The organism is uncultured Dysgonomonas sp. (assembly GCF_900079725.1).
Classification (GTDB): Bacteria; Bacteroidota; Bacteroidia; order Bacteroidales; family Dysgonomonadaceae; genus Dysgonomonas.
In genome coordinates, this window is sequence record NZ_LT599032.1 from 4,350,398 (window position 1) to 4,465,740 (window position 115,343).

Genomic DNA, 115,343 nt, shown 5'->3' on the forward strand with positions numbered 1-115,343 from the left:
GTTATTATTACCTCTGCCGTATAGTAGTACAGGATTATTCAGTTGTGTCGAATGCTTCTGAGATTGAGCTTTATATCTGACCCAATATGCTTGCGCAGGGTCTTTTGCAAAGAAAACCTGCCCGTCTATACCGAATGGCTTCATTGGTTTCTTCACTTTTACAAATGATTGGGAGAACCAGTTTTTAGAATACTGGTGCGATATAGATCCTCGGGCTCCTGCCGAAAGCGAAGAGACTGCTACATAACCAACTCCTTCTCCCCCATAATTTTCCTGAAACTCGCTGCGGACATCTTGTACTATGTAATCTCCGTCATTCATGGAGTCTCCAAAATAGGCGATTCTTACTTTGCCTGTTTTCGTTTCTTGCAACTCATGCAGTTTAGTATAGAAACGAGTGAGGTTTTGATATCCGTCAGCTGCTAATGCGGGATTGAAATTGGCATCTACTTCCTCGTAGGTCTGGGCTTTTGTGCTGTCCGATTCTACTATAACCGGGATGTCATGTATTTCTGTCGTATCGCTCTGAGCCATAAGCGCCATGCTATCCATCAGGATATTTTCGTTTGCTTCCACGTGTTCCGAAAACAAGCGTTCCGGCAAAACTTCCTTGAAAACTAAAAAGGCTGCTATAGATAAGGCTACGAATAAGATCGCCTTACCAAAATACGAATTATTAGATGTACTCACAATCAACAATTTAATCTAATGTTTTATTTGATTCTGAAACTATTTTTCTAAAGTTGTGCAAAGCTACTTACTTTTCGCTAAAATATATTATGAGAGAATATATTTTAGTGATATTTTACTTTTATGCCAACATATTCAGTTACAACAATCCAATAAAACAATGGTTCTTTACTGACACAAAAGTATACTCTATCTTTTATATTTTATTATTGTTTTGGTATGCTTGTATCAAATGCAATGTTTGCTGTATGAAATTTATATTTCTAGTGGTGAAATAGTCCCGTTAATATTTTGCTTTAGCTGTTATGTGTTCTATATTTATCTTGAATGTGGCTGTTCGGCTCCACGATTTATCCATGTACTTTTCACCAATTTCTTCATATTCCGGTGAATATTTTCTTACCAGCAGGCGCAAGGCTTTTCGTTTTTCGTCATCAGACAAATCCATATCGGCTTTACCAAATACGATAACACTTTCGAAGAGTGTTGTGAATTGTTCGGCAATAGGTTTGGTAACGCCTACAACGCAAAATGAAACTTTATTGTTTTCTTTTAAGATATCCAATTTCTGTCCTTTGGGTGCGCAATGGAAATAGATGCTGTTGCCCTCTTTGTCAAATGCATAGCTGATAGGTATGCCATAAGCATATCCGTTTTCTGTAGTTCCTAGGCTCAGGAATCCGTATTCGGAAGTTTGCAGTAGCTCGGTAATGCGAACCTCATCTTCCAGTATTCTGTTTTGTCGTCTTACTTCTCTAAACATTTGATTTCTCCAACCCCTCCAAAGGAGGAGCCTTTGGTTTATATTTATAAAGTTAGCCTCTCTGCTCTCCTCCCTTCGGGGAGGTTAGGAGGGGCTTAGTATCCGTTCCAATAATTATTTAGGGCTTTCTCTTTTGGGCGTTTTACACCTTCGATAGGAAATCCGATAACAAAATTATTGGTATAATGATGAGTCTGTATATCGTGAACTTTTGTCTGGTACCATGAACCTAAATACCCCACACGTATAGTGTATTTATTGATTGGAATATCTACGGTAAGATAATTGCGTAATGCTCTTTGGTTGTGTAACGATGCAAAATTGACTATCTCTACGGTATTGCCTAGCGATATTTCGTAATAGGACTGCCCATATCTCGGTGAAAACAGCATGCCGATAAAAGGTGTATCCATTTGCCAGCGCACGGCAAACCATTTAAATTTGTAAGATGCTATTACCGAAGCATTCAGGTTGGTATATCCCCGTGCAGTGGCAGGATTATTCCCGTTTCGTTCGTTGTATAATACTCCGGCGTTGATATCCCATAGTCCGCCCACACCAACTCGTAGTTTATCTGTCTGGTAGACACTGTAATGTCCTCCGATCTTATAGCTGAGCAGCCCCCAGTATTCCGTGACATTTTTAGCAGGATTATCACCTTTGGCAAAGTCGAGTTCAAAGATCTGTTGTTTGTAGAATTTATAATCGAACCATGTGGTACGGCGCATTTGCTCATACATCAGGTGTATGGAAAATCCTTTGTATTCTAATGGAGACAAATATGTATCATACATATTGGCGGAGCCAATGGATGCAGTGATGGTGTTGTTGGTGATAAGAGGTTTTGGTATACTTAGACTAGAGTCATCGATAATTGTCGTTTTCTTCTGTGAAGCATAACCTTCAATCACGACGGCTTTTAGAGAGTCTTCCTTTATTTGGGCAGATATACTGCTGCAAAAAAGTAAATAAGATAATATCCATATAGTTTTACTCTTCACCCTCCTTATCTCCATCTTTAAACAATGATTGTTGTCCTGTTATTTCATCGATGATATCCGATATAGGTCGATTGTCGATTTCGTCATCGTCGTCATCTATTTGTACTTCAAATTTCTTTTCTTCTTCCTCTACTACTTCGGGGAAGCGGATAGGTTCGAGTTCCTTGATTTCTCCGATTTCGAATGTAGACAGGCGTTTTCCTTTTGCTTTGAAGCCCTTGACTGCAATGAATTCATCGGCATCTATATCCAATGCTTCACGATAACTATCACGACCGCCGAATGTAACCTGTATCCGCGGATAAACAATGTCGGTCAGTATATGTAATTTCGATTCATGATTTTCTCCAAGGAAATTCTGTTTCTTGGCTGAAGGCTCAAACAAGAACCGTTTCAGGTACATAAACTGCTGATCTGCATCAAACAGTACCGCTGTCCAGATCTTATTCGCGTCGAATTTCTCTATCCGGATAATGCCTGCTTCGTAGTGATTGGTCACATCGAAATTTGAAGTGTAAAATTCACCATTTTGGTTTACAACGAGTATCTGGTCGTCGCTTTGGAACTCTCCGAGGAATTTGCCCCGTCCGTCATAATTAAGGCGCAGCACGTCCTGGTCAAACCATACTTTACGTCCTCCGAGGGTAGAGCCGCCTTTTTGTTTTAATGATATTTTATGTACTTCGGCTTTTGTCAGAATATTACCCATCGACTGGCGTCCTTTGATGGCTATATCGCTGAAGTCTTTTTCGAAAACAAGTATCTTCTGGCGTGGTTTCGGTTTCAGTATTACACGTATTGTTTCCGCCTCTCCATTAGGATTTGCGCTGAAATATACAATCCGTGAGCCTTCCTTTCCTTGTGTTACATCGTATTCCTTATCGCGGGTGATACCAGTTACTGCAAAGCGTTTGATATAATCGGGCCCATGTTTTCCATGACGGTATACCACATTGTAAATTGTACGGTTGTCGTTGCGACGGAACACATAGAGATACAGTACATTTTTGCCGACGAACATTTTGTCACTGACTTTTACAATCTTATACTTTCCGTCCTTATAGAAAATAATGATATCGTCGATGTCGGAGCAATTACATACATATTCGTCTTTTTTCAGCGCCGTACCGATAAATCCTTCCTCGCGGTTGATGTAGAGTTTTTCGTTCGCTTCCACAACCTTTGTGGCCTCAATGGTATCGAAACTCCGTATTTCGGTTTTACGGGGATAATTCTTACCGTATTTTTCCTTCAACATCACATACCATGAAATAGTGTAATCTGTGATATTTTCGATATTGTGCTTTATTTCTTCTATCTCTTCTTTGTACCGGGCTATCAGTTCATCCGCCTTGTCGGAGTTGAACTTGAGGATGCGTCCCATCCTGATTTCCATCAGTTTCATGATGTCTTCACGGGTTACCTCACGGATAAACAGTTTGGCAAATTTGGCCAGACGTTTGTCTATATGCTCAACGGCGGCATCCATATTCGCCGCATTCTCAAATTCTTTATCTTTATAGATACGCTCTTCGATGAATATTTTTTCGAGAGAGGAGAAATGGAGTGTTTCTTCCAGTTCGCTCTTTTGTATCTCCAGTTCAAGTTTGAGGAGCCTTTGTGTATTCTCGGTTGTATCTCGGAGTATTCTGCTTACAGTAAGGAAATACGGCTTGTTATCTTCAATCACACAGCAGTTAGGAGAGATACTTATCTCACAATCGGTGAATGCATAGAGCGCGTCTATTGTTTTATCAGACGAAACACCCGGAGCTAAATGCACATGAATTTCTACATTCTGGGCTGTGATATCGTCCACTTTACGGATTTTTATCTTGCCTTTGTCATTTGCCTTCAGGATAGATTCTACCACCGAAGACGATGTTCTCCCATAAGGAATATCACTTATGACTAGTGTTTTATTGTCCAGTTTGGATATTTTGGCACGTACTTTTACCGAACCGCCCCGTTCACCGTCATTGTACTTGCTTACATCTATATAACCTCTTGTCTGAAAATCAGGGTATAATGTAAATTCCTCTCCTTGCAGATGCGCTACGGCAGCATCGCATAATTCGTTGAAGTTATGAGGGAGTATTTTAGATGAAAGACCTACGGCAATACCCTCAGCACCCTGTGCCAGCAATAAAGGAAATTTTACGGGCAGGGTAATCGGTTCTTTATTACGCCCGTCATATGATGGTTTCCATTCGGTTGTTTTAGGATTGAAGAGCACCTCCAACGCAAATTTGGAAAGGCGGGCTTCTATATAACGGGGTGCGGCAGCACCGTCTCCTGTGAAGACATTTCCCCAGTTTCCCTGACAGTCGACGAGTAGATCCTTTTGTCCCAGCTGTACCAGGGCGTCACCTATAGATGCATCTCCATGCGGGTGGAACTGCATGGTGTGTCCTATGATATTTGCCACCTTGTTGTAACGTCCGTCATCCATGCGTTTCATTGAATGCATAATGCGGCGTTGAACAGGTTTAAGACCGTCGGTAATATGCGGTACGGCACGTTCGAGTATAACATAAGAAGCATAATCCAAAAACCAATTCTGGAACATGCCTGACAGATGCAGTTGATTGTCTCCCGAGTCTTTTACGGGTACTTTATAATCGGAATGGCTGCTGTCATTTTCCGATTCTTCATCCATAACGGGCTCTTCGTTCTCTAAATTCTCTGGTTCGTCGATAATATCTTCGGGGAACATGTGTAATATCTGATTTTAAGTAAAAGATAGAATTTAATGATACATTTCGGATTGCACCCTGTTTCTTGTTTCTTTGCTTCACAAAGCATCAATAGGTTTGCGATCTTAGCTATTTCAAAACTCGTTCAAAGATAGTTTTTTTTGGTCTGAAATCAAAATTGGGATTTGAAATAATCTGAGAGCCTTTTTTATAATTAGGGCAAACCTGAAATTTATTTTTTTTGAATAAATTTATCTATGTATGTAGCCGATAGCTGATGGCTGTTCGCCGATGGTTCTTTGAAGTATTGGGATAAGTGGTAAGTTTTAAGTAATGGGTAATAAGTTGAAAGTTATATGAGATACGAGTAGACAAGATACGAGATACAAGTTACAAGTTACTGCGCCCTGCGGGCAGTTACGAGTTACAAGCCTAAAAGCTATCAGCTAATAGCTGAAATAAGTGTAATCTTTGTTACCTTTTGGGAAAACTGTAGGGGCGGAATATTTTCCGCCCGAAATGACCTACGGGCGGAAAATATTCCGCCCCTACAAAAGACTGAAAGGGTTGTTACCTTTTAACAAAAGCCTCAGTAAAACTCAGTGTCTTCTCAGTGCAACATAAAAAGATTGTTACCTTTTAACAAAATATAGTTAATGAATATGAAATACACAAGATAAAAACAATGAAAAACTGTCAGATCTGTCAGGTTTTAACTAAATATGGTTAATGAATGTAAAATAATCAAATAGCTATAACTTACAATTTTTCGAGCGTTTACCATATTTTATAACAAATACAGATGTTGCATGCTTTTTTTCTTACTTTTGTTATAGAAAAAACGTATTTATGATAATAGATAATAACTATTTGGTTCAGCGCATTGAAACGCTGATAAAAGAGAAGCAGCAAAGCAGCCGTATCGAACAAAAAGAGAATAATCGGTTGTATCAGATAAAGCTTCGTTTTCCGCAATGGCTTAGAAATATAATTTTTCACCCTTTCAATCCTGTATATTCAGTTTATCTTCAAAACAAAATATATAAAAAAAACGATAAGCGTAAATATATTGGATTGAGTCCGGTACATCCTCAGGCTGTTGATTTTATAAGATATTGTTTTACTCACGATTTCAGATTAGATACGAGTGTTTATTACCCTGAAAGTGATGGGGCGACTCTGATGCGAGTAGTCGATAACCGGATAAAATCAGTGTTGGGCGGATATGAGAAAATAGCTCTAGATAAGGATCAGCAGAATTATTATAAACAGAGTTTGGATTTAAAAGCTAAAGTGCGTAAAGAAGGTAATAAATACAGGCTTAACGTTGAAGGCGTTGACTACTGTTTGCCCGAGAATAATTTTCCGGGACAGACATACATACATGATTATGGATTGAGATACCTTCCCGAATATGTGAAAGAATATATTGAAGGTAAAGATTTCCTTGATTTTGGCGCATATATAGGGGATGCGTCCATTTTTTTTGCAAAAAAGTACAACCCAAAACATTTATATGCTTACGAGCCAATAGAGGATACTGCTAAGCGTTTGGCTGAAGCTGTGAAAATAAATAATATTGAATGTATTACAGTCGTTCAAAAAGGAATTGGTAATACAATTGAAGATATTAATATATTTATAGATACTTTAGCTTCTTCGAGCTGTTCGATAAATAATTCGATGGTAAGCAGTGAGGGTAATACACAGAAAATTAGTGTATCTACCATTGATAATGATTGTAAAAATATGAAGGTCGGCCTAATAAAGATGGATATTGAAGGAGCAGAATATGCCGCTATTGAAGGAGGTCTGGAAATAATAAAACGGGATAAGCCCGTGTTGCTTATCTCTATGTATCATACGGGCAAGGATTTTTTTGAAATACCTCCAATGTTAAAAAATGCGGTAGCAGATTATAATTTCAGATTCCTTGATCTTGAAGTTCATTTTCCTCTTTGTGAAAAAATACTTGTAGCATATCCTGCCAGACACACATAAGAAATTTGTAAACTTACTGCAGAAGCTATTAAAATCTTATATTTGTATCTGAATAGTTTGAATATTATAATGATACATATTAGATTTCTATATACTTTTCTATTCCTTCTGTCCACTCTTTTTGTGACGGGGCAAAAGGTGAACTATCAGACTTTCAGTAATATCAATCTTAATTCGGAAGCCTCGGGTATCAATTGTTTTGCACAGGATGCTCAAGGCCTGATATGGATAGGTTCTAATAAAGGGCTTTTCAGTTATGACGGATACACAGCCCAGCAACACTTTTCATTCGACAACAAGACTAATACGCAGATATATTGCATTCTGGTACTCGATGATACATACTTATGTCTGGGTACCGACAACGGAGTGTTATTCTATAATTACAAAACAGATAGTTATAAAAATACTAACTTCGATTTTCCATCGGATGTAAGAACCATGGTCTTGAGAGATGGAGCTTTATGGATTGGCTCTCTGAATGGGCTTTACAGGTATAACATCAATTCAAAGCAGATTGACAAACTGAGTGAAAAAGAGGGCAACGGTCTTCCGCACAGAACTATCTATTCTATTATAAATACAGAAAATAATAGTTTGTATGTGGGCACTTATAATGGTTTATGCAGATATATTCCTGCAACGGATAAATTTGAACTCATAAACCTACCCGCCAATATAAAACGAAATAATCAGTTTGTAAATTCATTATTGGAAGATACTGTCCGTAGATGTATATGGATTGGTACTGAGGGAGCATTGCTTAAATATACACCGGGATATAATACAGTGGAAGAGATCAACTTTTTCCATGATAATTCTATCAAATCCCTGGAAATAGATCCCAACAATAATCTTCTTTTGGGGACTGACAACGGTCTTTATGTATATAATGATTCCACAAAAGATATACAACATATCGTCCATGACTCCCGCAATGAAAAATCGTTGTCGAATAATATCGTGTGGGGAATATTTGCAGATAGGGAGAAAAATATATGGTTAGGTACAGACTATGGAATATCCTTGTCGCGCTATAATAAAGTGTTTCAGATTGTTCCGATTTCACAGGTTACAGGAGTGGGAGATGGTAACAGGTTTCATGCGATATTTAAAGATTCGCGTAATAATTTCTGGCTGGGGGGAACAAACGGTCTTATCTTATCCCCGTCTTTTACGAATAACCCCGAGAACTCTGTTTGGTACAGGATGGGGGACCGGCGTTATCCAATTTCGCACAATCGTATCCGGCATATTTATGAAGATAAGGAGCAAAACCTGTGGGTGGCTACAGATGGGAGCATCAACCGGTATGATTATAACAAAAAACAATTTATACATTACAGTATTGTCGACACTACACATACTCTCAATTCCAACTGGGCGTATCATATTTTCGAAGATGATAAAGACCGCTTGTGGATTGCGACTTGTCTGGGGGGGATATTCGTTGTGGATAAACAAAAGCTGATTCAGTCTTCGCCATCCGGAAACTATGTAGCGGACTATAATTATTCTACACGTAACGGATTGTCGGGTAATTTCATTAATCAGATTGTACCAGACCGCAAAGGCAATGTATGGGTATTGCTTTATAATAATGGAATAAATAAGATAGATACAAAGCTGAATAGCGTGACAAAGATACCGATAGAATCGGGAACCAATAATGAAAATCCGAATTATATAATATGCGACAATGAAGGCTTTATCTGGGCCGGATTCCGGGGCGGGCTGGTACGTATAAATCCCGAAAACGATGAGTCCCGTTTCATTAAGTTCGATGCTTTCAGTAATAGTGAAATACTATCGTTAGTAGAAGAAGGGCAACATATATGGATATCTACCAGCGATGGTGCATGGGTACTGGATAAGCAAAACTATAACGTGCAGCGTTTGAATATAACAAATAAAGCCTACACCAGCGGCTTCTTCGACAAATCTTCAGATAAGATCTATTTTGGCGGAAGCGATGAATTAGCTGTTTTTTCACCGGCTATGTTGCAGGAAGTGCGCCCCGATCTGCCTATTGTGCTTACGGCCTTGTATGTAAATGATAAGTTATATGAGCCCGGTATCGATTACAAAGGTTATAGTATCCGCTATCTGGACAAAATTGAATTGAATTATAAGCAGAATAATCTGGGGTTTGAGTTTTCGGATCTGATGTATTCGGAAGAGGAAGGGAGTAAATTTGTATACAGGCTTGAAGGAATAGGCAAGGATTGGAATATACTGAAACAAAATTCGGGTCGTATAACTTATCCCAACTTGGAGTATGGAAAATACAGTCTTATTATAAGTAAACTCGACTCGTCAGGCAAACCATCAGATAAAATATATACATTTTTCATCCAGATCAATCCGCCGTGGTATTATACGGTCTGGGCGAAATGTATTTATGCTTTTTTATTGTTATGCCTGCTACTTTGGATAATGAATTTTTTCAGGGTACGTAACAATCTGAGGATAGAGCGTATAGAAAAGGAGAAAACGTTGGAATTATCCAACCTCAAGATAGATTTTTTTACGAATGTCTCGCATGAATTCAAAACGCCGCTGAGCCTGATTATAGCTCCGGTAAGCCGTCTTTTGTTGGAAACAAAAGATCCGTATAAGAAAAAACAACTTGAGGCGGTACAGCGAAATGCTTTAAAATTGAACTCCCTTATCCGTCAGGTGCTTGATTTTAACAGGATAGATAGTAATACGAATGCAAACCTGATATTATCGAGAGTTGAGTTCGTGGAATTTGCCCGGAGCTTGTTCTCGGTTTATGAAGAAGGCTATAAAGAGAAGAACCTGAAGTTCTCATTTCATACCAACAAAGAGAAAATCCATATAAATATAGATGTATTGAAAATAGAATCGGTACTAAATAACCTTATAGTCAATGCCTGCAAATATACCAAAGAAAATGGAGAAGTAAACTTTAATCTTGTAGCAAACGATACGGACAAAATATTGGAAATAACTGTTTCGGATACAGGAATCGGTATACCTCAGCGGGATATTCCTTATGTATTCGAACGTTTTTACCAGTCCTCAAAAACATCGAAAGAGAAGGAGGGTACAGGCATCGGCCTTTACCTGGCAAAGACATACAGCGAACAGCACGGAGGCCAGATTACTGTTTCGTCTGAAGAAGATAAGGGAACCCGGATTGTTATTACTCTGCCATTAGACGATATTGAAGCCGAATCTGATATCGTTTCTCAAACAGGAAATACAAATAATAATGAGAGTAAGCCGCTTGTATTGGTTGTGGATGATAATCCCGAAATAGCGGATTTCATATGTCAGACTCTCGCGTCCAAATACAGGTATGAAGTGGCTCATAATGGAAAAATGGGATTGGAGATGGCTTTAAATCTTAAGCCCGCCCTGATAGTAGCCGACATTATGATGCCTGTGATGGACGGACTGGAAATGAGCCGTCGTATACGCCGGAATATACCGACTTCTACGATACCTATTATTCTGCTTACGGCTAAAGATGATAAGACCACCGAACTGGAAAGTATAAACCTGAATGTAGATGCATTCATACCCAAGCCATTCGATCCTGAAATCCTTTTGTCCCGTATCGAACAATTGTTGAATAGTAAGCAGCAACTGGAAGACAAACTACGGATAGAAACTATAGCTGCCCCGAAAGCAATAGAAGCCACATCTCCCGATGAGAAGTTCCTGTCTGAGATAACAACGATTATAGAAGATAAGATTGCAGACCCCGATCTGAATGTAAATGCGCTCAGTGATATTTCGGGTATCGGTTCCAAGCAGATTTATCGCAAAATAAAACAATTGACCGGGCTCTCGCCTGTCGAATTTATTCGTTCGGTACGTTTAAAAAAAGCGGCGATGCTCCTTTCCCAAAATAAGTTTTCCATTGCCGAGGTGATGTATATGGTCGGATTCTCGAACCGCTCATATTTCTCGAAAAGCTTTCAGGCTGAGTTTGGAAAGACTCCGCGCGAGTTTGTGGAGAATGACGGATAATGTGCATATTTATAGTTGTTTAAATGTTTGTCCGGGATAAGTTAAACTCTCCTGTTGTCCTATTTGTGTTCTCATCTGTCCAATTTGTGCATAGTGTAAATCATTCATTAGGCCTAAATTTGCTGTTGTCCTTAAAGGGGAAAACAGTTAAATATAAATACCATGAAATTATTCTTCACAACACTATGCAGCTTGCTGTTCTCTTTATCTTTTTTCGCTCAGAAGAAAACAGATATTCCAACAATTTATATAGACAAAAGCGGTGTGATGCGCTGGTCGGATACCCGTCAGGAGGCTTCTTTCTACGGAGTAAACTATACAATGCCTTTTGCGCATGCCTATCGTGCAGTCAATTATATAGGAAAGAATCATAAAGAAGCTATAGACAGGGATGTATATCATTTCGCGCGATTAGGCTTCAATGCCTACCGTATCCATGTGTGGGATGTGGAAATATCCGATGCAAAGGGTAATCTGATAGAGAACGATCATCTCGACCTGCTCGATTATCTGATTGCAAAGCTGAGGGAACGCAATATACGAGTATTGATTACAACAATGACAAACTTCGGGAATGGTTATCCTGAAAAGAATCAGAATACAGGGGCATTCTCTTATTTGTATGACAAATGTATGATACATAGTACCGAAGAAGCTATTGCTGCGCAGGAAAATTATATCCATCAGTTTGTAAAACATGTAAATCCTTATACAAGCCTATCTTATAAAGACGACCCGTATATTGTAGGCTTTGAAATAAATAACGAACCTTGCCATGCAGATACTCCGCAGCAGACCGAAAGCTACATTAACAGGATGCTATCCGCTATTAAAAAGGCCGGTAACAATAAACCTGTATTTTATAATGTGAGTCACAATATGGGGCATGTACAGGCTTATTTCAATACGGCCATACAGGGCACTACCTACCAGTGGTATCCTATCGGGCTGGTTGCGGGACATACACGCAAAGGTAATTTTCTGCCGTATGTGGATAATTATGGTATACCGTTCTCTAATGCGAAAGGCTTCGATAAAAAAGCTAAAGCCGTCTATGAATACGATCCTGCCGATATCACTTATTCTTATATGTATCCGGCTATGACCCGCGCATTCCGCATGCAGGGATTTCAGTGGATTACCCAGTTTGCATATGACCCCATTGATATAGCATGGGCAAATACCGAATATCAGACTCATTTCCTTAATCTGGCATATACCCCGAATAAGGCAATCAGTATGAAGATTGCGGCGGAAGTGGCGTATAGGGTGCCGATGTATCAGAAATATGCAAAATATCCGAATGATACGGTATTCGCTGATTTTCATGTTAGCTATGCGCAGGATCTAAGTGAGTTGAACAGTACGGACAAGTTCTTTTATTCGAATAATACGGCATCTTCACCTGTTATGCCAGAACAGTTACAGTCGGTAGCAGGTTGCGGAAGTTCACCAATAGTAAAATATGAAGGTACAGGCGCTTATTTTCTGGACAAGCTGGAAAATGGGTTATGGAGATTGGAGGTTATGCCCGATGCCGTGCAGATAGACGATCCGTTTAGTAAGCCGTCTTTGAAAAAAGAGGTGGTCACTATCGCATGGAATACATGGGCTATGGAAGTTAGGTTGCCCGGTTTAGGTGAGAATTTCACTGTCACAGCTATCAATGATGGGAATGCTTATAATGGTTTATCAAAGGGTGCGAGCATTTCCGTAAAACCGGGCGTCTATCTTCTGAAAAATACAAACTATACCCCGAGTACCGAATGGGGCAAAAAATCCAGATGGAACGATATCCTGCTAGGGGAGTTTGTTGCACCCGAGGCACATGCAAAAACATTTTCAGTTGTTCATCAGCCTGCAAAGGTAATTGAACGCGGTAAGTCCTTACAGATAGAAGCGCAGATAGTAGGACCATCGTTTCCCGATTCGGTGATTATTTATACAGATAAGGTTTCTTTCTGGTCGGATAAGAACCCGTCTGTGAAAATGAAACGTATACATGGTTATACTTATGGTGCGGAAATACCTGTCAATATGATAAATGAGGGGCTTTTCAGATATAATATAATAGTGTGCAAGGATAACAAGAATTATACTTACCCTGCTAAAACGGAAGGCAATCCGTTGGATTGGGATTATACTAGCTCTGAGTATTGGGAGAGTGTTGTTGTAAGTGCAGAGAGTGCTGTTGAGTTATTAAAGATAACAGATGAATATAGTGACATCGAAGCATATGGTATTCCGGAGACGTCTTATGTATTACGAAACTTCGTAACAGATCTGACAAGCGCGAATTCTTTGAAATTCAGATTTAGGGTAACGGATACAGATGCTCGTTTCTTTTGGCGGAAATATATAAAGAATTATATCAGTGAAAGGAAGGATAGATTGGAAAAATCAAAATACCTATGTTTCAATTTGAAAAATATAAAAGGAATCGGTAAATTGAATGTGGGTTTTGTTACCTCCGACGGATTTACTTATACTGCGGTAGTGAATCTGGATAAAGACGGACTTTACAAAGTTTCCTTATCAGACTTGCGACAGGTGAAAACGGCTCTTTTGCCATCTCCATATCCGACTTTTCTCGAAAGATATTTCGAGCCTGATACACAGATACCATTCGCTATAGAAAAAATAGAGATGTTAGAAATGTCAACGGCGGATGATATAACAAATGATGCGACTTTAGATTTAGGCAGTGTATGGCTGGAATGAAAAATAAATTAGAATATGAACAAACGAAATAATCACCTTATTAAATATTTAAAACCATGAAAAAATACGATAGTTGTAAGAAATTTGCTTATTTCCGCTTCGTAATAGCTTTGGCTTTATTGTTGCTCGCGCCCCTGATGGCTCTGGCACAGTCGAAGACGATTGCGGGAACAGTAGTAGACGAAACAAACGAGCCGGTTATCGGAGCCGTTGTGAAAGTTTCGGAAACCACATTAGGTACTACCACCGATATAGATGGTAAATACTCGATTGATCTGCCGGAAGGCCGCAATCAATTGGAATTTTCTTTTCTCGGATATGAAACACAGATAGTTGTGATTACTGACAACCGGGTTGTAAACATAAAACTGGAACCGAAGGTGCAGCTAATGACCGAAGTCGTTGTAATAGGCTATGGTACCCAACTGAAAAAAGACCTGACAGGGACAGTATCCAGTGTGAGCAGTAAAGACTTTAATCAGGGACTTATCGGTTCTCCCGAGCAGTTGATAAACGGAAAGGTAGCCGGAGTGCAGATTATGTCCAATAATGGCTCACCTACATCGGGAAGCACTATCCGTATCCGTGGGGGAGCTTCACTAAATGCTAGTAACGATCCGTTAATCGTTCTTGACGGTGTGCCTTTGGAAAGCGGAGGTATCAGCGGTAATAGCAGTAACTTCCTTAGTCTTATCAATCCGAATGATATAGAGAGCATGACGGTACTGAAGGATGCTTCTTCCACAGCCATCTATGGCTCAAGGGCTTCGAACGGGGTAATCATCATCACTACTAAAAAAGGAAGTTCCGATAAACTGAATATCAGTTTCAACACCACATTCTCTCTGCAGAATAAGACGAAAGTAGCGGAAACCCTTTCTGCACAAGAATTCCGTGATCTAATAACCAGCAAAGGTAATGACCAGCAAAAAGCATTATTAGGTGAATCCAATACAAATTGGAATGATGAGATATATCAAACGGCAGTTGGTACCGATAATAACCTGAGTGTTGCGGGAAACTTCGCCAAAACGGTTCCGTTCAGGGTATCGGCAGGTTACTATAACCAGGAAGGTATTTTGAAAACTGATAATGCAAAACGTTATACCGGAAGTATCGTTGTAAGCCCAACATTTTTTGACAACCATTTAAAATTTGACTTCAATCTGAAAGGCTCGATAAATAAAAATAGTTTTGCGAATACCGATGCTATCTGGAATGCGACAGTTTTTAACCCTACGCAGCCTGTTTATTCCGGTAATTCAAATTTCGGAGGATATTACGAAAGCCTCGACAATGCGGGTGTTCCCGCAACAGGAGCATTGCTCAATCCTGTCGGTTTATTGAAACAGGAACAACATGAGAGTACGGTGAAACGCAGTATCGGGAATATGGATGTGGATTATAAATTTCATTTTCTGCCTGAACTGAAAGCGCATCTGACATTAGGTTATGATTATGCCAAAGGTGAGGGAACAAACTATATTCCTGCTGAGGCAGCCAATGTATATCAGATTGGTGGTACGGATAATGAATATTCGCAGGAAAAAACAAATAAACTCTTTACAAGTTATCTGAATTACTCGAAATTCTTTAAGAATATAAAAAGTAATCTGGATGCTACAGCGGGTTATGATTACCAACACTGGAGAGCTAAAACTCCTGTATTTATAGATAAGAACATTGCCGGCGAAACGGTAAGTACTTCTCCAGCACAGGATCAGACTCACGTTTTATTATCATTCTACGGGCGTGTGAATTATTCTTACGATTCCAGATATATGCTGACGGCGACTGTTCGCCGCGACGGATCGTCCCGTTTCAATCCGGATAACCGTTGGGGAACTTTCCCGTCGGTAGCATTGGCATGGAGGATATCGCAGGAATCATTCCTGAGGGATAATAATGTAATCAGTGATTTAAAACTTCGCTTAAGCTATGGGGTGACAGGGCAACAGGATGGTATCGGGAACTACTCATTCCTACCTGTTTATACATTGAGTAACGAATATGCACAATACCGTTTCGGTGATAAGTACTACTACCTCTATCGTCCGTCGACTTATGTCGCCGATTTGAAATGGGAAACAACAGATTCGTATAATGCAGGTTTCGACTTCGGATTCCTCAATAACCGTATCAATGGTACATTCGATTACTATAACCGTAAAACGAAGGACTTGCTCGCTACAGTATCAGTTCCGGCGGGTACAAATTTCGCAGAGAAAGCAACCACTAATGTGGGTAATATAGAAAGCAACGGTCTTGAGTTTGCTATTAACGCAACTCCTATAGATACAAAAGATATAACCTGGACACTCGGCTTTAATGCGACATACCAGAAAGTAAAAATTACAAATCTGTCATTGGTTAAGAACGAAAATTCTCCGGGATCTTATACTGGCCCCGAAGTCGGCGGGCAAGGCATACAGATACTTACCGAAGGATATACTCCTTATATGTTCTATGTCTACAAACAGGTATATGATGATGCGGGCAAACCAATTGAAGGGATGTATGCCGACCTCAACGATGATGGAGTTATCAATGAAAAGGACCTGTACCGTTACCATTCACCGATGCCAGATTATCTGTTAGGATTCAATTCACAGTTCAGATATAAGAACTGGTCGCTGGGTTTTGCCTTGAGAGCGAGTTTCGGTAACTATGTTTATAACAATATGGCAGCCAATGCAGGAGCATGGGAAACGATGCAATACATTCCGTACGCAATCAATAATATGTCAAGAGACTTCCTGAATACAGGATTCCAGTCACGCCAGTTCCGTTCCGATTATTACGTGCAAAACGCATCATTCCTCAAAATGGACAATATTTCGGTAGGGTACAATGTAGGGAAAGTATTCAACGGCCCTAACCTCAGAATAGGTGCTTTGGTCCAGAATGTATTTACTATTACCAAATACGATGGAGTAGATCCTGAAATAACAAATGGTTTCGATAGTTCCTTCTATCCTCGTCCGAGAATATTCTCTTTAAGTCTGAATCTTGATTTCTAATAAATTATAAGTAACCGAAAAAAATAATGAAATATTTTTCAGTCTTAATTAACTGTTGTTACTATACATACAAAAATAATAAATAGGTCTGCGACCTTAAAAATTACGAAAATGAAAAAGATAAAATATATATACATTCTTTTGGTGTCGATGACCTTAGGTCTGTTCACATCATGTCTGAACGACCTTGACCAGATACCCAAAATAGAAGCTACACCCGAAACGGTTTACAATACACCCGAAGGCTATAAATCCGTTCTGGCAAAACTATATGCATCCCTTGCTATTGCCGGACAGGAAAAAGGGGACGGGAACACCGACCTCGGAGGTAAAACATATTGGGGCTACCTGCGTATTTTCTACAATTTGCAGGAACTACCTACCGATGAGGCTATTTACACATGGGGTGGGGGTGATGCTTTGAACGGTATCCAGTTTATGACATGGAATTCTTCGGACGAATGGACTTCGGCGATGTATTACCGTATCTATTATACTGTGGCCATCTGTAATGAATTTTTACGCAATGCGACCGATGATAAACTATCAGGTTTCAACGACAGCGACAGGGAACAGATAAAGATTTACCGCAGCGAAGCCCGTTTCCTTAGAGCTTTGGTTTATTATCATGCGCTGGATTTTTACGGGAATGTACCTTTTGTAACCGAGGCGGACCCTGTGGGAGCATTCTTCCCTCCGCGTATTACACGATCAGAATTGTTTAATTATGTAGAATCAGAGTTGAAAGGTATAGAAGAGGAATTACCTCTGCCATTGCAGAACGAATACGGGCGGGTAAGCCGTGCGGCAGCCTGGTCGTTATTAGCAAAACTATATCTGAATGCTAAAGTATACACAGGCACCGAAAAGAATACGGAATGTATTACTTACAGCAAGAAAGTAATAGACGGAGGTTATGCGTTGGAAAATACATATGCCAATCTGTTCAATGCCGATAATGATTTGCGTACAAATGAGATCATCTTCCCTATAGAAGCCGACGGACAGCATACCACTACATGGGGCGGCAGTACATACCTGGTTTGCGGGCCTATCGTAGGCTCTATGATAGCTACCGATTACGGAGTGCAATCCGGTTGGGGCAGTATCCGTACCAGAAAGGAATTCGTGAAACTTTTCAAAGATATTACAGGGGCGACAGATAAGCGTGCAGCATTCTATACCGATGGGCAGACTCTTGATATTGAAGACCCTACTATCGGTACTCAAGGCTATTCTATTGTGAAATATATTAATAAGACATCGACAGGACAGAACGGCTCAAACTTTTCAGAAGGATTGGTCGATACTGATTTTCCGATGATACGTCTTGCCGATGTATATCTAATGTATGCGGAAGCTGTAGTAAGAGGTGGTACGAGTGGAAGTAAGAGCCTTGCAGCTGAATATATAAATCTGATACGCAAAAGAGCTTACGGCAATGAGACAGGAAAGGTTAGTGAAGATGAACTGACTCTTGATTTTATTCTGGCCGAAAGAGGGCGTGAATTATATTGGGAAGGCACCCGCCGTACCGACCTTATCCGTTTCGGAAAATTCACAGGCTCGTCTTATGTATGGCAATGGAAAGGTGGAACAATGGATGGTACGGGAACTGACAGCAAATTCAATTTGTATCCGCTTCCGCCGGCCGATCTCGCAGCTAATCCTAATCTGAAACAAAACGAAGGGTATTAATCTTTAAGATATAGAATAGTATGAAAACAATAAATAAATATATATTCCTGTTCCTTCTGGCTATACTGGCCGTGTCATGTAACAGTGACGGGGATGAGGTGGTGCTTTCGGGTTTTCAGGAAGGAGAATTGAAAGTGACGGCATCGGAGGTCGTATTGACGAATGATAACAGTGGAAAACTGGTTCTGTCCTTTATGTGGAATGCCGGAGAGTTGGCGAATACATATTCGCAAAAGTACGGGCTTCCTGCCGATGCATTGAAGACAACACTCCAGTTCGATACACAGAGTTCATTTGCCAGTGCAAAAGATGTGGTGGAAACTGCCAGTGCTAAATCATACACAGGCAAGGCATTGAATTCGCTGGCCCTGAGTATGGGGCTGGAAACATCGCAGGCTGCAAAACTTTATGTACGCCTGAAATCTACCATTGCCGCTAATGTAGATCCTCTTTACAGTAATGTAGTGGAAGTGACCGTTACCCCTTACGAAGAAATCGCATTTTTATATATGCCGGGCATGCTGAGCGGTGGATGGGATAAATACACAACACGCTTATGTTCTCGCAGTGGAAATGGAGAATATGAAGGATTTGTGAATGCTGAAGCATGGGATAATTTTAAATTTACGACCGAAATGAGCAGCACTTCGGGCATAACTTATGGTTCTAATCCGAATGATTTATATACATTGGATGATAGTGGCGACCAGTGGAATATCTGGTTTGAAGAAGGTGGGTATTTCCTACTGAAAGCGAATACCAATACGATGAAATGGAGTAAGACGAGAATTACTGCCTTTGCCGTTACCGGAGAGTTCAATGCATGGAGCCTTGCTACTGATGTGATGACTTACGATACTGTAAATCAGGTCTGGAAAGTAACATGTAATATCTCGAACACATTGTATGGTATTCAGATAATTGCCAATAACGACTGGAATTCGAAATACGGAGGTAGTAACGGAGAGATTACTCTGGGCGGAGCGAATATAGAAATAGCCACACCGGGTACTTATACTATTACTATGAATCTGAGCAATCCTGAGAAGTACACATATACAATCGAATGATTAAGGTCACAGACCTATTTATTGCTTTCGTATCTGAAACAGCAACAGTTAATTATGACTAGATAATGTAACATTAAATATTTTCTTTTACTTATAATTTTTATTTGTCAGAATAATAAACAGGTCTGCGACCTTTAAAATAAGAATATCTATGAAATTATATATAAAGCATTTGATTATAGCACTTTCATTTATTGTTTCCCTCGGATTTATTTCCTGTGGTGACGATGATGATAACGGTGCAACCAATCCTGACTTATCGGCCGAAACTTTTGCCAAAGGGGCTGATGTGAGCTGGATAACCCAGATGGAAGCGTCGGGGAAGAAATTCTACAATACAGCAGGGGCTGAAATGGAAGGTATAAGGCTGTTGAGAAGTCTTGGTATGAACTCTGTCCGCCTGCGTGTATGGGTCGACCCTGTAGATGGGTGGTGCAATACTGAAGATTTGTTGGTAAAAGCATACCGGGCTAAAAATCTGGGAATGCGTATTATGGTGGATTTCCATTACAGCGATAGCTGGGCAGATCCGTCGAAACAAGAAAAGCCGGCTGCATGGACTAACCTGAGTTTTACAGAACTGAAAAGCGTCGTTACAAGCTATACGACAGAAGTGCTGAACGTATTGAAAACAAATGGTATCACTCCGGAGTGGGTACAGGTGGGTAATGAAACAGGCAACGGAATGTTATGGAATGATGGAAAAGCTGAAGACTATATGGAAAACTATGCCGAGCTTAATAATGCAGGCTATGATGCGGTCAAGGCAGTTTTTCCTGATGCCAAAGTGATTGTTCACTTACAAAACGGACAGGATAATGGATTGTTCCGTTGGTTGTTCGACGGGCTGAAAAGTAACAATGGAAAGTGGGATGTAATAGGTATGTCTTTGTATCCGTCTGCCGATGATTGGAAGACCATGAACAACGATTGCCTTGCCAATATGAAAGATATGATAGAGCGTTATGGCTCGGATGTAATGGTTTGTGAGGTAGGGATGAGCTGGGATAAAGCGGAAGCGTCAAAGGCCTTTCTGACCGATTTGATAGAAAAAACAAAATCATTACCGGATGGCAAAGGCTTAGGTGTATTCTATTGGGAACCGCAGGCGTATGGTAGTTGGAACGCGTATACACTTGGTGCTTTTGACGATTCGGGAAAACCTACAGTTGCTTTGGATGCGTTTAAATAATATTTATCTATACAATAAGCTGACAGCTAAAGGGTGTCAGCTTATTGCTGTTTGAAATATTAATAGCCCCCTAAATCCCCCTAAGGGGACTTACAAAGAGAATAAAAGCAAAAAAATGAAAGCGAGAATAGGGAAGGGGGAGGACAGATAAGTAACAGGAGAGAAGTATGCAAAAAGTGTTACATTTGTTACCTTTTAACAAGTAGTGAGTTTTAAGTGGTAAGTCGTAAATGGAAATAACGTCTTGTTGTTAACTGCTAACTGTTGACTGTTAACTCCAAAAACTGTTACTTTTGTTACCTTTTGAAAATTAAAAATGAAACTGATTAAATTTTATAATGAAAAGAAAATTTATAACTTTTATTTTAGCCATACTGTTTTGTTGCAATGCCACCATTCAGTCGCAAACAAAAAGAGCAGAGTTTTTACTGGAAAAAAACTGGAAATTCAGCAAAGGCGATTATCCTGATGCAGTCAGAGCAGGCTTTGATGATAAAAACTGGGAGTCGGTAACTGTTCCCCATGATTGGGCTATATACGGGCCTTTCGACCGCAAGCACGATTTGCAGGAAGTGGCTGTTACCCAGAATGGGGAAAAAGTAGCGACTGTAAAAACCGGACGTACGGGAGGATTGCCATATGTCGGTATTGGCTGGTACAGGAATACGTTTAATGTAGATAATTTCGAGAAAGGGAAAAAACGTGTCACACTGCTTTTTGATGGAGCAATGAGCGAAGCGCGTGTGTATGTAAACGGGAAAGAAGCCTGTTTCTGGCCTTTCGGTTACAATTCTTTTCATTGCGATGTAACGGATCTGCTGAATACTGACGGTAAGCATAATACTCTCGCAGTCAGGCTCGAAAATAAACCGCAGTCGTCGCGTTGGTATCCGGGTGCGGGTCTTTACCGGAATGTACATGTAGTAGTGACCGAAGAAATACATGTACCTGTATGGGGTACTTATATTACTACGCCTTTTGTCTCGGAAGAATATGCTTCGGTGAAGCTGAAAACTGAAATCAGCAATTCGGATAACGCGGATGTACGGATAGTTACCGAAATAAAAGATGCATTAGGAAATGTCGTTGCTAAAAAAGATAATACACTAAGGATAAACCACGGCCAGCCTTTCGAGCAGAATCTTATTGTAGATAAACCCCAACTGTGGTCACCTGAGACTCCGTATCTATATAGCGCCATATCAAAAGTATATGTAAAAGATGCACAGGTTGACGAATATACCACACGTTTCGGTATAAGGGATATAAAACTGATTGCCGACAAGGGATTCTTTCTGAATGGTAAAAGACGTAAATTCCAAGGAGTTTGTAATCATCACGACCTTGGTCCTCTGGGAGCAGCCATTAATGTAGCGGCATTGCGCCGTCAGCTGACCATGCTGAAAGATATGGGCTGCGATGCCATACGCACGGCACATAATATGCCTGCGCCGGAATTGGTTGCCCTGTGTGATGAGATGGGCTTTATGATGATGATAGAACCATTCGACGAATGGGATATTGCTAAGTGCGAGAATGGTTATCACCGTTTCTTTAACGAATGGGCAGAAAAAGACATGGTAAATATGTTGCGCAACTATCGCAACAATGCCAGTGTGGTGATGTGGAGTATTGGCAATGAAGTACCTACTCAGTGCAGCGACCAGGGATACAAGGTGGCTTCTTTCTTGCAGGATATCTGCCACCGTGAAGATCCTACACGCCCTGTTACTTGTGGAATGGACCAGATTAGTTGTGTGTTGAATAACGGATTTGCAGCTATGCTGGATGTTCCCGGCTTCAATTACCGTGCTCATCGTTATCTGGAAGGTTATGAAAAGCTACCTCAAAATCTGGTGCTTGGAACTGAAACGTCATCGACTGTAAGCTCGCGGGGAGTATATAAATTCCCTGTAGAGAAAAAAGCCGATGCCATATATGACGACCATCAATCTTCATCCTACGATTTCGAATATTGTGCATGGTCGAATCTGCCGGATGATGATTTTGCATTGGCAGACGATTATGAATGGACTATGGGACAATTCGTATGGACGGGATTCGATTATCTGGGAGAACCTTCTCCTTATGATACGGATGCATGGCCGAATCATAGTTCTATGTTTGGTATTATAGATCTGGCAAGTATTCCTAAAGACAGGTATTATCTGTATCGTAGTCTGTGGAATAAGAATGAGAGTACGTTGCATATTCTGCCTCACTGGAACTGGAAAGGGCGTGAAGGAGAGAAAACACCTGTATTCGTTTATACCAATTATCCGTCAGCCGAACTTTTTATCAATGGTAAAAGCTACGGAAAACAAAGTAAAAATAATGCTACATTACAGAACCGCTACCGTCTGATGTGGATGGATGCCATATACGAACCGGGCGAAGTGAAAGTCGTTGCATACGATGCACAGGGTAAAGTAGCGGAAGAAAAGATTGTGCGTACAGCAGGTAAGCCGCATCATATAGAACTTGTAGCGGACAGGACACAGTTAGCTGCCGACGGCAAAGACTTGGCTTATATAAATGTAAGGGTAGTGGATAAAGACGGAAATCTATGCCCTGATGACCAACGTCAGATAACCTTCTCCGTAACAGGAGACGGCAGCTATAAAGCATCGGCAAACGGTGACCCTACTTCGCTCGAACTCTTTCATCTGCCTCGAATGCAGGTCTTTAACGGACAGTTGACTTCGATAGTACAGTCGGATGAAAAAGCCGGGAAGCTGGTCTTTGAAGCAAAAGCGAAAGGTTTGCAGACGGGAAGGATAGAAGTGATAGTAAAGTGAATTAGTTGACAGTTGAAAATTGAGAGTTGAAAATTTTTAAGGGCTTTGCACTACTAGTGCGTCAGCATCTGCGCATTAGTTCCGCAGGCGGGGTCCCCAATCCGGTAAAGATGGCGTAGAATCAAATGGGGCGATAGCCCATTTATTTGATTCAGCCATCGAGGCGGTTTTGGGTCGCCGAGGAATGAAGCGCTAGCCTTTTGGTTCGTATTGGGCAGTACCAAAATGAACATAAATAAATCTTTATTAAAGATGATCGGTTCTATTTCGTTCTTTGACATACATATTTCATACAATAGATAGCCTGTTTAATACATAAAATACCTTTGGATAGCGGATTATATCTGGAATAACCTATTTTTGTATTAAATTAATGAGGTAATGCAGACGTATCTTGTATTGGCAAACAGTAACGACTTGGTGAGGGTCTCTCCCGAGAGGATAGCTTATATATCCTCCGACGGGAATTACTCCACTATGGTACTGGTCAATAAGGAAGAGCATCTGTTTACATTCAATCTGGGTACCTTCGAAAAGGTTATTGAGCAACAGCTGGATGATGATGCAGGCACTTTTATCCGTCTGGGTAAAAGCCTGATTATAAATGCGCAATATATCTATTACGTGAATGTTTCCAAGCAGCAGATTATTCTTTCAGATATCAGCTTTCCTCATAAATTTGCACTTTCTGCTTCGAAAGAAGCATTGAAGGCATTGAAAACAGTATTAGAAAACAGTATAAAGAACGGGAGAACCGAAGAATGAGCAAGAAAGATATACAAACAGAAAACGAAGTCTACTTTCTTGGCTCAAAAGAAAGTAGGGACAAAAAGCCAAATCCACAAAAAAAGTGGTGGCTGATAGCTGCGGCTTGTATAGCGGTAGTAATAATAGTAGCATTATTGACATTACTATTGCGAAAACCGACTACTGACTATTATTTCGAACCTGAGACAGAAGAGGCTGTATATACAGCTGGTATAACTCCCGATACTATACAGCCTATACCAGGTGATACCGTAAAGGGTTATGTGGAAATATTGGAAGAGACAGTTAACGATGTGCCTATGTTTGTTTACGTACCTCATCATGCTACACTGTCATTATCTGTAGGTATTCCGGATACGTCTGATTCTACGATTGTATTCATCACGCAGGCTGCCGATATCAGGGGCGATAATTACGAGATAGTAGGCGATTTTGTCCTTGCCGGCGAAAAATTATCGAGAGGAGTTGCCAAAACCGGATTTTGCGCGGTCATTGACGGTGAAGTTATTATCGGTGTTTCGGATAATACGCCATTGTTGCAAAAAGCGATTGAGTGGAAAGGTTATTTCTTCCGGCAATATCCGCTGGTAGACAATGGTATACTCATTGAAAATAACCCGAAGAATAAATCGATCCGCAGGGCGCTGGCTACTCGTTCCGGTAAAGTGATAATGGTAGAAAGCCGTAGCGCCGAGTCGTTTCACGATTTTGCGCAGGCGCTGGTCGATATAGGAGTAACCGATGCAATATACCTGGTTGGCAGTAATACCGCATTTGGCTGGTACTACGATGAAGAACATAAGAAGACGGAATACGGAACAGTTCAATCGGAAGAGCTCCGAAATATATCTTATATTGTTTGGCGATCAGAGTAAGATAGTATGGGGATTACACCCATCCTTCATACCCGCCGTCTACGCTGTATACATCTTCGAATCCTTGTTCTGTAAGAAACCTTGCTACCATCTGGCTGCTGTTTCCATGATAGCACATGACTAATATCGGGGTGGTTTTACTGGATGAGGTTAGGAAGAGAGGTAGATTTTCCTGGGTAAGATGTGTTGCGCCTTCTATATGTCCGCTGCGGAAGCTTTCTTCATCTCTTATATCTACCAGTATTGCATTGGAATTGGATAACTTTTCTTTGGCCTGATGCGATGTTATTCTCTTTAATGACATTATTTTATATTGTTATTAATTTATTCTATATATTATTTGAGGTTATAGATTGAACAAATATGGATTGTTTTTGTTCTTAGTGTTTAAAATCACGAATAAGAACACTGACATGCAAAAGAAACTATTGCTAGCCCTATTGGCTATTATCCAATCATCACTGATATTCGCTCAATCCGAACCAGCTTATAAAAAAGGAACATTCTTTGCCCTGTGGGGTTGGAACAGGGATGCATATACAAACTCGGATATTCATTTCAAAGGTAATGATTATAACTTTACACTCCATAAAGTGAAGGCTTCTGATAAGCAGAATAGGATCAGTTACTTCAATTACCTCCGTCTCGATCGCATAACTATACCGCAGACTAATTTACGTGTGGGCTATTTTATAAAGGATAATCTGGCTATAACTTTAGGTGTAGATCATATGAAATATGTGATGGACCAGAATCAGACAGTAGATATAGATGGACATGTAAAACCTGAGTATCAGTCTCATGTGAAAGACGACGGTTCTATAAAACTGACTGATGATTTCCTTACGTTTGAACATACTGACGGCCTTAATTATATAAATGCCGAAGTGGAATATTACAAGAACTTTTACCATAAAGGGATTCTTAAAGTGAATGGTCTGATTGGTGGTGGTGCCGGGTTTCTTATGCCCCGTAGTAATGTTATGATGATGGGAAATGAACGGCACGATGCTTTTCATCTCGCGGGATTCGGACTGAATGCAAAAGGCGGATTGGATGTAAACTTGTGGAATTTGTTTTTCGTCCGTTCCGAAGTGAAAGAAGGATATATCAATATGCCAAGTATAAGGACGACCGAGTCGTCAGATGATAAAGCGCATCAGGCATTCTGGTTTGCTGAACTGACTTATACATTCGGTTTTAACTGGCATTTTTGAAAGCATAAAAGTTAATCTATATAATATATACTCAGTGCAGTATTTAAAAAGTGTTTGTTGATTTTAGGGTAATCGCTAGTAAGTATCTAATGACCGATTACTATTGACAGTATCCCCCTTACGGGCCCTGGGGGACTGTTAACCTAAAAAAAACATAACTCATAACCTATAACTCATAACTAAATCATAACTTTGCATACTTGATTTGTAAAAGCTATAGACCATGCCAGTTAATATACCTAACAATCTTCCGGCGATTGAGATTCTGAAGAAAGAGAACATCTTTGTAATGAACCAACTCAGGGCTAACGAACAGGATATACGTCCTCTTCGTGTGCTCATCCTCAATCTGATGCCGATTAAGATAATGACGGAGACCGATTTGATAAGGTTATTATCGAACAATCCGTTGCAGGTAGAAGTTGAGTTTCTGAAACTGGAAACGCATACATCTAAGAACACCTCGGAAGAACATCTTGAAATGTTTTATAAGAACTTCAGTCAAGTAAAAGACGATTTCTATGATGGTATGATAATAACAGGTGCGCCTGTAGAGCTATATGAATTTGAAGAGGTGACCTACTGGCCCGAAATATCTTCGATATTCGACTGGGCGCGTACTCATGTGACTTCCACATTGTATATATGCTGGGCAGCTCAGGCTGCCATGTACCATTTCTACGGGGTGAAAAAATATCCGCTACCGGAGAAAATGTTCGGTGTATTCAAGCATATTGCCCACGATAAGAAGTTTCCGTTGTTCAGGGGCTTCGACGACGAGTTTTATATTCCTCATAGCCGTCACACAACCGTGAGGAGGGAAGATGTGCTTCGACATCATGAGTTGAAAATACTGTCGGAGTCTGATGATTCCGGTGTTGGAATAGTCGCATCCCGTGGAGGACGTGAATTTTACCTGACAGGGCACTCCGAATATGCACCATATACACTTCATAACGAATATATACGGGATGCGGAGAAAGGCTTGCCCATAAAGACTCCGCTCAATTATTATAAAAATGACAATCCTGAGAACGGGCCGGTAGTACGCTGGTCGGGTCATGGTAATCTCTTATTTAATAATTGGCTCAACTACTTTGTATATCAGGAAACTCCGTATGATAAAACGAAGATCAAAGATCTGGGTAATATAGATCCTGTGAAAGAGGGCTATATGTATTATATCTAAGAAACATTAATAATAAGATAAACTTTGCTGAAAGCACGCAAAATAGAACTACTAGCCCCTGCTAAAAACCTGGAATGTGGTATTGAGGCCATTAATCATGGAGCAGATGCGGTGTACATCGGTGCGCCCAAATTCAGTGCGCGTGCGGCTGCCGGAAACACACTTGATGATATTAAGTCGCTGGCGGAGTACGCACATCAGTTCGGAGCGAAAGTATATGTTGCTCTGAATACCATATTGACAGATAGTGAACTACAGGATGCAGAGGAACTCATTTGGCAGTTATATACCGATGCCAAAATAGACGCGCTCATAATTCAGGATATGGGCATTACGATGCTCAATCTTCCTCCGGTTGCACTGCATGCAAGTACACAAATGGATAACCGGAGTGCAGAGAAGGTGAAGTTTCTCGAAAATGCAGGATTTAAGCAAATTGTATTACCCCGCGAATTGACAATAGATGAAATAGGCGAAATTGCCGCTCAAGTAAAAACTCCTCTCGAGGTCTTTGTGCATGGCGCATTATGCGTATGTTACAGCGGGCAGTGTTATCTCAGTCAGGCTTTGTCGGGGCGCAGTGCTAACAAAGGAGCATGCGCACAGTATTGCCGTTTGCCATATACGCTGGTTGACGCTGATGGAGAGGAGATAATGCAAAAGAAGCATTTTCTGTCGATGAAAGATCTTAATCTGTTGGATAATCTGGAAGAATTACTGGAGGCTGGCGTCAGTTCTCTCAAGATAGAAGGGCGGTTGAAAGATGTCTCCTATGTGAAGAATGTGGTGGCTTATTATCGTCAGAAACTGGATGCAGTTCTGGCAAAACATTCTCAGTATATAAGGGCTTCGTCGGGTAAATCAGTATATACATTCGAACCCAATCCGGAAAAAAGTTTCAACCGAGGTTTTACCAAATACTTTTTGCACGACCGTAGCAGTAATATGTGGTCGGTAGATTCGCCCAAATCGGTAGGTGAGCCCATCGGAAAAATTACAGAGATTACAACAAAGTACATCAAAATCAATAGCACGATAAGAATACACAACGGCGATGGCCTGTGCTACTTTAATAATAAAAAAGAGTTGGAGGGTATTCATGTCAATCGTGTCGAAGGTGAACTTATCTTTCCGGCAGCGATTCCTGAAGTTAAGCGAGGCACTTTTGTGTACCGCAATTATGACCATGAGTTTGAAAAGTTGCTGTCGAAAAAATCGGCAGAGCGCCGTATCGGTGCTACTATAGAACTGAATGAAATTCCATTCGGCTTTTCTTTAGAGATTACTGATGAGGATGATAATTATGCGGTACTTAATTTTGAAACGGAGAAACAATCTGCCCTGAAAGACCAGACTGAAAATATCCGGAATAATCTGAGCAAGACGGGTAATACGATATTTAAAGTGGAGGAGGTCAATATAAATTGGAGCGATAGTTGGTTTGTTCCGGTTTCCCTGTTGTCGGAATGGAGACGACAACTGACAGATAAACTGTTATCCGTACGAAAAATCAGATATCAACAGGAGATAGTACCTCATAAACAGACCTCGCATGCTTTTCCTGTTAAAGATATTACATATCTGGGGAATGTGATGAACGAAAAGGGTAGGCGATTTTATACGCAACATCAATCGTCGGTGATACAGCCTGCGTTTGAAAAACAGGGACAAAAAGGTGTATCTCTCATGTTTACCCGCCATTGTATCAAACAGTCATTAGGTTGGTGTCTGAAAGAAGGAACCGAAAAACATCCTTACAAAGAGCCTTTCTTTTTGATATATAACAATACAAAATTGCGTCTTTCGTTCGATTGTCGAAATTGTGAGATGAAAGTATTTAACGATTCGTACGCAGAATAATATACATATTGATATTTTCTGTATCTTTGAACTTATATTGAAAATTTTCAATATTTTCATTCTATGCTGAAAAGAATTGTAAGATATACTTGGCCTCCCGCGGTCATTGCTATTATCATTTTTTATTTATGCTGCCTTATCCCTACAGATGATATACCTGATGTCGGGTTTCAGTTTTTTATCCCAGCTGATAAAATTGTGCATTTTCTGATGTATTTCGGTCTGTCCGGAGTGGCATCTTTCAATTATATCTTTTACAAAAAAGGGCATATTATTATATTGAAGCTTGTCGTTTTCGCTATACTGGTCCCTATAATTTACGGAGGAATGATAGAGATAATACAAGCGGAATATTTTCCGGGAAGGAGTGGGGATTGGTCCGATTTTTTGGCAGACGTGTTGGGTGTACTGGCATCCTTACCCATTTCCTTTTGGTTTAGGCGTTTTATGTTAAATAGACAATTACAGGAAGAAGACATATGAAAAAGTCAATCGTTATTTTGTTCGTGTTGTTTTTCTCAATGAGTATATTTTCTCAGGAGGAGAATTATCAATATAAAGTAAAAGTGGGAGATGTTGCTCCCGATTTTGAAATGAGTCTGCCTTCGGGACAAAAAGTGAAATTATCCTCTCTGAGAGGTAAGGTTATCATGCTGCAATTTACTGCCAGCTGGTGTGGCGTATGCCGCAAAGAGATGCCCCATATAGAGAAAGAGATATGGCAGAAGCATAAGGATAATCCTAATTTTGCGTTATATGGTATAGACCGCGAAGAACCGGCCGAAACAGTCTTGAAATTTGCCAAAGCCACAGGAGTGACTTATCCTATAGGTTTAGACCCGAAAGCAGATATATTTGGTACATACGCGGAAAAAGAAGCGGGGATCACAAGGAATATCATTATTGATAAAAATGGAAAGATAGTAATGCTTACCAGGCTTTTCAAGATGGAAGAGTTTAACGAAATGGTTGCCTTGATAGATTCTTTAGTAGTAGAGAAAAAATAATACAGATGAGTATTGTTATTATAAAATACAATGCAGGTAATATCTTTTCGGTAGAGCATGCTTTTAAACGTCTGGGTATAGAAGCTATTGTGACTGCTGACAAAGAGTTGATCAGTACCGCAGACAAAGTGATTTTTCCGGGGGTAGGAGAGGCTAGTTCCACAATGCATCATTTGCGTCAGACAGGATTGGATAAGCTTATACCCGATCTGAAGCAACCCGTCTTGGGAATTTGCCTCGGTATGCAGTTGATGTGCGCCCATTCCGAAGAAGGCGATGTGGATTGTTTAAATATATTTGATGCGGAAGTAAAACGTTTTGTCTCGGAAAGACATGAAGATAAAGTGCCTCATATGGGATGGAATACAATTACTAATCTAACGAGTGAGATTTTTGATGATTCACTGGAGGGGGAATTTGTATATTTTGTACATAGTTATTATGTAGCGAGTTGCAAGCATACGGCAGCAACGACAGATTATATCCTTCCATTTAGTGCGGCCATCCATAAAGATAATTTTTATGCAACCCAGTTCCACCCGGAAAAGAGTGGGGGAGTGGGTGAAAAGATATTAAAGAACTTTTTGTCGAATACTAAATAAATAATTTATCATGGATAAGTACGATGAATTAAGAAAGCTGGAGGAGCTTAGAGCTCAGGGAGCAATTTCGGAAGAAGAGTTTCAGCAAGAAAAACACAGGATATTGAATCCCGGTAGCTATGGTAACGAGAAGAAAGGGTTAGGAGGCATACAGAAAGATTCATATATCATACTGATGCATCTGTCGCAGTTTGCAGGTTTCCTTATTCCCGGATTAGGCTTTATTCTACCCATTGTATTGTGGTTGGTAAATGCAAAAGAATATCCGGAAGTAGACCGGCATGGAAAGAATATCGCGAATTTTATGATAAGTATGCTTATTTATGCGACAATAGCAGGGATCTTCTGCATCACGATAATCGGAATTGTAATAGGCCTTCCAATGCTTATCATAATTGCGATACTCGAAATCGTATTCATAATCATTGCAGCAATAAAGGCCAGCAACGGAGAATATTGGAAGTATCCATTGTCAATCACTTTTTTTTCTTAAATAACAGAGCATGATAGAGATTATCCCTGCTATAGATATTATTGATGGTAAGTGCGTTCGTCTGTCACAAGGCGATTATAATGCAAAGAAAGTATATAACGAAGATCCGCTGGAGGTAGCGAAAATGTTTGAAGGCGCGGGTATCCGCCGTCTTCATCTCGTCGACCTCGATGGGGCGAAGGCAAAAAGAGTCGTCAATCAGGCTGTTCTGGAAAAGATTGCGTCAAATACTTCCCTCGTCATTGATTTTGGCGGAGGGGTGCAAAGTGATTCCGATCTGGATATTGTTTTCGAATCAGGAGCTTCTATGGTTACCGGAGGGAGTATTGCGGTGAGGGATAGGGATTTATTTATTTCCTGGATAGAGAAATATGGCAGCGAAAAGATAATTTTGGGGGCTGATTGTAAGGACGGTAAGATCGCTGTTTCCGGTTGGCAGGAATCTACATCGGTTGATATTATTCCTTTTATAGGAGATTATAAAGCGAAGGGTATAAATAAAGTTGTCTGTACGGATATCAGCAAGGATGGCATGCTCCAAGGTCCGTCTATTGACTTGTATAAGGAAATCTTGAAATCTTTTCCGGATCTTTATTTAATTGCAAGTGGCGGAGTCAGTAGCTTTCAGGATATACTCGATTTGGAGCTCGCGGGTGTGCCTGCTGTTATTTTAGGAAAAGCGATCTATGAAAATAGAGTGACATTAGTCGAATTGGCTAATCATAATAAAGAATAAGAATGTTAGCGAAAAGAATAATACCTTGTCTTGATGTAAAAGACGGGATGACCGTGAAAGGAACCAATTTTGTGAATCTCCGGGAAGCCGGAGATCCGGTGGAACTTGGTGTGCGTTATAGCGAACAAGGAGCCGACGAACTGGTATTTCTTGATATTACGGCATCGCACGAGGAGCGTAAGACATTTACGGACTTGGTAAAGCGAATCGCCGCTAATATAAATATACCTTTTACTATCGGTGGAGGTATCAATGAATTATCGGATGTAGATCGCTTGTTGAATGCAGGTGCGGATAAGGTCTCTGTAAATTCCACAGCGATAAGAAATCCAAAAATAATTGAGGAAATAGCTAAAAACTTCGGTTCACAGGTTTGTGTTTGTGCAATAGATGCTAACTTAGAAGACGGGATATGGTCATGTTACACCAGTGGTGGACGTAACAAAACAGATAAAGAACTTTTCTCATGGGCTAAGGAAGCTGAAAATCTTGGTGCAGGTGAGATCCTTTTTACCAGTATGAACCATGACGGAGTGAAAAGCGGATATGCAAATGAGGCATTACGCCGGTTATCCGAAACATTGAATATCCCCATTATTGCCTCCGGCGGAGCCGGGAATATGGAACATTTTCGCGATGTGTTTGTTAATGGTAAAGCAGATGCAGCCTTGGCAGCCAGCGTTTTTCATTTTGGTGAGATAGCGATAAAGGATTTGAAGGATTATTTGAAAAAAGAAAATATAAATGTGAGATAATTATAAATTATGCGTTATGGATCATAGCTCGTAATTTATAACTCGTAACTTGTAACTATAATGAAACTCGATTTCGACAAAGTAGGTGGATTGATACCTGCAATTATACAGGATAATGAGACAAACAAAGTGTTGATGCTTGGCTATATGAATACTGAGGCTTTGCAGAAAACACAGGAAACGGGAAAGGTGACATTCTTTAGTCGTACAAAACAGCGGCTTTGGACAAAAGGCGAAGAAAGTGGGAACTTCCTTAACGTAATCAGTATAAAGGAAGATTGCGATAAGGATACACTCCTGATTAAAGTGAATCCTGTTGGTCCTGTTTGCCATACAGGAGCAGATACTTGCTTCGAAGAAGAAAATAAAGAAGATATCCTGTTTTTGAAATATCTTCAGCATTTTATAGAAAAACGTTACAAAGAGATGCCCGAAGGCTCTTATACAACATCACTTTTTGAGTCTGGAATAAATCGCATGGCCCAGAAAGTGGGCGAAGAGGCTCTGGAATCGGTGATAGAGGCATGTAATGGTACCGACGACCGTTTGATATATGAATCAGCAGATATGCTTTATCATCTGATTGTATTGTTAACATCGAAAGGGTTAAGTATCGAATACCTTGCAAGGGAGCTTCAAAAGCGTCATAAGAAAAATTAAAAACTAAAAACTAAAAGTGAAAAATGTTTATCAATCTCCATTTTTAATTTTTCACTTTTAGTTCTTCACTTTTCACTTTGTACTGACATAGTTATGGATAAAGATGTAATTATAAGATATGAGGGGGTTGATTTGGACAGGGATGGCAATAATATCCTTAGTGATATCAACATTTCGATAAATGAAGGTGAATTTATATACCTCATAGGGAAGGTAGGTTCGGGGAAAAGTACATTCCTGAAAAGTCTCTACTATGAAATACCTATAGAAAAAGGTCATGGACGTATCTTCGATTATGAACTGGAGAGTATAAAGAAGAAACAAATTCCTTTTTTGAGACGAAAGGTGGGAATCGTATTTCAGGACTTCCAATTGCTTATCGACCGTACTGCGGCTAAGAATCTGGAATTTGTCCTTCGTGCTACCGGATGGAAGAATAAGGGCCTGATAGATATTAGAATAGAGGAAGTTCTTACACAGGTAGGTATGCAAAATAAGGGCTATAAAATGCCTCATGAGTTATCGGGTGGCGAACAGCAACGTATTGTTATTGCACGTGCACTCCTAAATTCACCGGAGATCATACTTGCCGATGAGCCGACAGGGAATCTCGATCCAGAAACAGGTAATCAGATTGTACAGCTCTTACATACGATATCCGAGAGTAATACAGCCGTTATAATGTCGACACATAATTATGCAGTCGTTCAGAAATATCCGGGCAGAATCATCAAATGCGAGGATGGCCATCTGAAAGATGTGAAAATGGGAGGCCAAACTCAGGCACATAATTAATTATATAACTAAAAGAAGTATTTAATGCACCATTATTTAATCATAACAGATTATTGTTGTTGCAGATACAAAAGTAATAAAAAGGTCTGAGACCTTAATAGAGGGAATTATGGAAATAAGAAAATTAGATTTAGCAAAGAGTAATGAAGTTTCATTTATTGAAAACCTTTATATAGAATCCTTTCCGTTGAGCGAACGCCGCCCGGTGGAAACAATGCTGGATTTATATAAAGGAGATTCGCCTTTTGTTATTGCCGTAACCCTTGAAGATGATAATATAGTCGGATTCCTTACTTACTGGGATCTGGATGAATTTATATTTGCCGAGCATTTTGCTATTTCACCCGAGTTTCGTAATGGAGGATATGGACGTAAAGTGATGGATTTATTTATAAAAGATATAACCAAACCTATTATACTCGAGGTAGAATTACCCACCACCATCTTGTCGGAGCGTCGTATTGGATTCTATCAGCGTATCGGATTCAGATTGTGGGAAAATGTACAGTATCAGCAGCCTGCTTATCATAAAGATGGTATTGCTATCCCTATGAAATTAATGACATACGGAGATTTGGATGTAGAGAAAAACTTGATTGATATCAGAAGTAAGCTATATAGTGTGGTCTATAATTGCTAAATAAGAGCAGATGCCAGATTAATTACGCAAAAAACTTCTTTTGATTGAAAATAATAAGCAAAAATTTTGAAAAATTAAAAATAGCCTTTATATTTGCACTCGCAATTGCGAAAGTAGCTCAGTTGGTAGAGCACGACCTTGCCAAGGTCGGGGTCGCGGGTTCGAATCCCGTCTTTCGCTCAGGTTCCGAAAGGATCGGATAGAAAATAAGGATACCTTCCAAATCGAAAGATTGGAAGGTATTTTTTTATCTATTGGGGTTAAAAGAGAAATCATTGACTAGTACAATGAAAAAACGATCTGTTAGTGTACGTTAATATCAGAAATAATTAATATCAAGATTCAGTAGCAATCCTTTAATATCAGAAATATGAGCAAAAGAACATTTATCACGCCTGAATAAAATACTCCATTCCCGAATTAAATTAAATTCTTATAAGGATGCGGATAATCATTGCCCATCGTTTTTTTATATTCTGTAATAAAAGCCTGATACCTGATCCGGGCTTCCTCATTCATCTTTAGTTTCTGTAAGGCCTTAGTCTGGTAGATCAGCGCTTCGTCATTCAATGGATCTATAGAGAATAAGATATCTGTAAGGTCAATCGTTACCTGATAGCTTTCTGTTATGAAACTTTTTTCTACCTCCCTTAATAATACAGGTTCTAACTTTTGTTCCATCTCTACTTTGAATGGATCAAACAGTGCTTCATCCGAAGACTTCAAGAACTTTCCCCGTGTCAATATCGTGATCAGCTCTTCTCTGTTCTCTTCTATTTTATTTGTTGAAATGATATCCATACATCTTACAAAATCACAATAGCATCCCTGCTCTAATATGATTTTGAAAAAACCTTTATCATGGACAAATTCAATGCCGTCAAGTTCTCCCAGAGCTTTGCGTAAATGGTTTATTGTCACATTTCTGGAATTCTTAACCTTATCTTTGGGCCTGTCGGGCCATAATATATCGCTGAGTCGCTGCGACGTGATGCCGCCTTCCGTACTATATTGGAGAATCAGACAAAACATTTGCTTGAGTCGTACCGAAAACATGTAGGTTATATCCTTACCCGATCTGTCCCGTACAGTAAAATCACCGAACAGGTAAATCGAATTAGGCCGAAGGGCTGTTTGTTCTGCTTTCTTATTATCGGGTTGCTGTTTTATATTGTGTACTTTTTTATAGGATTTTCGTTTAAAAAACAGAATTGTAATAGTTGTAATTACCACACAGGAAATAACTATTATAAGTATTGCACTTTCTTCAGTAGAATGTTTATAACTGACCAGATCTTCGGCTGTTATAGGCGGAAATGCAAGAGAATAAACCTTCAGATCGGAAACAATATCATCATCAAATTCCTGAACAATAGCAAACAGGCAATTAAGTTGCTTGTCATAATACAGATTGGCATTTGTGGTAATACGGTCCGAATGTATTGGGATTGAATTACCGAGAATCTTATAACTCCCGTCTTTCAGTGAGAACTGATAAAGCCTGAGGTATGAGTCGGAAAAATGTTCCGGATAACATAATGTATAAAAACAGGAATCATTGAGTATTACCATTCCCCTCACAGGGACTACGTTATCTTCAGTCCATGGTATTTCCCAGCGCTTTATAACCCGGTTTGTGGTCAGGTTAATCTCATGCAGATCATAAAAATATTTCCGCCCTACGACTTGTTCCCCGGATTCATTTCCCATACCTCCGAATATATATATGGAATTTGTTTTCTCCAGATATCCAAGTGATGAGAAATACCGTGGAAAGATAGTATCTCCTTTAAAATCTTCAAGTATTTCCCATTTTCTGGAATTTAAATCGAAAGAATAAAAATTCTTACTATAATGCATATTACCGAATCCCCCGAATATTGTATACCGGGAAGTGGAAGGATCTAAATAAGAATCATGATGATGTAGCTGAGACAGAAGTTCGTCTGTAGATTCAGTTTCCCAGTTTTCAAGATTGGTTAAATCTACGCTCGCCATGGTCACCTCCTCCGGCACTCTCTCGTTGTATACTTCGTATGCGTATAGTCTGTTATTATCCGTATTAATAAAATTTGTCCCTAAAGCCAGCCGTACCGGGCATTTGTTACTGAAAGCCCTCATACTTGTCTTTCTAGATCTCACATTATATATATAAATAGAATCCCGGTTAAAATAATATATTTCTTTCTTTTCTCTATTATAATTAGCCCCGGCTACGGTTTTAGATTTAAATGATGCTAAAAATGACCAATGGTACGAGTCATTGATCAACCATCTTGGATTTGAAACTTCACCTAAAGCCTTACCATTCGAATCATGGACAATATTACCTTCGTTCTCCTTTAATGGAAAAGAATACATTTCCTGATTTCCCGCCGCCAGGTCTTTAATAGCAAAAGAGGGTACATCAATAATGTGATCACTCTTACCGAAGACAATGACAGGATAATACTTATCAGGGAGATTCGCATTTCCTATACCAAATGTATGATTATGGATGGTGAGCTTTATCGAATCATTTTTCAGGTCAAAGAATATTTTCATTTTAAACCAGTGAACATTGAGGAGTTCATCCATGTCTATCTCGGCAGTTATGAGACTACTCTTTCCTTCTTCATTAAATCGGAAAATATGGTTTTGACCCTGACCGTCATAAAACAGATTATAGATTTTATTGCTATTCTCATTCTTGATCCGTATAATATATCCTATTTGTGTATCAGGATAAAGAGATAAATTACACTCAATATTAAAATATTGTGAAAATTCGACAACTTTATTACTAAAGACATTATACGATGTGCGTTTATCTATTGGTACTTCTCCGCCACTAAATTTCAGCCCTTGAGAAAATGTTTCAGGCGAAATTAAATAACCTAAAATGAGGAATATATAACACAGATATTTGCAAAGAGAAGTTTTTGCGACTGCTATTATTTTTATCATGGCTATGTAATAACTGAAATCAGAAATTGATTTTAGCGATAAAGATATTAAAAATCCTTTAAATCGAAAGAACTGAATATAGCCTTATACAAATGGAAAGTGTAAAATAGGCAGGTTAATGATTTTTTGTGGTTAATAACCCACTTTTAACCCAAAAATTAACCATTGAGCTATAATATTTGACGCAAAAATACTATGTAGCTGACTTCGGCTAATTCTAAACTGAAAACTAAAACGCATTGTATCTAATACTTTATTTTTTTAATCAACTCCTTATATTAAGTGAATAACATGAAACTAGTGAAAATTTTAAGAGTTTTTATGTTTATCGTCTTGCTTGGTACTATAACTAGTGCTTGTAGCAATGATGACGAACAGGTTAATATCGGTGCAGGTACTGTTACCGGTATTGTAACGGACGAGACAGGGTCTCCTATCGCCGGGGTCACGGTTGCCGTATCCGGTAAAGATGAGACTGTGAGCAGTGGTATCGATGGAAAATACACAATTCAGAATGTATCGATGGAATCCCATGCCGTAGTTTTTGTTAAAACCGGATGGCAAACAATCAGTGCAACAGTTACAGCGAAAAAATTTGTTGGTAGTGTAGCCACTGTAAACATTACAATGGTGAATGCTTCTGCAAAGATCAGTGGTATCATTATCGATGCTAAAAATGGCGGAGTTCCTCTCTCTGGAGTTACAGTAAGCATTGGTCCGGCAGGTACGGTTACCACAGGAACCGACGGGAAATACCTCTTCGAAAATCTGGTCGCCGATGAGTATACCGTGACTTTTACCAAAGCAAATTATGTAACTATCACCAAAACGGTGACTAAGGCCAGTTTTGAAGATGGGGCAGTGATTCTGGATTTACAGATGGGTGGAACTGAACTTTTGCGCGGATTGACCAGGGACGATCTGTTAAATGCTGATAAGTGGTACTACAATGAGTACCGTGGTGGAGGTAATGCTGATGCATATCCTCATTGGGACTGGGCTTGTGACTATATGTGTTCTCTCAGTTTCTGGGGCAATTGGGAAGAGCAATGGGAAGGAACCACATTGCGTATTCGTAATGATGAAGCAGACCGGAAGAATCCTGCCGACCTTGATGTATTCGATTCGTATACATGGGGTAGTAAAAAAATTACAGCGGACAATAAGATTCTTTCGCTGAGAGTGCGTACACATGATGCCGATGCATCTGCTCCTGCATATTTCGGTGTACAGGTAGTCGATCTTTCTGCAGCTGAGCCTGTGACCGAAAAAATTGGAGATGTAAGGACTCATGGTTCCGGGAATTATGCAGATTATCATTTCGATCTGAGTCAGTATATTGGCAAAGAAGTGATCGTCGCTATTGGTATTTATCGTAATGCGACAGGAAACTACTGGAAGCAGCTGGTACTTCGCCGTGTTGCTTTTGCTCAGGAAAATGTAACCAATTGGGATTGGATTCCGGGAAATGAAGTGATAGACGGCTGGAAACTGACTCACGAAATGGTTCGTTCCACGATGATACATACCAAAAAGTCATTTACAGGAATCAGCCCTATCAGTGCAGGACGTGATGTGAATATGACAACCGGTTATCCGGCAGCATACAGGGCTTGGCGAAATGTAGCACATATAGGACATGAATGGGCATTTGTACCATTACATAAAGACCCCGAAGTATTTCCATCCGAAGGTTACCTTATCAAGACCAGAGGCAGTGGTACTCAGGTGAACACTAAGGAGCCGGAAGCATATTTCTACTCTAAATTTGCTATCGCACCGGGTAGTAACCAATTAACGCTGAAGACCCGAAATTTCGGAAGCAATTACACTTTCTTCAAATTGACAGCAATAAAAGAAGACGGTACGATTGTGCATGTAGCTCCAAAATCGAATACAGCTCAGGACGCTGCCGCTGCTGCCGATGGTTGCTGGAAATTTAAGCACGGTTCGGGTGGAGCAGGAGACCCGGATGGATATGCTTCATTTGTATATGACCTGTCTCAATTTAACGGAAACGATGTGATGTTGATATTTGGTGTGTACAAAGGAGAAAGTAATGGAGATGAGAGTAAACTTGTATTCTATAATATTAACCTGAATTAAAAAACGAAAAAACTGCGCCCTTAGTGAATCCTCTGCATATCTCGATACTTCAGTATGTATTGTATATGCAGCGGATACACAGAGGGACAGGAATAAGAATGAAATGAAAAAAATATTTACAACTATTTTCTGTACACTCTTAGTGGTGACTGTTGCATGTAGTGATAATAATGAAGTAGATGGCAACGGAGGCGGCAATAATTCCGGAATTATCAAAACTGATAACCTTGCGGAGCAAAATATCCTTCGGTCGATGCAGTTGGTTGACAGTGCGGTGTCCTACCACTTTAAGGGAGAAGGTATGGCAATGTCAAGATATTACAATCCTTATACAAATTCGAATGTGAATAAGGAGGGAGCTGATGAGAAAGGCAGTGTATGGATGTACACAAGTTCTATCGAAGCTGTGAATGCAATCCTGCATGGGCTGAAAGCTCATAAGGAAAAAGGCAAAGCAGAGCTTTATGACAAGCACTTTAGCCGTTACACAGCCCTGTTAGCCAAATTGTATGATAATATTGCATATTATAGGGGCACGTTTCGTCTTACATCGTATACTCAAACGAAAGATTGGTCCGTATATGGAGTAGATAGGGGAAATGCCAAAGGTACAGCATTGGTAGAAGGTATACATAATGTATATGACGACCAGCAATGGCTGATCAGAGAACTTATCGAAGCCTATAAACTGACAGGTAGCAATACCTATCTGACCGAAGCGGAATATCTGGCGGATTATGTGTTGGATGGATGGGATTGTGTACTCGATGCCAATGGAAAAGAATACGGAGGTATTCCATGGGGACCGGGCTATGTGACAAAGCATTCATGTAGCAACGGGCCTGTAGTAAGTCCACTGGTATGGTTACACGAACTGTATAAAGGTAAGAATGACGAAATTTCTTATAAATATATAGCAACTGATGGTAGCCGCAAAACCGCTACGCTAAAGAAAAGCGACTATTACCTAAAATTTGCAAAGGCTGTTTATGCTTGGCAAAAGACGAATTTGTTACGCGAGGATGGAGTATATCACGACATGATGGGAGGCTGTGATCCTGACTGCAATGTAGCGTATGAAACCGTTAACGGCGTAACATACCGCAAGCACACCAATCTGCGTGACCGTGTGGGTACTGCCTATTCTTACAATTGTGGCTCTATGCTTTCCGGTGCGGCTGACCTGTATCGTGCAACGGGAGAGAATACATATGTGGAAGATGCCAAAAAATTGTCGGATGCCAGTTTCAAATATTTTGCTAAACTGGGAGTAAACAAGCCCGGGTATTATACATATGATATAATAGGCTTCAACAACTGGTTTAACGGAGTGCTGATGCGCGCATATGTCGATGTATATCCTTCATACAATAATGCGTCTGCATACGTCGATAGTTTCCAGAAGAATCTTGATTACGGGTATGAAAACTTTTTCTACAGAGGATTTCTTCCTCCCAATTTATTAGTAGGTTGGAGTCGTGAAAATGGCAATAACAGAGTGGAAGGTATGTTCACTTTTGCCTTTGCTGCCGAATACGCTACTCTGGCGCGATACGAATTGGAAAAACAATAACTAACTTAAATTTATATCGTTATGATAAAAACACATTATGCAAAAAAGATGCGATCCTTGCATTCTTGCATGTTAATGATGCTCTTTGTTGTTTTGATGCCTATGTCTTTATGGGCGCAAAACAAGACCATTACCGGAATAGTTGCGGACGAAACCAATGAACCGGTAGCCGGAGCAAGTGTCGTGATTAAAAATACCACTGTTGGTACTATTACAGATATCGACGGTAAATATACTATTCAGGCACCGGACAATGCTACCCTGGTATTTACATTTTTGGGATATAGTCCTAAAGAAGAAAAAGTAAGCGGACGCAGCCAGATCAATGTTTCACTGACTTTAGATGAGACTACGCTCGATGATGTGGTAGTTGTCGGATATGGTGTACAGAAAAAAGTAACACTAACCGGGGCTGTAGCCGGAGTTAAGGGATCGGAAATGATAAAGACCAAGAATGAGAATCCGCAGAATATGCTTACCGGTAAAATTGCAGGTGTGCGTGTATGGCAAAAAAGTGCAGAACCAGGTACATTTAATAATAATTTCGATATTCGTGGTTTGGGCGCTCCGTTGGTAGTTATCGATGGTATTCCCCGTACTACAGCCGATTTTCAACGTTTGAACGCAAATGATATCGATGATATTTCTGTATTGAAGGATGCATCAGCTGCCATATACGGTGTACGGGCAGCTAACGGGGTTGTACTCGTAACTACTAAGAAAGGATCGAAAGACGGGAAAACCTCAGTTTCTTATAATGGTACATATACATTCCAGAAACCTTCGGGTATGCCTGTCCTTGCCGATCCGTATCAGACAATGACATTGTACAACGAACAGGCGATGAATAATATAAGTGGGGGAAGCATCATATATAAAGAATCTGATTTTGAAGCTTTCCGCAACGGTACCCGTCGCACTACAGATTGGACAAATCTGGTATTTTCAGATTATGCTCCGCAAACCCAGCATGATTTAAGCATTACGGGAGGAAACGATAAGACCCAGTATTACATAGGTATGGGATACTTCTATCAGGAAGGTTTTTTCAAATCGGGAGACCTTAATTATGATAAATATAATCTGCGTGCCAATATAACTACTAAAATTGTAAACGGATTAACATTTGATATTAATCTGAGCGGCGTAGCTGACGAGCGCAACAATCCGTACACAAGTGCGGTTGACATTATACGCACATATTGGAGACAAGGTGTATTGTATCCCGCATATGCCGATCCGGATAATACAATGCTCAATTATCAGGGGCTTGAATTACAGGAAAATGCAGTGGCTCAGATGAGTTCTGATGTATCCGGATACAGGAAATATCAGCAAAAATATTTTCAGTCATCGGCATCTCTTAATTACGATCTGGGTGTAATAACGCCGGTATTAAAAGGTTTATCGGCAAAAGCTCTGGTTAGTTATGACTACCGCACCGATAATAATACAGCTTATCGTAAAGAATATTATCAATATGCTTATAATGAACTGACCGATTCTTACGATCAGGCATTATTCAATACGAGTTCACCAAGCAGACTGCGCCGTGAAACATATAATAAACAGCAAATCCTGAGCCAGCTATTACTCAATTATAATCGTAGTTTCGGTGAGCATACTGTTAGTGGAGTTGTTGGTCTGGAAACTCAGAAGCGGACAGGAGATAACTTCTATGCACAGCGTGAGCTTGCTTTTTCTACAGATTATCTCTTTGCTGGTGTTGATGAAAATCAACTGGGAAGCATGAATATAGGAAATAATGACCTTTATGAAGAAGCTAACTCTGCAATGATAGGCAGGGTAAATTATGCTTATGCAAATCGTTACCTGCTTGAAGCTCAATTCCGTTACGACGGATCATCAAAGTTTGCAAAAGGGCATCAGTGGGGTTTCTTCCCATCTGTGTCGGCAGGTTGGCGTGTCTCCGAAGAGCCTTTCTTTAAATCTGTTTCAGCCCTTTCTTTTGTCGACCAGCTAAAACTGCGTGCCAGCTATGGGGTATTGGGAGATGATTTGGCAAACGACTGGAATTATGAATGGGCAAACGGCTATAACTATCCAGCGACAAATTCAAACGGGGGAAGCGGATATTATAATCAATATGCACCGGGATTTATCTTCGGAGATAAGTATGTTTCTGCTGCTGCTACCAAGCCACTGCCTAACATTGCAATTTCGTGGTACGAATCACGTACGCTTGACCTTGGGGTAGATTTTGAGGGATGGAATGGATTGTTCGGTTTTTCTTTAGACTATTTTGATCGCCGTCGTACAGGTATGTTTGCCCGCCGCAAAGGAGACCTTCCTACTGTAGTAGGTGCAGAGGCTCCTAACGAAAATCTGGATAGCGACCGTCACTTCGGTATGGACCTTGAACTTACGCATCGTAATAAAATAAATGATTTTTCTTATAGGATAAAGGCAATCGGTACAATTACGCGTCAGAAACATATGGTTGCTTCGGAAAAAGGACCATGGGGCAACTCTTACGACAGATGGCGTAATGATAATCTTACCGACCGTTATCAAGGAGTACAATTCGGATATACTGGTGCCGGACGTTATCAAAGCTGGAAAGATATATGGTCGTACCCGATTTATAAAGACCGTGGAATTTTGCCGGGGGATTATAAATATGAAGACTGGAACGGCGACGGTGAAATTAACGGACAGGATATGCATCCTTATGCTTTTGACCAGACTCCATGGTTGAATTATAGTATAAATTTTGACTTCGCATATAAGAATTTCGACCTGAACATACTATTGCAAGGATCGGCTCTCGGCTCAATGAAATATGAAGAACCGTTATATGCAATTTGGGGAAGTAACGGTGGAGGTACGCTGGTACAATTCCTGGACCGCTGGCATCCGGTAGATCCTACAGCAGATCCTTACGATCCTGCTACAGAATGGGTGAGTGGTTATTATGGCTATACAGGACATTATCCTGATGCAAATTCATCTTTCAACCGTGTGAGTACGGCTTATCTCCGTCTCAAAAGTATAGAACTTGGCTATACACTGCCTCGGATAAAGGCCTTATCGTCTATGAACCTGCGTGTATTTGCCAATGCGTATAATATGTTTACTATAACAGGAGTGAAATTCGTGGATCCGGAACATCCGGATAGCGATAATGGAAGGTTATATCCACTTAATAAAACTTACACCATAGGTATGTCTCTTACATTCTAATAATTAGTGTCAGTTACGAAATAATAAATATGAAAAATATGAAAAAAATAATAATACTGTCTTTGCTAAGCATTTTTCTGTTATCTGCTTGCAACGATCTGGATATTGCACCTAAGAATCTGATTACCGACGAGGATATCCTGACCAACGAGTCCGGTATGGAAATTTACATGGCAACAATGTACAGTAATATGCCATTTGAAGATTTCAAATATATGGGCGAATGGGGTGTCGAGTTTAACGCATGGTTAGGTTCGATGGGTATAGAAGGTACAGGGGAAGCTCTGAACCGTGATGGCATTTGTAAGACTTTTACAGGTGAGAGAACTGCATATTGGGGTAATGCCTTTTCTCTGTTGCGTAAAGCAAACTATTTGTTGGAAACATTGCCGCAGTATCAAGGTTCTTTCCAGGAACAAAGCTATAACCATTATTTGGGAGAAGCTTACTTTGTACGTGCTTTTGTATTTTATGCGATGGCTCGTCGTTTTGGAGGAGTACCGTTAGTGACCAAAGTCATTCAATATCCTAACGATAAAGAAGCACTGGAAGTGCCGCGTGCAAGTGAAGAGGAAACATGGAATCAGGTACTTGCCGATTTTGATAAGGCAGCCAGTCTGTTGAGCCCGACCAGTCCCAAATCGGGGTATTCTAATAAGTATGTAGCTTTGGCATTTAAAGCAGAAGCCATGTTATATGCCGGAAGTGTGGCTAAATATAATGAAACAGTAACAGGTCGTCTGACAGGATTGGGACAAAAGACAGGAATACGGGTAATTGGCTTTGGCGCAGATTCTTGGCAGGCTGCATCCAAGAAGTATTTCACTGAAGCATATAAAGCTGCGCGGGAAGTGATGGAAAGCGGGAAGTATTCACTCTATAAGAAAAAGTGGTCAGCAACAGATCGTGATGCACAATACCAGAATATGGTAGATATGTTCAGTGATTTGAGCAGTCCCGAGAATATTTATGTGAGACAATATGTATATCCTACACTGACACACGGCTATGATGCATATAGTGCACCATTTATATTCCGCGCGCCGTTATCTTCAGGTACATGTCCTACCCTTGATTTTCTGGAGCTTTTCGATGGTTTCGACCGCTATGCGGACGGAACAGTAAAAGTTACAAGCGGGACGTCGAATACCACCGGAGATTATTTGCTGTATGATAAACCGATGGATTTCTTCAAGAACGCCGAACCACGTTTACGCGCTTATGTAATTTTCCCCGGAGATATGTTTAAAGGTAAAGAGATTGAGATACGTGCCGGTGTATATACCGGATCAACACCAGTCAAGCCATTCTTTAAGGACTATTCCTATGCTAATGCCGAAACATATTACCAGCATTTGGATGCTTATACCCAAAAACCAAAAACATTGTATCTGAGCCCGAAATCAGAAAATGTGGAAACTGTTGATTACAACGGACAAAAGATGAATGCGTCCGGAGCAAACGGTCCGTTCTATGATCAGGGAGAATCTGCAATGGCAGGATTTTATGGACGGAAATGGCTTAACTCAAATCCGGCATTTGTTGCAGCAGAAGGAAAATCCGAGCAGCCATTCATCCTGATGCGTTATGCTGATGTATTGCTTAATGCAGCAGAGGCAGCTGTAGAATTATCTCTGGCCGGGGTGGCTTCTCCTGATGGAGCCGACCTGTTGCAGGTAGCTACGGATGCAGTGAATGAAATACGTGAACGTGCAGGGGCAACGCAGCTAACAAGTAAAATTGCATCGACAGAAACAGGGCGCAACATTGTACGTAAAGAACGTCGTAAAGAACTTGCTTTTGAACATAAGACAAAATGGGATTTGAGACGCTGGCGTGTTCAACATTATGACGGACGTGACGGATTCTGGGGCGAAGCACGTAATAAAGATGCATTTAGCAATAATTCGCGCTACCGTTTCCGCGGCTTATATCCGTTCTTTTCTACTACTACAGGAAAATATTTCTTCGATGCTCATTTCCAAATGGTAGGCCTCAAGACTTTTGAATATAATCCGATTGATTATTATTTTGAAATTCCGGGTGGTGAAGTATCTAAGAGCCTGGTAATCGACCAACAACCAAATAGATAATGAATAATAATAAAACACAGAATATGAAAAAAATAGTATTTTATTCTTTAATGTGTGCGTTGCTTTCTTTCAGCTCCTGCGATTTGTTTAAAGTAGATAACTATGAAGAACCGGAAGAGACATTGGAAGGGGCAGTAGTGGATGTCGCTACAGGAGAACCTGTACTCACAGATCAGGGAAGTGAAGGTATTCGCGTACGTCTGACAGAACTTAGCTGGGGTGAAAATGTTACACATAACCCTGACTTTTATTGTATGCCTGACGGTACATTCAAAAATACCAAGTTATTTAAAGGTAATTATAATATCCGTATCGATGGGCCATTTATTCCGCTCGTTCGCGAAGCAGATGGTATGCTTCTTGCCGATGATACCCAAACAATGGATATTAAAGGGACAACTAAGGTTAAGTTCGAAGTACAACCTTTCCTTAAAGTGGAATGGATCGGAGAACCGACCGTTTCTAACGGTAAAGTGAAGGCCCAGGTGCGGGTTACACGTGCTGTGTCTGAAGATGATTTCCGCAATAAAATAGAGCCAATGGGCGGTTATAATAGTAGTTTCCTGAATATGACTGATATACAGTTGTTTGTCAGCTATTCATCTACAGTAGGTTATCGTGCCCGTGACGAAAGATGGTCTAATGAGATTCAATATACAGGTTCGGCGTTCAACTCTTTGTTTGGACAGACAATCACTATTGAGTCTAAAGGAACTATTCCTGCCGGACGTACGGTGTTTATCCGTGCTGCTGCGCGTATAAACTACGATACTCCAAAAGGTAGTGGTACCCGCAGATGGAATTATAACGAAGCTATGGAAGTAATGGTTCCATAATATTGATAATAAAATGGTTTTTAAGGTTTAGAGCTATTACCTTGCTGTTTTAGCTTTAAACCTTTGTCATTAGTAAAAATGCAATTAAATTTAAGGAGAAAACCGGGTCGGCAGTACATGACGGACGAATTGCTCCTATCATACCATGAATGGAGAAGAGCCTTTAATGAATAAAAGACATTCATCATCGGTGGGATTTTTGTATTGATCCGGAATGACTAAGAATAAAATCGGATATAGTTATGAAAAAAAGTGTATTAATCTTATTCCTTTGTGGGCTTACTCTTCTACCAAAAGCCCAGGTCAAAGACAATGTTAAAACTACATTTCAGACTTCACGCGAGTGGAGGCCGACAATAGATAACAGGGCAGATGCTGTTATGGTATATGGAGTAGGTGGAAATCCCTCCGACAAATCGAAAAGAATACCCTTCGAAGAACGTGTGCAGTCTTGGCGCGACAGAGGCTACACAACCCATTTTATGACAGGTATAGCATGGGGTGAATATCAGGAATACTTTACCGGCCAGTGGGATGGAAAAATGCATCTCGACGAAGGGCAAGTACAACAAAACGGCGATACAATATGGCACGGACATATGGTGCCTTATATTGTTCCCACTGAAAATTACCTGAAATACATAAAAGAAAAACATGTGAAACGGGTGATTGATGCCGGTATCGATGCCATCTTTATGGAAGAACCCGAGTTCTGGGCTCGTGCAGGCTATAGTGAAGCCTTTAAGCGGGAATGGAAAAAATTCTATGGCTTTGACTGGAGGCCGCAACATGAGTCTCCCGAAAATACCTATTTGTCCAGTAAACTGAAATACCAACTATATTATAATGCTTTGAAAGAAGTATTTACTTATGCCAAAGAATACGGTAAGAGCAAAGGGATGGATGTGAAGTGTTATGTGCCTACACATTCTCTTGTTAACTATTCGCAATGGATGATTGTTAGTCCCGAAGCCAGTTTAGCGTCTCTGTCGTGTGTCGATGGTTATATAGCGCAGGTGTGGACAGGTACGTCGCGCGAACCAAACTACTATAATGGTAAGGCAAAAGAAAGGGTTTTCGAAACAGCTTTTCTCGAATACGGATCAATGGAATCCATGACAGCCCCCACAGGCCGTAAAATGTTTTTTCTGACCGATCCCATCGAAGACTGGCCAAGAGACTGGGCTGACTACAAAAAGAACTATCAGGCAACCTTTACTGCACAATTATTATATCCCAACATAGCAGATTATGAAATAATGCCCTGGCCCGAACGCATTTATGAAGGACTTTACAGAACTAGCCCGGATAGTGACAAGAGGGAAAGGATACCGAGACATTATTCTACCCAGATGCAGGTAATGATAAACTCTCTGAATCATATGCCTTTGTCGGACAATAAGGTAACGGGTTCTGCCGGGATAAGTGTGTTGATGGCTAATTCGCTTATGTTTCAACGGTTTCCTACACATGTAGGATATGAAGATCCTCAATTGTCGAACTTCTACGGGCAGGCTCTACCTTTCCTGAAACGGGGAGTACCTGTAAAAACAGTCCATATTGAAAATTTAGGCTATAAAGAGGCTTTGGCCGATACCAAGGTATTACTTATGACTTATTCCAATATGAAACCATTGTCGCCGGAAGCTCATACGCACATCGCCCAATGGGTACAAGATGGAGGTATACTGGTATATAGCGGACTCGACAGTGATCCGTTTCAGACTGTACTGGAATGGTGGAACACAGGCGGTAACAACTATGCAGCTCCTTCCGACCATCTGTTTAAGCAGTTGAACATTGCGGCATCTTCTAAAGAAGGAGAGTACAGCTACGGGAAGGGTACTGTATATATTATCAGGACTGACCCGAAGAATTTTGTGCTGGAAAACGATAATGACAACCTGCTGATCGAAGTTGTGAGAAAAATGTATGAACAGAAGGCGAAAGCGGGCAAGTTGCTCTTCAAGAATAATTTTTATCTTCAAAGAGGAGTTTATGACTTGATTGCTGTTTTGGACGAGAGTGTAAGTAATGAGTCATATCTTATAAAAGGTACTCTTATAGATCTCTTTGATCCTAAATTACCTGTATATAAGTCTAAAATGATACAGTCCGGTGAACAGGCATTTTTCTTAAATGTAGACAGGGTTCCGGATAAACAAAAACCGCAGGTTCTTGCCGCGGCATCCCGGGTTTATGAAGAAAAAACGGAAAAGGATTCTTATTCGTTTGTAGCAAAGAGTCCGGTTAATACCACAAATATATCGAGGATTTTACTTCCGCGTAAACCGGTGAGTGTGCAGGTTGATGGTAAAGAAGAACTGGTTTCCGGAGCCTGGGATCAGCAGTCCAAAACTTATTTGCTGGAATTTGAGAATAATCCCGAAGGTGTATCGGTAAATATAAAATGGTAACTTATATAGAATACACAGAGAAAATTTAAACAGGCTCTAAATAAAGTACGTTGTTCTATATGAAATAAGGAAAGATAGCCAGAACAAATAATAGTGAGCAGAATGTATTTTACTTTGTCGTCCGTGAGTAAAGGAGGCAGATTGAAGTATATTCTGCTCTATGTTTTTTATATGGAATAGGGTCATACTTCAGACTCACCGGAGAAAGGAATAGTTTTACTGATAAGGCACGAAAGTTATCAGTTGTAGTTATTAGCTCCATTTATATATATTAACTATATATAGTTAAAATCTGACATATCTGACACTTTTTTTCTGTTTCAATCCTGTCTATTTTGTATTTATTAACCATATATAGTTAAAAGGTAACACATGTAACAGTTTTTTATCTTTTTTGCCCTTTGTGATTCCCTTCGTGTACTTAGTGATTAAGTGTTCTTACGATAATATACACAGGTAGTTACGTAAGGAGTACTATATAAAAAGTAACAAAAGTAACAGGTTTCTCTGTCATCTGCTAATTCGCTAATCAAAATTTCAAAGAACTATAAGCTGACAGCTAAAGGCTATCCGCTATATATAGATAAATTTTTTCAAAAAATAAATTTTGAGGTTTGCCCTATTTCACTGAAATATTACAGGGAAAATAAATTACAATAAGTTTAAATTCTTATTTTTGCATGCAAACAATTTCAGATTTAGAATATTATAGAAGAAACGACAGTTAAGAGAAACAGTAAGCCGTAAAAGAATATTCTGGATGAGATTGTAGAACCTGATTGCTAACGGTCCAATTCTTTTTGGTGTTGTTCACCTTTGCCTATGTATTTGTGGCAGAAAGATTGTTTGTTTAACAGAGAATACATGATATTCTGTAGATATTTACTCACCATATCTTTATTCCTATTTGTTGTTTCCAACAATTGTTACCAATAGCAAGATATATACGAGTTCAACAGACTCGAAGTTGAATGTAAGAACTATTTTCATTTTTAATGAGAGACCCTATTGATAATTTTGTAGATGATTCTTCCTTATGGAAAAGCTTTCTGGCCGGAAATGATGTCGCATTTACGCATATTTATAAAAAATATGTCCAGACTTTGTTTCACTATGGTATGCAATTTTCATCAGATAGGGAGCTTGTAAAAGATTGTATTCAGGATATCTTCATTAATTTGTATGATAATAAAGAAAAGATAGGTTTTACCGATAACATAAAATTTTATCTTTTCAGAATTTTAAAAAATCACCTTATAAATACTCTAAAACGTCATCAAACCCATATAGCATTTCTTGATTCTCAGGAAAAGCAGGCAGAAACCTATACAGAAGACACTGCCGAGACATTGTTGATAGATATTGAAGTGGATATGTCTGTTAAAGCAACAGTGGATAAAGTGATGTCGCTGCTCACTATCAGACAACGGGAGATTATATACTATCGTTTTGTGGAGAACATGAGTATCGATGAAATCGGTATCCTTACAGAAATGAATTATCAGTCTGTAGCGAATGTTATACAACGGTCATTAAAAAAAATAAGAAGTTTTTATAAAAAATCAGAATAAAACTGAGTATAAAAAGAAGGTAGGTTTGTTTACTTAATAAATGAACGAAAAAAGTATGCCTGAGAATACTCAAAAATCAGATTATTTAAACTATTCATTTGAAGATTTCCTTCAAGACGATTTCTTTATTTCTTCAGTCAATGAACCATCCGAAGAATCTGAAATTTTTTGGACTGATTTTCAAAACAGAAAGCCTGATAATATTCAAGAGTATATCCTTGCAAAACAATATCTCCAATCTATAGCTGTCCAGGCCGACCCTCTGTCTGATGATGAGATATCGCATATGTGGAATAATATTTCTTCACATAGGGAGGAGAATAAGAAACATAAGAGAGGAAAGCTGCTGTTTATTACTATCGCAGTGGCAGCAAGTATAGCTGTACTTGCCATCTCATTCCCTTTTCTTTCGAATATATTTTCCGATAAAAATACATCGGATATAGTTGCTTACGCGGATAAAAATAAAGTGGAAGTACCCGATAATTCCGAAATACAACTCGTTATATCCGATAATAAGACTATACTTCTTGATGAAAAAGAAGCGACGATTACTTACGAACAAAATGAGATAAAAACCGAAAAAGGAGTTCTGGAAAAAGAAGAGTCTGTAACTATACATCAATTGATTATACCAAAAGGCAAACGCTCCGTACTTACCTTGTCCGATGGCTCTAAGCTATGGGCTAATGCCGGTTCGAGGGTTGTTTATCCAAGCGAATTCGGTAAAGATAAAAGAGAGATATATGTCGATGGCGAGATATTTGTCGAAGTTGCTAAGGATGCGAGCAAGCCTTTTTTTGTCAGGACAAAAGATATGAGTGTGCAGGCCTTGGGTACAAGTTTCAATGTAATGGCTTATGAATCTGATGCGTTGAAAAGGGTTGTTTTAGTTTCAGGTATAGTAAAAGTAGAAACTAAGGAGTCGAAAGGTGCGATATTGAATCCCAATACAATGTTCCAGTTTCAGGGAGGCGATGAAAAAATAATACCTGTCGAAGCAGATGCATATATCTCATGGATAAAAGGACTTTATCTATTCCGGAATGAGAGATTGGAAGTTGTATTCGAACGGTTATCGAGATATTATGGGATACAAATACAATGTAGTCCGGACGCAGCAATAATAAGATGTTCCGGTAAATTGGACCTCAAAGATAACATCGAGGAAATAATGAAAGGATTATCTTTCGACGGGAAAATTATTTATTCTCAGGAAGGAAATGTGTATAAAATAAATAAAGTTCAATGAGAAAATACCATTTAAAATAAGTATTAACCTTAAATCAGTAAAATGCCTATGTAAAGAAGCTTACAGAAAAAATTGGATGGTAGTACCAGTACCATCCAATAGAATTTAAATTGTTAAAACTGTACAAAGTCTAACCTTTAAATCATAACAAATGTATGATAAAAAAACGTTCTTTTAGCATAAAAGATGCTAATATTAGAAAAACATTGCGGATTATGAGACTGATTATATGTTTCCTGCTACTGGGAATAAATCTGTCATATGCCGTGGAAAGTTATTCTCAGACAACAAGAATCTCCGTTAATTTAAAGAATACACCCCTAAAAGAAATTTTCTCGGAAATAGAAAAGAACACAGAATATGTTTTTTTCTACTATGACGAATCTGTGGATTTGAATAAAAGTATGACCATAGACATGAAGGGTCAGACTATCGACAAAGTATTGAAAGAGCTTTTTAAATCCACTGATTATATTTACACTGTATCCGACAGGCAGGTATTTGTATCCAGAAAGCCGGTACCTGCTACTTCCCGCCAAAATCAGAATAAAATTACAGTTAAGGGAAATATTACGGATATGAAGGGTGAGCCTTTGATCGGAGTATCTATTATTGTCAAGAATAATCCAAGTACAGGCACAGTAACAGATACAGATGGAAATTATTCAATAAATGTACCCGATAAATATACTGTGCTACAGTACAAATACATAGGGTTTATACCTAAAGAGGAAACTGTAGGCGAGCGTAAAATAGTAAATGTAATAATGCAGGAAGATGTAGGCCAGCTGGACGAAGTCGTAGTTGTGGGCTATAGTACTCAGAAAAAAGAATCTGTTGTAGGTTCTATATCTACTATCGAACCTGGAAAGCTTGCGGCCGGAACTACCCGTTCCATGAGTAATAATCTTGCAGGACAATTGGCCGGAGTTATTGGTGTACAACGATCGGGAGAGCCCGGATATGACAATTCCAACTTCTGGATACGCGGTATCAGTACATTTCAGGGAAACAGGAATCCATTAGTTCTGATTGACGGTATCGAGCGTTCCCTGAATAATATCGACCCAGAAGAAATTGCATCTTTCTCTGTCTTGAAAGATGCGTCTGCCAGTGCCGTATATGGAGTGAGAGGTGCAAATGGAGTAATACTTATCAATACAAAACGCGGGCGTGTGGGTAAGCCAACCGTTTCCTTCAAGATGGAGCAGGCAATCACACAACCGACTAAAATACCTGAATTTGTCGGTGCAGCCGATTACCTCGAAGTAATGAACAGTATACGTCACGAGAGTGGAAAAGAACCGATGTATAGCCAGCAGCATATCGATAATATTAGAAATGGCGTGGACTCTGATCTATATCCGAGTGTGGACTGGATGGATGCAATACTAAGAGACTACGGTACTAACACCAGGGCCTCCATCGATATTAACGGAGGATCGGAAGTATTACGCTATTCTTTTGTCGGAGCTTTTTATCACGAAGGAGGAATCCTTGAAAGAGATAAAAATCAGGGATGGAATTCCTCTCTCAGACTGAACAGGTATAACATGCGTTCTAATATAGATATAAACCTGACACCTACCACTTTGGTGAGGTTTAATGTCGGAGGTTACATGCAGGAACGTACGTCTCCACCGCAAAGCATCGATAACCTTTTTGCAATGGCGTATCAGACACCGCCATACCAGCATCCTACACGCTACTCCACAGGTGAAATACCACAAGTACCACAACGGGTAAATCCGTGGGCTTTGCTTACACAGACAGGTTATGAACGAGTGGTGCAGAGTAAGCTTGAATCTTTGTTTGTTGTGGAACAGGATCTGAAAATGTTTCTTCCCGGATTAAAAATAAAAGGAACATTCTCCTTTGATAATTATTCCGATAATAGTGTGAAGAGAGGTAAGAGTCCCGATTATTATAATCCTGCTACAGGGAGAGATCCCGAAACAGGCCAATTGGAGCTTATTGTATCTTCATACGGGCAGGAATTCCTCGATCATTCTGTAGGGGCTAATTTTGGTAATAAAAATACCTATCTGGAAGGTACGCTTACATATGACAATACATTCGGCGACCATACTGTAAATGCTTTATTCCTCTATAATCAACGAAACTACGATGACGGAGGCAAACTACCGTTCCGTTTTCAGGGAATAGCGGGCCGCTTGTCGTATACGATGAAAGGACGATATATAGGTGAGTTTAACTTCGGTTATAATGGATCCGAAAACTTTGCTAAAGGCAAACGTTATGGTTTCTTCCCTTCGGTTGCTGCCGGATGGATCTTATCCGAAGAGCCTTTTATGCAAGGTGTAAGAAATACCTTGTCTAAAGTCAAATTCAGAGGGTCGTGGGGGCTTGTCGGAAATGACCGTTTTAAGATTGGTGATACAGAATATCGCTTCCCGTATATTTCTACTATAAACAATACAGATGGTTATGTATGGGGATACAGCAGGGATGAATTTCACAGGGCAGGACGTTGGGAAGGAAATATCGCAAATACAGGTTTGAAGTGGGAAACTGTAGCCAAGACAAACCTTGGTTTAGAACTAGGTCTGTTCAATGCAATCGAGTTGCAGGTGGATTACTTTATGGAAAAACGAAGGGATATTTTCATGCGCCGTACCACGATGCCAGCTTCTGCAGGATTTGTAGATATGCCTTTTGCCAATTTTGGTAAAGTAGACAATAAAGGTGTGGATATGGTACTGGATGTCAATAAACAAATCAATAAAGACTGGTTTGTATCGGCAAGAGGTACATTCACATATGCAAAAAATAAGATCATAGAACAGGATGAATCATTAGGAATAATTGGTACTAACCGTTCATCTACGGGACTCCCTGTGGGGCAAATATTCGGGCTGGTAGCCGAAAGGTTATTCACTGACGATGATTTTGCAGATGTGGAAAATGGTATTCTCAGAGACGATATACCGACACCTACTTTTACCTCGTCGGTACGTCCCGGAGATATCAAATATGTTGATGTCAACGGCGATAACAGAATCGATGCTCTGGACAGGACAAATCTCGGTGGAACGGTTGATCCTCAGATTGTATACGGATTTGGAGCCAATCTTAGGTATAAGAATATTGATTTTGGTTTCTTCTTTCAGGGGAATGGACATACTTATCGTATGATTGGACGTGAAGCATATTTTATTCCCGGATCAGGTCTCGGAGGAGTAGGGAACTTCTTTACAAATGTGGGAGACAGGTGGACTATAGAGAATCCAAGACAGGATGTTTTCTACCCGAGACTGTATGAAGGCTTGAACGAAAACAACTATCAGGAGTCTACATGGTGGATGAAGAATATGAAAATGCTGCGTTTAAAAAATATCGAACTGGGCTATAATTTCCCTGTTAAGATGGTTCGGAGGTTCGGATCTTCTGGTGCAAGGATATTCTGCAGGGGAACTAATATACTGACTATATCCGACTTCAAGTTATGGGATCCTGAACTCGACTCTGACAGGGGAAGTAAATATCCACTGGTGAAATCATATTCTATCGGTCTAAATATCAGTTTCTGAAACATCAAAATCGAAAATTATGAAAAAAACAATATATAGCTTTTTTTATCTTTCGCTTATCCTCCTTTTAACCGGAGGTATGAGCTCTTGTTCAGACTTTTTGGATAAAGAGCCTGACGACCAGTTGACTCTGGATATGATATTCAAAGACAAGACCAGAACCGAAGACTGGCTGGCCGGTGTATATTCCAATATCCCTGATACATACTGGACATACGCCAGAGGAATGGATCCTCTGGGAGACGATTTGGCTCCATCTACCGGATGGCTTCAGTTTGGATGGAATATTATAGGGAAGCAACAAGGAAACTGGAATCCTACTTCTGACTGGGTGCCGAATTACTTCAATCAGCTTCCGAAAAGAATCCGTGCCGCTTATATCTTTATCGATAATGTAAGGGCTAACGAAGCTCAACTGGTTACTGAGCAGGAAGTACAATATATGAAAGCAGAAGCGCGCTTCCTCATAGCATATTATTACTATCTGTTATTGAATTATTATGGATCTATACCTTTGCAGTTAGGTTTGGTGGATGTAAATGCTCCGGCATCGGAACTGATGATTCCTCAGAAGCCATTCGATGAAGTCGTTGACTGGATAGATCAGGAACTGGTTGCGGTGTCAAAAATTCTGCCACCATATTATAACGAATCAAAAAAATACGGAAGAGTCACATCTATTGCATGTCTGGCGGTAAGAGCGCGGATGCTGTTATTTGCGGCAAGTCCTTTAGTAAATGGAAACTCCGACTATGCCAATTATACAAACAGTGAGGGTACTCCTATATTTAATTCTACTCCTGATGCTTCTAAATGGGCAAAAGCGGTAAAAGCAAACATGGATCTGATAGAGCTAGCCGAGAAAAACGGACATGCTCTGTATTACGAATATCTGAATAATGGCGAAATTGACCCGTTCCTTTCATATCAAAATATGCTGTTCCGCAAATTTAACGAAGGTAATAAAGAGATCTTATTTGCCAGAAATCCCGCGGAAACATGGGAATATGACAGACATGCGCAGCCCCGTGGAACCGGTGGTAATGGTGGCATGGGGATAACTCAGTCTTTGGTCGATGCTTTCTTTATGAAAAATGGTTTGCCGGCCATAACCGGTTATAATGCGAATGGCACACCAATTATAAACACTGCATCGGGCTATACTGAAACAGGCTTTTCAACGGCAGAAGAAAAACGAAATACAAAATGGATAGAAGTAAAGGGTAATCGCGATTCTGATACTAATCCTGTTACATTAGCCGATACGTATAATATGTATTGTAACCGTGAACCACGATTCTATATATCGGTACTTTATAATGAATGCTGGTTCAGACGCGAAAATAGGACTACCCGTTTCTATAGTGGAGCATGGGATGGCGGACCTACTCACGATGCACCTCAGAACGGATACCTTGTAAGAAAGAAAGTCCATCCTGACCATGATCCGCGCAATAATGTGAATCCATACCGTCCGGGTATTTTATTCAGGTTGGGAGAATTTTATCTTAATTATGCAGAGGCACTGAATGAATCGGAACCGTCTAAGACTACGGAAATCTTATTTTACCTGAATAAGATAAGAGAAAGGGCGGGTATACCAATGTATGGTTCCGGTGAAGGGCAAATTGCCGTGCCAAACGGACAGGATGCAATGCGGGAAGCTATTCGCCGCGAGCGCCGGGTAGAGCTCAATTGCGAAAACGGAACGAGATGGGACGATATCAGGAGATGGAAACTGGGCGAGAAATTGCTTAATGGTGATTTCTGGGGAATGAATTTCTCCGGTACGGACAAGAGTGACGATAAGAACAACGATAAAGCTTTCTTTGTGAGAAAAGTCTATCAGAAGCGTGTATTCACCAAGAAAAATTATTGGGTTCCTATACCACAAGACCAGATAGACAAGAATCCGAATCTGCGTCAATTACCATTTTGGGATACATCAGAATAATTCTAACCCGTGAAAATGATATAACTATGCAAAAGCGATTATTATATATATTGACAATATTTTTTGCTACGATTTGTTTTGTAGCCTGTAACGATGATGATGAAAGCAGCAGTGGGGATGCCTTATCTTTAAAAGCTTCGGCAGATACGATTGTATTGGATGAAGCCAGGGGGAATGATGTGGCTGTTTCCTTTACATGGAATAAGGGAAAGGATCCCGGGCCGGAGAATACATTGGTTTACTTTTTCAGGCTCGATATTTTTGGCGCAGATTTCAAGACGTCTACCGAACCGATAGAATTTGCTCCTGACGAAGAGTTCAAGGTCGAATATACCAATAAGGAACTGAATGATTTGATTTTGAACAAGTGGGGATTATTGCCGGGTTCCGATATAAAAATGGAAGCCAGGGTGGTTGCAAAGGTAATCGGCCCTAAGTTCATATATCCCGAAATCTCTATCATTCCTCTCGAAATAAAAAGCTATGTGCCGACGCCTGAGACCTTATATCTTACTGGTGATGCTACTCCTGTAGGGACAGGCCTGACAAAGGCTATTAAAATGACAGAGGTCGAAGCCGGGAATATTTACCAATGGCAGGGGGTCTTAAAGCCGGGGTATTTTAAATTTATATCCATATTGGGTGAACCGTTGCCTTCGCTGAATAAAGGAGCTGGCGATAATAGATTGGTCAATAGAACTCTGGACAGCGAACCCGACAACATGTTTGAAATCAGTACCGAGAGTATCTATAATATAGAGGTGAGAAAGGATAATATGACGCTGAAATGTGAGGTTAATGTTCCATACCCCAATCTATATCTTGTCGGTAGTGCCGGTACTGGATGGGGCGTTCCACAAGACCTTTATAAGTTTACGATGAATGCCGGTAATCCTAATTTGTTTGAATTGAATATCACACTTAATGTTGGTGAGTTTAAAATATTAAGTGCTCAAAATTATGATGATTATACACTTAGGCCGGTGATCGCAAGTGCTCCTGTTACCGATGATAGAATGCAGGCAAATAAAGGTGGAGAAGACCTTAAGTGGGTAATAAAAGAGGGAGAAAACGGACATTATAAGATAACACTGGATGTATATAAAATGAAAATAAAGTTCGAAAAACAATAGTTAATCCATTTTTCTGATCATACATTACAGAAATGCTGACAGACCGTATTATATATAAAATAGTATGGTCTGTCTTTTTGTTATTAGACGGAGGATAAATAGAAACGCAAAGATTTGGCTAATTAAAAAAAAGAAACTACTTTTGAATCCGAAAAGAAGAGCAGGTTGTCAGAGGACGCTTTATAGATGATTTTTGGACAAAAAAGCACTAATAAATATTAGTCTTTATATTTATTCTTGAAAATATTTTTATCAAAAAATACAAAGGATAATAGTCTTGGATTCTGTCTTTCGCTCGAATGTGACAAAGGTCACATTTTTTGTTTAAAGTAATTATACACACGTGGTGGAATTGGTAGACATGCTACTTTGAGGGGGTAGTGTCCGCAAGGACGTGTGAGTTCGAATCTCATCGTGTGTACAGGGGGTTAGCTATAACGGCTAGCCTTTTTTGTTTAATTTCTGCTATTTTGCTTTTTCTGGTAAAAAAAAATCAATTATTTTGAAATAAGAATCAAAGCTTTGATTTATTCTAAAAAAATGTATTAATTTTGCATCACCAATTGCGAAAGTAGCTCAGTTGGTAGAGCACAACCTTCCCAAGGTTGGGGTCGCGGGTTCGAGCCCCGTTTTTCGCTCGAGTAAAGGCGCATGTGGCGTAATTGGTAGCCGCGCTGTCTTCAGGTGGCAGTGACCTACGGTCGTGGGGGTTCGAGTCCCTTCATGCGCACAATTCAATTTTAAAACCCTTTGATTTTCAGTGGAATCTCAGAGGGTTTTGCTTTTTGGGGAAACGGATAGGGGAACGGTCGATGTTGTATGAAAATGTTTGGAGTTATTTTCTGCCTGATATTTCAATAAAGCAACCTCCTGCTCTAACGCTCTGTTTTTACTTAAAGCCTCTTGCAATTGTTTATGCAAAGAAGCTATTATTTTGTCTTTTTCGTTCATTGGGTTATATTTTATAGTATAAATAATATTGTTACTTTTATGTGTTATATGAAAGATGGCGAATTCTATGCTTGTAAAAGATGTAAAGAGAAAAAACTCTCTAATCGCGAGCAATTAAAGCAGATTCGAAAGGATATCGATTGGTGGGGTGGTAATTTCTCCCGAAGAATTGATCGCCAATGGAATATAGTTAAAGCGTTTATGATTATTGTTTTGATGCTCATAGCTATATTATATTTCCGATAACTTTCATTAACCACTTCAACCCAGTCACGATATTTTCGCTACCAACACCTGCCACTATCAGAGCTAGTATACTAATTATAAAAGAGTATTTGCGGATCAACCCAGTATCGTACCATTTGATATTATGGTAAATCCACCCTCTCTTATACATTATTTCTCCTTTTTCGGAGAGTATATAACGCCTTGTGTCAGTATCTATATCTAATAGCCCTTCTGTTTTCATTAGAGAAAGATGTTTCGGCGAAAAGTCTTTACCGTAAAGAGTATCATATCTCTTCCAAAAATCAAGCTTCTTATTAACTCGATATTTCTTTAGAAATTTATATTCCTTTTCAGAGTTTCTTATTGCTTTCAAATAAGCAAAATAAACATCCTCTTTCTCTTTGTCTGATGAAAACATAAATTAATCCTATTTCGATTTTAGTTTAGCTTTGCTAGAAGGATACTATTTTATTTTCGTATAAGCTCCAGCTTCAGCTTCATTCTTCACTTTAAAAGATTTAGAAGATAACTCGCAATCCCAGACCTTCATCTTTCCGATCAAATTCTCATTAAATGAATATTTGATCTTGAGGGATATTTGATTCCCTGTCAGAACATAGTCAAAAGTGTAGCTTGATACTATTGTTGCTCCACTATACAATGCATAAAAGCCTGTATTGTCTTCATCGAAGCTAATATATTTGTGGGTGCCTTCGACACCTGTAGACCAACTGCCAACGATGTCCTTTGAATTTATTTCTTTGCCAAACTCCTTTTCATCATCCCCTCCACACGAAATAAACAAAGGAAATATAAGTAATAGCAGTAATAGTTTTTTCATTGATTGTTATTGTAAATAAAATTTAACGACCTCTTTTATCTCATTAGCATATGTATAAATATCATCTAATGAGTTAATATTGTGTCTAGTTTCTTTTTTATCCTTGTCGAAAGTAACGATATACTTGTTGGTTGGAGAATTGAGATACAAACGCACAATGGGTTTCCTATTATTATCATCAAAGAGTATAGCAAAGTAAGTCTGGGCATCCCTGTGGGCTATTCTTGAAACATCAACGACTTCTCTTAGTATAGCCTTCACTAACATGAAGCCCTCTAGTTCCTCCTCTGTTGTAACTATACCATTGTTATTTTCATCGGCAGGCTGCTGATCTGTTTTATCAGATTGTTCTTCCTGTGCAACCTCTGTTTTAAGTGCTGTCTTTAAGCGATCTGAAATAGTATCACTAATCAATCCAGAAATAGATCTCTTTACTAAGGAAGTAAATTGTTCTAGTAATTTAGGTGTAATAACCCCATCATAAACTTGCTTTGCAAAAAGCTTTACAAACTCAGGGCTTGGGTTAGAGAATTCATTATTAATAACTGCTTTCAGCTGGCTTGTATATTTTAACTCACTTGCTGAACTCAATATATTCTCAACATCAAAATATGCTTTATGAAATTTCTTTAATTCTTCAATCGTTGCACTTTTTAAATCGAATAAATTTAGTTCAAGAAATGGCTTCTCATCCATTTTATTCGGTGTTTCCAAATCAGTATAAAACCTATAAACTATACCATTCGTTAATAGACCAAACTTAGCTGGAGATACATGAAAATAACGGAGGAGTTGATTGTCATGCAATGTAAGCTCTTGTTTCCAATGTTTACATTCTATAAGCATTATCGGATCACCATCCTTCAAAATAGCATAATCTATTTTCTCACCTTTCTTAGTACCTATATCACATGTGAACTCTGGCATTACTTCTAATGGATTAAATACGTCATAACCCATTGATTGAAGAAACGGCATAATTAAAGCATTTTTAGTTGCTTCTTCTGTTTGTAAACTGTCTTTTAGCTTTTCAGCTCTGTCTGAAAGCTGCTTGATTTGATCTTTAAAGTCCATAGTATTATTATATCATTTATTTTACCAACCTCTATCGGTTAACACTTTAATTACTTTCCAAACACTCACTATAAAATTCTTTGGTAACTCTTCCGGAGGAACTGATTTGTTATGAGATATACAGAGAATATAATCTTTGGGATTTGTATCACATCTAGTAACCTCTTTTATTATTCTTCGCCCATCTTTAAGCTGTATAACGAACAAATTACCATACCCAAAATATTCTCTCCAATCCTCAACCTGTCTTATTTGCACTACACAACCAGGAGGACAAGTTGGTATCATACTATCGCTGGTAACTGGAATACAAAGGTCTTCTTCTAATGCATCTGTGAATGGAATATAACCTTTTATAAATTCAGGGTCAGCTAAACTAATATCATTCATTTTATGCATACCTCCTACTGCATCTGAATTTATAAGAGGAATAAGTCTATATGTGCCATCATTAGGTATTTTATACTCTCCTATACTTAATAAGTCTTTTCTGTCATTAATAGAATAATTTTCGGGTAATTTATAAATCCCTTCTTCTAAAATCTTACTAATATAAATCTCAGGAAGTTGGCTAACGCCCTTCTCTATTTGAGAAATAAAACCTTGCGTAACACTTAAATATTCAGCTAGTTGAATTTGGGTTATTTTATTTTCTTTTCTGAATTGTTTTAGATCAAGCATAACTAATGATTAACTATTATTAACTAATAATATTACTATTATAATACTATTAATTAGTTATATTTGCATTGTAATTAATATTTACACTCTCAAATGTAGATAAAAGCAAAATAATAACCAATAAAAATCATTTCAAAATGGACAAGTTAGCCTCTGGAAATAACACTAAAATAGACCCCCATCCGCCAATCTAAATTGACCCCTTGGAAAGTTTTTGTTTAGGAGTAAAAAAAGCAGTCATTTTTTGTTTGTAAAAAGCCATCATTTTTGTCGGTTTTTACTAATTAATTTTTACAAATATAAACATTCCTGATTAGATTTTTTTCTTCTGAGTGATTCACCATGTAGTTCAACCCTCAGTGATTGATGTACTATCCTGTCCAATACAGCATCCGCAATGGTTTTCTCTCCTATAATGTCATACCATTCCTTGACAGGTATCTGGGATGTAATCAGCGTAGACCTTTTCCCGTGCCTGTCTTCTATGATATCCAGCAATGTAACTCTTGCCTGTGAGTCAAAAGGTTGCAATCCAAAATCATCCAAAATAAGCAGGTCTGTCCTTTCTATCCTCTTGAGTTCAGTCAGGTTGGTACCTTTGGCTTTAGCCAGTTTAAGCTGGCCCATCAATTTAGCTGTTGAAGCGTATAGCACCCTGTATCCCATCTGACAGGCATGAAAGCCTAATGCAGATGCCAGATAGCTCTTGCCTGTCCCCGTACTACCTGTAATAAACAGATCCTTGTGTTCCTTGATAAAGTCTAAAGAAGCCAGCCTGTGTACTTCATTCTTATCCAGCCCCCTTTCTACAGAGTAGTCCAGTTGTTCCAATGATGCCTTGTAACGGAAGTTGGCCAGTTTAATAAGCCTGGCTATGGACTTATTCTTACGGTCATCCCATTCACTGTTTACCAGCATAGCGATAAACTGATCAGGTGTTAATGTCTCTTTAATGGAGCCTTCCAGGTTGGTCTTAAAAGCTTCATACATGCCAAATAAGCGCATCTGGCGTAACTTGTCCAATGTTTGATTGTTCATGATTTATTCTTGGTTTAAATGTTTACTGATAATAGTCTTTGCCCCTGATATTTTTATGATTGGGTATGCGTGCAGCTTCATCCTCCAGTTTTAGCTTATCCAGACGCTTGTTCAGGATCTCTTCTATTACCCTGTATCCGTATTGCCCGAAGGCTTGGGCACAGCGGCAGGCATCTATCAGGCGTTCGTTACCCACCCGCCTGGAGAAACTTAGTATGCCTGAACAAGACTTGTAGGCCTGCTCAGGGTATGTTTTTTCCTCCAGCACTTTGGCTATATACTCAGCCACATCCTCATGTATATCCATAGCCTGGGATATAAACTTCTCGGCAGACCACTCGGTCAGGAACTGGTGTTGGGAGGCCAGATGTTCCGTGTTGGTCGTATATTGGTATTTACGTCTGTTACGCACATGTTGGGCAATGAGTTCATGCCGGTAGTAAACCTCTACTGACTGCGAAGTATAAAGGACTTTGACTGTTTTTCCGATATATTTATAGGGGACGCTGTAATAATGGGTATCCACTCCTAAGCGTATATATCCGTTCTTCCAGACAGTAAGCTGAGCCTGTTCTTTCAGCTCATAGCGGATCGGGTTCAGGTCCTGCAACACATCACGCTCAATCTCTTCGAACTGTTGTCTGCGGCTGTACTCCCGTTTATACATAGGTGTGTTGTTGTGTATCTCCAGGGCGACCCGGATAGCAGCGTTCAATGAAGACAGGTCATAGAAGATACGCTTGTCCAGCTTGGTAAAGATTGTTTTATATACCAGTTTTACCGCACCTTCCACCAGGGACTTGTCCCGTGGTTTGTAAGCCCTTGCCGGAAGGACTGTCATCGAGTAATGCTCCGCAAAGCAGGCGAAGGACTCGTTCAACACCGCTTCGTATTTACTGCCCTTGGTTACGGCTGCTCTCAAGTTATCGGGTACAACCACCAAAGGTGCGCCCTCAAAATAGATCAGAGCGTTCTCACAGGCCCGTATCAGGTCTTCTTTCTTCTGGCTGGCTACTGCTTCCACATAAGTGAGTTGGCTACATCCCAGAATAGCAACAAAGACTTCCGTCTCTGTCTTGGTCCCGTCTCCATTATCCAGATGTAGCTTTTGACCTGTAAAGTCGATATACATCTTGTCGCCGGCTTTATGTTCGATGTGCATAACAGGACGATGCTGGGCTAAATACAACCGGATAAAACCGCAAAAGCGGGAGATGCCGTAACCTTCAGGGTACTTCTCTATATACTGCCTGTAGAGCATCTCTTTAGTAACGCCCTTACGCTTGAGTTCCCTGCATATACCCGGAAGCAGAGCCTCCAGATCTACTTGACGCTGGCTCTTCTCAGGATGGGCGGCAACCAGAAACTTCTGGGATAACTCCAGATCGCTCATCCCTGAAAAGGCTTCGTAACTAAGACCTGAACTAAGGAATATGTGCAGGTACTTCTTAATGGTATTGCGTGAGATAAACAACATTCCGGCAATGGCTTTGGTGCCTTTGCCCTGATTATAAAGACGGATTACTTGTCGTAGTTTTAACATACTAATGGTTTTGTTAGACATGATGATAAATTTTTGTTGCTCAGCTTTTAAGTAACAAAAATTTTAACACTTTAAAACAAAACTGACAAGCTTCTGTTTTACTCTTCTTTACCGGGGTCAATTTAAACTGCAGCCAGGGGGTCAGTTTAGATTGTTACATGGGGGTCAATTTGGATTGGCGAGATGGGGTCAACTTTAGCAAATTTTTCCATGAGTTGAAAATGAATTATTTTGATAGGAAATAATCAAATCATAAAAATCATCTTTATTTACCTCTGGGAATCTTTTCTTAAACTTTTCGTATTCTTTTTGGTTGGAAAATTCGGATTTTAGTTTCTTCCAGAATTGCCCAATAACTCCATTTTTAGTTTGGGTATCTGAATATTTTTCACGCTTCTCCATCTCAATTTTAAGCCTAACATTATACCATCCTTTATCGCATTGTTTAAACTTTGCTTCAAGGGTTGCTTTAAGGGTTGCTTCATCAATGCCACTGCAAAACATTAAAACCCGATCTAAATCAAGTGGTATGTATCCGTGCTGATGCTGGTAAATCATCAAATCAAGATAGCATGCTCTTTCTTTGGGGAGCATCGTTCTTGTGCTCCCATAGAAATCATTACTGTAAAATAAAAATGCAGGATCTTTCATGTGATTTAAATTAATCGACAATATTGAGTTCTCTAGCTATCAGTATTGGTTGTAAAATTTCCGCTATAGTCAGAAACTCTTTATTTGTATAATCAATAATTGAGTATACGGCTTTACTTACTTCCAACTCAGAGCAGCCATAGCATTGCAGTCTTTCTGCTAGTAGCCCCCAGAAATTCTCTTCATTTTTAGGAAATGCTATTGCTAAATAAGTAAGCCACCCTTCTATAAATTCCTTTGATGCAATTTTCTTATCCATATCTATAATCTTATTTAAAATCTAACTCTGTTTGTTTTCTCTTATCCAGTTCAGTCTGGTAGTCTCTCATAGCTTCACGAACACGATGTTCGGTACGCATACAGCCGTAATCGCCTAAGGCAAGGCGATAGTTACACCGCCATATCGACTCCTTGAGGTATTCTGTTGACATCTTTTTTAGTTCCATTCTTTTTCGCTTTAAGACGTTCTTTGATCAAATGCATATTCTTAGTCACAAGAGAGATTATACGATCGTGGTACTCGGTGTTAGAGTTCTGTAAGCCTCGACATTGTACAACCTTTAGTTGTTTGAGAGACACTTCAACTGTCTCAATCCTTTTTCCTCGTATCCTAGCAGAAAAGATGAGCGAGTCTTCGATCATAGCACAACCGTTACTTGCTTGTTTCTTTGCCTGACTGGTTATGTAGCTGCAGCAGTCTTTGATATTCTTGTTTTCCTTTGCATACGTTACGGCAAAGAGAGAATCTTCTGCAGCTCGCTTATCTAAGTAAGCTTTGATTGTATCTTGAAATGAATTGTTATTTGTTGCCATGATTATTTATTCTTATTTTGTTCGTCCATAACCTTCCATAACTTTTTGTAGAACTTCTCATCAGGTACTTTGCCCTCGATTGATTCACCAAGGGCCACGAAGAATGCTCTACAAGGCTTCATATTATTAAAGTCAATAGCAAACATTGCGATCGCTTTTGCCTGAGTAGTATCGAGTTCATCCAATCCTGATAAATCACGTTGATTCGATTCCAATATTTCGATGGCTTTTTCGAGCCCTTGCTTGGCTCCGGCATTCTCAGTCTTATTGATATTCTCGTGTTTGAGAATGAGCTTTATCTTTCTTATTAAATCTGGCTTTGTCATGGCATCAATTGTTAAGCATCATTGGCATCAGGAGATATACTAACTTATCCTCCGACTTATCATCTACAGGAGTAATGAGAGTGGCCCGACTTGGATCGGAGAACGACATTTGAAGATTAGATGTAGGAATAGCAGAGATCAGCTCTGTAAGAAAATGCCCTTTAAAGCCAATAGCCATAGAATTGTTGTTGTACTCACAAGTAACCGTTTCATCAGCAGCAACAGAATAGTCAATATCCTGTGCCGATATTTTGATCTGATCGTTTGTTAGCTCTAGTTTAACCAAGCTGCTCGATTGATTGGCAAATACTGATACACGTTTTAATGCTCCATTCAGATCACCTTTACCTATTGATAATATTTTATCATTATTCTGAGGAATAACAGACCGGTAGTTTGGATAGCTTCCCTCTTGTAGAGTCGCAACGATGCTGTCCGATCCTAGTTCGAACCGGGCGGAATTACCGTTGATGAAAATATTTATCAGTTCATCGGATGGTTTGACTATACCTTTTAGAATGGTTGCAATTTTAAGAGGAAGGGCAAAGCTTATTTCTTCTGTCATTGATTCGTCTTGAAGTTCCAACAGTGCAAGCTTATGACCATCTGAGGCGACAAAGCTTATTTGACCTTCTGTGATATCCAGATAGACAGAAGTCATTATTGGGCGAAGATCATCAGTAGATGCACAGAAAATAGTTTTTTCTATCCCATTTAATAATACTTTGGATGATAAAGAAATCTTTGTAGCGTTGGTTACATCTTTTTCTTTGGGAAATTCATTAGGTGAAAGTCCTGCCAATTCAAACTTACCACCTTTGTATTTGACGATGACTGCTAGCTTTTCATCAATAGAAATTGTGATAGGCTGTTCCGGTAATGTCTTTAGGGCCTCAATTAATAATTTAGGTTCGATGCAAACAGATATGTTATTATCTGTCAATATTCCATCAATGGAAGTGTTTATCCGACCTTGATGATCGGCTGCCGAAATTCGGATTGTTCCGTCTTGGATATCCAAAAGAATATTATCCATGATCGGAAGCGTATTCTTCGGGGAGATGATTTTACTTACCGACTGTAGCCGGCTTAATAATTCTGTTTTCGAGATTGTAATTGTCGTTGTCATAGTGCCTAATGATTTTTAGTAGGCTACCAGACAAAGTGTCTTAGAGGAATTTACAGGAAAGTACGAGCTAGGTATATAAACACAAAAAAGCCAAATCTCATACTTTCATATAAAATTCGACTCGCTAAATCCTTTGCAAATATAAATAGTGTTTTTTAATAAAAAAATATTTTCGCTATTTTTTTTCTTCTCCTTTAAAATAAGTATGATTCATTAATCTCTTTGCATTCTCTTCTGCTGATACTTTAATATAATTCAAAGTCTGTTCTACTTTAGAGTGACCAAGAAGGTCTTGGATGAATTTAATATCTATACCCGCTAAGTACATATTTGTTGCCCCGGATCTTCTGGCTGTATGAGTTGTAATAAATTCATATTTAGAACCTACAGTACTAACTCTTTTTCCCCCTCTCGTTTTGGTTAGTAAAACTTCATCGTTTATTCCGGCGAGTTTCCCTATTTCCTTAATCTGCTTATTATGTTTTTGCCCTGATATGGGTTTGGGTAATATATTGCTGCGTCTTTCGAGTATTTCTTTTAATAAATGATGCATGGGAACGAATACTCGTTTATCTTTTTTCAACGTCCAGATGCCAATCAAATCATCTTTAAAATTCGCATTTTCAAGTCTGGAATAATCGGAATGACGAAGGGCCGTAAAGCAGCCAATCAAGAATCGATCTCGTTCCTCATTTAATGACTTAATTGCAGACTTTAAATTATTTGGACGCGCATCATAGCCGTTATTGATGAGAAATTCTTCTGTAAACTTAAGATTATATATATTTACAATTTCTTCTTCTGTTAAATAAATTGAATCTGTATTTTCTTGTTCAGTCTTAAAATCTTCATCCTCATGAAAAGAAAAGTTATGCAGTTTTTGCTTCTTTGCTTGTCCCGTAAAGGTTTTTATATCCTTTATTAGACCACCTATATAGTTTTTAGTATAATAAACCTGTTTGTCGCCTTTTTTATACGTGCTGGTAAGCATCCAGTTCATAAATCTATTATAAAAGTCTATATTAATATCAATGAACCTTAATCGTACTTTATATTTTTTCTCGAAGGCCAATAATTTATTTATTGTAGTAAGATAACTTTTTTTAGTTTCTTCTTTTCGTTGGCATTCATTCCTGTATTTATGTGCAAAGTTGATTAAGTACTGCTCATCTTCTTTGTCCGATATGCCACCTGCGTCGATGTTTTTCTGTCGTATTTTTTCATTTATAGCATCTTTTACCATTAATTGTGTCGGTACCAACATGCCCCATTCATTAAATACCATTTCTATAATATCAGCCCATTCCTCCAATCTCTTATTAATAAATGACGCATCTGGATATTCACGAACTATACGACATCTATGAGTCGAAGTATTCCAATATTTAACAATAACCGTTTCCCCAACATAAATAGGATAGCGCTGACCTTTAAATCTTACAATAGCCCTAATACTACTTGTTTTTTTTGATTTATCTTTTAAAAAGAAATTAATATCCATAATTCAAGGGAAACGCTCAGGGGAACGAATAGTTTTAGTTTATAAATTTCAGATTACAAAATAACAAAAATAATTTTTATAAGATGCTTATTTTTTGTGTTCTTATATTCATTAATATGATAAGTAAGTGCTTCCTTCATGCGCACGAATCAATTTTAAAACCCTTTGATTATCACTAGATTTTCAGAGGGTTTTTGCTTTGATAGGAACGTTTGTCTTATTGCAGATTATTCATCAATACATTACTAGCCTCAAAATTTGATAAAGTAATCTCTTGTTCCAAAAATAGAGTCTCTTCCAGTTGTTTGTGCAAATAAACTTTTATCTTATTATTTTGTATACTATTTTTCGATAGAGTATATGTAATGTGTTTATATTGTTTAGATATAGTGCTTTACGTGTTGTTATATGAAGTTGAGGAAAATATTACTTTCATATGCAGCTTTCCATAAATAAATCTCATCATATAATATATAAAGCAATATTAACCCTAGACTTTTTTATTATGAGAAATATTAATTTGTATTTTAAGTTATGCCTTGTTTTAGTATTTCTATTCATGGTTGCATGTTCTGATGAAAATAGGATGCATAATTTTCCAGGAGGAACTTCGGCCAGATTGTTACCTGTTAAAGTCTCAGGAGAAAAGAATGGAGGACAGACTATATTGATTTATGATAATTATAATCGTCTTGTAAACTGTAGTTATTATCTGAAGTCGGGAGGTGGATTATCCAAATATAGCGAACTTAAAATAGAATACGATACAGATGGTTGTATTAAAAAAGCCGTTGAGCAGATTTCAGGAGGAGAAAATAATGTCTATTTGTTTACCTACGATGAATCGCAGATCGTAATACAAGATACATATTATACCCGGTATATTGATGCCGACGCACAAGGCAGAATTTTGGGAATGAAACAATCTTATAACAATGACCGAAACACATCGGTAGTATATAATTATAGTTACGACCAAAAAGGTAATATAACAAAGTACGATTTGAACAATAATTATTATTCTTATGTATATGATAATTATAACGGTATATATAGTTATGTAAATACACCTCAATGGTTTTTAGTAATCATGCTGGGTAAATCCAATTTTGTTTATAATAATTGTACTGAAATATATACATATTCTTTGGATGAGAACGGTAAGGAACAGGCTCCTGTCACTTTTAAATTAACTTACACTTACAATGATAATGGCTATCCGGTTAAATATCATATCCCTAATATGTCGTTTTGTGGAACACCTCCTTTGCCGGAGAGTGACTTTAATATAGAATATCAGGAGGCCAAAGATGTCAAATAGAATATTCTGATTATAATTTATTAATAACAAATAAAAGGACAACCTTGGTTGTCCTTTTATTTGTTATTAAACTATATTCATAATCGACATTAAGAAAAGATTATAGAAGAAGTGCAAAAGAAAGTATTAACCTACTTCAGGCTTCCTACCATATCTTCCGGGCGAACCCATTTGTCGAACTCTTCGGCGGAAAGGAATCCGGATTTAATTGCTTCCTCTTTTAATGTTGTTCCGTTTTTATGCGCAGCTTTTGCTATAGCAGCAGCTTTTTCATAACCGATATGCGTATTTAGTGCGGTAACAAGCATAAGAGAATTATCCACCAATTCCTTTATTCGTTTGTGGTTAGGCTCTATGCCTGCAACACAGTGGTCATTAAACGATTTGCTCGCGTCGCCTAATAGCTGTGCTGATTGCAAGAAATTAGCCGCGATAACGGGCTTGAAAACATTGAGCTCATAATTACCCTGTGATCCTGCGATAGAGATTGTTGTATTATTCCCCATAACTTGCACACAAACCATTGTCATGGCTTCGTTTTGAGTAGGATTTACTTTTCCCGGCATAATTGACGATCCCGGTTCGTTTTCGGGCAATATAAGTTCCCCTATACCGGAACGTGGTCCTGAACCCAGTAACCGGATATCCTGTGCTATTTTGAATAGTGCCACTGCCATTTGATTCAAAGCTCCATGTGTGCCGACAATGGCATCGTGGGAGGCCAATGCTTCAAATTTATTAGGTGCGGTAACAAAAGGCAGACCTGTAAATTTAGCGATGTATTCTGCGACCTTCACATCATATCCGTCAGGTGTATTCAGGCCTGTTCCCACAGCTGTTCCCCCCAGTGCAAGTTGAGATAAATACTTCAATGTCCCTTTAGTAGCCTCGATGGCATATTGTAATTGGATTGCATAACCGGAAAACTCCTGGCCTAAGGTTAATGGAGTTGCATCTTGCAGATGTGTCCGGCCTATTTTAACTATGTCTTTAAACTCATCCGCCTTACTGCTTAAAGACTCTTGCAGTGTACGGACTTTAGGGATTGTTTGTTCTACTATCTTTTTATATGCGGCAATATGTAATGCGGTAGGGAAAGTGTCGTTTGAAGACTGTGATTTATTTACGTCATCATTCGGATGGATAGGGCTTTTTTCTCCGAGCCTACCCCCGCTTAATACCAATGCCCGGTTGGATATAACTTCGTTCACATTCATGTTTGATTGTGTACCCGATCCGGTTTGCCATATTACGAGAGGAAACTGGTCGTCGAGTTTACCTCCCAATATTTCATCACATACTTTGGCTATCAGATCCCTTTTCGATGCCTCCAACACACCCAGATCGGCGTTGGCATATGCCGCTGCTTTTTTCAGATAGGCAAATGCATAGATAATCTCTTTAGGCATGGATGCTTCCGGCCCTATTTTGAAATTGTTTCTTGAGCGTTCGGTTTGCGCTCCCCAGTATTTGTCAGCAGGAACTTTTACTTCTCCCATTGTATCTTTTTCTATGCGATATTCCATTTTTTGTATATTTAATTGTTGGTATGAAGTTCGGAATAATTATGATGAAAGCCAATAATTGATCGACCTAAATTTAAATACAAAGAATTATCGGGAGGCAGAGATGCAGGTATAGCAGTTTTATATAGATATAATTGTTGCAATACCCCCCAATATTGCAATTGCTCCCAGAATATTCTGATATTGAAAAAACTTTTTATCAGAATCTGCATACTTTTTTATTTTCAAATATCTGTAAATAAACAGTAAACCAATAAATATTTCTATTATACTGCCGAAAATAAGAAAGAGCCAATAAACTGCATTCTCCTGGATAACGCTGTACCGTATTGTACTTAATATCACAATACCTGCAACACCCCAAATAATAATTAGCGGTGCAATAGAGGCGAACCATAAAGCGGCTTTTTTGGTAATGGGATACTGATTGAATAATAAAGATATTAATCCGAAGATTATCAAAATAATAGCATATATCATATTAAATTTATTAAAAGTGAATTCAAATATATCTATACTTTTCCTGAATATCGATATTTGTCTATAAAGAAAGATTTTATATCAAAATAATCTATCTGTTATAGATGGATTTTAACAATGAATTGATAGAATATTTTATCAGATGATTCCTCATCATATTCCTTCTTTAATCCATACTTTATTAATTAAAAGATAGATGCTCAATCAATAATTGAAGAAAAATGCTTGAGTTCTTTTTAACGAAACTATGTAACCCTAAGTAAAAAGTGTTATTTTGGCATTTTTTTACTCAATTTAGTTTGTTTATTCATTAATACTTTTTTCCTTTGTTTATGATTTAATATACTATCTGTTATTTATAGAATTAGTAATGCAAAACACAGTAAAAATTAAGGACGTAAAGGACATAGTCATACGTTTTTCAGGTGATTCGGGGGATGGCATGCAGTTAACCGGAACCATCTTTTCAAACCTTTCAGCAATCTTTGGGAATCAAATCTCCACCTTCCCCGATTATCCGGCAGAAATCAGAGCTCCTCAAGGTACTCTTTCCGGGGTTTCCGGATTTCAGGTACATTTAGGAAACCAGATTTACAATTCCGGAGATAAGGCGGATGTATTAGTTGCGATGAATCCGGCAGCATTGAAAGTAAATGCCAATTTTCTGAAAAAAGATTCCGTTATTGTTATCGATACGGACTCTTTCTCGAAAAGAGATATGGAGAAGGCCTTGTTTGCCACAGAAGATCCTTTTGTTGAGTTGGGACTTACTACTCAACAAATAATCTCAGTTCCTATTACTTCATTGACTAAAAGTAGTCTGGAAGGAATGGAAATGGATATGAAATCGCGTATCCGTAGTAAAAATATGTTTGCTTTGGGTTTGGTTTGCTGGTTATTCAACCGGCCTCTCGATGTTGCTAACCATATGCTATCGGCTAAATTTGCCAAGAAACCGGTATTGGTGGAAGCAAATCTGAAGGTATTGGCCGATGGTTTCAATTATGGACAGAATACCGATACTACCATATCATCATATCGTGTAGAAACTGTAAATGTAGATAAGGGTTATTATCTGGATGTAAACGGAAACACAGCAACAGCTTACGGGCTGATTGCCGCTTCAGAAAATTCAGGCAAGCCGCTTTTCTTAGGCTCATATCCGATTACACCTGCCACTGACATATTGCACGAGCTCGTTAAATTTAAACAGTTAGGAGTAAGGGCCATTCAGGTCGAAGATGAAATAGCAGGAGTGTGTACCGCTATCGGTGCCAGTTTTGCAGGAAGCCTTGCCGCTACCTCAACTTCCGGACCAGGTCTGGCTCTGAAGGGAGAAGCTATAGGCCTTGCCGTAATGGCAGAATTACCTCTTATTGTGGTGGATGTTCAGCGCGGAGGCCCGTCGACAGGTCTGCCTACCAAAACTGAACAAACCGACCTTCGTCAGGCTCTGTACGGACGTAATGGGGAAAGTCCCATCGTCGTTATGGCTGCTGCTAGCCCCACAGACTGTTTCGATATGGCGTATTGGGCATCTAAAGTCGCATTAGAACATATAACTCCGGTAATATTACTCACCGACGGTTACATTGCTAATGGCTCATCCGCATGGCGTATACCTGATTTGGATAAGTATCCGTCTATAGTGCCGCACGATGTAAGCCAATATAAAGGTAACGAATGGCGCAGTGCATTACGTGACGATGAAACGATGGCTCGTTATTGGGCCGAGGCAGGTCTTGAAGGTTATGCACACCGTATAGGAGGACTCGAAAAAGACTATACTACGGGAGCTATATCTACAGATGCAGCAAATCATCAGAAAATGGTGAACGTGCGTCAGGCAAAAGTTGATAAGATTGCCGATTTTATCCCGCAATTGGAACTGATAGGTGGTGAAGATGCCGACTTGCTCGTTGTGGGTTGGGGCGGTACCTACGGACATCTGCGCGAAGCTGTGGAGAAAATGAATGACGCGGGACAGAAAGTAGCTTTGGCTCATTTCCGTTTTATTAGCCCGTTGCCGAAAAATACAGCGGCAGTACTGAAGAAATTTAAGAAAATTATCGTTGCAGAACAAAATAATGGCCAGTTTGCCGGCTATCTGCAGGAAAAAATAGAGGGATTGCAAATATCCCGTTACAATAAGGTAGAAGGGCAGCCTTTTGCTGTATCCGACCTGCTAGAAGCATTCACCAAGAAATTAGGAGAGTAAAACTATGGATGTAAATGTAAAGATGGCCTCATCTCATCAGGCCAAAGATTATAAAAGCGATCAGTATGTACGCTGGTGTCCGGGATGCGGAGACCACGCTCTTCTCAACTGTTTATATAAAGCAATGGCCGAACTGGATATACTGCCGCATATGACGGCTGTGGTTTCAGGTATCGGTTGTTCTTCGCGTCTGCCTTACTATATGAATACATATGGTTTCCATACTATTCATGGCCGTGGGGCTGCTGTGGCTACAGGAGTGAAGACTGCAAAACCTGAATTATCGGTATGGTTGGCTACCGGTGACGGCGATTGCCTGGCAATCGGCGGTAACCACTTTATTCATGCGGTTCGCCGTAATGTGGATATAAATATCCTGTTGTTGAACAATAAAATATACGGGTTAACGAAAGGACAATTTTCCCCGACATCCGACAGGGGATTCGTTTCAAAGTCTTCTCCGTATGGTACGGTAGAAGATCCGTTCCATCCTATTGAACTGGCTTTAGGCGCTCGCGGGACCTTCTTTGCCCGTTGTATCGACGTCGATCTGGCAAATACTACCGAGATATTGACGCATGCGGCACGGCATAAAGGTACGTCTGTTGTGGAAATCCTCCAGAATTGTGTGATATTTAACGACGCTATCCACGACAATATTGTAGATAAAGCATGGAGAGCCGAGCGTACGATATTACTTAAGCATGGAGAAAAAATGTTGTTCGGTGCCAATAAAGACAAAGGTCTTGTTATGGACGGATGGCAGATCAAAGATGTGATTATCGGACAAAACGGATTTACAATAGATGATGTCCTTGTTCACGACGCTACTATGCAGGATGATACTTTGCATATGAAATTAGGGCTGATGTCTCCCGAAAACGGACTGCCTTTGGCTTTAGGTGTTATCCGCGATGTAGACGGGCCTACATATGACCAGGGGGTGGCAGATCAGATCAAAGATGTGCAAGCGAAGAATCCTGTGCGTAAGTTAAGGGATTATCTGATGGCTAAGGATGTGTGGGAAGTGAAATAAGTCTGAGATTATTCGAAAATAAGTGAGAAGGCCGGAGTATTATTCTCCGGCCTTCTTGTTTGTAGATGTCAGAAAAATATGAGCTACAGTAAAGAGTAAAAAAATAGCAGCAGGAAAAATCCTACTGCTATTTCTATATTTCAAAACCTGTTAATACCTTATCTGATCAGCATGTTTTTCACATCAGAATTAGTAAGGAATTTTGCAAATTCGATGTCGTTAAGAACTTCAGAAGTTGAAAATCCTTTGTCTAATGCAGAACGTAAGTTACCAACAACACCCGATGTATTATTTGTTCTGGCAGCTACTATAGCTGACAGGTAATATGTTGTAGCATCTTTCTTAGCTACAGCATCCAATGTTTGTTGTGCTTTGTTATAGTTTTGGGTCAATACCTGAGCTAGAGCAGCATTGTTTGTCTTAGCATCGCCAAAAGACTGTACAGCTCTGTTGTAATCACCTTTTTGTAAGTATAATAAACCGAGTGCTTCACCCAGAGTATTAGCGCCGGAAGCGCTACCCAGCAGTTGTTCCGCTTTAGCGGTATTGCCATCGGCAAGAGAAAGCAAAGCCTGATTCATATTAGCTTCAGGAGCTTTTGTAGATACCTGCGCCGCTTTGTTGAATGCTTGTACAGCTTTACTGTCCTGACCGTTTGTATAGTAATAAGCACCTAGGTTATTCCATCCGCGGTAGTCGTTAGGGAATTTCTGAGTAACATAAGTATATATCTTCTCTTTAGAAGTTCCATCCAAATTAGCAGCATAAAGAAGCTCTTCTACAGTAAGACCGGTAAGGTCAGAGTTCGCAGCGTTCTTCAATTCTTCGTCAGTCTTGCCGATAACTTCAATATTGGCAATCAGACGTGAACGACGAAGCTTAGGAAGGATTGTTTCAGCTAATCCTGAATATACTGCTGAGATATTTTTGATTTCTTTTTCTCTTGTTTCAGTATCAGGATACATAGAAAGAACTCTCAATACGATATCTTTGTCCTGAAGACTTGAAGCCTGAACCAATTTTTGGAAACCGTCCCAGTCCTGAGCAGTATATTTTGCATTGATTTCAGTATCTATGTCCTTTTTCTTAAATTCTTTTGATAGATAATCTGTTGTGTTTTTCTCACGTTTCTCAGCAAGTTTTTCGTTCAACTCATATCCTCCGTCAGGTGATGCATAGGCAGATATTTCTACATTTACATTCTTACGGTCATTAGAGTCAGCCTCTTTAACCAAATCTTTCCATGCGGCAAGATTTGTAGAATTCAATTCGCTTGAACGCAATTCAGCTTGTTGGATAAGGAACATGATATCTGCATCATATGCCTCTTTGATAATGCGCTGGAAAGCGTCAGGAGCTACAGCCGGAGTAGTTGTTGCAGCACTGGCAAGAGCTTGAGTAGAAACTACGCCGTCAGCAATTTTTACATCAGGGAAGCCAGCTACAGTTTTGCCGTTTCTTGTGAAATCGAATCTTAAGAATAATTCTGATTTCTTCATTGCAGGTGTGTAGTCAAATTCTGATCGTAGTGTTATAGCACTACCGCTTTCGAAATTAACAACAGTACCGTTTCCTGCAACCTTTTCGCCTTGATAAGTGTAAGAAGTGCCCAAAGCTTCACCTCCGCTGTATTTCAATACAGGGGTAACAACTACAGAAGTACTTTTTTCGAACCATTTGGCAGGGAAACGTCCGTTTATTGTCACCGGTACTTTTGTGCCTACTAATTCGAGAGGAGAAGGGTTAGTTGTGAATAAAGAATTTGCTAACGGGGTCATCGTTTTTTTGCTACAAGATGTTCCTAGTATAGCAACCAGAGCAATTAATGAAAATAATAGCTTTAATTTCTGCCTTTTCATAGCTTTTTAAAAATTATTGATTTATTATATAATATATAGACATTTCTTACCTGGTACAAAACTACCTTTTTTCTTCTTGAATAGAAAATGCCTATATGCGATTTATAGATATAAAGAGGACTTTTAATGTTTTTTAATCTTTGAGCATTTTGATGCTTGTAACAGCCGGGCCATAAATGCTATTTTCGCGGAAGGCAGCATATACTTTTTCGTTCAGGTCTACATTTACGGCAGCGTAATCCCCGCTATCTACCCATACCCGGATTGTAACGTCTATTGTACCATTATTCAACATTGTAACACCAACAAACGGAGCTGGTGTGTTTTTGACCGATGAGTTATTCTTAATCACAGACAGGAGGATCGATTTTACCTCATCTACGTCTGCTCCATAGCCCAGGGTAAATGTAATATCTATACGCCTTTCTTTTTGAGTAGAGTAGTTGGTTATAGTCCCGGTAGACAAGGGGCCGTTCGGTATGTAAATAGTACGGTTATCCCCGGTGAGAAGTATCGTGTAGAGAATACCTATGGCTTGTACTGCTCCGTCCATCCCTTGGGCTACAATTCTGTCTCCTACCTTGAATGGCTTGTTTATCAGTAGCATGACTCCTCCTGCAAAGTTGGATAGATTGTCTTTCATGGCCATACCCACAGCTAAACCTACGGCGGCAAGAATAGCGGCAAAGGATGTCATTGAAAGTCCCAATATATTCACTATCAATAAGAACAAAATAAGTTGTAATGTGATATTGGCCAGACTGTCGAGAAAGCTTTTAACGGTGGCCTCAATCTGACGCCTTTCCAGAAAACGGTCAATAAATTTTCTCAGCCATTTAATCACCCATCGTCCAATGATAAAGACTACTGTAGCCGCAATCAGTTTCAAGCCTAAAGTTACGGCATGATCGAATATTTTGTCTAGGAAATTGTCGATGGCAGATACCGATAATTCTGTATTTTGGAGCGTGTCTCCGGGAATAATGTCTAGTAGCATATTTCTTTTGTTTTTTATTTCAAAATTAGTTAATATTAGATGAATAAACAGTTTTTGTAACTATTATTTTAACCCTTGAAACACTGGATTGTTTGAAAGGTTTAATTTTTTTAAAAACTAAATCTCACAGAGATTCGCTATATTTGAGAACTGTAATACATACTTTCATTGTCTATAATAATCAGGAGAATATGAAAATACTTATTGTCGAAGATGAATATGAGATACTGAGATCTATAGAGTCATTCTTATTATCAGAAAGTTATATAGTGGAAAAGGCGACGGACTATGCATCAGGTATCGAAAAAGTACAACTTTATGAGTATGATTGTATCTTGCTGGATATATCGTTACCCGGAGGTAGTGGACTGAAGATATTGGAAGAGATGAAGAAAACGGGGATAACAGGCAATACTATTATTATTTCTGCTAAGAATTCGCTGGAAGATAAAATAACCGGACTGGATCTAGGTGCGGACGACTATCTGACCAAGCCTTTTCATTTGGCGGAACTGCATGCCCGGATAAAGGCTGTACTCAGGCGGAAACAGCTCGATGGCAGCAATGTATTGAAGCTGGGTAATGTTTCTGTTGATTTCGATAAGCATCTTGTCTATATAGATGACCAGGAGTTGAGGCTTAACCGCAAGGAATTTGATATTCTGAGCTTTTTTGCAATGAATACAAACAAACTGATAACGAAAGAAGTTTTGGCAGAGCATGTATGGGGCGATAATATCGATTCCGCTGATAACTTTGATTTCGTATATGCTCAGATGAAAAACCTGCGTAAGAAATTGAAGGATAGTAATGCTGGTATTATGTTGGAGAATGTTTATGGTGTAGGATATAAAATGACGGTATGAAACTGGTGAATCATATAACCTTCAGGCTATCGGGTATTTTTATCTTGATCCTGCTTGTCTGGTCTGTAGTCTATTTCTTTATACAGATGAAAGAAATACATGACGGAATAGACGAGGGGCTGAATAACCTGAGGCAAGAGTTTATATACAAGGCGAATCATTCGGAGGGATTTGTATCGGATATGGAGAAACATAACCCTTTGAATATTATTGTTGAAGAAATAAGCTATGATGAGGCTAAAGATTTCAAGGAAATTTATACCGATTCCAGGGTTTATTTCATAACCGAAGAAGAGGAGGAAGAAGTACGCATGCTCACCACGGCATTCTTCTGCGAGAAGGATGGGCAGTATTACAGGTTAAAGTTTTTTACATCGACTGTCGAAAGCGATGATCTTATAAAGAATATGCTAATCTTGCTACTTGCCTTATGGCTGTCTTTGGGATTGGCTATCGCTATTGTTATCAAGGTAGTTATACACAGGAGCAACAAGCCATTCTATAAATTACTGGATAATTTGAAGGGATTCCGGCTGGATAATACGCGCATGATAGAATTGCCATCTACCGATATATACGAATATAGTGAATTGAATGAGTCGGTAAAAGGTTTATTGGAAGAAAATATAAGAGCTTTCACAGAGCAAAAGAACTTTATAGAAAATGCTTCGCATGAAATACAAACCCCTCTAACGATCGTTATCAGTAAAATGGAACTTCTGATGAGTGACGGACGTCTCGGTCAGGAGCAATTAGAGGAAATGAATGTCATTCTCAATAGCCTGAACCGTATGCGCCGCCTCAATAGTAGCTTGCTGTTATTGTCTAAAATAAGGAATAAGCAGTTTAAGGAAAATGAACAGGTTGACATGGCGAATGTCTTCGAAGAAGTGCTGGGTGATTTCAAAGACCTTATTGAGCATAAAGAAATTGAGGTGCAAGAGGAGAAGAACAGTAATCCTATTATACATATAAATAAGGATCTTGCCTATATATTAGCCAATAACCTGGTAAAGAATGCAGTCTTTCACAACATAAAAGGAGGTAAAATCTTTTTGACTTTTAATGCCGGCTCCATTATTATATCTAATACCGGGGCAGCTATAGGTGACGATATGGACATCTTCGAGCGTTATGTTTCGGGGAACAATGACTCAAAGTCGTCCGGCTTGGGGCTGTCGATTGTCAAATCGATTACAACTATTTATAATATTCCCATACATTACAGATATAAGGATAATAAGCATATAATCACCCTGACACTTGCCTAGCCTGAATATTACTGTTTAAGATAATTTTACATTGTAAAAACGATTTTTCCCAATTCTTTTCAGATTTGGGTTAGCATATTTGTAATATAATTTCTAGGAATAACTAAATGACAGATTATGAAAACTATTACAAAAACGCTTTTTTTATTGCTTATCAGTATCTTATCTTTTCAGTTTACAGCAGCACAGCCAACCATCTCGTCAAAATATACAGATACAGAAGTAGACGGTATGATCAGAGCATATAAAACTTCATATTCGAAGGATATACGACCTTCGGCAGCTCTTCAACAGCAGTTCATCAAAGATTTCCCGAAAGCAAGGGATATAGAGTGGGAAGCTGCCGGAAATGTCTACGAAGCCGATTTTGAAATAGGGCGTACAGATTATAAAGCATATTATGACCAGAATGCCGGCTTACTAATGTATGTACACGAGATCAGGGAATCAGGGTTGCCTGCAATCGTAAAAAATGGTGCAGAGGCTAAATATCCGAATTATAAATTCGATGATATTAAGAGAATTGTAAAAGGGAAGGAAACATTTTATCAGATAGAAATGAAAAAGGAGCAGATGGAAATAAAAGCTACATTCAGAGAGAATGGAACTTTTGTAAAAGAAATATTGGATTAATAAAAAAAAACGAGGTGAAATGAAAAAAGTATTATTTACATTGAGTTTGTTGGCAGCGTCATTTGCGTTTATCGCATGTGGAGACGACGATGATGACACTGTTATTACAGTAAAAGAGTTGCCTGCAAATGCACAGGCATTTCTCCAGACCCATTTCCCGGGACAGGAGGTGAGATTAGTGGAAAAAGACAATGATAGTGATGATGTATATCTTACTAACGGATATGACGTGGAATTTACGTTGTCAGGTGATTGGGATGATGTGGATGGATACGGAAAAGAATTACCGGAGAGTGTTATTTCCCTTCTTCCGGAGGCAATACCTGCTTATGTTGCCGCTAACTATTCTCAGAACTTTATAGATGAGATAAACAAAGAAAATTATGGTTATGAAATAGGTCTGAATAACAATATAGAATTGGAATTCGATATCAATGGGGATTTCTTAAGAGTAGACAGATAAGGAATAATCTGAAATAGAGAAATAGGACAGGGAATAGCTAAATAGTTATTCCCTGTTTTTATTATGATAAAGTAATATCTGTAAAAAACTATACCTTTGTATCCTGAATTTTTTAACAAAATGAATAAGTGGAGGATATACATATACTTGATTTAAAGGAATTTTTAGATAAAAAGGTTGAGCAATACAATACTCCGGAATTTATAGCTAACGACCCGGTTTGCATCCCGCATAGCTTTGCGTCGAAACAGGATAAGGAAATAATGGGATTCTTTGCTTCCATATTTGCCTGGGGGCAACGCAAGACGATTATCAATAAATGCAGGGAGTTGGCTCAGCGAATGGATAACAAACCCTATGAGTTTATTATGCAACATAAAGACTCCGATCTGAAAAAAGTGTTGGAATTTAAGCACCGCACATTCAATGATACGGATTTATTATATTGTATTCATTTTATGAAGCGGCACTATGCTGAATATAATAGCTTTGAGGACGCATTCTTTCCGGACGGGAATATGACTGTTGAAGACGCGCTCAACCATTTCGAATCCTATTTTTTCTCTCATCCCGATGCCCCTCAGCGTACACGCAAGCACATACCTTCACCTGCCCGTCGGTCGGCATGTAAGCGTCTCAATATGTACCTGCGTTGGATGGTACGTAGCGATAATAATGGAGTAGACTTCGGATTATGGAAAAAAGTTAAGCCCGACGATTTGATTTGCCCGCTCGATCTGCATGTGGAACGTACTGCCCGCAAGCTGGGTTTACTGCATCGCGAAAAGCCCGATTGGCAGGCTGCATTGGAGCTAACCGGTAATCTCAGATTGCTGGACGCTGCCGATCCCGTGAAATATGATTTTGCCCTTTTTGGGATTTCCATTGAGGAAAAATGTATTATCGACAGGACTTAGAGCCTGTTTCAATTTTATATGAATACTTTATTATAATACTATTTTCGTTCATTTTCAGTCTCTTTTTATCCGATTTTCCCCTTTTTTCAGCTTGAATAGCCCGCTATTCGCACTTCAAAAAAGAAAAAATCATTCTAAAAATAGTTCTGAAAATCTGAACGAATAAAATTTAGACAGGCTCATAACAAATACACATAATTTACGTTTTGTATATGGTGGGTTATTTTTTTCGTATATTTGCAACGTGTAAGTTTGCATAGAAAGAAAGGAAATGGGAAAGTTATACATCATACCTACACCGGTAGGTAACCTGGAGGATATGACGTTCAGAGCCGTGCGACTACTGAAGGGCGCTGCGCTTATACTGGCAGAAGATACACGTACTACAGGTATCCTCTTAAAGCATTTCGACATACAGAACAAAATGCAATCTTATCATAAATTCAACGAACATAAAGCAGTATCGCATATCGTGGATAGACTCAATGCAGGAGAAGACATTGCATTGGTGTCCGACGCAGGTACACCCGGTATATCCGATCCGGGTTTTCTGGTTGTGAGGGAGTGTGTGAAAGCCGGCATTGATGTGGAGTGTTTGCCGGGCGCTACAGCTTTTGTTCCGGCACTGGTATCGTCGGGCATCCCGTGCGACAGATTCTGTTTCGAAGGATTTCTGCCACAAAAGAAAGGACGTATGACCCGTCTGAAAATTCTGGCAGAAGAAACCCGCACTATTGTGTTTTACGAATCTCCCCACAGGGTATTAAAAACGCTGACCCAATTGGCGGAATATATGGGGGAGGACAGGTATGCCGCTACTTGCCGCGAGATATCGAAGGTATATGAACAGACGTGCCGTGGAACATTGGCGGAACTAATATCTCACTTTTCGGTGAACGAACCACGTGGTGAGTTTGTTATAGTCCTGTCCGGTAAAAATGGATGAATAAATTAGATAATAAAACTAACAAGTTAAATATTTGTATATGAAAAAATTATTAATGGGATGCTTCTGCTTATTAGCTTTAGCTTCATGTAACGTAAAAAATTCGGATGAATATAAGGCTTTACAAGCCCAACGGGACTCCTTGTTGCAGGTTAGTGCTCAGGGGAACACTGAATTGGCTGAAATGAACAGCCTGATAAACGATGTGGAGGAAAATTTCAGACAGATAAGGGAAGCCGAGAAATATCTGACTATAGAATCCAAATCGAAAGGTGAAATGTCGAATGACACAAAAACCCGTGTCAGAGACAATTTTGAAATGATAAATGAAATTCTGAAAAAGAATAAAGCGGATATAGATAAGTTGAATCAACGTCTGAAAGGTAATTCTGGACAGATGTCTGGTCTGAAATCTACTATCGAGCGTCTGAATGCAGAATTGACAGAAAGAGCAAACACAATATCTGAGTTGCAGTCGTCTCTTGCTACACGCGATGCTCAGATTGCGTCATTGCAGACTGATGTGAAGTCGTTGACTGAAAATGTGGATAACTTATCTACCCAGACAGCTGAACAGGCATCTAAAATCAAGGAACAAGATAAGGAGCTGAATACTGCTTATTATATGTTCGGTACTTCAAAAGAACTGAAAGAAGCTAAAGTTGTAACAGGAGGCTTCCTTGCATCAAACAAAATACTGAACGAAGGTATTGAAAAAAGTAAGTTTATAAAGGTTGATATACGTGATACAAAAAGTATTCCTGTATATGACAAGAAAGCTAAACTTTTGTCAGACCATCCGAAAGATAGCTATACACTGGATAAAGATGCAAGCGGTAAAGTGGTTATAAAAGTAACTGACTATAAGAGATTCTGGAGCCTGACTAAATTCTTGGTTGTTGAGGTAGGTTAATATCAGAATTCAATAAATATAGCATTGAGCCGGTACTTTAGTTAGTATCGGCTTTTTGTTTTTTCGGGGGATATATTTATCTATATATTTAGCGGATAGCCTTTAGCTGTCAACTGATAGTTCTTTGAAAAGTTTTAAGTAATAAGTAAAAAGTCGATAGGAGAAAAACAAGAAAAGTGTCAGGTTTGTCAAGTTTTGTACATAAGCTATTGGCTAACAGCTATCAGATAATAGCTAAAAGGGTGTTACTTTTGTTACTTTTTTGAAATAGTTACAGGTTACTTCGCCCTTCGGACAGTTACAGTTACGGGTTGACTACGCCCTGTTTTGTTTCACACAAAGACGCGAAGGCGCAAAGGTTTTACATTTTACGAGTTGTTGACTGATGACTGTTGACCGTTCATTGTAAAAGTTGTTACATTTGTTACTTTTTAACTATATATGGTTAATAGAAGTGAAAAAAGAAAAGTAAAGACTTGAAAAACGAAAAGTATTTTTTGCGCCTTTGCGAGAGTATAATACTAACTGATAACTGAAAAAACTCTTACCTTTGTCGCATGAAAACAATTCTCACAACTCTTAACGCTAAGTATATCCATACTTCATTGGCTCTTCGTTGGCTTTATGTGGCTAACAAAGACCGCTTTGATATTTCATTCAAAGAATATACGATTAAAGAGCCGATAGGAAAGGTTGCGGAAGAATTGCTGGATAGTGGCTGCGATGTGATAGGTATAAGTGTATATATCTGGAATGTGGAGCAGACGAGAGAACTGATTTCGTTACTGAAAGAAGAAAAGCCGGAACTAACTATTATTCTGGGAGGGCCGGAAGTAATGTATGAACCGGACTTTTTCCTTCATCACTGGAATATCGACTATGTGATAGGAGGTGAGGGAGAGTTTGTGCTGGGTGAATTATTAACTGCTATCGAGGCGGGATATGCAGCTGAAATAAGGGGGGTATCATCCCCCGAACATATCAGTAACGTAATTGTACAGGCTGATCTGGAAAAACTTGCAACGTTGTCTTCACCATACATGCTGGAAGAGGACAGGGGAGATATGAAAAACAGGATGGTGTATTTCGAAACATCGCGCGGGTGCCCTTACCAGTGCCAGTATTGCCTGTCGTCGCTTGAGAAAGGGGTACGTTATTATCCCCAAAAATATATCTTGGAGAATCTGGGGTATATGATAGATAACGGTGCTAAGCAAATCAAGTTTCTCGACCGTACTTTCAATCTGAATAAGGAACATACACATACTGTATTTGATTTTCTGATCAAGAATTACCGCCCGAATCTTAGTTGTCAGTTTGAGGTATATGCCGATTTGCTCAGGGACGAAACGATTGACTATCTGAATACAACTTTATCTAAGGATTTTTTCCGTTTCGAAATAGGTATTCAGTCCACATATGAGCCTACGAATATTGCTGTAAGGCGCAGGCAAGACTTTCGGCTATTGGCAGGTAATGTAAAGAAAATAATGGATGGAGGTAAAATAGACCTGCATCTCGACCTGATAGCCGGACTACCCTATGAAACTTTGGAGCGTTTTACAAAATCGTTCAATGATGTATTTTCATTGGGGGCAAAGGAGGTACAACTCGGCTTTCTGAAAATGCTGCGGGGTACGAACTTGAGGAAGCAGGCTTCGCAATATGGCTACAAATACGATATGCAGGCACCTTACGAAATAGAGTATAATGCGGATATCTCAAGGCTGGAACTGGACCGTATACATGACGCGGAGCACGCCTTGGAGAAATTCTGGAACAGCGGAAGGTTTCCCCTTACGATGAACGAGGTGTTCGGGACTTATTATCAGGGGCGTTATTTTGAATTATTCGACGAAATAGGGCAATACTATAAGTTGTATAATCTACCTCACCGTGGCTATCAGTTGGAGGACTTGTTCCGTTATCTGCATAATTTCCTGTTATCGAAAGATATTGATTTGTTCGAATGTTTGCGGACAGATTACTATAATAACTTTACTCGCAGGCCTCAGGGCTTTTGGACGGATGTGATGGATAAGAAGCAGCGGAAGCAATTGTTGTATCAGATAGGGCAGGATAGGGGTTTCCTGTCGAAGTACAGACTGAACCGTAAGATTATAGAAAAGCAGACGGCGATTGATTATATATCGGACAATGAATACAGGCTTACTGTATTTATTGATAATAAGCGTTTGTCGATATCCTATTCTGTGTAAGGCGAGTAATAAAAAAAGCAACTCCTTTGAGGAATTGCTTTATGTGTGAATGAGATACCGGGTTATTTACCGAATAAACCGCCCAATGCTCCAAGTATACCTCCACCTTGCTTGCCGGTAACAGATTCTACCAGGGATTCTAAACTGAACGAGTCATTCGAGTCGTTATGTTTTTTAGAAATCAGTCCCATAATAGCGGGAATAACGGTGGATGCAATACTATTGGCCACAGCCGGACTTAATCCTACTTTATCGCTCAATGCAGATACTACAGACGACTGTAGGCCTGAAGTCAGATTACTGCTGCTAGTTGAGCCTCCGCTAAACATTCCGAGAATGTTAGATAAGTTGTCAGGGGTTAATTGGTCCTTTAATCCGTTTACAACCGCAGAGGTAGTGGTTTCCACGGCAGCTTCTTTTTTGTCGGCAGGCACGCCTGCATTGTTTGTGATGGCTCCCAGAGCCTGATCTTTTACAAGATCTATAATTCCATCCAGCATGATTGTGAATATTATATTTGTTATATCAATCTAACGTTCTGGTGGACAAATTGTTTTAGGTTTAATAGTTGTTTAAGTTAAAATCAATCCTCCTTCAATATTTTGTAATATTCAGGCCAATTATTGTATAATACTTTCATCGAAGGCAATACGATATCCGCTCCGGCATCAATCAATATTTTGTCAGGCATCGGGCCTGTATTGACGGCAATCGTGAAAATTCCGGCAGCTACAGCCGCTTCCACGCCGCGGGGTGCATTTTCAATGACTATGGCTTGGTTTGGATTTAGTACGCCGCCTTTTTTCAACCCCATCAGGTAAGGTTCGGGATGTGGCTTGCCGTGCTTAACATCGAAGGCTGTAACCATCTTGTCCCTGGCAAATAATCCGGGGAAGTTGTGTTCCAGCTTGTTGATAAGTGTAGGTTGCCCCGATCCGGTGACAAGTACAGGCATAAGACCGTCTTCGTTCACTGCCTTAACAAAGTCATAGGCAAAAGGAATTAGCGCCCCGTCATTGTATTTGGTAAAGAGTTCCGTTTTACGTTTATATATGGTCTCCGTTTCTTGCTTAGTGGCGTCTCTTCCTTTTTCCCTGTTCATCAGGTGATTGATGGTTTTGCTGCCGACCATGCCTTCATACAGGTAAAACTCTTCGGGAGTACTGGGAATATCGAATTCGTCCATTGTCTCCTTCCACGATTTGGCATGCCATTTCATGGAGTCGTAAAGAACGCCATCCATATCGAATAGTACGGCTTTGAGATCGAAACGGGTATAATTATGTTTGTTGAGATAGTCTTTAAATGGAGTAGTCATTATGAAAAATAGAATTAATTATCTATACAAAGATAAGACAATATTTTTGATAGTACGGCAATGTATAAATGTCACAAAATATCAAAAAAGGAATCTTTTTATTTGTATTTCCGAAAAAATGGAATAACTTTGTCAATCGAAAAATGAAACTTATGTCGATGCATAGTAATATTATTATTAGTTCACTCATTATCCTCTGGAGAAATTTAGGGTGAGCATTGCTATGTAAGAAATAATATAAAGAAAAAACAGGGCCTTTCTCACTCTTCAGTAGATGAGAAAGGCTTTTTTTATGTAAAACAAACAGTATACTAAATCAATTAGAAAAGTTATGGACAAGTTATTTATTTTTGACACCACATTGAGAGATGGAGAGCAAGTACCGGGTTGCCAGTTGAATACTATCGAGAAAATCGAAGTAGCCAGAGCCCTCGAATCGCTCGGTGTTGATGTTATCGAAGCCGGATTTCCCGTATCCAGCCCCGGTGATTTCAATTCGGTAGTGGAAATATCTAAAGCCGTAACCTGGCCTACTATATGTGCTCTTACACGTGCCGTGGAAAAGGATATTGAAGTAGCAGCCGAAGCATTGAAGTATGCTAAGAAAAAGCGGATACATACAGGTATCGGTACATCAGAATACCATATTAAATATAAGTTCAACTCTACTCAGGAGGAGATACTTGAACGTGCAGCGGCATGTGTAAAATATGCAAAACGCTTTGTAGAAGATGTCGAGTTTTATGCTGAAGATGCGGGACGTACGGATAATGCTTATCTTGCCCGTGTGGTACAAGCAGTGGTGAATGCAGGTGCTACAGTTGTCAATATACCAGATACAACGGGTTACTGTCTGCCTACTGAATATGGCGCAAAAATCAAATACCTGATAGATCATGTGGATATGAAGAATGCAATCCTGTCTACACATTGTCATCAGGATTTAGGTATGGCTACAGCCAATTCCATAATGGGGGTACTTAACGGAGCGCGCCAGGTAGAGGTGACAATCAATGGTATCGGAGAACGTGCAGGAAATACTTCACTTGAAGAAGTGGTGATGGCTATCAGAAGTCATAAGGAATTGAATATTGAGACGAATATCAATACTCAGAAGATATATCCTATAAGCCGTCTTGTTTCCAATCTGATGAATATGCCGGTACAGCCTAATAAGGCTATCGTGGGCAGAAATGCTTTCGCCCATTCATCGGGTATACATCAGGATGGAGTATTGAAAAATCTCTCTACATATGAAATTATTGATCCTAAAGATGTGGGTATCGATGATAATGCAATCGTATTGACTGCCCGCAGCGGACGTGCAGCATTGAAAAATAGACTAAATTTGCTGGGTATAGAAGTCGATGATGATCAATTGGCCGAAATGTATCAACGCTTTCTGGACTTAGCTGACCGAAAGAAAGATATAACAGATGAAGACGTACTGATTTTGGCAGGGAAAGAAACGGATAAAATGCGACGTATCAAACTGGATTACCTGCAAGTATTATCCGGTCTTGGAGTGCGTAACGTAGCCAATGTAGGTTTGGATATCGCAGGTGAAAAATTTGAAGCCTCTGCTTCAGGTAACGGGCCTGTAGATGCAGCGATCAAGGCTATTAAGCAAATAATCCGCCGCCAGACTGTAATTGAGGAATTCCTTATACAGGCCATAAACCGGGGAAGTGATGATATCGGTAAAGTGCATATGCAGGTAGAACACGAAGGTGTGAACTATTACGGTTTTTCGGCAAATACCGATATTGTGGCAGCTTCGGCAGAAGCCTTTATCAATGCTGTAAATAAATTTGTAAAATAAGCAATGCAGGTAGAGACCAAGAAATATCAATATATAGACAGCCTGAGGGGGATAGCCATATTATTGGTTATACTTGTGCATGTACAGTTTATAGAAGGTATTACTCCGTCTATCTCTTATTTTTCACCAACGGCTTTCCAGTTTATGGCAAACGGACATCTGGGCGTAAATCTGTTTTTTGTCGTAAGCGCATTTACATTGATGATGTCTCATCAGAAACGGCAATATGAAGAACATGCAAACCGGAATTTTTTTATACGCAGGTTCTTTCGTATAGCTCCCATGTATTATTTGGCGATAGTCTATTTTACATTTGCTTATTTTGTAGGTTTTGATTTTGCAAATATAGATTGGGGAGATCTACCCAAAAAAGAATTGATACTAAACCTATTGTTTGTAAATGGCTTTTTTCCGGAGTATATTCATCACTATGTACCGGGAGGATGGTCGATAACTGTGGAATTTACTTTTTATGCAATATTCCCATTTTTGTTTGCCAAACTCAAGAATATTAATCAGTTTGTAATATTCACATTGGTAACTTTGCTGATTTCTACGATTGCAAACTTTTTATTACGAGGTACGAGTGCAGATATAAATAACTTTCTGGGATATTATATTATAACGCAATTACCTGTATTCTCATTAGGAATGCTGGCATACCAGCTGATTGCAGATAAGGAAGCGATAATGAAAATAAAGCTATCGTCTTTATCTGTACTGGCTGCAACAATATTGATATATTGCTATACGTCCATATCTTATGATTTTTTATATAGCATTGTGTTCTTCCTATTGCTTATTATACTATCTCGGAAGGCATATAAATTATTTTCGAATAAGATACTGGCGGCTATAGGGAAAGTGAGCTTTAGTCTCTATTTGGTACATTTTGCTATGATGACGGTATTCAATATGTTTGGTTGTTTCCGTTGGGTAGAAGAGAAAATAACGGATAGTTTGTCCGCTTCTCTTTGTTTTATTTTAGGCTATATCTGCCTGTTCGCAGTGAGTTTTATAATTTCCAATATTACATATAGATTAATAGAAGTTCCGGGGCAAAACCTGGGGCGAAAACTAATTAAAAAATTAGATCAACAAAAATAGAATTTTAAGCATGAAAACTTTATTCGACAAAATCTGGGATGCGCATGTCGTATCTTCTGTAGAGAACGGGCCAACACAGTTGTATATCGATCGACACTTCTGTCATGAGGTTACCAGTCCGCAGGCTTTCAATGGATTGCGTGCAAGAGGATTGTCTGTGTTTCGTCCAGATAAAACAACAATTACAGCCGACCATAATACGCCGACTATTGATCAGGATAAACCCGTAAAAGATCCAATATCGAAGAATCAGCTGGATACACTTTCTAAAAATGCAAAGGAATTCGGTATAGATATGTACTACCCTCTGGGACACCAGAAAAATGGGGTTGTACATATCATCGGTCCTGAGAACGGATTTACTCAACCGGGTATGACTATCGTTTGTGGAGACAGCCACACATCTACTCACGGTGCTTTCGGAGCAATTGCTTTCGGTATCGGAACCAGCGAAGTGGAAATGGTATTAGCATCACAGTGCGTGTTGCAGACCCGCCCTAAAACAATGCGCATAACATTCAACGGTAAACTTGGAGAAGGTGTTACTGCGAAAGACTTGGCTCTTTATATGATTTCGAAACTGACAACCGGCGGTGCTACCGGATATTTTGTAGAATATGCAGGGGAAGCTATCCGCAATATGTCAATGGAGGAACGTATGACCCTTTGCAACCTGAGCATAGAAATGGGTGCGCGTGGCGGACTTGTTGCTCCGGACGAAACAACATTTGCCTATGTGGAAGGCCGTGAATTTGCTCCTAAGGGTGAAGAATGGAACAAGGCACTTGCTTACTGGAAAACATTGAAAACCGATGACGGTGCAAAATTTGATAAAGAACTGACTTACGACGCAGCCGATATAAAACCTATGATCACTTACGGAACTAATCCGGGTATGGGCATGGGTATAAATGAAACAATCCCTACATTGGACGATATCGATGAAGCCGGTCGTATTTCTTTTCAGAAATCAATGGATTATATGGGCTTCAAACCGGGAGAAAAGGTTGAGGGTAAAACTATCGATTATGTATTCCTTGGTAGTTGTACAAATGGACGTATCGAAGACTTCCGTGCATTTGCCAACTTTGTAAAAGGTAAGAAAAAAGCAGATAATGTTATCGCATGGCTTGTTCCTGGCAGTCATAAAGTGGCTGACCAGATAAAAGCTGAAGGACTGGATACGATACTTACAGATGCAGGTTTCCAACTTCGTCAACCGGGTTGCTCTGCATGTCTTGCTATGAATGATGATAAAGTTCCGGCGGGTAAATATGCTGTATCTACATCAAACCGTAACTTCGAAGGCCGTCAGGGTCCGGGCGCGCGTACTATTTTGGCCGGGCCATTGGTTGCGGCAGCAGCGGCGATTACAGGTAAGATCACCGATCCGAGAAAAATTAATTAGCAAATTCGGATATTAGCAAATTTGAAAATTAAACGATGAGGGAAACGGGAAATGTTATAGTGGATTTATCTTTTAAGTTTGCTTTGGATATTATTTCTTTTGTGGAAATTCTGGAGCAGGAAAAGAAATTTGTTGTAGCTAACCAATTATTAAAAAGCGGAACTTCTATCGGAGCCAATGTTAGAGAAGCCCAAAATGGAGAGAGTAAAATAGACTTTATTCATAAGCTGAAGATTGCGGCTAAGGAAGCTGATGAAACAGAGTACAGGTTACTGATATGCGAAAGTTCCGAAAATTATCCCTTTAATTCTCAATTATTAGAAGATATAAAAGTTATACAAAAAATTATGAACAAGATTATCGGAACAGCTAAATCAAAATAATTAGCAAATTTGAATATTAGCAGATTCGAAAATTAAATGATAAACAGTGATATTATTTAGAACATATAATAACAAAATTACCGAAGCAGGCATTTGCTAATATGCTAATTCGCTAATTTACAAATTGATTTTTATGGAAAAATTTCAAACACTTACATCGACATACGTTCCACTACCTATCGAAAATGTGGACACAGACCAGATTATACCTGCACGCTTCCTGAAAGCGACTGATAAAGAAGGATTCGGCAACAACCTGTTTGCAGACTGGCGTTATAATAAAGACGGAAGTCCGAAAGCTGATTTTGTTCTAAATAATCCTACTTATAGCGGACAAATACTTGTTGCCGGAAAGAATTTCGGGAGTGGCTCCAGTCGCGAGCATGCGGCATGGGCAGTCGCCGGATATGGCTTCAGAGCAGTAGTGTCGAGCTTCTTTGCCGATATTTTCAGAAATAATTCACTGAATAATGGTGTACTTCCGGTAGTGGTTACACCTGAGTTTTTGGCGGAAATATTTGCATGTGTAAATGCAGATCCAAAAGCCACTTTGACGATTGATCTGGAAAAGCAAACAATAACAAATAATGCAACCGGAAAATCGGAGAATTTTGAGATCAATCCTTACAAAAAGGAATGTTTGCTGAAAGGACTGGACGATATAGACTATCTGCTCTCTAAAAAAGAGATGACAGAGGAATATGAGGTCAATTCGAAAATTTGAAAATTAGTCAATTAGCATATGCCTTTATTTGCTAATTTGCTAATTTGCTAACTCGCAAATTAATTATGATAGAAATAATGGATACTACCCTGAGAGATGGGGAACAGACATCTACAGTGTCGTTCTCGGCTCAGGAAAAGATGAGTATAGCACATTTGCTCCTTGTCGATCTGGGGGTTAATCGTATTGAAGTAGCCTCAGCACGGGTTTCGAATGGAGAATTTGAAACTGTAAAGAAAATTGCTTCATGGGCAAGAGCAACCGGGCATATAGATAAAATTGAAATATTAGGTTTTATAGATAAGGGTGCATCCCTCAACTGGATAAAAGACACAGGTTGCCGTACTATAAATCTTTTGACAAAGGGTTCGTACAAGCATGTAACTGAACAATTGAGAAAAACTCCGGAACAACATCTGGAGGATATCAGATACGAAGTCGAGCTTGCCGAGAAGATGGGTATAACCGTTAATGTTTATCTGGAAGACTGGTCGAACGGGATAATGAATTCCGAAGATTATGTGTATTTTATGATGGACGGAATGAAAGATTTACCTATCAGGCGGTTTATGCTTCCCGATACGTTAGGTGTTCTTAATCCGCACAGTGTATGGCGTTGTTGCCGTCGGATGATAAACCGTTATCCGAATCTGCATTTCGATTTTCATGCTCATAACGATTACGACCTTGCTGTAGCTAATACAATGGTGGCAGCTGAGGTGGGAGTAAAGGGTGTGCATGTGACGATGAACGGGTTGGGCGAACGTGCAGGAAATGCATCGTTGTCCAGTGTAATCGCCGTATTCCATGACCAGTTGAAACTGGAGACTTCTATAAAAGAGGATAAACTGAACAAGGTAAGCCGTGTAGTGGAAAGTTATTCGGGGATAAATATTGCTGCTAACCAGCCGATTGTGGGAGATAATGTTTTCACACAGTGTGCCGGAATACATGCCGATGGCGACAATAAAAATAACCTTTATTATAATGACCTGTTCCCGGAACGCTTCGGACGTGTACGGGAGTATGCTTTAGGTAAATTGTCAGGAAAATCCAATATTCGTAAAAATATCGAGGCTCTTGGTATAGAACTCGATGAGGAGGATATGATGAAGGTTACCAACCGTGTTATCGAACTTGGAGATAAGAAAGAGATCATTACACAGGACGACCTCCCATATATCATTTCCGATGTATTGAAGAATAATGAGAAGGAAAAGCGTATAAAAATACTTTCATTCGCATTCCTCCTTACCAAAGGTTTGCGTCCGACGGCTACAGTGCGCATCGAAATCGACGGACAGGAGCATGAATGGACAGCGCCCGGAGACGGACAGTATCATGCGTTTTCAAAAGCATTGTGGAAAATATATTCACGCCTGAATAAGCCGACTCCTACATTGACTAACTATGCCGTTTATATCCCGCCGGGCGGGCGTACCGATGCTTTGGTACAGACTGTCATCACATGGGAGTTTAATGGGAAGAGTTTTAAGACCAGGGGGCTTGATGCCGACCAGACAGAGGCAGCTGTAAAAGCTACAGAAAAGATGTTGAACATGATAGAAGATATGTAAAGAGAGAAAATTTGTTATATCGGGTGCTTTTGGATAAAATAAGGATTATATAATTAAGATGTTGGACAGGATAAAAAATAAATTAAATAGTCAATTTATAGGAGTATTGGTTTATCTCTTGTCTATTCATATGTTATTCCTGGCTTTGTTTAGTTTGTTTCGGTTTATCTCTTTTATACAAAATAAGGTATATTTGGAAAGTGTCGACGATTCTTTAAGGACAACATATACTTTGGCTATATTTACTAAAGGGCTGCGTTTCGATAATGTAATAACGTGTTACATAATGGTTCTGCCTTTAGTAATTCTTACCGTACTGGCATTATTCAATAGATTTAATAAAGGTGTACTCAGAATAGTTAATGCATATTTTATTATTGTGGGGATCATTGTTTTTGCCATATCATCAGCGGATATCCCATATCTTCAATATTTTAATAAGCATATCGGATTCTCTGTTTTTAACTGGCTGGGATATTCGGTCGAAACGTATGGGATGATTGTAGATGATAATTCTTTATTTGCTTATTTATTGCTTTACCTTTTTGTCGTTGTATTCTTTATCTTTTTTGTTATTAAGATACGGCAATATGTGCTAAGACGATTTAAAGGAAATGTGGATAAACGAGATTTAAAGTTCTACATACCTATCCTGTTTTGCTTTTTGTGTATTTGTCTTCTTGGCACAAGGGGGTTAATACACAAACGGTTAGTTTTGGCCGATTCATACTTTTGTAATCAGCTTATGCTTTGTCAGATGGTCGTGAATCCTGTTTTTTATTTATTGAACACTCCGGTGTCAGCACAGGCGGTAAGTTTGGAGAATGAATATGATTCTTTGGAGTTGATCAATGAGGAACTTGGTTTTAACATTGTTGACAGAAACTATTACGAGAAGGGTGTTATGACTAGCGATACTCTAAAACAACCTAATATAGTGATGGTTTTAATAGAATCTTTTTCTTCTGATTATCTGAATGATTCTATTGGAGCAAAGCCTTTGATGCCATATGTAAACGAACTTAAAAATAAATCTTACTATTTCGACAATATATATTCTCAGGGGACTCATACCAATCAGGGGATAGTTTCTAGTTTATATGGATTTCCAGCTATATTTGATGTTGTGATGTCGATGAAAGCACCTATCGAACTTAATCATGTAAGTTACGAAGATGAAAAATATAATAATACGAGGAAAGCAGTTCCGCTTTACCATGGTTTGCCAAATGACTTAAAGAGGTATGGGTATCAAAATTTGTTTTTCGTAACAAATAGCCTTGCTTTTGATAACCTGGATTATTTTCTTCCTTTAAATGGATTCGATGAATGCTTTGGCGTGAAAGATTATCCGTCATCAGAACAAGTTGGTATATGGGGAGTTTCTGATAAATATCTGTTTGACTTTTCTTTATCTAAAATGGATTCTGTGTGTCAGGAAGGAATCTCTTTTTATGCGAATATATTGACAATAAGTAATCATCCTCCTTATGCATTACCGGGAGAGTTTCTGAAAAATGGCATACCAGAAGATCAGGCAGCAATGTCTTACTCGGATTATTGTATAATGGAATTTATGGACGAGATCTCAAAAAAAGATTGGTATAATAATACTATCTTTGTCTTTCTGGGAGATCATGGCAAAGTTAAAGAACAGAAATATGATATACCATTATCATTAACTCATATCCCGTTGATTATTTATTCGCCGCTATTTGAGAATGAGGCTAGAACCGTATCGGATCTGGGTGGACAGATAGATGTATATGCCACTTTAATGGGACTAATAGATAAAGCCCCGGCATACAACACCTTCGGGATTGATCTATTGAAGGATAGACGCCCCTATATATACTTTACATCGGATGATAAACTAGGCTGCTTAGGGAACGATTATTACTATATAAGCGATTTATCGTCAGGTAGGGAGTTGTTGTATGAACTATCGGATAATAGTATAAGCAATAAAATAGAACAGAATAGATCTCTTGCCGATAGTATGAGACGATATTCGGGTTCGATGATAGAAGGAGCAAAACATATATTTAAAAATTACCTAAAGTAAAACATATGAAAACGAGCGTGAATTGCAAAATCGGCAGAGCCAATAGCAATGCACAAAAGACAATGATAATTTTGTCATGCGAGTTTCCATACATTCTTTAAAAACAAAATTATCGTATGAAATTGAACATCGCAGTACTTCCCGGCGACGGGATCGGACCCGAAATCATCGGGCAGGCTTTGAGAGTGACAGAAGCCATTTGTGAAAAATTCGGGCATGAACTTAGTTATGAATATGGCGTAGTTGGAGCCACTGCTATCGATCAGGTTGGCAATCCTTATCCGGATGGAACACATGAGTTGTGTATGTCGTCCGATGCTGTACTCTTCGGAGCTATAGGCGACCCTAAATATGACAATAATCCTTCAGCGAAAGTACGTCCCGAACAAGGCTTACTGGCTATGCGCAAGAAACTGGGATTGTATGCAAATATCCGTCCTGTATCTACTTTTCCTTCTTTGATACACAAATCCCCGCTACGTGCCGACCTGGTAGATGGAGCTGACTTTATGTGTATCCGCGAACTTACAGGAGGACTTTATTTCGGACGTCCGCAAGGCCGTAGCGAAGATGGGGATACTGCATACGATACCTGTGTGTATACACGTGAGGAAGTAGAGCGCATACTGCACCTTTCTTATAAATACGCCCGTATGCGCCGCAAGAAGGTTACCGTAGTGGACAAGGCGAATGTACTTTGTACTTCCCGCTTGTGGAGGCAGGTTGCACAGGAAATAGAAAAGCAATATCCGGATGTGGAAACCGAATATATGTTTGTAGACAATGCCGCTATGCAGATTATACAATGGCCAAAACGTTTCGATGTACTTGTAACTGAAAATCTTTTCGGAGATATCCTTACCGATGAGGCATCTGTTATTACGGGCTCACTGGGCATGTTGCCATCGGCATCTATCGGTATCCATACATCTGTATTCGAACCTATACACGGGTCGTATCCGCAGGCAGCAGGCAAGAATATAGCTAATCCGCTGGCAACAATATTATCGGCAGCGCTGATGTTTGAATATGCTTTCGATCTGCATGAAGAAGGCGCGCTTATCCGTCAGGCAGTAGCAGCTTCGATGGATGCAGGCGTTGTTACTGAAGATATAACTTCGAAAGATGGTAAAAAATATTCTACATCGGAAGTCGGTGACTGGATTGTAGATTATGTGAAGAAGTAAATCCTATATCAGTTATATAGAAGAAGGCATCGGTTATCCGATGCCTTCTCTGTTATGTTATATCAGTCGAAACATAAGTACAGGCTTAAATTATAGAAATATATTCTTTGTACATTTTGAGCATAAAGGGTGAAAAATCGGTCAATCTCTTCTTTGAATTTCTCGAAAAGTAAGGATACAGCTACATGTGGATAGGGAAGAGAGGATTCTTAACAATATCCGACTAAATAAATATTTATTAGTCTAACTTATTTTTTATACTTTTGGGATTCAATAATTAAAAAATGAAACTTGATAAAATATACAATAACCTCCTTGTCTGGAAAGCCAAGAATGTCAAGGAAAAACAATTGGTCATATTCGTAAGTTTCCTTATCGGAATATTTACGGCATTGGCTGCCTATATACTCAAAAGCCTTATACACCTAATACAACACGTTCTTACATCTCAATTTGTGACCGAAGGAGCTAATTATATATATCTGATAACTCCTGCTGTAGGTATCCTCATCGCCGGACTATTTGTGAAATACGTTGTACGGGATGATATCAGCCATGGGGTAACAAAAATATTGTATGCTATCTCGCAACGCAAAAGTTTTATCAAACTTCATAATGTTTATACTTCCATTATAGCCAGTTCCATCACCATCGGATTCGGGGGATCGGTAGGAGCGGAGGCGCCTATTGTGCTTACCGGGTCGGCTATCGGGTCCAATCTCGGGCGATTGTTCAAGGTAGAACAAAGATATCTGATGCTGCTTATCGGTTGTGGCGCGGCAGGTGCTATCGCAGGTATTTTCAAAGCTCCTATTGCCGGACTTGTGTTTGTTGTGGAAGTACTATTGCTCGATCTTACGACCTTTACCGTATTACCGCTTCTGGTAACATCTGTGACCGCAGCCACGCTTTCTTACCTAACTATGGGAACTAAGGCTATGTTCAGCTATGCACATACCGATGTGTTTATTCTGGAGCGTATCCCTATGGTTATCCTGCTCGGTATATTTTGTGGCGTGGTGTCGCTCTATTTTACTCGTGCCATGAACTGGATAGAAGATATATTCAGGAAACTTAGCTATTGGCAGAAATACGGACTCGGTGCAACTGTGCTGAGTATACTTATATTCCTTATGCCTCCGCTTTATGGCGAAGGATATGATACGATAAATGCATTGATCAGCGGCAACAGGGAATATGGTGCATTACTCGACAACAGTTTATTCTTTCAGTTTAAAGACTTCCGCTGGACAATAATTCTCTTTCTAGGTGGGGTTTTATTGATGAAAGTATTTGCTTCCAGCTCTACAAACGGAGCCGGAGGTACGGGGGGGATATTCGCTCCGTCGCTGTTTCTTGGCTGTATCGCCGGATTTATATTTGCGTACGCAGCTAACCATTCTGAATTCAGCCAATATTTGCCTCTATTGCCGGAAGAAAATTTTGCTCTGATGGGAATGGCCGGAGTAATGGCCGGAGTGATGCATGCGCCATTGACCGGAACGTTTCTGATTGCAGAGCTGACGGGTGGATATGAGTTGCTTTTGCCACTGATGATAGTCTCCATCTGTTCTTATGCTTTTATCAAGATATTTGAGCCTCACAGTATTTATTCGATGCGTCTGGCCAAAAAGGGAGAATTACTCACCCACCATAAAGATAAAGCCGTATTAACTCTGATGAATATCAATCGGTTGATAGAAACTAATTTTCAAACTGTACACCCTGATATGACATTGGGTGAGATGGTGAAAGTAATATCGAGTTCGTCACGTAATGTATTTCCTGTGGTGGACGACAGAAGCCGTTTCTTAGGTATTGTGCTGATAGATAATATCAGGAATATAATGTTTCGTCCCGAATTATATAACCGCTTCAAGATTTCTCGTGTTATGACTTCTCCTCCTGCTATTATTGTAGTGGGTATGACAATGGAACGTATAATGAAGCTGTTTGATGAAACCAAGGCATGGAATCTGCCAGTGGTAGATGAAAATGATGTATATCTCGGATTTATTTCGAAATCGAATATACTGGATGTTTACAGGGAGGTACTGGTCGATAACTTTGCCGAAGACTAAAATGTCCGGTCTGTGATTTTTGCTTGCTTTTTAATCAAAATTATGAAAAGATAAAAAATATGTGTCCTATACTTTTTTATCTTTGCGAAAGAATAAACCTATTAACAGTAAGTATTTATGAAAATCTTTATCGGTATATTATCTGCTGTTATAATTCTTACGGGGGCCACCCTTACCGTATTGGCCCTGTGGGATATCCAGCCTATTTCGCTAAGTATAATTTTACGTTCGGGGGCAACTATTGCCATTGTATGTGTTACTTTTTTTGTACTGTGGCTTATACGCGTATTGTTTTTCAAGAAAGATTTATTCAATAATAAGGGAAAATAAGATACTAGGCCAGTTTCGTTCTTTTATAGGCAGAATTACAATAGAAAGTTTCGGCTCTGAATTTCATTCGGTAGTTTAAAAGATAAAACATATACAATCTTCCGCTAAGGTACTAAGTGCAAAGGATAACTTTGTATTCATGTGTCTTTGCGGGAGATTTGTTTTTTCGTTACTTTTGTTGAGAAGAAATCAAAATCACAGATGAATAAAAAAGACTTACGAATCGTTTTCATGGGTACTCCCGATTTTGCTGTGGAAAGCCTGCGAGTTCTTGTCGAAAACGGATATAATGTAGTGGGTGTAATCACTATGCCCGATAAGCCCGGAGGACGGGGACACAAGATACAATATTCGGCGGTGAAGAAATACGCCCTTGAACATGATTTGCCTTTACTGCAACCCGAAAAGCTGAAAGATGAAGTTTTTCTGAACGATCTGAAAGCATGGAATGCCGATCTGCAAATTGTGGTAGCTTTCCGTATGCTTCCCGAAGTGGTCTGGGATATGCCGCGCCTGGGCACTTTCAACTTGCATGGATCGCTGCTTCCGCAATACCGGGGTGCTGCACCTATCAACTGGGCGATAATCAATGGCGAAAAGGAAACCGGAGTGACTACCTTCTTTCTCACACACGAAATAGATACCGGTAAGATAATCCTTAGCCAAAAGCTGAAAATAGGGGAGGAGGATAATGCAGGTAAAATCCATGATGAGTTGATGCAGATTGGAGCACAATTGGTTCGTCGTACTGTAGACCTGATACTCGAAGATAAAGTAGATGCAGTGGCACAGGAGCAGTTATTTGTCAATGAAAGTGAACTAAAGGCCGCTCCAAAAATATTCAAAGAAACTTGCCGGATAGACTGGAATAAACCTGTGGATGAAATATATAATCTTATACGGGGATTGTCGCCTTATCCTGCCGCATGGACAAAGCTGCGCGAGGAAGGAAAAGAAGTGCAGACAGTGAAAATATATGTATCTGAAAAGGTAAAAAGCGCGGGACAATCTCTAGCTGGTAATCTCCGGACAGATAATAAATCATACCTTCATATTGCTTGTTCCGACGGATACATCAATGTTACAGAAATACAATTTCCGGGTAAGAGGGCTATGAAAACAGAAGAGTTGCTTAGGGGATATAAGTTTGGTGAGAATGCACATTTTATGTAATATTTTATCTATATCTCAGATTGAAAGAATACTTTCGGATAAGAAAAGTAGCAAGATTGTAAAGTATGAAAAATGTGTTACATCTGTTACCTTTTAACAGTATATTGTGAATTAAGGTTAAATTAATAAGGAATTCAGAGGGTATGCTGTTAAAGGCATAAGGAGAAAGAATATAAATGTAACCTTTGTCCCTTTTTTCAGAAAAATATAAAAGACACAAAATAAGGTCAGATTATGAATAATCAGTTAGAGAGGCTTATTTCGGAATACAGGAGTTTACAACCTTTCAACGAAGATTGTAAGAAAAAACTCGAAAGGAAGTTTAGATTGGAATTTAATTATAACTCCAACCATCTTGAAGGTAATACGCTTACCTATGGGGAAACTGAATTGCTGTTACTTTTCGATCAGACTAAAGGTAATCATGAATTACGTGAGCTTGAAGAAATGAAAGCACATGATGTTGCCCTGATGATGATAAAATCAGAAGCTGCGGAGAAAGATAAGCCACTAACAGAGAAATTTATAAAAGACCTGAATCAAACCATCCTCGTGCGCAATTTTTGGAAAGATGCTATAACTCCGGACGGACAATCTACACGGAGAGAAATACAAGTAGGAGAATATAAGAAATATCCGAATAGCGTTATTCAGTCGAACGGCGAAATATTTGAATATGCTTCACCGCAGGAAACACCGATGCTAATGGGTGATTTGGTAAAATGGTATAATGAAGAAGCGGAGAAAAAAGAGTTCAGTCCTGTGGAATTGGCTGCTATACTTCATTATCGTTATATCCGTATTCATCCATTCGATGATGGTAATGGTCGTGTTGCTCGTCTATTGGTTAACTATGTATTGTACAAGAATGATTTACCTCCTATAATTATAAAAACGGCTGAGAAAAGAGAATATTTGCGTGCGTTGCAACAGGCGGATGCCGGTGATTTGCGTGCTTTTGTCAATTATATGATGCAGCAGTCGGCCTGGAGTTTAGATTTATCTGTCAAGGCTGCAAAGGGAGAACAGATAGAGGAGCAGGATGATTGGGAAAAGCAATTGAGTTTGTTGAAGAAGGGATTGGGGGATAAAAAAGGTGATGTTGTAAAGAAGTCAGAGGAGAGTGTAAAAGCAGTATTTGAAAATGTTATAGAACCGTTTTCTAATAAGTTAGACAAGAAACTATCTCAATTTGATAGTCTTTTTATGGAGTGTTCTCTTGCTTTACAATGGAATGATACTGAATATAAATATTTCGACTCATTCGCAGTTGCATTAGATTATATATATGAAGTATTTGATATGCTCAATGATTCTGCTAATTATACAAATACAGAACAATTAAGTGTTTTTTATATTTTCTCAAAATATAGAAAGCCGTATAGAGAATTTATAATTAGCTCTTTGCTTATTAAATTTACCTTTAATAAGAATGCATATGGAGTTTCTTTTAAAGACTCTGAATATGGAATTTCGTATAGTGATATGCCACCAATAACAAAAATCTATTCCGATTTTCTTACGACTGAAGAAATGGATAAAATCACATCCGATATAGGAAAAGTACTTTTCTTAAAAATAGAAAATATAGTCAATTTAAAAACTTAAAAAGTAATACTACAAAAATTAGAAAAATGTGTAACCTTTGTTACCTTTTAACAATATAAGAACAATGCAAAAAGTAATAAAATCTTCGGAACTGAATAAAGACCTCGCCTATATCCTTAGTCAACTGGCTTTTGATAAGCTGTTTATCCTGACAGACGAAAACACGGAAAAGCTATGCTATCCACTGGTGAAGGATAATGAGCAGGTGGCACGGGCGGGCAAGATAATAATAAAGGCAGGAGACAATAATAAGAATATAGAGTCCCTGTCGTCGATATGGAAATATCTTTCAGAGAACGGGGCAACACGCCACTCACTGCTTATCAATCTGGGAGGAGGTATGCTCACCGATATAGGGGGATTTGCTGCTGCAAGTTTCAAACGCGGGATAAAGTGCATTAATATACCTACCACCCTGCTCGGAGCTGTGGATGCGGCAGTAGGAGGAAAGACCGGAATCAACTTCAACGGATTGAAAAACGAAATAGGAGCTTTTGCCCCCGCCGAGACGGTTTTAATCGACTCTGTGTTTTTCCGCAGCCTCGATCATCAGAATTTCCTGTCGGGCTATGCCGAAATGGTTAAGCACGGGCTTATAGACAGTGATAAGGAATGGAAAGCGACTTTGTCTTTCGATACAGAAGAAATAGATTATGATAAACTGAAACAGCTGGTTGTGGATTCGGTTGCAGTAAAGGAGCGTATCGTAGAAGTAGACCCTTTCGAAAAAGGCATCCGTAAAGCACTGAATCTGGGGCATACTATCGGCCATGCATTCGAGAGCCTTTCTTATGAAATAGGCAGACCTGTGCAACACGGTTACGCTGTAGCGTGGGGTATTGTCTGTGAACTATACTTGTCGCAGAAACAGTGTGGTTTTCCTAAAGATAAGCTATACAAGACGGTTTACTTTATAAAGGATAATTATGAGGGGTTCTTTTTCGACTGCGACCATTACGAGCAGTTGTACGAGTATATGAAGCACGACAAGAAGAACGAATCGGACACGGTGAACTTCACCTTTCTGTCGGATGTGGGTAAAATAGAAATCAACCGAACCGCAACTAAAGAAGATATATTCGATTCGATTGATTTCTTAAGGGAAAGCGTGGGGCTTTGATTATCAAAGGATGACAGGTAATACTTCGATCCAGTAATCATCAGGGTCGTTGATGAAGTACAGCCCCATATTATGATTTTCGTAGCAGACGCATCCCATTTCGCGATGGAATTCCCGCACTTGGTCGTAATCTCCTTCTACACGGATGCATAGGTGGCTTTCGTTGTCTCCCAGTTCGTATGGTTGGGGATGGTCTCTAAGCCATGTCAGTTCGAGCGAGAACGAGCTGAAGCTGTCGCCCAGATATACAAGTATGAATGATCCGTCACCAGCTTCCTTACGCTTTATTTCTTTTAATCCGAGAGCTTTATGGTAGAAAGCTATACTCTTGTCGAGGTCGGTTACATTGATGTTGAAATGGTCAAATCTTCCTTTTATTTCCATGACTATGCTGTTTTGTTGGTGAATGACAAAGATAACTCTATAAATTTAAAACTCAATATCCTCACCCCGTTGTTGCCACTGGATTGCCTTACTTCCTTTTGCTGCAGCGTAAGGTGCAAAAGCTGAGGCCTTGTCGTACGCTTCGCCGAAATGCATGGGAGCAATACAGTTTGTTTGTATTGCATCTATAAATTGTTCAACCCCCTTCATATAGTCTTTACCCAAGCGTGGGTCGACAGGGAACATCGCCATATCAATATGCTTTACATTGGCGGCAAGCAAATTCAGTTCATCTTGATAGAAGGCTTCGGCTTCCCGTATCTCATCTTTGGTCGACTCTTCATTCCAGTGCCAGTTGTTAAGGTCTCCGGCATGAAATATGGTCTTATCTTTAATATGAATGAGATACGACACACCCAAGTCGGTGGAACCGAAAGCCCGGATAATGATATTATGATCTTTATATACTTCCAGCTTGTCGAGGTATATAGCGTCATCTTCTTTGGCCATTTGATTGTTTAGGATGTCTTTCGAAAAGATGTATGTGATATCCTTTTTTATATCTTTCCATTTCAGTATATCGGGGTTGAAATGGTCGGCATGTGAATGGGTGCATAGAACATAAAGCCTGCCTTTATTTTTCAGGAGCTTTTTATGTACGATGCCTTCCCGAAGATTGTCATCGGAGTCTTTATAATAGTCTATAATAACCGTAAGGTCTTTTGCCTCAATAGCATAACCGCTATGGTAAATGTATGTGAGCTTCATTTTCTTTCTAATATATAATTGGTACCTGCCTTTCTAACAATATACTCGTCATATAGTTCTGGCAGCCAGTTTGAAGTTTCGACTAGGTTCAGGGTTTATTCAGTTTACTATGCTTTATTCCGTATGCGAAGTAGATAACAAAACCTATCAGCATCCATACGATCAATCTTAGCCATGTATCTAATGGCAAGGCAACCATTTGAGACAGGCAAATCAAAGCACCCAGTATTGGAACTAAAGGTACCCATGGCGTTTTGAATGGGCGGTTAACATCCGGACGGGTCTTGCGTAGTATCACAATGGAAATACATACAAGCGTAAATGCCATCAATGTTCCGATAGAGACTAGTTCTCCAAGTATATTGATTGGGAGTAAACCAGCAATAAGGCCTACAGCTATACTTGTTACAATGGTCGAATAATGGGGGGTATTGAATCTAGTATGCACTTTAGAGAAGAACTTAGGTAGCAGTCCGTCCCTCGATATTGTATAAAAGATGCGTGATTGGGCTAACATCATTACTAATATAACCGAGCTTAAGCCGGCAATTGCTCCTATTTTGATAGGCATTCGTAGCCAATGGAGACCATCGCTTCCTTTATCTATAGCCAATGCAATAGGCGCAGGCACACTTAGTTCGGAGTAGTGTGCTATTCCTGTTAAAACGGCTGTCACCGCAATATACAGGATTGTACAGATAAGTAGGGAGATCAGTATACCTTTCGGCATATCCTTCTGAGGATTCTTTGCCTCTTGTGCAGTCGTGGATACGGCATCGAACCCGATATATGCAAAAAATATGACAGCTGCCCCGCGAAAAATACCGCTCCAGCCGAAATGTCCGAATTCACCTGTATTTTGAGGAATGTACGGTGACCAGTTACTGGTGTCTATATATGATAATCCGAAGCCGATGAAGAGTAGGATGACGACGACCTTTACCACAACTATTATATTATTTAATGTAGCGGACTGGCTTATACCTCTTATGAGCAATACCGACATGACGGCAACAATAAACATTGCAGGGAAGTTAATTATACTACCCGTTGCAAACCATCCATCGGCGCTGGTGTGGTCGAAAGGTGCCATGCGCAGATTCAGGGGGATGTGTATTCCGAAGTCGTCAAGGAAACTGACAAAATATCCTGACCAGCCCACAGCTACAGTTCCTGCGGTGAACAGATATTCCAGAATCAAGTCCCAGCCTATGAACCATGCGAAAAATTCGCCTAATGTAGAATAGCTGTATGAATACGCGCTGCCTGCTACCGGTATCATAGAGGCAAATTCAGCGTAGCACAGTCCGGCCATAGCACAGCCCAAAGCAGAAATAATAAAAGATATGGTAAGGGCTGGTCCTGCATAATTAGCGGCAGCTGTTCCCGTGAGAACAAAAATACCTGTACCTATAATTGCTCCTATGCCTAATGCTATAAGATGCCCGGTAGTCAAGGTTCTTTTCAACCCGTCTTTCTCCTGGAAAGAATCCTGTAGTAAGGTTGTTATATCTTTTTTTCGGAATAACTGATGTTTCATAGATTTTTTACATATTTTGTTTTCAAAAATAATACTTTTTGAAATATAAATCGTTCTTTTTGTTTCAAAATGATTGCTAGTGGATTGCGTTATTGATAAAAATGTTTTTTTTGATCATTTGAAGATATATTGTTTCAGTATATGCCGGGTTTTTATAATCTAAAACATGTTGTAAAACATATTCTGATTCTGGGTTATTTATTTTTGTGGTTAATGTATTTTTATTCAGATTTTTATGTGCTGTTTGACTAGGTGTGTGTTCGCACACATGTTTTGAAGTTAGGTTATATATTAGTTATTTTGTTAAAGTTTTATCAAAGAACCTATTAATTTAAGAAATTCGATATCTAATTCACCCGTATAATGTCCATTCTATTTAAACGGAAATAAATATAAGAGATATAGTGTCGCTAATCTATGTTTCAGTATATCAGGTGTATATGTTCAGATAATCAGATGTGCGATTTTTTACTCTAATTTAAACTCAAAATACTAAATCATGGTAACACGCAGAAATTTTTTAAAAAGAGCCGCAGTAGCCTCAGCCGGGCTGGCTGTCGGTGGCATTGGTACAATGAATGCCGAGAGCTATAGTCGGGTTGTGGGTGCTAACAGAAAAGTTAATATTGCCTATATCGGTATCGGTAATAGGGGCGAACAGATTATTGGAGATTTCGAAAAAACGGGACTCGTCAATGTCGTAGCTCTTTGTGATGTGGATATGGGTGCAAAACAGACTCAGAAAGTAATAGCTAAATATCCGAAAGCAAAGCAGTTTCAGGATTTCAGGGTAATGTTCGATAAAATAGGCAACGAGTTCGAGGCTGTAGCTATAGCTACGCCCGACTTTTCACATTTCCCAATCTGTATGATGGCAATGGCCTATGGAAAGCATGTATATGTGGAGAAGCCTATGGCACGTACTTTTCTTGAAGCGGAATTGTTGATGCAGGCAGCTCGTAAATATCCTAATGTAGTGACGCAAGTGGGTAATCAGGGACACTCCGAAGCCAATTACTTCCAGTTCAAAGCCTGGCAGGATGCAGGCATTATCAAAGATGTAACCTCCGTAGTTGCACACATGAATAATCCACGCAGATGGCATGGATGGGATGTAAATATATATAAGTATCCCGAAGCACAGCCTATACCAAGTACATTAGACTGGATGACATGGCATTGTGCTGTTCCATATCATGAATACAGTGATAAATATCATAACGGAGAATGGCGTTCTTGGTACGATTTCGGTATGGGAGCGCTGGGAGACTGGGGAGCACACATTCTCGATACCGTACATGAATTCCTTGATTTGGGGCTACCTTACGAAATTAATCCTATAAAACTAACCGGGCATAACGATTATTTCTTCCCTACAGATTCTACTATTCAGTTTAAATTTGGTCCGAGAGGAGATATGCCGCCTTGCGATATTATGTGGTACGATGGTGTGGACAATCTTCCGCCAATACCGGAGGGATACGGGGAATCGGCCTTAGATCCTAATATTCCGGCTTCGGGGGCAGGTGAAATCAAGAAAACAACGATTAATCCGGGTAAGATCATTTACAGTAAGGAATTGACCTTTAAAGGCGCATCTCACGGCAGTACGCTTTCTATTATTCCTGAGTCGAAGGCTAAAGATATGGCGTCGAAACTTCCGGAAGTTCCGAAAAGCCCTTCAAACCATTTTGCTAACTTCTTGCTGGCTTGTACAGGAGTTGAGAAGACTCGTTCCCCTTTCGAAATACACGGGCCTCTTAGTCAGGTATTCTCTCTAGGGGTAATGGCGCAGCGTTTGAATACGAAGTTCCATTTCGATAGTCGTACCAAGCAAATAACAAACAATGCTTTTGCCAACGCGATGCTTACGGGCATTCCTCCACGTAAAGGCTGGGAAGATTTTTATAAAATATAAATTATAGTAAGTGAAAAGTGAAGAATGAAAAGTGAGAAACATCTTTCTCTTATCACATATTGATCTTCACTTACAATTTAGAACTTGTTATTTAGATTAAATTAAGATGAATAAGAATATATTATTAGCCATTCTTCTGTTGTTTACGGCAGCAATATCTGCACAGGAGAAATGGGAACCATTATTTAATGGAAAGAATTTGAAAGGCTGGAAAAAGCTCAACGGAAAAGCCGAATATAAAGTTGTGGATGGTACTATTGTCGGCATCTCGAAGATGAATACTCCCAATACTTTTCTAGCTACAGAGAAGAATTATGGAGATTTTATTCTTGAATTTGACTTCAAGGTAGATGACGGACTTAATTCCGGTGTACAATTTCGCAGTTTGAGCCTCAAAGACTATCAAAATGGGCGTGTACATGGTTACCAGTTCGAAATAGATCCTGCCGAACGTGCATGGACCGGAGGTATCTATGACGAAGCTCGCCGCAACTGGCTATATCCAATGACTGTAAATCCGTCGGCGCGGACAGCGTTTAAGAACGGCCAGTGGAATAAAGCGAGAATAGAGGCCATAGGCAGTTCTATCCGTACATGGGTAAACGGTGTTGCTTGCGCTAATATCTGGGATGATATGACGCTCGAGGGGTTCATCGCATTACAGGTTCATGCTATAGGAGATAAGGGTCAGGAAGGAAAAACCGTAAGCTGGAAAGATATCCGGATTTGCACTACTGATGTAGAAAAATACAAAATTTCGGATGCTAATGATGCACCTCAGGTCAATTGCATAGTAAATACCATTTCTCCTAAAGAAGCAAAAGAAGGCTGGACACTTTTGTGGGACGGAAAAACCACAAACGGCTGGCGTGGAGCCAAGATCAGTAATTTCCCTGAAAAAGGCTGGGTAATAGACAATGGTATATTGAAAGTGCTGAAAAGTGGTGGCGGTGAATCCACTAATGGTGGAGATATCGTAACCACACGTAAATATAAAAACTTCATACTAAGTGTCGATTTTAAAATTACAGAAGGCGCCAATAGCGGTGTCAAATACTTCGTGAATCCGGACCTGAATAAAGGAGAAGGGTCTGCTATCGGTTGCGAATTTCAGATTCTTGACGATGATAAGCATCCTGATGCTAAATTGGGTGTAAGAGGAAACCGCAAACTTGGATCTCTTTACGACCTTATTCCGGCACCGGAGAATAAGCCTTTCAATAAGAAAGACTTTAATACAGCCGTAGTTGTAGTAAATGGAAATAAAGTGGAGCACTGGCTGAACGGCGTGAAAATTTTAGAATATGAGCGTAATAACGATATGTGGAAGGCTTTGGTTAATTACAGTAAATATCGTGATTGGCCAAACTTTGGAAATGCTGCCGAAGGTAATATCCTTTTACAGGACCATGGTGATGAGGTGTGGTTCAAGAACGTGAAGATCAAAGAAATAAAATGATGTTATTTTGAATAATAGAAAAGCCCGGACATGTAATTTGTCCGGGCCTTCTTATTTATATGTATTGATGTTTTACTTATTGTTTTATAAATCAGTAATTCAAATCCCTTTGTTGTATAAGAATTAAAAGATTAATTACTTCTTATTGATATTATTCAATTTGCTATGCTTTATCCCATATGTAAAGTAAATGATAAATCCTATCACAGTCCAGCCGATAAGCCGTTCCCATGTGCTCCACGGTAGAGATAGCATTTGTACAATACAGATCGCAGCTCCGGCCAAAGGGATAAATGGTACAAGAGGTGTTCTGAACGGACGCTTGAGGTCGGGCTGCGTTTTACGCAGTATGACAATGGAAATGCACACAATGGTGAAGGCCATCAGGGTACCTATCGATACCAGCTCACTGAGAACATGAAGAGGAAAGAGCCCGGCTATCAAGGCTGTGATAATGCTGGCAAAAATAGTCGCATTGTGGGGAACTCCATGTTTATCATTTACTTTCGAAAACACCTTCGGTAATAACCCGTCTTTAGAAATAGAATAGTATATACGTGATTGTCCTAACATCATTACCAAAATTACCGAACTAAGCCCTGCAATTGCTCCCAGTTTAATGAGGGGGCTTAACCAGGCTAAACTTTCGCCTGTACGGTCTATGGCAAGTGCTATTGGTGCATCTACATTCAAGTCTTTGTAATTGACTATTCCTGTCAATACTGTGGTTACAGCGATATACAGCAGCGCGCATATAAGCAGTGAAAACAAAATGCCTTTTGGCATATCCTTCTGTGGATTTTTTGCCTCCCCTGCTGCTGTAGACAGAGCGTCGAATCCCAGATATGCATAAAATACCACTGCCGCACCCCTGAGGATACCCGTCCATCCGAAATTTCCATAACCTCCTGTATTTTCAGGTATATATGGTGTCCAGTTGCTTGTGTCTATATATGAAAGGCCAAATCCGATGAATAAGAGGATTACGCTAACTTTGATAACAACGATGATATTATTGACGAATGCTGACTGTTTGATGCCTCCAATCAGGAAGGCGGATACTATGGCTACGATAAATGCGGCAGGAAAATTGATGATACGCCCTGTCCATACCCAGCTTCCGTCCTTAAGATGGTCGAATGTGGCCCCGGCAATCTGATCTGGGAAATCAATACCCCATCCGTCGAGTAAACTTAACATATAGCCCGACCAGCCTACCGCCACACTAGAGCAGGCGAAAAGATATTCAAGAATCAATATCCAGCCTACAAACCATGCGAGAATTTCACCCATTGTGGTATAGCTGTATGAATATACTCCGCCCGATACGGGTATCATGGCGGCAAATTCCGCATAACACAGTCCTGCCATAATGCAACCCAGTGCCGAAATAACGAATGATATAGTCAGTGCCGGCCCGGCATACATAGCGGCAGCTTGTCCGGTGATAACGAAAATTCCGGTTCCTACTATTGCGCCAATTCCCAGAGTAACGAGATTTGTAGCCGATAGGCTTCTTTTAAGCCCGCCCTTAGTTTCTGTGGGCTCGCTGAGTATTACTGATATATCTTTTTTCTTGAAAAGTCTTTCTATCATAAGCTAAAGTTTGCACAAAAATAAGGAAAATGTAATAATAATCTGCGATTCGTTTATTTATTAGATAAAAAAGAAATATTTGGGGTGGATTAAGTGTCGGAATTGCATCCGAATAGTCCTTATCAAACAAAAAAAGATGTTCTGTTGTTCTAGAATTAATGGATAATAATATTAGTACTTCACAATATATGACAGAGATAAAATTGAAACGGGTTTATGAAGATGTTGAAAATGAAGATGGTTTTCGTATACTGGTCGATCGCCTGTGGCCCAGAGGAATGAGAAAAGACCAGCTGAAATACGACTTATGGGCGAAAAATATTACTCCGTCTCCTAATTTGCGCAAATGGTTTCATGACGACATAAAAAGCAGATGGGATGATTTTGTGACTATGTACCAAAAAGAATTGGATGGGGCGGATGAAGCAAAGGATTTTATAAAAACAGTGGAATCGCATAATATTGTTACGTTGTTATATGCTTCCCGGGAGCCGGTATATAATCATGCAAGTATATTGAAAGCGTATTTGGAGAAAGTACTCAGAAAAATGTAAATTTTGCTACCTTTGTTTTTATCAAAACAGTAAAAAATGAAAACGAGCATGAATAGCAATACGTCAAAACACAGGATCGTTTTGTCATGCGAATTTCCATACATCCTTTAAAATAGAATCAACGTATGAAAATAACTATTATCGGAGCCGGAAATATGGGAGGAGCCATAGCTTGTGGTTTAGCAGTAAATGGAGGTGTACAGCCTCAGGATATAACCATTGTCGACCATAAAGGCCGGAATGTACCCCGCCTGAGGGAGGTTCGTGAAGATATAAATGTCGTGGTAGCTGATTACTCTTCACTGGTTACGGCAGATATTCTCATTATTGCTGTTAAGCCGTGGATGGTAGAGGACATACTGAAGACGCATAAGACCTTATTGGAAAATCCGAAACAGTTGATCGTATCTGTTGCGGCTGTTGTAACATTGGCTCAACTACAGGAATGGACTAGCCCGCGTCAACCTGTATTCCGTGTTGTGCCTAATACTGCTATAGCCGTGCGTCAGAGCATGACGTATATTGCTTCACAGAATGCGGATAAGGAACAACGCGAGCAAGTGTTCCGCATCTTTTCCCAACTTGGTAAAGTTGAATTTGTGGAAGAAAAACTTATTCCGGCTATAACTTCGCTTACATCGTGTGGTATAGCCTTTGCCTTCAGATATATCAGGGCAGCTATGGAAGGAGGTATTGAGATGGGAGTATATCCTGACCAGGCTAAAGATGCCGTTTTGCAAACACTTCGTGGTGCAATCGATCTGCTCGAGGCAAATGGGAACCATCCCGAAGCGGAAATAGACAAGGTGACTACAGCCGGAGGAATCACAATAAAAGGATTGAATGAAATGGAACATGCAGGCTTTTCTTCTGCAGTTATTAAAGGGTTAAAGGC

At 39.4% G+C, this 115,343-nt stretch carries 91 protein-coding genes and 4 tRNA genes (2 of these 95 running past the window's edge); 65 read left to right on the forward strand and 30 right to left on the reverse strand.

The genetic code is table 11. The features are described 5' to 3' along the window. The 4 genes from QZL88_RS17910 to QZL88_RS17925 all read right to left on the reverse strand — a co-directional run. Positions 1-690, reverse strand: the 5' portion of a protein-coding gene (locus QZL88_RS17910) for a hypothetical protein (protein WP_296943477.1). The gene continues 693 nt to the left of window position 1, outside the view; the window shows 690 of its 1,383 coding nt (coding positions 1-690); its start codon is at positions 688-690; the stop codon falls past the left edge of the window. A 283-nt stretch (positions 691-973) separates the two neighbouring features. Continuing rightward, positions 974-1,453, reverse strand: a complete 480-nt coding sequence (locus QZL88_RS17915) for a pyridoxamine 5'-phosphate oxidase family protein (RefSeq protein WP_296943479.1) — start codon at positions 1,451-1,453, stop codon at positions 974-976. Between the two features lie 95 nt (positions 1,454-1,548). Beyond that, positions 1,549-2,469 carry a DUF3316 domain-containing protein gene (locus QZL88_RS17920; RefSeq protein ID WP_296943481.1) on the reverse strand — a complete coding sequence of 307 codons (921 nt, stop codon included), beginning with the start codon at positions 2,467-2,469 and terminating at the stop codon, positions 1,549-1,551. Then, positions 2,444-5,170, reverse strand: coding sequence for a DNA gyrase/topoisomerase IV subunit A (locus QZL88_RS17925; protein WP_296943482.1), 2,727 nt, complete (start codon positions 5,168-5,170; stop codon positions 2,444-2,446). The genes QZL88_RS17920 and QZL88_RS17925 overlap by 26 nt, the downstream gene beginning before the upstream one ends. 829 nt (positions 5,171-5,999) lie before the next feature. Between QZL88_RS17925 and QZL88_RS17930 the strand changes: the two genes are divergently transcribed. The 8 genes from QZL88_RS17930 (at position 6,000) to QZL88_RS17965 (ending at position 23,652) form a co-directional block, all read left to right on the forward strand. Then, a complete protein-coding gene (locus QZL88_RS17930; protein WP_296943485.1) occupies positions 6,000-7,151 on the forward strand; it encodes an FkbM family methyltransferase in 1,152 nt (383 codons plus the stop codon). A 69-nt stretch (positions 7,152-7,220) separates the two neighbouring features. Next, complete coding sequence (locus tag QZL88_RS17935) at positions 7,221-11,153, forward strand: two-component regulator propeller domain-containing protein (RefSeq protein WP_296943487.1); 3,933 nt, start codon at positions 7,221-7,223, stop codon at positions 11,151-11,153. A gap of 162 nt (positions 11,154-11,315) precedes the next feature. Continuing rightward, positions 11,316-13,874 (forward strand): cellulase family glycosylhydrolase, encoded by a 2,559-nt coding sequence (locus QZL88_RS17940; protein WP_296943489.1) that lies wholly within the window; start codon positions 11,316-11,318, stop codon positions 13,872-13,874. 137 nt (positions 13,875-14,011) lie between these two features. Then, positions 14,012-16,894: a TonB-dependent receptor gene (locus QZL88_RS17945; protein ID WP_296945136.1), complete on the forward strand. Its 2,883-nt coding sequence runs from the start codon at positions 14,012-14,014 to the stop codon at positions 16,892-16,894. A 111-nt stretch (positions 16,895-17,005) separates the two neighbouring features. Further along, entirely contained in the window at positions 17,006-18,592 is a 1,587-nt protein-coding gene (locus QZL88_RS17950) for a RagB/SusD family nutrient uptake outer membrane protein (protein WP_296943490.1), read from the forward strand. Positions 18,593-18,612: 20 nt separating this feature from the next. Beyond that, positions 18,613-19,662, forward strand: coding sequence for a DUF5111 domain-containing protein (locus QZL88_RS17955; protein WP_296943493.1), 1,050 nt, complete (start codon positions 18,613-18,615; stop codon positions 19,660-19,662). A 151-nt stretch (positions 19,663-19,813) separates the two neighbouring features. After that, complete coding sequence (locus tag QZL88_RS17960; protein ID WP_296943496.1) at positions 19,814-20,854, forward strand: glycosyl hydrolase 53 family protein; 1,041 nt, start codon at positions 19,814-19,816, stop codon at positions 20,852-20,854. Positions 20,855-21,192: 338 nt separating this feature from the next. Then, positions 21,193-23,652, forward strand: a complete 2,460-nt coding sequence (locus QZL88_RS17965) for a DUF4982 domain-containing protein (RefSeq protein ID WP_296943499.1) — start codon at positions 21,193-21,195, stop codon at positions 23,650-23,652. Between the two features lie 53 nt (positions 23,653-23,705). On the opposite strand, the gene QZL88_RS17970 is transcribed toward QZL88_RS17965, so the two are convergent. After that, positions 23,706-23,933, reverse strand: a complete 228-nt coding sequence (locus QZL88_RS17970) for a hypothetical protein (protein ID WP_296943502.1) — start codon at positions 23,931-23,933, stop codon at positions 23,706-23,708. A gap of 100 nt (positions 23,934-24,033) precedes the next feature. Between QZL88_RS17970 and QZL88_RS17975 the strand changes: the two genes are divergently transcribed. Further along, positions 24,034-24,417 (forward strand): LytTR family DNA-binding domain-containing protein, encoded by a 384-nt coding sequence (locus QZL88_RS17975; RefSeq protein WP_296943505.1) that lies wholly within the window; start codon positions 24,034-24,036, stop codon positions 24,415-24,417. Next, positions 24,414-25,295, forward strand: a complete 882-nt coding sequence (locus tag QZL88_RS17980) for a hypothetical protein (protein WP_296943507.1) — start codon at positions 24,414-24,416, stop codon at positions 25,293-25,295. Before QZL88_RS17975 ends, QZL88_RS17980 begins: the two co-directional genes overlap by 4 nt. Before the next feature lie 13 nt (positions 25,296-25,308). Here QZL88_RS17980 and glpE read toward each other — a convergent pair whose 3' ends face one another. Further along, on the reverse strand, positions 25,309-25,599 hold the full coding sequence (gene glpE / locus QZL88_RS17985; protein ID WP_296943509.1) for a thiosulfate sulfurtransferase GlpE: 291 nt from the start codon (positions 25,597-25,599) through the stop codon (positions 25,309-25,311). A 109-nt stretch (positions 25,600-25,708) separates the two neighbouring features. Between glpE and QZL88_RS17990 the strand changes: the two genes are divergently transcribed. The 13 genes from QZL88_RS17990 to QZL88_RS18050 all read left to right on the forward strand — a co-directional run bounded on the left by QZL88_RS17990 (position 25,709) and on the right by QZL88_RS18050 (position 35,429). Then, positions 25,709-26,512 (forward strand): hypothetical protein, encoded by an 804-nt coding sequence (locus QZL88_RS17990; protein WP_296943512.1) that lies wholly within the window; start codon positions 25,709-25,711, stop codon positions 26,510-26,512. A 223-nt stretch (positions 26,513-26,735) separates the two neighbouring features. Further along, on the forward strand, positions 26,736-27,701 hold the full coding sequence (gene metA, locus QZL88_RS17995; RefSeq protein WP_296943515.1) for a homoserine O-succinyltransferase: 966 nt from the start codon (positions 26,736-26,738) through the stop codon (positions 27,699-27,701). Between the two features lie 24 nt (positions 27,702-27,725). After that, positions 27,726-29,561, forward strand: coding sequence for a U32 family peptidase (locus tag QZL88_RS18000; RefSeq protein ID WP_296943518.1), 1,836 nt, complete (start codon positions 27,726-27,728; stop codon positions 29,559-29,561). 63 nt (positions 29,562-29,624) lie between these two features. Continuing rightward, complete coding sequence (locus QZL88_RS18005; protein WP_296943520.1) at positions 29,625-30,044, forward strand: VanZ family protein; 420 nt, start codon at positions 29,625-29,627, stop codon at positions 30,042-30,044. Beyond that, positions 30,041-30,568, forward strand: coding sequence for a TlpA disulfide reductase family protein (locus QZL88_RS18010; protein WP_296943522.1), 528 nt, complete (start codon positions 30,041-30,043; stop codon positions 30,566-30,568). Before QZL88_RS18005 ends, QZL88_RS18010 begins: the two co-directional genes overlap by 4 nt. A gap of 5 nt (positions 30,569-30,573) precedes the next feature. Further along, positions 30,574-31,170: an imidazole glycerol phosphate synthase subunit HisH gene (gene hisH / locus QZL88_RS18015; protein ID WP_296943524.1), complete on the forward strand. Its 597-nt coding sequence runs from the start codon at positions 30,574-30,576 to the stop codon at positions 31,168-31,170. Between the two features lie 10 nt (positions 31,171-31,180). After that, positions 31,181-31,663 (forward strand): DUF4870 domain-containing protein, encoded by a 483-nt coding sequence (locus tag QZL88_RS18020; protein ID WP_296943526.1) that lies wholly within the window; start codon positions 31,181-31,183, stop codon positions 31,661-31,663. 10 nt (positions 31,664-31,673) lie between these two features. Continuing rightward, a complete protein-coding gene (gene hisA, locus QZL88_RS18025) occupies positions 31,674-32,399 on the forward strand; it encodes a 1-(5-phosphoribosyl)-5-[(5-phosphoribosylamino)methylideneamino]imidazole-4-carboxamide isomerase (RefSeq protein WP_296943528.1) in 726 nt (241 codons plus the stop codon). A 2-nt stretch (positions 32,400-32,401) separates the two neighbouring features. Continuing rightward, positions 32,402-33,154, forward strand: a complete 753-nt coding sequence (gene hisF / locus QZL88_RS18030) for an imidazole glycerol phosphate synthase subunit HisF (RefSeq protein WP_296943530.1) — start codon at positions 32,402-32,404, stop codon at positions 33,152-33,154. Between the two features lie 60 nt (positions 33,155-33,214). Beyond that, positions 33,215-33,814, forward strand: coding sequence for a bifunctional phosphoribosyl-AMP cyclohydrolase/phosphoribosyl-ATP diphosphatase HisIE (gene hisIE, locus QZL88_RS18035; RefSeq protein WP_296943532.1), 600 nt, complete (start codon positions 33,215-33,217; stop codon positions 33,812-33,814). A gap of 93 nt (positions 33,815-33,907) precedes the next feature. Beyond that, positions 33,908-34,609, forward strand: a complete 702-nt coding sequence (locus QZL88_RS18040; RefSeq protein WP_296943535.1) for an ATP-binding cassette domain-containing protein — start codon at positions 33,908-33,910, stop codon at positions 34,607-34,609. 109 nt (positions 34,610-34,718) lie between these two features. After that, positions 34,719-35,249 carry a GNAT family N-acetyltransferase gene (locus tag QZL88_RS18045; RefSeq protein WP_296943537.1) on the forward strand — a complete coding sequence of 177 codons (531 nt, stop codon included), beginning with the start codon at positions 34,719-34,721 and terminating at the stop codon, positions 35,247-35,249. A gap of 107 nt (positions 35,250-35,356) precedes the next feature. After that, positions 35,357-35,429 (forward strand) — tRNA-Gly (locus QZL88_RS18050). A gap of 240 nt (positions 35,430-35,669) precedes the next feature. On the opposite strand, the gene QZL88_RS18055 is transcribed toward QZL88_RS18050, so the two are convergent. Beyond that, on the reverse strand, positions 35,670-38,195 hold the full coding sequence (locus tag QZL88_RS18055; protein ID WP_296943540.1) for a DNA-binding transcriptional activator: 2,526 nt from the start codon (positions 38,193-38,195) through the stop codon (positions 35,670-35,672). A 291-nt stretch (positions 38,196-38,486) separates the two neighbouring features. Here QZL88_RS18055 and QZL88_RS18060 point away from each other — a divergent pair, with 291 nt between their 5' ends. The 14 genes from QZL88_RS18060 to QZL88_RS18125 all read left to right on the forward strand — a co-directional run bounded on the left by QZL88_RS18060 (position 38,487) and on the right by QZL88_RS18125 (position 60,615). Further along, positions 38,487-40,301: a carboxypeptidase-like regulatory domain-containing protein gene (locus QZL88_RS18060; protein ID WP_296943542.1), complete on the forward strand. Its 1,815-nt coding sequence runs from the start codon at positions 38,487-38,489 to the stop codon at positions 40,299-40,301. Positions 40,302-40,404: 103 nt separating this feature from the next. Then, the gene (locus tag QZL88_RS18065) at positions 40,405-41,874 is read left to right on the forward strand and encodes a glycoside hydrolase family 76 protein (RefSeq protein ID WP_006797622.1); all 1,470 of its coding nucleotides are present in this window, start codon (positions 40,405-40,407) and stop codon (positions 41,872-41,874) included. Between the two features lie 21 nt (positions 41,875-41,895). After that, positions 41,896-45,078 carry a TonB-dependent receptor gene (locus tag QZL88_RS18070; RefSeq protein WP_296943545.1) on the forward strand — a complete coding sequence of 1,061 codons (3,183 nt, stop codon included), beginning with the start codon at positions 41,896-41,898 and terminating at the stop codon, positions 45,076-45,078. A gap of 38 nt (positions 45,079-45,116) precedes the next feature. Then, positions 45,117-47,171 carry a RagB/SusD family nutrient uptake outer membrane protein gene (locus QZL88_RS18075; protein ID WP_296943547.1) on the forward strand — a complete coding sequence of 685 codons (2,055 nt, stop codon included), beginning with the start codon at positions 45,117-45,119 and terminating at the stop codon, positions 47,169-47,171. 23 nt (positions 47,172-47,194) lie between these two features. Next, entirely contained in the window at positions 47,195-48,007 is an 813-nt protein-coding gene (locus QZL88_RS18080) for a DUF3823 domain-containing protein (RefSeq protein WP_194223208.1), read from the forward strand. Between the two features lie 242 nt (positions 48,008-48,249). Then, complete coding sequence (locus QZL88_RS18085; RefSeq protein WP_296943550.1) at positions 48,250-50,424, forward strand: hypothetical protein; 2,175 nt, start codon at positions 48,250-48,252, stop codon at positions 50,422-50,424. Positions 50,425-51,419: 995 nt separating this feature from the next. Further along, positions 51,420-51,995 (forward strand): sigma-70 family RNA polymerase sigma factor, encoded by a 576-nt coding sequence (locus tag QZL88_RS18090; protein ID WP_296943553.1) that lies wholly within the window; start codon positions 51,420-51,422, stop codon positions 51,993-51,995. 40 nt (positions 51,996-52,035) lie between these two features. Then, on the forward strand, positions 52,036-53,247 hold the full coding sequence (locus QZL88_RS18095; protein ID WP_296943556.1) for a FecR domain-containing protein: 1,212 nt from the start codon (positions 52,036-52,038) through the stop codon (positions 53,245-53,247). A gap of 215 nt (positions 53,248-53,462) precedes the next feature. Then, positions 53,463-56,798 carry a TonB-dependent receptor gene (locus QZL88_RS18100; protein WP_296943558.1) on the forward strand — a complete coding sequence of 1,112 codons (3,336 nt, stop codon included), beginning with the start codon at positions 53,463-53,465 and terminating at the stop codon, positions 56,796-56,798. A 19-nt stretch (positions 56,799-56,817) separates the two neighbouring features. Then, positions 56,818-58,752: a RagB/SusD family nutrient uptake outer membrane protein gene (locus QZL88_RS18105; protein ID WP_296943561.1), complete on the forward strand. Its 1,935-nt coding sequence runs from the start codon at positions 56,818-56,820 to the stop codon at positions 58,750-58,752. Between the two features lie 26 nt (positions 58,753-58,778). Next, positions 58,779-59,885 (forward strand): SusF/SusE family outer membrane protein, encoded by a 1,107-nt coding sequence (locus tag QZL88_RS18110; protein ID WP_296943563.1) that lies wholly within the window; start codon positions 58,779-58,781, stop codon positions 59,883-59,885. A gap of 337 nt (positions 59,886-60,222) precedes the next feature. Continuing rightward, positions 60,223-60,306, forward strand: a tRNA-Leu gene (locus QZL88_RS18115). 144 nt (positions 60,307-60,450) lie between these two features. Continuing rightward, positions 60,451-60,523: transfer RNA gene (locus QZL88_RS18120), tRNA-Gly, on the forward strand. A gap of 9 nt (positions 60,524-60,532) precedes the next feature. Beyond that, a tRNA-Leu gene (locus tag QZL88_RS18125) sits at positions 60,533-60,615 on the forward strand. Between the two features lie 38 nt (positions 60,616-60,653). Here the strand turns inward: QZL88_RS18125 and QZL88_RS18130 are convergent. The 14 genes from QZL88_RS18130 to QZL88_RS18195 form a co-directional block, all read right to left on the reverse strand. After that, positions 60,654-60,836 carry a hypothetical protein gene (locus tag QZL88_RS18130; RefSeq protein ID WP_296943564.1) on the reverse strand — a complete coding sequence of 61 codons (183 nt, stop codon included), beginning with the start codon at positions 60,834-60,836 and terminating at the stop codon, positions 60,654-60,656. Positions 60,837-61,062: 226 nt separating this feature from the next. Continuing rightward, a complete protein-coding gene (locus tag QZL88_RS18135) occupies positions 61,063-61,482 on the reverse strand; it encodes a hypothetical protein (RefSeq protein ID WP_296943565.1) in 420 nt (139 codons plus the stop codon). A 45-nt stretch (positions 61,483-61,527) separates the two neighbouring features. Further along, entirely contained in the window at positions 61,528-61,905 is a 378-nt protein-coding gene (locus tag QZL88_RS18140) for a hypothetical protein (protein WP_296943566.1), read from the reverse strand. A 6-nt stretch (positions 61,906-61,911) separates the two neighbouring features. After that, on the reverse strand, positions 61,912-62,979 hold the full coding sequence (locus tag QZL88_RS18145; RefSeq protein ID WP_296943568.1) for a type I restriction endonuclease: 1,068 nt from the start codon (positions 62,977-62,979) through the stop codon (positions 61,912-61,914). 21 nt (positions 62,980-63,000) lie between these two features. After that, entirely contained in the window at positions 63,001-63,660 is a 660-nt protein-coding gene (locus QZL88_RS18150) for an XRE family transcriptional regulator (RefSeq protein ID WP_296943569.1), read from the reverse strand. Between the two features lie 291 nt (positions 63,661-63,951). After that, positions 63,952-64,698, reverse strand: a complete 747-nt coding sequence (istB, locus tag QZL88_RS18155; protein ID WP_296938925.1) for an IS21-like element helper ATPase IstB — start codon at positions 64,696-64,698, stop codon at positions 63,952-63,954. A 22-nt stretch (positions 64,699-64,720) separates the two neighbouring features. Further along, on the reverse strand, positions 64,721-66,241 hold the full coding sequence (gene istA / locus QZL88_RS18160) for an IS21 family transposase (RefSeq protein WP_296938926.1): 1,521 nt from the start codon (positions 66,239-66,241) through the stop codon (positions 64,721-64,723). A gap of 195 nt (positions 66,242-66,436) precedes the next feature. Further along, a complete protein-coding gene (locus QZL88_RS18165) occupies positions 66,437-66,892 on the reverse strand; it encodes a DUF1376 domain-containing protein (protein ID WP_296943570.1) in 456 nt (151 codons plus the stop codon). A gap of 10 nt (positions 66,893-66,902) precedes the next feature. Then, on the reverse strand, positions 66,903-67,151 hold the full coding sequence (locus QZL88_RS18170) for a hypothetical protein (protein ID WP_296943571.1): 249 nt from the start codon (positions 67,149-67,151) through the stop codon (positions 66,903-66,905). 10 nt (positions 67,152-67,161) lie between these two features. Continuing rightward, on the reverse strand, positions 67,162-67,338 hold the full coding sequence (locus QZL88_RS18175) for a hypothetical protein (RefSeq protein ID WP_296945154.1): 177 nt from the start codon (positions 67,336-67,338) through the stop codon (positions 67,162-67,164). Continuing rightward, positions 67,283-67,705 (reverse strand): Cas9 inhibitor AcrIIA9 family protein, encoded by a 423-nt coding sequence (locus QZL88_RS18180; protein ID WP_296943573.1) that lies wholly within the window; start codon positions 67,703-67,705, stop codon positions 67,283-67,285. Before QZL88_RS18180 ends, QZL88_RS18175 begins: the two co-directional genes overlap by 56 nt. 2 nt (positions 67,706-67,707) lie before the next feature. Further along, positions 67,708-68,031 carry a hypothetical protein gene (locus QZL88_RS18185; protein ID WP_296943575.1) on the reverse strand — a complete coding sequence of 108 codons (324 nt, stop codon included), beginning with the start codon at positions 68,029-68,031 and terminating at the stop codon, positions 67,708-67,710. A 4-nt stretch (positions 68,032-68,035) separates the two neighbouring features. Continuing rightward, entirely contained in the window at positions 68,036-69,160 is a 1,125-nt protein-coding gene (gene dnaN / locus QZL88_RS18190) for a DNA polymerase III subunit beta (RefSeq protein ID WP_296943578.1), read from the reverse strand. 175 nt (positions 69,161-69,335) lie between these two features. Then, entirely contained in the window at positions 69,336-70,661 is a 1,326-nt protein-coding gene (locus QZL88_RS18195) for a tyrosine-type recombinase/integrase (RefSeq protein WP_296943580.1), read from the reverse strand. A gap of 586 nt (positions 70,662-71,247) precedes the next feature. Between QZL88_RS18195 and QZL88_RS18200 the strand changes: the two genes are divergently transcribed. Next, entirely contained in the window at positions 71,248-71,982 is a 735-nt protein-coding gene (locus QZL88_RS18200) for a hypothetical protein (protein WP_296943582.1), read from the forward strand. 131 nt (positions 71,983-72,113) lie between these two features. Here the strand turns inward: QZL88_RS18200 and fumC are convergent, their stop codons facing one another. Beyond that, positions 72,114-73,508, reverse strand: a complete 1,395-nt coding sequence (gene fumC / locus QZL88_RS18205) for a class II fumarate hydratase (RefSeq protein WP_296943584.1) — start codon at positions 73,506-73,508, stop codon at positions 72,114-72,116. Positions 73,509-74,358: 850 nt separating this feature from the next. Between fumC and QZL88_RS18210 the strand changes: the two genes are divergently transcribed. Together QZL88_RS18210 and QZL88_RS18215 are read left to right on the forward strand one after the other, a co-directional pair. Further along, complete coding sequence (locus QZL88_RS18210) at positions 74,359-76,206, forward strand: 2-oxoacid:acceptor oxidoreductase subunit alpha (RefSeq protein WP_296943586.1); 1,848 nt, start codon at positions 74,359-74,361, stop codon at positions 76,204-76,206. Between the two features lie 4 nt (positions 76,207-76,210). Then, positions 76,211-77,242, forward strand: coding sequence for a 2-oxoacid:ferredoxin oxidoreductase subunit beta (locus tag QZL88_RS18215; protein WP_296943589.1), 1,032 nt, complete (start codon positions 76,211-76,213; stop codon positions 77,240-77,242). A 158-nt stretch (positions 77,243-77,400) separates the two neighbouring features. On the opposite strand, the gene QZL88_RS18220 is transcribed toward QZL88_RS18215, so the two are convergent. Both QZL88_RS18220 and QZL88_RS18225 read right to left on the reverse strand, forming a co-directional pair. Further along, positions 77,401-79,101, reverse strand: coding sequence for a hypothetical protein (locus QZL88_RS18220; protein WP_296943591.1), 1,701 nt, complete (start codon positions 79,099-79,101; stop codon positions 77,401-77,403). 133 nt (positions 79,102-79,234) lie between these two features. Then, complete coding sequence (locus QZL88_RS18225) at positions 79,235-80,098, reverse strand: mechanosensitive ion channel family protein (protein WP_296943594.1); 864 nt, start codon at positions 80,096-80,098, stop codon at positions 79,235-79,237. A gap of 191 nt (positions 80,099-80,289) precedes the next feature. Between QZL88_RS18225 and QZL88_RS18230 the strand changes: the two genes are divergently transcribed. The 8 genes from QZL88_RS18230 to QZL88_RS18265 all read left to right on the forward strand — a co-directional run bounded on the left by QZL88_RS18230 (position 80,290) and on the right by QZL88_RS18265 (position 88,326). Then, positions 80,290-80,964, forward strand: a complete 675-nt coding sequence (locus QZL88_RS18230; RefSeq protein ID WP_296943598.1) for a response regulator transcription factor — start codon at positions 80,290-80,292, stop codon at positions 80,962-80,964. Next, complete coding sequence (locus QZL88_RS18235) at positions 80,961-82,235, forward strand: HAMP domain-containing sensor histidine kinase (protein ID WP_296943601.1); 1,275 nt, start codon at positions 80,961-80,963, stop codon at positions 82,233-82,235. The genes QZL88_RS18230 and QZL88_RS18235 overlap by 4 nt, the downstream gene beginning before the upstream one ends. A 117-nt stretch (positions 82,236-82,352) precedes the next feature. After that, positions 82,353-82,868: a hypothetical protein gene (locus QZL88_RS18240; protein WP_296943604.1), complete on the forward strand. Its 516-nt coding sequence runs from the start codon at positions 82,353-82,355 to the stop codon at positions 82,866-82,868. Positions 82,869-82,887: 19 nt separating this feature from the next. Next, the gene (locus tag QZL88_RS18245; RefSeq protein WP_296943605.1) at positions 82,888-83,331 is read left to right on the forward strand and encodes a PepSY-like domain-containing protein; all 444 of its coding nucleotides are present in this window, start codon (positions 82,888-82,890) and stop codon (positions 83,329-83,331) included. A 128-nt stretch (positions 83,332-83,459) separates the two neighbouring features. Further along, a complete protein-coding gene (locus tag QZL88_RS18250) occupies positions 83,460-84,248 on the forward strand; it encodes a TIGR02757 family protein (RefSeq protein ID WP_296943649.1) in 789 nt (262 codons plus the stop codon). 271 nt (positions 84,249-84,519) lie between these two features. Then, a complete protein-coding gene (gene rsmI, locus QZL88_RS18255) occupies positions 84,520-85,194 on the forward strand; it encodes a 16S rRNA (cytidine(1402)-2'-O)-methyltransferase (protein WP_296943652.1) in 675 nt (224 codons plus the stop codon). Between the two features lie 40 nt (positions 85,195-85,234). After that, positions 85,235-86,107 (forward strand): hypothetical protein, encoded by an 873-nt coding sequence (locus tag QZL88_RS18260; protein ID WP_296943655.1) that lies wholly within the window; start codon positions 85,235-85,237, stop codon positions 86,105-86,107. A 557-nt stretch (positions 86,108-86,664) separates the two neighbouring features. Then, entirely contained in the window at positions 86,665-88,326 is a 1,662-nt protein-coding gene (locus QZL88_RS18265; RefSeq protein WP_296943657.1) for a radical SAM protein, read from the forward strand. Between the two features lie 62 nt (positions 88,327-88,388). Here QZL88_RS18265 and QZL88_RS18270 read toward each other — a convergent pair whose 3' ends face one another. Continuing rightward, entirely contained in the window at positions 88,389-88,826 is a 438-nt protein-coding gene (locus QZL88_RS18270) for a DUF937 domain-containing protein (protein ID WP_296943659.1), read from the reverse strand. An 83-nt stretch (positions 88,827-88,909) separates the two neighbouring features. Then, the gene (locus QZL88_RS18275; RefSeq protein ID WP_296943662.1) at positions 88,910-89,644 is read right to left on the reverse strand and encodes an HAD-IA family hydrolase; all 735 of its coding nucleotides are present in this window, start codon (positions 89,642-89,644) and stop codon (positions 88,910-88,912) included. Between the two features lie 331 nt (positions 89,645-89,975). On the opposite strand from QZL88_RS18275, the gene QZL88_RS18280 reads away from it, so the two are divergent. The 13 genes from QZL88_RS18280 to aroB all read left to right on the forward strand — a co-directional run bounded on the left by QZL88_RS18280 (position 89,976) and on the right by aroB (position 106,229). Next, a complete protein-coding gene (locus QZL88_RS18280) occupies positions 89,976-91,466 on the forward strand; it encodes a 2-isopropylmalate synthase (protein WP_296943666.1) in 1,491 nt (496 codons plus the stop codon). Positions 91,467-91,469: 3 nt separating this feature from the next. Continuing rightward, positions 91,470-92,573, forward strand: a complete 1,104-nt coding sequence (locus QZL88_RS18285; RefSeq protein ID WP_296943668.1) for an acyltransferase — start codon at positions 91,470-91,472, stop codon at positions 92,571-92,573. 10 nt (positions 92,574-92,583) lie between these two features. Beyond that, positions 92,584-93,981 carry a 3-isopropylmalate dehydratase large subunit gene (gene leuC, locus QZL88_RS18290; protein WP_296943670.1) on the forward strand — a complete coding sequence of 466 codons (1,398 nt, stop codon included), beginning with the start codon at positions 92,584-92,586 and terminating at the stop codon, positions 93,979-93,981. A gap of 35 nt (positions 93,982-94,016) precedes the next feature. Next, positions 94,017-94,364, forward strand: a complete 348-nt coding sequence (locus tag QZL88_RS18295) for a four helix bundle protein (RefSeq protein ID WP_296943672.1) — start codon at positions 94,017-94,019, stop codon at positions 94,362-94,364. Positions 94,365-94,497: 133 nt separating this feature from the next. Continuing rightward, complete coding sequence (gene leuD / locus QZL88_RS18300; RefSeq protein ID WP_296943674.1) at positions 94,498-95,088, forward strand: 3-isopropylmalate dehydratase small subunit; 591 nt, start codon at positions 94,498-94,500, stop codon at positions 95,086-95,088. 65 nt (positions 95,089-95,153) lie between these two features. Further along, the gene (locus QZL88_RS18305; protein WP_296943678.1) at positions 95,154-96,665 is read left to right on the forward strand and encodes an alpha-isopropylmalate synthase regulatory domain-containing protein; all 1,512 of its coding nucleotides are present in this window, start codon (positions 95,154-95,156) and stop codon (positions 96,663-96,665) included. Between the two features lie 286 nt (positions 96,666-96,951). Then, entirely contained in the window at positions 96,952-98,730 is a 1,779-nt protein-coding gene (locus QZL88_RS18310) for an LTA synthase family protein (protein ID WP_296943680.1), read from the forward strand. A gap of 116 nt (positions 98,731-98,846) precedes the next feature. Then, a complete protein-coding gene (leuB, locus tag QZL88_RS18315; RefSeq protein WP_296943683.1) occupies positions 98,847-99,917 on the forward strand; it encodes a 3-isopropylmalate dehydrogenase in 1,071 nt (356 codons plus the stop codon). Positions 99,918-100,201: 284 nt separating this feature from the next. Then, positions 100,202-101,998 carry a chloride channel protein gene (locus tag QZL88_RS18320; RefSeq protein ID WP_296943685.1) on the forward strand — a complete coding sequence of 599 codons (1,797 nt, stop codon included), beginning with the start codon at positions 100,202-100,204 and terminating at the stop codon, positions 101,996-101,998. A gap of 117 nt (positions 101,999-102,115) precedes the next feature. Beyond that, positions 102,116-102,328 carry a hypothetical protein gene (locus QZL88_RS18325; protein ID WP_296943687.1) on the forward strand — a complete coding sequence of 71 codons (213 nt, stop codon included), beginning with the start codon at positions 102,116-102,118 and terminating at the stop codon, positions 102,326-102,328. A gap of 201 nt (positions 102,329-102,529) precedes the next feature. Next, positions 102,530-103,501, forward strand: a complete 972-nt coding sequence (fmt, locus tag QZL88_RS18330) for a methionyl-tRNA formyltransferase (RefSeq protein ID WP_296943690.1) — start codon at positions 102,530-102,532, stop codon at positions 103,499-103,501. 234 nt (positions 103,502-103,735) lie between these two features. Further along, positions 103,736-105,109: a Fic family protein gene (locus QZL88_RS18335; protein ID WP_296943692.1), complete on the forward strand. Its 1,374-nt coding sequence runs from the start codon at positions 103,736-103,738 to the stop codon at positions 105,107-105,109. 64 nt (positions 105,110-105,173) lie between these two features. Continuing rightward, complete coding sequence (aroB, locus tag QZL88_RS18340; RefSeq protein ID WP_296943695.1) at positions 105,174-106,229, forward strand: 3-dehydroquinate synthase; 1,056 nt, start codon at positions 105,174-105,176, stop codon at positions 106,227-106,229. A gap of 3 nt (positions 106,230-106,232) precedes the next feature. Here the strand turns inward: aroB and QZL88_RS18345 are convergent, their stop codons facing one another. The 3 genes from QZL88_RS18345 to QZL88_RS18355 all read right to left on the reverse strand — a co-directional run bounded on the left by QZL88_RS18345 (position 106,233) and on the right by QZL88_RS18355 (position 108,921). Further along, positions 106,233-106,613 (reverse strand): VOC family protein, encoded by a 381-nt coding sequence (locus QZL88_RS18345; RefSeq protein WP_296943697.1) that lies wholly within the window; start codon positions 106,611-106,613, stop codon positions 106,233-106,235. A gap of 45 nt (positions 106,614-106,658) precedes the next feature. Then, the gene (locus tag QZL88_RS18350) at positions 106,659-107,381 is read right to left on the reverse strand and encodes an MBL fold metallo-hydrolase (RefSeq protein WP_296943700.1); all 723 of its coding nucleotides are present in this window, start codon (positions 107,379-107,381) and stop codon (positions 106,659-106,661) included. A gap of 88 nt (positions 107,382-107,469) precedes the next feature. Then, positions 107,470-108,921 carry an amino acid permease gene (locus QZL88_RS18355; protein WP_296943704.1) on the reverse strand — a complete coding sequence of 484 codons (1,452 nt, stop codon included), beginning with the start codon at positions 108,919-108,921 and terminating at the stop codon, positions 107,470-107,472. 499 nt (positions 108,922-109,420) lie between these two features. Here QZL88_RS18355 and QZL88_RS18360 point away from each other — a divergent pair, with 499 nt between their 5' ends. Continuing rightward, positions 109,421-110,839: a Gfo/Idh/MocA family oxidoreductase gene (locus QZL88_RS18360; protein ID WP_296943706.1), complete on the forward strand. Its 1,419-nt coding sequence runs from the start codon at positions 109,421-109,423 to the stop codon at positions 110,837-110,839. A 106-nt stretch (positions 110,840-110,945) separates the two neighbouring features. Continuing rightward, positions 110,946-112,298 carry a DUF1080 domain-containing protein gene (locus QZL88_RS18365; protein ID WP_296943708.1) on the forward strand — a complete coding sequence of 451 codons (1,353 nt, stop codon included), beginning with the start codon at positions 110,946-110,948 and terminating at the stop codon, positions 112,296-112,298. 135 nt (positions 112,299-112,433) lie between these two features. On the opposite strand, the gene QZL88_RS18370 is transcribed toward QZL88_RS18365, so the two are convergent. Continuing rightward, positions 112,434-113,894, reverse strand: a complete 1,461-nt coding sequence (locus QZL88_RS18370) for an amino acid permease (protein ID WP_296943710.1) — start codon at positions 113,892-113,894, stop codon at positions 112,434-112,436. Positions 113,895-114,082: 188 nt separating this feature from the next. On the opposite strand from QZL88_RS18370, the gene QZL88_RS18375 reads away from it, so the two are divergent. Beyond that, complete coding sequence (locus QZL88_RS18375; RefSeq protein WP_296945137.1) at positions 114,083-114,448, forward strand: DUF488 family protein; 366 nt, start codon at positions 114,083-114,085, stop codon at positions 114,446-114,448. A gap of 125 nt (positions 114,449-114,573) precedes the next feature. Further along, positions 114,574-115,343 carry the 5' portion of a pyrroline-5-carboxylate reductase gene (gene proC / locus QZL88_RS18380; RefSeq protein WP_296943712.1) on the forward strand. It continues 16 nt past the right edge of the window, so only the first 770 of its 786 coding nucleotides appear in the window; the start codon lies at positions 114,574-114,576; the stop codon falls past the right edge of the window.

Bases quoted from the DNA above. Each gene is read 5' to 3' on its own strand.
- QZL88_RS17915 (WP_296943479.1), bottom strand. From the start codon at position 1,453: ATGTTTAGAGAAGTAAGACGACAAAACAGAATACTGGAAGATGAGGTT.
- QZL88_RS17920 (WP_296943481.1), bottom strand. From the start codon at position 2,469: ATGGAGATAAGGAGGGTGAAGAGTAAAACTATATGGATATTATCTTAT.
- QZL88_RS17925 (WP_296943482.1), bottom strand. From the start codon at position 5,170: ATGTTCCCCGAAGATATTATCGACGAACCAGAGAATTTAGAGAACGAA.
- QZL88_RS17930 (WP_296943485.1), top strand. From the start codon at position 6,000: ATGATAATAGATAATAACTATTTGGTTCAGCGCATTGAAACGCTGATA.
- QZL88_RS17935 (WP_296943487.1), top strand. From the start codon at position 7,221: ATGATACATATTAGATTTCTATATACTTTTCTATTCCTTCTGTCCACT.
- QZL88_RS17940 (WP_296943489.1), top strand. From the start codon at position 11,316: ATGAAATTATTCTTCACAACACTATGCAGCTTGCTGTTCTCTTTATCT.
- QZL88_RS17945 (WP_296945136.1), top strand. From the start codon at position 14,012: ATGGCTCTGGCACAGTCGAAGACGATTGCGGGAACAGTAGTAGACGAA.
- QZL88_RS17950 (WP_296943490.1), top strand. From the start codon at position 17,006: ATGAAAAAGATAAAATATATATACATTCTTTTGGTGTCGATGACCTTA.
- QZL88_RS17955 (WP_296943493.1), top strand. From the start codon at position 18,613: ATGAAAACAATAAATAAATATATATTCCTGTTCCTTCTGGCTATACTG.
- QZL88_RS17960 (WP_296943496.1), top strand. From the start codon at position 19,814: ATGAAATTATATATAAAGCATTTGATTATAGCACTTTCATTTATTGTT.
- QZL88_RS17965 (WP_296943499.1), top strand. From the start codon at position 21,193: ATGAAAAGAAAATTTATAACTTTTATTTTAGCCATACTGTTTTGTTGC.
- QZL88_RS17970 (WP_296943502.1), bottom strand. From the start codon at position 23,933: ATGTCAAAGAACGAAATAGAACCGATCATCTTTAATAAAGATTTATTT.
- QZL88_RS17975 (WP_296943505.1), top strand. From the start codon at position 24,034: ATGCAGACGTATCTTGTATTGGCAAACAGTAACGACTTGGTGAGGGTC.
- QZL88_RS17980 (WP_296943507.1), top strand. From the start codon at position 24,414: ATGAGCAAGAAAGATATACAAACAGAAAACGAAGTCTACTTTCTTGGC.
- glpE (WP_296943509.1), bottom strand. From the start codon at position 25,599: ATGTCATTAAAGAGAATAACATCGCATCAGGCCAAAGAAAAGTTATCC.
- QZL88_RS17990 (WP_296943512.1), top strand. From the start codon at position 25,709: ATGCAAAAGAAACTATTGCTAGCCCTATTGGCTATTATCCAATCATCA.
- metA (WP_296943515.1), top strand. From the start codon at position 26,736: ATGCCAGTTAATATACCTAACAATCTTCCGGCGATTGAGATTCTGAAG.
- QZL88_RS18005 (WP_296943520.1), top strand. From the start codon at position 29,625: ATGCTGAAAAGAATTGTAAGATATACTTGGCCTCCCGCGGTCATTGCT.
- QZL88_RS18010 (WP_296943522.1), top strand. From the start codon at position 30,041: ATGAAAAAGTCAATCGTTATTTTGTTCGTGTTGTTTTTCTCAATGAGT.
- hisH (WP_296943524.1), top strand. From the start codon at position 30,574: ATGAGTATTGTTATTATAAAATACAATGCAGGTAATATCTTTTCGGTA.
- QZL88_RS18020 (WP_296943526.1), top strand. From the start codon at position 31,181: ATGGATAAGTACGATGAATTAAGAAAGCTGGAGGAGCTTAGAGCTCAG.
- hisA (WP_296943528.1), top strand. From the start codon at position 31,674: ATGATAGAGATTATCCCTGCTATAGATATTATTGATGGTAAGTGCGTT.
- hisF (WP_296943530.1), top strand. From the start codon at position 32,402: ATGTTAGCGAAAAGAATAATACCTTGTCTTGATGTAAAAGACGGGATG.
- hisIE (WP_296943532.1), top strand. From the start codon at position 33,215: ATGAAACTCGATTTCGACAAAGTAGGTGGATTGATACCTGCAATTATA.
- QZL88_RS18040 (WP_296943535.1), top strand. From the start codon at position 33,908: ATGGATAAAGATGTAATTATAAGATATGAGGGGGTTGATTTGGACAGG.
- QZL88_RS18045 (WP_296943537.1), top strand. From the start codon at position 34,719: ATGGAAATAAGAAAATTAGATTTAGCAAAGAGTAATGAAGTTTCATTT.
- QZL88_RS18055 (WP_296943540.1), bottom strand. From the start codon at position 38,195: ATGATAAAAATAATAGCAGTCGCAAAAACTTCTCTTTGCAAATATCTG.
- QZL88_RS18060 (WP_296943542.1), top strand. From the start codon at position 38,487: ATGAAACTAGTGAAAATTTTAAGAGTTTTTATGTTTATCGTCTTGCTT.
- QZL88_RS18065 (WP_006797622.1), top strand. From the start codon at position 40,405: ATGAAAAAAATATTTACAACTATTTTCTGTACACTCTTAGTGGTGACT.
- QZL88_RS18070 (WP_296943545.1), top strand. From the start codon at position 41,896: ATGATAAAAACACATTATGCAAAAAAGATGCGATCCTTGCATTCTTGC.
- QZL88_RS18075 (WP_296943547.1), top strand. From the start codon at position 45,117: ATGAAAAAAATAATAATACTGTCTTTGCTAAGCATTTTTCTGTTATCT.
- QZL88_RS18080 (WP_194223208.1), top strand. From the start codon at position 47,195: ATGAAAAAAATAGTATTTTATTCTTTAATGTGTGCGTTGCTTTCTTTC.
- QZL88_RS18085 (WP_296943550.1), top strand. From the start codon at position 48,250: ATGAAAAAAAGTGTATTAATCTTATTCCTTTGTGGGCTTACTCTTCTA.
- QZL88_RS18090 (WP_296943553.1), top strand. From the start codon at position 51,420: ATGAGAGACCCTATTGATAATTTTGTAGATGATTCTTCCTTATGGAAA.
- QZL88_RS18095 (WP_296943556.1), top strand. From the start codon at position 52,036: ATGAACGAAAAAAGTATGCCTGAGAATACTCAAAAATCAGATTATTTA.
- QZL88_RS18100 (WP_296943558.1), top strand. From the start codon at position 53,463: ATGAGACTGATTATATGTTTCCTGCTACTGGGAATAAATCTGTCATAT.
- QZL88_RS18105 (WP_296943561.1), top strand. From the start codon at position 56,818: ATGAAAAAAACAATATATAGCTTTTTTTATCTTTCGCTTATCCTCCTT.
- QZL88_RS18110 (WP_296943563.1), top strand. From the start codon at position 58,779: ATGCAAAAGCGATTATTATATATATTGACAATATTTTTTGCTACGATT.
- QZL88_RS18130 (WP_296943564.1), bottom strand. From the start codon at position 60,836: ATGAACGAAAAAGACAAAATAATAGCTTCTTTGCATAAACAATTGCAA.
- QZL88_RS18135 (WP_296943565.1), bottom strand. From the start codon at position 61,482: ATGTTTTCATCAGACAAAGAGAAAGAGGATGTTTATTTTGCTTATTTG.
- QZL88_RS18140 (WP_296943566.1), bottom strand. From the start codon at position 61,905: ATGAAAAAACTATTACTGCTATTACTTATATTTCCTTTGTTTATTTCG.
- QZL88_RS18145 (WP_296943568.1), bottom strand. From the start codon at position 62,979: ATGGACTTTAAAGATCAAATCAAGCAGCTTTCAGACAGAGCTGAAAAG.
- QZL88_RS18150 (WP_296943569.1), bottom strand. From the start codon at position 63,660: ATGCTTGATCTAAAACAATTCAGAAAAGAAAATAAAATAACCCAAATT.
- istB (WP_296938925.1), bottom strand. From the start codon at position 64,698: ATGAACAATCAAACATTGGACAAGTTACGCCAGATGCGCTTATTTGGC.
- istA (WP_296938926.1), bottom strand. From the start codon at position 66,241: ATGTTAAAACTACGACAAGTAATCCGTCTTTATAATCAGGGCAAAGGC.
- QZL88_RS18165 (WP_296943570.1), bottom strand. From the start codon at position 66,892: ATGAAAGATCCTGCATTTTTATTTTACAGTAATGATTTCTATGGGAGC.
- QZL88_RS18170 (WP_296943571.1), bottom strand. From the start codon at position 67,151: ATGGATAAGAAAATTGCATCAAAGGAATTTATAGAAGGGTGGCTTACT.
- QZL88_RS18175 (WP_296945154.1), bottom strand. From the start codon at position 67,338: ATGGAACTAAAAAAGATGTCAACAGAATACCTCAAGGAGTCGATATGG.
- QZL88_RS18180 (WP_296943573.1), bottom strand. From the start codon at position 67,705: ATGGCAACAAATAACAATTCATTTCAAGATACAATCAAAGCTTACTTA.
- QZL88_RS18185 (WP_296943575.1), bottom strand. From the start codon at position 68,031: ATGACAAAGCCAGATTTAATAAGAAAGATAAAGCTCATTCTCAAACAC.
- dnaN (WP_296943578.1), bottom strand. From the start codon at position 69,160: ATGACAACGACAATTACAATCTCGAAAACAGAATTATTAAGCCGGCTA.
- QZL88_RS18195 (WP_296943580.1), bottom strand. From the start codon at position 70,661: ATGGATATTAATTTCTTTTTAAAAGATAAATCAAAAAAAACAAGTAGT.
- QZL88_RS18200 (WP_296943582.1), top strand. From the start codon at position 71,248: ATGCATAATTTTCCAGGAGGAACTTCGGCCAGATTGTTACCTGTTAAA.
- fumC (WP_296943584.1), bottom strand. From the start codon at position 73,508: ATGGAATATCGCATAGAAAAAGATACAATGGGAGAAGTAAAAGTTCCT.
- QZL88_RS18210 (WP_296943586.1), top strand. From the start codon at position 74,359: ATGCAAAACACAGTAAAAATTAAGGACGTAAAGGACATAGTCATACGT.
- QZL88_RS18215 (WP_296943589.1), top strand. From the start codon at position 76,211: ATGGATGTAAATGTAAAGATGGCCTCATCTCATCAGGCCAAAGATTAT.
- QZL88_RS18220 (WP_296943591.1), bottom strand. From the start codon at position 79,101: ATGAAAAGGCAGAAATTAAAGCTATTATTTTCATTAATTGCTCTGGTT.
- QZL88_RS18225 (WP_296943594.1), bottom strand. From the start codon at position 80,098: ATGCTACTAGACATTATTCCCGGAGACACGCTCCAAAATACAGAATTA.
- QZL88_RS18230 (WP_296943598.1), top strand. From the start codon at position 80,290: ATGAAAATACTTATTGTCGAAGATGAATATGAGATACTGAGATCTATA.
- QZL88_RS18235 (WP_296943601.1), top strand. From the start codon at position 80,961: ATGAAACTGGTGAATCATATAACCTTCAGGCTATCGGGTATTTTTATC.
- QZL88_RS18240 (WP_296943604.1), top strand. From the start codon at position 82,353: ATGAAAACTATTACAAAAACGCTTTTTTTATTGCTTATCAGTATCTTA.
- QZL88_RS18245 (WP_296943605.1), top strand. From the start codon at position 82,888: ATGAAAAAAGTATTATTTACATTGAGTTTGTTGGCAGCGTCATTTGCG.
- rsmI (WP_296943652.1), top strand. From the start codon at position 84,520: ATGGGAAAGTTATACATCATACCTACACCGGTAGGTAACCTGGAGGAT.
- QZL88_RS18260 (WP_296943655.1), top strand. From the start codon at position 85,235: ATGAAAAAATTATTAATGGGATGCTTCTGCTTATTAGCTTTAGCTTCA.
- QZL88_RS18265 (WP_296943657.1), top strand. From the start codon at position 86,665: ATGAAAACAATTCTCACAACTCTTAACGCTAAGTATATCCATACTTCA.
- QZL88_RS18270 (WP_296943659.1), bottom strand. From the start codon at position 88,826: ATGCTGGATGGAATTATAGATCTTGTAAAAGATCAGGCTCTGGGAGCC.
- QZL88_RS18275 (WP_296943662.1), bottom strand. From the start codon at position 89,644: ATGACTACTCCATTTAAAGACTATCTCAACAAACATAATTATACCCGT.
- QZL88_RS18280 (WP_296943666.1), top strand. From the start codon at position 89,976: ATGGACAAGTTATTTATTTTTGACACCACATTGAGAGATGGAGAGCAA.
- QZL88_RS18285 (WP_296943668.1), top strand. From the start codon at position 91,470: ATGCAGGTAGAGACCAAGAAATATCAATATATAGACAGCCTGAGGGGG.
- leuC (WP_296943670.1), top strand. From the start codon at position 92,584: ATGAAAACTTTATTCGACAAAATCTGGGATGCGCATGTCGTATCTTCT.
- QZL88_RS18295 (WP_296943672.1), top strand. From the start codon at position 94,017: ATGAGGGAAACGGGAAATGTTATAGTGGATTTATCTTTTAAGTTTGCT.
- leuD (WP_296943674.1), top strand. From the start codon at position 94,498: ATGGAAAAATTTCAAACACTTACATCGACATACGTTCCACTACCTATC.
- QZL88_RS18305 (WP_296943678.1), top strand. From the start codon at position 95,154: ATGATAGAAATAATGGATACTACCCTGAGAGATGGGGAACAGACATCT.
- QZL88_RS18310 (WP_296943680.1), top strand. From the start codon at position 96,952: ATGGTTCTGCCTTTAGTAATTCTTACCGTACTGGCATTATTCAATAGA.
- leuB (WP_296943683.1), top strand. From the start codon at position 98,847: ATGAAATTGAACATCGCAGTACTTCCCGGCGACGGGATCGGACCCGAA.
- QZL88_RS18320 (WP_296943685.1), top strand. From the start codon at position 100,202: ATGAAACTTGATAAAATATACAATAACCTCCTTGTCTGGAAAGCCAAG.
- QZL88_RS18325 (WP_296943687.1), top strand. From the start codon at position 102,116: ATGAAAATCTTTATCGGTATATTATCTGCTGTTATAATTCTTACGGGG.
- fmt (WP_296943690.1), top strand. From the start codon at position 102,530: ATGAATAAAAAAGACTTACGAATCGTTTTCATGGGTACTCCCGATTTT.
- QZL88_RS18335 (WP_296943692.1), top strand. From the start codon at position 103,736: ATGAATAATCAGTTAGAGAGGCTTATTTCGGAATACAGGAGTTTACAA.
- aroB (WP_296943695.1), top strand. From the start codon at position 105,174: ATGCAAAAAGTAATAAAATCTTCGGAACTGAATAAAGACCTCGCCTAT.
- QZL88_RS18345 (WP_296943697.1), bottom strand. From the start codon at position 106,613: ATGGAAATAAAAGGAAGATTTGACCATTTCAACATCAATGTAACCGAC.
- QZL88_RS18350 (WP_296943700.1), bottom strand. From the start codon at position 107,381: ATGAAGCTCACATACATTTACCATAGCGGTTATGCTATTGAGGCAAAA.
- QZL88_RS18355 (WP_296943704.1), bottom strand. From the start codon at position 108,921: ATGAAACATCAGTTATTCCGAAAAAAAGATATAACAACCTTACTACAG.
- QZL88_RS18360 (WP_296943706.1), top strand. From the start codon at position 109,421: ATGGTAACACGCAGAAATTTTTTAAAAAGAGCCGCAGTAGCCTCAGCC.
- QZL88_RS18365 (WP_296943708.1), top strand. From the start codon at position 110,946: ATGAATAAGAATATATTATTAGCCATTCTTCTGTTGTTTACGGCAGCA.
- QZL88_RS18370 (WP_296943710.1), bottom strand. From the start codon at position 113,894: ATGATAGAAAGACTTTTCAAGAAAAAAGATATATCAGTAATACTCAGC.
- QZL88_RS18375 (WP_296945137.1), top strand. From the start codon at position 114,083: ATGACAGAGATAAAATTGAAACGGGTTTATGAAGATGTTGAAAATGAA.